Genomic DNA, 113,736 nt, shown 5'->3' with positions numbered 1-113,736 from the left:
ATCATCGCCGCGGTCAATGGGGGCGTCGGCGGCGTCGACGGTTACTTCGGAGGACTCATGGCGGAGACCCTCGGGTTCCAGTCGATCTTCGTTGCTGTCCTCGTCCTGACCGTCATCGCCGTCGTCTGCGTCCTCAAGGTGGTCCCGAACGGTCGACCCGCCACCACCACCGGCAGCATGGACTGGTGGGGCGCCGGATCCCTGTCCCTCTTCCTGGTCTTCCTCACCTATTTCGTCTCCACGGGCTCGTCCGCAGGCTGGCTGTCCCCGGCCGCGCTTGGCCTCCTGGCCGGCAGCATCGCGGCTTTCACGGCCTTCTGGTTCATCGAGAAGAAGCGTTCGACGCCGCTGGTCGCCATCCATCACTTGCGCTCGCGTCAGGTCTGGCCGGTCATTGCGACGACGGTCCTCACCCTCGCGGGCATCTTCGCCATCATCAACTTCACCGTGGTCCTGCTCAGCCAGGACAGCGCGAGCGGCTTTGGCCTCAGCGCCTCACTGTCCGCGCTGCTGTTCCTTACCCCGGCGGCCCTTATCGGCGTCTTCGCGGCACCCCTCGCGGGCTGGATCGCCGACCGCCGCGGCTGGATCAGGACCGTCCGCCTGGGAACGGCAGCGAGTCTCGCCTGCGCCATTGTTGCGGCGCTCTTCGCCAGCAACCAACTCGCTGTCCTCATCGCCATCGCCGCCCTCGGCATCTTTTACAACGGCTTCTTCCTGACCTCCATCAACGGACTGTCCGTGCTGCTCTCGCCGAAGGAAGCCCCGGCGGCGTTGCCCGGAATCAACGGCGCGTCCTTCGGCATCGGAGCGAGCCTGGGCGTCGTCGTCGTTGCTCCGTTCGCGGGACTCGGGACCGCAGCCGGTTATTCGGCCGCACTCTGGATCTCGGTGTCCATCACGGCGGCCGCGTTCCTGGCGGGCCTGTTCATCGCCGCACCCAAGGGCGAAAAGATCTAGCGTCCGACGGCGGATGGGGTACCGGAGCGGCGCCGGTCCCCACCCGCCGTCGTTCGCCAAAGCACCCCCACCAACGCCGCAACACCTTTCAGCACTAACCCACGAAGCGAGAACCCAATGATTGAACAGCCCGCCAGCCCCTTCTTCCTCGACTGCGATACCGGCATTGACGACGCCCTCGCCCTGGCGTATCTGCTCGCCGCGCCGAATGCGGAGCTCGTGGGCATCGGGACCGTCAGCGGAAACATCAGCGCCGCCGGAGGAGCGCGGAACACCCTGGACCTGCTCCAGTTGGCGGGCCATCAGGACATCCCGGTCGCCGTCGGCGCTCATGACCCGCTGGTTGGCAGTTTCCGTGGCGGCGCCCCGCACGTTCATGGGGCGAACGGTATCGGCGAGGTGGAACTGCCGACGTCGAACCGCGAAACCGTCAGCGAGTCGGCCGCGGAACTCCTCGTCCGGCTGGCTAACCAGTATGCGGGGGAGCTGCGCGTCGTGCTCATCGGTCCGCTGACCAACATTGCCCAGGCCCTGCGACTGGAACCGAAGCTTCCGGAGCTGATTGCGGAGATCACCATTATGGGCGGTGCGGCCTCGGCCCCCGGCAACATCACCGCCGTCGCGGAGGCCAACATCGCCAACGATCCCGAAGCCGCCGCCGAGGTTCTCGCCGCGGACTGGGACGTCACGCTGGTGCCGCTCGACGTCACGATGACGAACGTCCTGGAGGAGGGCCATCGCCAGGAGCTGCTGGCCACGGACCACCCCATGGCCCAGGCGTTGGGTGGAATGCTCGGCTACTACTTCGGGTTTTACGTCAACCAGTTCGGCCGCGCCTGTTCGGCGATGCACGATCCCCTCGCAGCAGCGATCGCCGTCGGCGGTATTGAGGTGGCGATTGCCCCGATCGTCCATGTCGAGGTGGACACCACCGATGGTCCCGGCCGCGGCCAGACTGTGTGCGACCTGCGAGGACTGTACATGGGGTTCCCGGAGCAGCCCGGAGCGAGGTGCAGGGTTGTGCTGAGCCTCGCCGAGGAGTTCGCGCCGCACCTGCTGGAAACGCTGCAATCAGACTGGTTCCCGGAAGCGGCCGCCCAGAGCGTGAGCACACTCGACCAGGAGGAAGCAGTCCTCAGCGGCCGCTGACCCTTATCGCCCACTAACCCTGAGCAGGCCGTTCTCAAGGACGGCCTCGCGGGAGAGCGTCTTGTAGCCCTCCTGCTCGAACAGGACCGTGATCACGTCGTCTTCGTGCCGCATGACGACGCCGGGTCCCCACTCTTTGTGCTCGACGGCGGCCTGCAGGGGAAACGCCTCGTCGGAAGTGTCGTCGTCGTGATGCTCCTCCGCCCGGGAAGCGATCTTCGATTGGAGGCCCAAGGCGGTGTCCTCGCGAGAGGCTGCGGCGTCGCAGGCATCGCAGTTGCCGCATGGTTCGGGTAGCTCCTCGCCGAAGTAGCCCAGCAGGAACTGGCGCCGACAGGAATCCGTCTCGGCATAGCCGCGGGCCATCTCGATCCGCGAACGCTCGATGCGCTGCCGGGACTCGGCCCGTTCAAGGGCGAGCTCGATGACGTCGGACGGCTCGGCGCTTGCCTTGAGCCGGACACCCCGCCTACCGAAGGAGACCGCGCCCGTGTCCTTGAGCTGGTTGAGCAGGCCGGTGAGGCGCCGGCCGGGGAGACCCGTCCGCTCGGCGAGTTCCTTCTGCGAGACCGGGCCGCCGTCGTCGCGCAATGCCTCCAGCACGCTTCGCAGCGAGTCGGGGTCCGGCTTATGCGCGGCGAAGAAGCGGCGCAGGCCCAGGTCCTCGGCGCGATAGTGCAGCACGGCAAGGGCCGGTTCGCCGTCCCGGCCAGCGCGTCCGAGTTCCTGATAGTAGCTGTCGAGGGATTCGGGAATGTCGGCATGCAAGACGAAGCGGACATCGGGTTTGTCGATCCCCATGCCAAACGCGGTGGTGGCAACGACCACGTCGAGCTTGCCGTCCATGAAGTCATCCTGGACACGCTCGCGGTCCGCCTTTCGCCGGCCCGCGTGGTACGCCTCGGCCCGGATGCCACGCTTGGTGAAGTCCGCCGCGTACTGCTCTGTGTCCTTGCGTTTGGCGGCGTAGAGCAGGCCCGGGCCTTTGGCTTCGGCGCGCCCGCCGCCCACCAGCTCCGCCACCTGCTCGACGACGGCGCGTCGCTTCTGCGCGTCCTCGTGGTGCCGGATGACCTCCAGGCGGATGTTGGGCCGGTCGAATCCCCGCACCAGGACCAGCACGTCTTGCACGTCAGGCCGTCCGGTCATACCAAGCCGTTGCAGGATTTCCTCGCGGACGGGAGGGGAGGCTGTGGCGGTCAGGGCAGCGGTGGGTGGATTCCCCAGCCGCTTGCGCACCTCCCCAAGTGCGAGATAGTCGGGCCGGAAGTCATGGCCCCACGAGGATACGCAATGCGCCTCGTCCACCACGAACAGGCAGACGCCAAGCTTGGCCAGCCGCTCCACGGTGCCTTCCTTTGCGAGTTGCTCCGGCGCCAGGAACAGGAAATGTGCGTCGCCGCGCTCGGCCGCTTCCCAGCCCTCTTCCTGCTCGGACTCGCTGCGCGCTGAGTTGATGGCAACGGCAGCGTTTGCGCCGAGGGCTTCGTTGAGCCCGTCCAGCTGATCTTCCTGGAGGGCGATCAGCGGCGAGACGACGACGGCGGGACCGGGCTTTGGGGCATCCGACGTTGAGTTCGCCGCCGCTGGGCCATTCGACGTCGCAGACGCGCGGAGCAACAGCGCCGCAAGCTGGTAGATCGCCGATTTCCCGTAGCCCGTGGGCATTACCGCGAGGACATCTCGTCCCTCAACAAGGGAGTGAATACCGGCAAGCTGGCCTTCGCGGAGGTGCTCTAACCCCAAGGAATTCCGGGCAATCTCGCGAAGTCGTTCGTCCGTTAGGGAGCTCTGGCTGGTGGATTGTTTAGTCATGGCGGGCGGCTCCGGCAGCGTATACGTTGCGTTTCACAGTTGCGGCCGGACGGCTTCAGCCAGGACTTCCAGCGTAGCGCTTTTGCGCCGGGCTCAAGCCCTTAGTGTGGGGCGATAAGTCCGCTTACTATCTGCATCAAGCAGATCTAAACTCGCTGTATGGACTCAATCGCGGCGATCACCCTCGTGTTCACGGTCGCGGTGTTGTGGATGGTAACGGTTATCGTGCTGTTGGCGATGGTAGATCGCCTGGAACGGCGCGCGCTCCGAGCGGCACGGAAAGCGGCGAAACGGAAAGCCAAGCAGGAGGCCCACCCGGCCTAGTGACGCTGCCCACAGGCCCCTTACCGTTCTCCCGGGCAACCATGCCGCAGACTGGAGGGCGTGAAGAATTCTCCGCGAGCCGGCGTCGCTGTCGCTGCCCTCAGCATCGGGACGGCGCTGAATCCGCTGAACTCGTCCATGATTGCCGTCGCCCTGGTGGTGCTGCGTGCGGACTTCGGGCTCGACGCCGCCACCGTCACCTGGGTGATCACCTCGTTCTATCTCACCTCTGCGGCCGGGCAGCCGCTTATGGGCCGGCTGGCCGACCGCTTCGGGCCGCGCAGACTCTTCATCCTTGGCATGGGCGTGGTCGCCGTGACGTGTGTGCTTGCCCCGTTTTCGCCCAACTTCGCGCTTGTCTGCGTGGCCCGGGTCTTCATGGCGATCGGCACTGCCACCGCGTATCCCAGCGCGGTTGTCATGGTTTCGGCGCTCAGCAAACAAGCCAGCCTCAGCCCCACTCGACCCCTCGGCCGGATCCAACTGGCCAACACCTCCGCAGCGGCGGTGGGGCCCGTCGTCGGCGGCTTGCTGGTGGGGCTGATCGGCTGGCAGGCTCTCTTCGCGATCAATGTGCCGCTGGCGCTCGTGGCCCTGTTCGCGGTGCGTCGCTTCGCGCCAAACGACACGGGGATTGAGCGCGGGCGTGCCTCCGTGCTCCTGCGCGACTCCGACCTGCCAGGCATCCTGGGCTTCGTCGGATCGCTGACCCTGCTGATGATGGCGCTGCTGAATGTGCTGCCCGACTACCGCTGGTGGCTGCTCGCCGGATCCACCGTGCTGGCCGGGCTCTTCGTCCAGCCCGCCCTTCCTCGACGTCCGGCTGCTGGCCAGGAACCGTTCGCTGCTGCTCGTGTATGTGTGCTTCGCCGTCTTCAACGGGGTCTATTACTTTGCCTTCTTCGGCCTGCCGCAGTTGCTGCAGGAAGCCGCAGGGTACGACGCCGGACTGGTCGGCCTGCTCATGCTGCCACTCGCGACTATCTCGGCATTTTCGACGCCGTTGGCCGTCCGGGGCATCGAGCGGTACGGCGTGCAGCGGGTGCTGGTGTCCGGCGTCGTCCTCCTCGCGGCGGCCTCCGGCGCGCTGTGGCTACTGACGGCGTCGTTCGCGATCCCGCTGGTGCTGGCTCTGACCGCGCTAATGGGCCTGCCGTATGGGGTCGTCAGCACTGCGTCCAACCAGGGACTCTACCTGTCGGCTCGGCCGGAGGAACGAGGCGTTGCCGCAGGGATCTTCCAGACGTGCCGCTACCTCGGCGCCATCACCGCCACGGTGATAATCGGAATCTTCTATAGCAGCGGAGTGAGCCAGGAAAACTGGGGCCGGATGGTTGCTGTCATGCTGGGGCTGGGCGCCGTCGTCTTCGTGCTGTCGCTGCTGTGGCGGGAACGGAAGACAGCGTAGCCGCAGACCACAAAAAACCTTCACCCGTGCTCCCAAGAGCCTTGTACTTATGACGTATGTGCTGCAGTGTTGTTAGCGCTAACTAATGCTGCTGACTCTTCGAAAGGCACCACCTTGCCGTACCCCACAGACAGCGTCCTCTTCGGCGCAGCCTACTACCACGAGTACCAGCCCATGGAGCGGCTCGAAGCCGACATGGACCTGATGAAGCAGGCGCACTTCACGGTGATTCGCGTGGGGAGTCGGTCTGGTCAACGTGGGAGCCGGAGAACGGCGTGTTCGACCTCGAATGGCTCCAGCCCGTCCTTGATGCAGCCTATGCAAGGGGCATCAAGGTCATCCTGGGAACGCCCACGTACGCGGCGCCGCCGTGGCTCGCCCGGGCGTACCCGGAGATCAACGCCCAGCGTTCAACGGGGAAACCGATCGGCTGGGGAGCCCGCCAGGAGATCGACTACACCCATCCCGCCCTCCTCTTCCACGCCGAGCGCATCATCCGGAAGGTCGTGGCCCGCTACGCCGGGCACCCCGCCGTCGTCGGTTTCCAGGTGGACAACGAGCCGGGCAACGAGATCTTCTTCAACCACGGCGTTTTCCAGCGCTTCGTCGAGCGCCTGCGCAAGCAGTACGGAACCGTGGAGAACATCAACCGCGAGTGGGGCCTGACGTACTGGTCGCACCGGCTGTCGGACTGGGCGGACCTGTGGACGCCGGACGGGAATGTGCAGCCGCAATACTCGCTCGCGTGGCGGCGCTTCCAGGGCGAGCTCACTACGAGCTTCATTCACTGGCAGGCCGACGTCGTCCGTGAGTATGCGCGCGAGGACCAGTTTGTGACCACCTGCATTTCGTATGAGCGGCCGACCGTCAAGGACGACGACCTCACCTCCAAACTGGATGTCACCGCGGGCAACCCGTACTACCGGATGCAGGACTACCTGGCCCTGCCCGCTCCCGCTCCCACCAAGCAGGGCTGGACCACGGAGGGAACGTGGTCGCTGTATGCGACGGCGGACCGCATGTTCTCCTCCAAGCAGGCGCCGTTCCTTGTCACGGAGACCAACGCGCAGGCGATCGGCCCTGACCACCACAACGAGCCGGCCTACGATGGGCAGTGGCGCCAGGCCGCCTGGGCGCTGGTCTCCCGCGGCGCCACGATGATCGAATACTGGCACTGGCACACCCTGCACTTCGGCGCTGAGACGTTCTGGGGCGGCATCCTGCCACACAGCCTGGAGCCGGGTCGCGTCTACGAGCAGATCAAGGCGCTGGGCGCGGACTTCGCAGCTGCCGGTGAGCTGGTGACCGGACTGACCCCGGATGCAGACATTGTGTTGGTCTATTCGAACGACACCAAGTGGGCGCTGCAGGAGTCGCCCCAACTGCCGCTCCCTGATGGGTCGGCAGACCCGCGGTCTTTCCAGACCATTTTTGACTCCTTCTATAGGGGAGCTTTCGACGCCGGACTGCAGTCACGCTTGCTGCACCCCAGCCAGATGGTCGCCTCCGATCCGGGGGAGTACGCGGCCGCGCACCCTGTTCTGGTGGCCGCCGGCCTGGCCATTGCCTCGGATGAGGAGCTTGTTTGGCTTCGTTCCTATGCCGCCGCCGGGGGACACCTAGTTTTGGGGATTCGCACGGGCTACCAGGACGAGGAGGCCCGCGCGCGGCTTGAGCGCAAGCCCGCGCACCTTGATGAGGCCGCCGGGCTTTTCTACGACGAGTTCAGCACGCTTTCTGCTCCTATCGAGGTTGTAACGGCTGAGGGCTCGGGTTTTGCATGCAGCGCCGGTGCCGCGGGCACGCGCTGGATCGACGGCGTTCAGTCCCTTGGTGCCGAGGTGTTGGCTGGTTACGACCATCCGCACTTCGGGCGTTGGCCGGCTGTGACGACTTCTTTGCACGGTGACGGGCGCATTACCTATGTGGGCACGGTTCCGACGAGGCACTGGCTCGGGACATTGCTGAATGGGCTGTTCGCGAGCAGGACATTAGCGAGTGGCGCCCGAACTCCGCCTCACAGACCGTCACTGGCGCCACAGCGAGGAATGGGGACCACCTGCGCTTCATCCACAACTGGTCCTGGACACCGGGCAGCTTCAAGCTGCCCGGGGCGGCCCGGGATGTGATCTCGGGGGAGTACATGAACTACGGGGATGTGCTGGAGCTGGGAGCGTGGGATGTGAGGGTGCTGGTGGAGACTGACGCATAGAATTGGTGGTTGAGCCTGTCGAAACCCGATTTCGACAAGCTCAACCACCCGCCGTCGTCCCTTACGTGTACAGCAGCGAGCCCGGTGTCGTGAGCTTTTCGCCCGTCTCCAGCCAGGTCTTGAGGCCGGAGAGGATCATCGGCCAACCGCCGTAGAGTTCCTCGTTGGCGCCTTCGCGGAGCTGGTCATGGGTGACCGTGAGGTGGCAGGAGTCGTCGCCCACCGGTTCGATTTCCCAAGTGATGCGCGACGTGCCTTCGGCCTTGACGTCGTCGCTCCACAGGGCACGCATGGTCTGGACGAGGCGACGCGGGGGATCGACTTCAAGGTTCTCGCCTTCACCGAGGGGGCCGCCGCCGTCGGGAGCCATCTCGAAGCGGGACCCCGGTGTCCAGTCCGACTGGATCCGCATGCCGAACTGGTACTTGCTGCGGATCTCGCTGTTGGTGATGGCTTCCCAGAGCCGTTCTGGGGTGGTCTTGATGTAGATTTCGAAGATCTTTTCCATGGGACTTTCCAATCTGGATTTGAGGTCGCTGAGGGCAGCGGCCCATGGTTCTGCGTATTTGCTCACCCAGCGGTCATGGATGAGGCGGATGGGCACCGGATTGAGGAAGTGGAGCTTCTCGCGGCCGCGCTTGCGGGTGACCACCAGGCTGGCTTCCTCAAGGATTCTGAGATGCTTCATGATCCCGAAGCGGGTCATGCTGAACCGCGCTTCGAGCGCACTCAGAGTCTGACCGTCCTCGCGGAAGAGCTCATCCAGGAGCTCCCTGCGGGTGGGGTCGGAGAGTGCCTTGAAAACGGCGTCCATGGAATTAACGATAGGTGACCATTTGATCACATGTCAACCCTTCCAATCGCTGTCCCTGCCAACTGACCGACAGTTGTTGTCGTTATTGGGGCTGATAACGACAACAACTGCGACCCAGTTGGGTGGGGCGGGGAAATAAAGCCGAGCCCTTGCGCGGTTAGGCTAAGCAGACCCGCGCCGGCTCAGGGCCGGCGGGAACCTTACGTTAAAGAGAAGGAGATCAACATTATTCCGAGCTCGGAATAACGTCGATTGTTCCGATTCTCGGATTATTCGGATTGCTGCGGGGGGCGGGCCTGTGACCTCGGCAGTCTCCCGTCTGGGTCGGAATAATCCTGTCGTGCTTCGGGGGCTGAGCGCGGGCGTCTTGGTCCGGGCGTTCCCTGTGCATCGAAGGGGTTTCATGTACATCGTGGTGTGATCGCGGCCCATTCGGAGTGGCCGCGGCCGTCCGATGGAGGTCCGGGTCATGGAGAAGGGGTTAGAAGCGCTTGCTGAGGGCGTGCTGGAGGAAACCGCGAGAATCGGCTTGGCCGATGCGTCCGTCAAGTACTACCGAAGCTGCTGTCATGTTGTGGTTGGGTTCTGCGGCGGCCGAGGGATCGATCGGCTGACAGAACGGGCCGTGGAGGAGTTCCTGGCGGCCATGGACGAGCGGGTGCGCCGTGGGGAGATCGGCCCCACGATGCGGTCGACGCTGGAGAAGACAGTCAGGGTGATGCTGCACTTTCAGCAGACTGGGGTCGTGGTCTGGCGGCGGCGCAGGCCGGCGCCGGGCCTGAGCACGACTGGGGAGTCGGTCCTCACTGCCTTCGCGGAGTCGCTGCGCGGCGAGCTGGCATCCAGCTCGGTGCGCCTGACAGTCTGCGAGGTGCGCCAGTTCCTGCGCTACCTGGACAGCACTGGCTGCACCCTTGGAGCGGCGACGCTTGATGATGTCCGTGGCTTCCTCGTCGCGGTCGGGCCCCGCCACACATCGGGCATGGGCAACACCGTGTGGGCCATCAAGCGGTTCTTCGCGTTCGCCAACCAGCAGGGCTGCTCGGGGCTGAAGGTCGAGGCGATATTGGCAAGGGTCGGGCCGCGGCGGGCACGGGCGCTACCGTGCTTCACGCCCGAGGAGACTGGCCGGATCCTCGCCGCGATCGAGACTGGCTCCCCGCGCGGGAAGAGGGACTACGCGGGTCCGGTTGGCGTTGTCGACCGGGCTGCGCTGTGGCGATATCGTGTCGCTACGGCTGGACCAGATCGACTGGCGTCGGGATGAGATCCGCTTGGTCCAGCACAAGACGTCGGCACCGCTGACGCTGCCGCTGTCGGCTGAGGCTGGCAACGCGATAGCCGCCTGGCTCCTGCACGGCAGACCGGTGTGCGAGGCGCCTGAGGTCTTTGTCCGTGTCTACGCCCCGTTCGTGAAGCTGAGCGGCCCGACCGGGGCGCTGATCATGAATCGGTGGCTCCACAAAGCTGGCGTGTCTCACCAGGCCCACGACGGCAAGACGTTCCACGCCCTGCGGCGCACGACGGGCACTCGTCTGGTCGAGTCCGGTGCCGAGCTGGAGCTGGCTGCACAGGTACTCGGCCACGGCCAGCTCGCCTCCTCGAGGCGCTACATTGCCCTGGCCGATGAGTCGCTGCGGGCGTGCTGTCTGCCTCTTGACCGCTTCGCTCCTACCGTGGAGGGCCTGCGATGAGCGCGACCTTCAGCAGCGGCTTCGCGGCACAGATCGAGGCGATGCTCGAGTGGCGAGCCGGTCTGGGCTACGCGAAGACCTTGGTCTATCCGATGAAGAGCTTCGACCGGTTCTGCGTGGCCCATCGGCCCGGCGAGACGATTCTGTCGCGGGAGCTGGTGACGGCCTGGTGTGAGGAAGGCACACGTACCGAATGGCCTGCGTACAAGGCCCATGCGATCCGCGAGTTCGGCAAGTACTTGAAGATAGTCGACGCTGAGGCGTTCGTGCTGCCTGCCGAGTGGATCAGCCACCGTGCCAGGAGCCTGCCGCACATCTTCACCGACGAGGAGCTGGCCACCTTCTTCTCAGCAGCCGACTCGTTCACTGCCTGCTCGGCCAGCCCGTTTCGCGAGTACACGATCCCGGTGGTGTTCCGGCTGATGCTGGGCTGCGGGTTACGGCCGCAGGAAGCCCGGCGGCTGCGCCGCGGCGACGTCGACCTCGACAAGGCGATTTTGATGATCGAGCAGACCAAGTACAACAAGGACCGCCGCGTCCCGATCGACGCCGGTATGGCCGCCCTGCTGGCCCGCTTCGACGAGCTGGCGAACCTGCACCGCCCCGGCCGAGAGTTCTTCTTCGAAGACCACCCCGGACAGCCCTACCGCGGACGCTGGCTGACAGCCTCGTACCACCGTTGCCGCGGTATGGCTGGAGATTTGGCGCCCGGCTCCACGCCCTACACGCTGCGCCACAACTATGCCACCCGCACCCTGATGCGCTGGGTTGAGGAAGGCCGCGACCTCAACGTTTGGCTGCCGTACCTGTCGGCCTACATGGGCCACGAGACCTACTCCGCAACCGCCTACTACATGCATCTGCTGCCCGAGCGCCTATCCGCAACAGGGCTGACCGGCACGGCAGGAATCATCCCGGAGGTGACGCCATGACCACGCCAACCGACAGCTTCTACCGGCACCTGCGCGAGTGGTTCACCGTGATCCTGCCCCGGCAACGCGGCGCGAGCCCCCGCACCATCACCTCCTGTCGCCACACCTGGAACATGCTCTTGGCCCACCTCGCCGATAGCCGACAGGTTCCGCTCAGCCAGATCACCTTCACGACCCTCAACCGAGCCTGCGTCATCGGATTCCTTGACCACATGAGGACGACGCGCGGCTGGACGGCAACGACCTACAACCAGCGACTGGCCTGCATCCGTTCCTTCTTCAGATACGCCGCCACAGCTGAGCCGACACTGGCCATGCACTTGGCCGACCTCAACGGCATCCCCCAATTGAAGACCCCGGCTACGCCGACCGTTCGCTACATGACGACCACCGCCATCACCGCTCTGCTGGCGGCCCCCGACGCCAGCACCAAGACCGGCCTGCGCGACCAGTTCTTCATGATCCTCATGTACGACCTGGCCGCCCGTGACGCCGAGATGCTGGCCCTGACCCTCGGCGACATCGACACCAAACGGCTCACCGTCGACCTGATCGGAAAAGGATCCAAACCCCGCCGCCTGCCCATCAACACCGAGACCGCCGCCCACTGCCGCCGCTACACCGCGGCCTTCCACGCCGACCTCGACCCTGGACAGCCGCTGTTCTACACGATCCACAGGCACCGAAAGACATCCATGTCCGACGACAACGTCGCCAGGTTCCTCCGTCAGCACGCCGCCAAGGCCCGTGAAAGCTGCCCCGAAATCCCCGAGAAGGTCCACCCGCACATGCTGCGCCACTCCCGCGCCATGCACCTCTACCAAGCAGGCATGCCTCTGCCACTGCTCACCGAATGGCTTGGTCACGCTGACCCCGAGACCACGCTCATCTACGCACACGCCGACACCGAAATGAAACGTCAAGCCCTCGCCAAAGCCACCAGCGTAATCAGCACCAGTCCGCCAGCCGTGCCGATCTGGCACAACCACGAGGACATCATCCAGCGCCTATGCGGACTCACAGACTGACGCGTTATCCCGATAGTCGCGCGACCGGCGCAGCCTTTCCCCAGGTCACACGCCCTTCAGGCGGCGACACCAACCGTCCTCGGAATAACCCAAGAATCGGAACAATCCGCATGAACGACGTCGTCATTCGCCACAATCCCGAGTGGGATCGCTTTGAGGTGCTCGTAGGCGGTCGTGTGATCGGGAAGGCCGCGTACAAGGATTACGACAGCGGACCGCAGCGGATTTTCTACCACACAGTCATCAACGAGGAGTACGGCGGACAGGGGCTGGCCGGGAAGTTGGCCTCCGAGGCGCTCGACCAGACTGTCGCCGCGGGCCTGAACATCGTGCCGGTTTGCCCCTACATCAAGAAGTTCCTCACGAAACACCCCGAGTACGCAGATGACACGACGGCGACGACGCCGGCTCACCTCGAGTTCCTCGAAACGGCCCTGGCTCAGACGATCCGCGCCTAGGTCATCCCGGGGCAGAACACCATATTGGCTCCCTTATCATGCCGAGTAGCGTTGGCACTGATGGGGGCTGGGCCTCATTTCAGTGATCAATTCGGCACTGCGCTCAGGACACAACTCCTAGGCCTGCTGCCAGCTAGGAGAGCCCAAAATGTCGTGGGAAATGTCTGGAAAGTACGTAGGTAACTGCACCTGCTCGCTGATCTGCCCGTGCCCGATCGACACCCAGCCCACAGGTCCGAACGGTGAATGCCGTAGCCTCAACGTGTTCCATATCGCCGAAGGGAACCTCGATGATACCGATCTTTCGGGAGTCGACTTCGCCTTCGTTAGCTGGTTCCCGTCGAACCTCAGCGCGGGCGGCTGGAAGGTTGGTGTTGTCATCGACGAAAGCGCCTCCGAAGCGCAGGCGGCTGCCATCGAACAGATCCTCCATGGCGACGCCGGCGGCGCCTTCGCGGATTTCGCAGCCCTCTATGGAGAGTGGCTGGGCGTCGAGCGAGCCAGCATCATGCTGTCTGACGGCGAGTCGCCGTCCGTGTCTGTCGGCGAGAGTGCGAACTACACCTTCGAGTCCCTGCCTGGACCTGAAGGCGGCGTCACCACAGTCAAGAATGCGATGTTCGGCTTCGCCCCCGAGTTCATGATTGGAAAAGGGCCGGGCCACTCGGACCTTTTCGGCTTGGATTTCGACGGCGTCTACGGCGAAACCGGAGACTTCAGCTACGCAAGCGAAATGGCCGAAGGCACCTTCAAGGGCCGGGCGTGATAGTCGTCCACACATGCAAAACAGGAAGCTGAATGCAGGTGCTGTGACGCGCTCTTCCGCACGCGCCGCAGCTTTCGGGGTCGATCTGCGTGTTGCCGGCCTAGTCACGGTTCTACTTGCCCTCGCCGCCGTAGGTTGGATCATCTCTGCCGCCCAGATGGATGGGATGGACATGGGGCGTTGGACGGATCCGGGACCACTGGGCTTCTTCATCACGACGTGGGTCGTGATGCTGGCGGCAATGATGTTTCCGTCGGCGGCACCAATGATCGTCGCGTACGCCCGGATCCAGCGCCACCGTCGCGAATCCGGACGCTATGCCCCGTCAGGTTCCACCGCCATTTTCGTTGCCGGCTACCTTATTGCATGGACGATCTTTGGATTCGCCACCTATACGCTCTACGAGACCGCCACGTCACTTCTTCCCGACTTCCTCTCATCGGATCCAGGCGGTCGCTACCTCGCAGCGGGAGTGATCTTTGCTGCGGCCATCTACCAGCTCACGCCAGCCAAGAACGTCTCCCTCATGAAATGCCGCACGCCCATTGACTTCGTCCTGCACCGCATGCGGCGGGGATACTTGGGTGGGTTGCGCATGGGGGTCGAGCACGGCGCATGGTGCGTCACCTGCTGCTGGGCGCTGATGGTCGCACTGTTCGCACTGGGCATGATGAGTATCGGCTGGATGGCAGTGGTCGGGGCATTCATCGCACTGGAGAAAATGCTCCCCTGGAAACGGCTCGCTAACCGTTCAGTAGCGGTGGCGCTGGCCGTCATCGCGATCGGCGTAGCCTTGTCGCCCGCGATGATGCCCGGACACTCAATGTAGGAGTGGCCGGAAAGCATGTGCGCGGGATAGGCCACCGTGAGGTGGCCTATCCCGGCTGTAGCTAAGACCGCTAGCTGCTCAGCGTGTACGCCTTCGGCAGCTTCAAGCCGCGCTCTTCCATGAGGGTGTGCAGGCGGGTGGGGAAGTCGGTGATGATGCCGTCGACGCCGAGGTCCATGAGGCGCTCCATGTCGGCGACCTTGTTGACGGTCCAGGGGATGACGGGCAGGCCGAGTTCGTGGGCTTCGGCGATCATCTCAGGGGTGACGGAGGCGAAGGCGGGGGAGACGACGTCGTAACCCTGCGCAGCTGCAGCCTTCGCGAGGGAACCGTCGTAGTCGTCGATGTCGATGCCGCCGAGGTTCGGGCTGGCGCCCGGCTGACCGACCTGGAGCCAGGCGTCGCCGCTCGAGAGGGCGACGAGCGGGAGCTGCGGGGCGATCCGCTTGGCCAGGTTCAGTGAGGACCAGTCGAAGGACTGCAGCGTGGTGCGCTCGGCCATGCCGGCCTGGTAGATCTCGGTGATAACGGCCGTTGTCAGGGCCACCATGCCTTCGCCGCCGGCCTTGCCGTCTTCCACCTTGGTCTCCACATTGAAGCGGACCTTCTCGGCGTCGTAGTCGTTGGCCAGCTGGTAGACGTCCTTGAGCTCGGCGATGCGGTTGCCTTCGATGACGTCCTGTTCCGGGTAGCCGGGCAGCTGGGTGTAACCGCAGTTCAGGGTCTTGATCTGGGCGAGGGAGAGCTCCGCGACACGGTCGCCGACGTACGGGAATTCGCTGTCGCCGTCCGTGGCGGGGGCGGTGTCGATGCACTTGTTCGCCTGGATGGTGTTGTCGTGCCAGACGATGACCTTGCCGTCTTCGGTCAGGTGGGTGTCCAGTTCCAGGGTTGTCACGCCGAGCTCGAGGGATTTGGCGAACGCGGCCAAGGACTCCTCGCTCCATTCGCCGCGGCCCCCACGGTGCGACTGCAGGTCGAAGGAGCCGTTGCGTTCGTTGGTCTTAACTGCCGAAGGAGTGGTTCCAGCAGCGTTCGACGACGGCGCGGTGCCGGCTTCGGCGTCGGGGGCGGCGACGGCGGGGCTCGCCATAGCGGCGATGAGCGCGGCGGCGGCCGCGGTGGTCAGGACTGTACGCATAATGGTTCCTCCTGGGTGACGGGGTTACCGGCGGTGCGCCGGCGACCCGTCCACGCTATGGAGGCGAAGTGGCTGAAGGTGTGCGGGGAGTTGGACCTGAGGTTAACAAGAACACTGGGATCAGGCTGTGCTCGCTTTCATCGCCGCTTCGAAGGCAGGGAGGCTGCGCTCGATCATGTCCTCGTTCGCGGTCAGGGATATCCGGAAGAAGCCGGGGGTCTCGAACAGCACACCAGGAAGCACGAACACATTCCGGCGTGCGAGTGATTCAGTGAACGCCTCGTCATCCAGGATCGGAGACGGGGCATAAAGGTAGAACGCGCCCTCCGGCGGCCATATCCGGTAGCCCATGCTGCCGAGCGCGCTGACCAGACGGTCCCTGCGGTGCTGCAACTGGTTTACGTCGATGGAGAACTTCTCCAGCTCTGGAAGCGCGTGCTGTAGCAGGGCGTTCGGGTAGACCCACCCCATGGCCACCTGCAGGCTGTTGATGGCAGGGCGCAGCTCATGCCGACGGGGCATGGTGGGCGGGAGCGCCAGGTAGCCGACGCGCTCGCCAGGCGAGAGATGAGTCTTGCCGTAGGAGTAGGCCAGCAGCGTGTAGGGATAAAACTCCACGGGGCTGTGGAAGCGCAAGCCGTCGTAGACAATCCGGTTGTAGGGTTCGTCCGAGACGAGGTAGATCCGACGGCCGATCCTGGCCGAGGCCGTCTCCAGCAGTTCCGCCAGGCGGAGCAGCAGACTTGGCGGGTAGATCCGCCCCGTGGGGTTATTGGGCGTATTGATGATCACCACGCGGGTGCGCTCCGTAATTGCTGCCTCGATGGCGGCGAGATCCAGGTCGAAGGTGGTCGTATTGATGGTCACCTTCACAGGCACGAGTCCCGCCTCGAGGACCAGCGGCTCGTACAGGAACCATGGCGGCAGGCTGTAAATGACCTCGTCGCCTGGATCCGCCACGGTCTTCAGCGCCAGCGCGATCGCGGCGAACCCTCCTGTGGTGAGGTAGATGTCGTCGGGCCGGAACGGGACATCCAGCAACCTCTGTAGGGATTCGGCCGCCGCCTCCCGGGCAGGCGCCGCGTTGGTCTGGTAAGCGAACCACTGATCATTCTGTGGCCTCAGGGCATCCCGAAGCGTATTGACGAAGCGGTCGGGCGGCATCTGGTGCGGGTTGCCGAAAGTGAAGTCGCAGCCGGCCGTCTGCCATCGAGGGCCTAATTGGCTGATGTAGCGCTCAAGCCGTCGAAAGGAGGGGATGGACGCCAGTCGCGCCGCCCGGTCGGACACTGCTGGGGCGGGATCGGCGTCGGCATTCGGAGCCTCGCTCCTGCTCCTGCCTTCTTTGCCGGGTCCCGAAGGGGAATCCGTCGGAATCAGTGGATTGTTCATGTCAGCGTTCCTCAGCATGGCAGTCGGGCAGCACCCTGCTGAGCCAGTGGAGGCTGTGGTGGGACCAATTGTGGACTGCCTCGGGAGTCAAGTAAAGCGGTTGAACGATGCCTTCCGCTCGGCAGCGTTCGACGACGCCGCGCTGTCGGCTACCGCATCCGGCTCGCCGGCCGCTCGCCTGGCGTAGGGAGGCCAGGCAGCCCGCCCTTGCCCGGGAGTTTCGGTGCTGGCTCCGATAGTTTCTGAGAACTATCAGAAACAATTAGCTAGTTCTCACTACCTCAGCCTTGGAGGCAGAGCGGTTCCGACCCGCATAGACGCGGAAGTGCCGCCTCCTGGGCGAAAAACCGGCAAGGAGAACCACGGTAACTTCCCCAGGCAACTTCTTGTGCTTGCGTAAACTTTACGATAGTTTCTTCCAAGTGATGCAGGTCGCACGGTGGGGAATCGCGCGATCGGAGGTGCCGACCAAAGGACAAAGATGACCATCGAGCCAGACGCCCACACCGCGGAACACCGCCTGAAAACCATGCACCAGCGCCTCGGCGGGATTGCCTACGGTGGTGATTACAATCCCGAACAGTGGCCCCGTGAAGTCTGGCTGGAGGACGCCAAGCTGATGCAGCGGGCCGGCGTCAACCTGGTCACACTGGCCGTCTTTTCCTGGAGCCGCCTGGAAACCGCAGATGGCGTTTACGACTTTGGCTGGCTCGACGAAGTCATGGATCTTATGCATGAGCACGGCATCGGCGTGGACCTGGCCACCCCGGACGCCGTCCCGCCGGCCTGGCTGATCGCCCAGCACCCGGACATTCTTCCAGTCCTCGCGGACGGAACCACCTTCGGTTTCGGCTCCCGTCAGCATTTTGACGTCTCCCACCCTGTCTATCGCAAGAAGGCTATGGCCATCGCCGAGCGGATGGGGGAGCACTACGCCAGCCACCCTGCACTGCGCATGTGGCACGTCGGAAACGAATACGGCCCCGTGTCTTACGGGCCACACGCCGACAAGGCTTTCCGCGAATGGCTCCAACGCAAGTACAGCAGCTTGGACGAACTGAACCAGGCCTGGAGCACCGACGTCTGGGGCCAGCTCTACTCGGACTGGAGCCAAGTAAATGCCCCAGCCCAGCCGCGAACATGGTCCAACCCGTCCCGCCGCCTGGACTACCACCGCTTCACCTCGGACAGCCTGCTGGAGCACTACAAGGCGGAGCGCGACATCCTGCGCCGGCACACCCCGGACCTGCCCATCGTCACCAACTTCATGCGTTTCTACAAAACCAACGATTACTGGGCCTGGGCCGCGGAGGAAGACGCCGTCGCCCTGGACATCTACCCGGACCCCCGGGACGAGGACGCCCACGTCGCGGCCGCCCTGAACTTTGACCTGATGCGCTCGCTGCGGAAGGGCCAGCCCTGGCTCGTCATGGAGCAGGCCACCGGCGCCGTCAGCCAGTGGCCGGTCAACGTCTCCAAGTTGCCGGGCAAGATGCGGCTGGGCTCCTACCAGGCCATCGCCCAGGGCGCGGATTCCATCCTGTTCTTCCAGTGGCGCCAGGCCAAGGGCGGCACGGAGCGGTTCCATTCGGGCATGGTGAACCACGCCGGCCCCAACACCCGGATCTTCCATGAAGTCTGCGAACTAGGCCAGGAGCTGAAGAACCTCGCCGGCATCACCGGCACGCGCTCCACGGCGAGGGCCGCCGTTGTCTTCGACTGGGACTGCTGGTGGGCGCTGGAACTGGGCAACTCGCCCCGCTCAGACCTGAGCTACACGCAGGAGGTGCTCCGCCTCTACCGCCCGCTGTTCGATGCCAATATCACCGTGGACTTCGTGGACACCAAGAGCGACCTGTCGGCCTACAGCCTGGTGGTCCTGCCGGCGTCGTACCTTCTTACGGATGAAGTGGCGGCGAGGATCGAGCAGTACGTGCACGACGGCGGCCGCCTGGTGGTCAGCTACCTGTCCGGCATCGTGGACCAGGACAACACCATCCGCTTGGGCGGCTACCCCGGAGCGTTGCGGAAGGTGCTCGGCGCCTGGAGCGAAGAGATGCACCCGCTCGCCGGCGAAGGGGAGGAGGTCAAACTGGAGCTGGCCGACGGCGGTGCCGGGTCGGCGTCGTACTGGACGGAGCACCTGCACGCCGAAACGGCGGAGGTGCTGGCCTCCTACAGCTCTGGCCGGCTGGCCGGATCGCCCGCCATCACACAGAACCGCTTCGGCAGCGGCAGCGCCACCTACATCTCGGCCCGAGTGGACAGCGGCGTGCTGCACCCGCTGCTGCTGGACGAATGCGCTGCCGCCGGCGTCGTACCTCTCCTGGAAGCGCTGCGCGGCGTCCAGGTCCGCCGCCGATCCGGCGATGGGAAGAGTTACCTGCTGGTGCTGAACCACAATGACGCCCCCGCCAGTGTAGACGTGCTCGACGGCGGCATGGATCTCCTCAGCGGCAGTCGCGTTCAGGGGACGGTTGAGGTTCCGCCGTTCGGCGTGCTGGTGCTTGAAGAGTCTGTTTCTGAAGAGTCCGTCACGGCAGAAGCAACCCGATAGGAGGCAGCGCCATGGCAATGAGACTGGAAGTTCCTCCCGAGACGGCGTCGCCCGCCGGAGAACCACCCGGCCAAACGGAGAAGCCGCGGAACAAGCCCGGCGGCTGGAAGCTGGCCATCAAACGGGACTGGCGGCTGTACACGCTTGTGCTGCTGCCGTTGGCGTACTTCGTGGTGTTCCGTTACCTGCCGATGGCCGGCAACGTCATCGCGTTCCGGCAGTTCCATCCCGGCGGCAGCATCTTTGGCGAGAAGTGGGTGGGCCTGAAATACGTCACCCTGTTCATCAACGATCCCAGCTTCTGGCAGGCATTCCAGAACACCATCATCCTGGGTGTCCTGACGCTGCTGTTCTGCTTCCCTATGCCCATCATCTTCGCGCTCATGCTCAATGAACTGCGCTCGCAGAAGTTCAAGAAGTCCGTCCAGACCGTGGCGTACCTGCCGCACTTTATGTCTGTTGTGATCATCGCCGGCATGATCCTGCAGAACTTCTCTATGACCGGCACGGTGAACCAGATCGCCAGCACGGTGTTCGGCACCACGGTGAACTTCACCCAGGACGCCGGCTGGTTCCGGCCCATGTACATCAGCTCTGAGGTGTGGCAGACCATGGGCTGGGGCGCAATCCTCTACCTCGCGGCGCTGACCAGGGTGGATGAGTCGCTGTATGAGGCAGCAAGGATCGACGGCGCCAACCGGTGGCAGCAGACGTGGCACGTGACCCTACCGGCCATCCGGCCCACCATCATCACGCTGCTGATCCTGAACATCGGCACGTTTATGGCCGTGGGCTTCGAGAAGATCCTGCTGATCTACAACCCGCTCAACTACGAGACGTCGGACGTCATCTCCACCTACCTGTACCGGGTGGGCCTGGAATCAAGCAACTTCAGCTATGCGGCGGCGATCGGAATGTTCGAATCCGTCATTGGCCTCACGCTGATCCTGTCGGCCAACGCGCTTTCCAAGCGCCTCGCAGGAACGAGCCTGTGGTGAACGAGCCTGTGGTGAAAGGGACAACCATGACTAGTTCCGAGCTCAAAGAGCGCGAGGCGAAGACGCCCGCTCCGAAGTTGCCAGCTCCGAAGCGGTCCGCGCCGAAGCGGCCCGGCCGGAAGACGCCCTCCCAAAAGGAAGCTGGAGTCCTGGTCAAGGACATGAAGGAGTCCCGCGGGATGAAGGCGTTCCGGGTGTTCAACCTGGCGTTCCTGCTGGTGGTGGTGTTCCTGACGGTGTACCCGTTCCTGAACATCATTGCCCAGAGCTTCTCCAGCGAGGGTTTCATCAATGCCGGGCGGGTCAACCTGTTCCCGATGGGCTTCAACACCGAGACGTACAAGCTGATCCTGGCCGACTCCACTTTCTGGAACAACTACGGCAACACGGTGCTCTACACGGTGGTGGCCACGGCGATTTCGATGGTGCTGACCACGAGCTTTGCCTACGCGATTGCCAAGAAGGACCTCAAGGGCCGCAGCGTTTTCATCGGCATAGCGGTGTTCACCATGTTCTTCAACGGCGGCCTCATCCCCAACTACGTGCTCATCAGCTCCCTCGGCATGCGGGACACCTTGTGGGCCGTGGTGCTGCCCAACGCGATCAGCGTCTTCAACCTGCTGATCATGAAGTCGTTCTTCGAGAACATGCCCCGTGAGCTGGAGGAAGCCGCCGCCATCGATGGCCTTACCCAGTACGGCGTCCTGTTCAAGGTGGTCCTGCCGCTGAGCAAGGCCATCGTGGCCACCATGGTCCTGTTCTATGCGGTGGCCAACTGGAACTCCTGGTTCCAGGCTTTCCTCTATTTGGATAAGCCCGAGCTGTTTCCGGTCACCATCTACCTTCGCAACATGATCGCCGGTGCCAGCAACACCGCAAGCTCCGCCGGCGGCACTGTGGAAAACCTGGGCCAGATCGCGGCCAACATCCAGTCGGTCACCATCGTCCTGACTGTCATCCCCATCCTCTGTGTCTATCCCTTTGTCCAGAAGTACTTCTTCTCGGGCGTCATGCTCGGTTCCGTCAAGGAATAACCCCTTATGAAAGGAAAGCCCATGATCCGCAGACGAGACTTCCTCGGTCTGGCGTCCGTCGTCACCATCGGCCTGATGATGAGCAGCTGCGACTCCGATTCCGGCACCGAGGTAGATACCTCCAAGTCCCGCACCGGCGCGATGGACAGCTTTGGGGTGGGGGACACGTTCAAGGCGACGACGCCGCTGACGTTCACCTTCCTGTTCAGCGACATGCCCTCCTACCCGTACAAGAAGGACTGGCTGCTCTTCACCAAGATGGCCTCTGCCAACAACGTCACACTGGAGCCCACCATCGTTCCCAGCAGCGACTATGAGCAGAAGCGGAGCCTGCTCATCAGCTCCGGCAATGCGCCGGAGATCATCGCCAAGACTTACCCGGGCCAGGAATCAGCGTACGTGTCCTCGGGCGCCATCCTGCCGGTCAGCGACTATGTGGACCTCATGCCGCATTTCCAGGACAAGGTCAAGAAGTGGAAGCTGGAGCCCGAGATCGAGGGCCTCACCCAGGAGGACGGCAAGTACTACGTGCTGCCTGGCCTGCATGAGGAGCTATGGCCGGATTACACACTGGCGTTCCGCACGGACATCCTGAAGAAGGAGGGCATCGCGGAGCCCAAGACCTGGGACGAGTTCCGCGAAGTGCTGCGCAAGCTCAAGAAGGCGTATCCCGACGTCGTGCCTTTCTCTGACCGCTTCAACGGCAACAGCGTGCTGAACATCGCAGGCACCGCCTTCGGTACCGTGGCTGGCTGGGGCCTTTTGGACGGACTGGTGTTTGACCAGTCCAAGAAGGAGTTCAGCTTCGGTGCCGGGACGCAGCAGTTCAAGGAACTGGTGACGTACTTCAACTCGCTCGTGTCCGAGGGGCTGATGGACCCGGAGAGCTTCACCCAGCCAGACGATGCGGCCATCCAGAAGTTCGTCTCCGGCAAGTCGTTCGTGATCAGCGCGAACTCGCAGAACATCATCACCTACCGCACGTCCATGGAGCAGTCCCTGGGCAAGGGCAACTTTGCGGTCTCCAAAATCGTGGTGCCCGGCGGTCCGGCCGGCGACATCATCGGTGGCTCGCGTCTGGAGAATGGCATCATGCTGAACTCGTCCGTGAAGGACCGCGAGGACTTCGTTGCGCTGATCCAGTTCATCGACTGGCTGTTCTACAGCGACGCCGGTCAGGAGTTCAGCAAGTGGGGCGTGGAGGGGACCACCTTCACCAAGGAAGGCGGTAAGCGGAAGCTGGCTGCGGACATCAACTTCCAGGGCCTGAACCCGGCCGGCACCAAGGACCTCCGTGTTGAGTATGGCTTCTCGGGCGGCAACTTCGCCTACGGCGGCACTACCGACCTGCTGCACTCAACCTTCAACGAGGAGGAACTGGCGTTCCAGAAGGCCATGAAGAGCAAGAAGCCCCGGCCCGTTGCCCCTCCTGTTCCGTTCAGCGACGTCGACCGTGAGCAGGCCACCCTGGCGCTCACCCCGCTGAAGGACCACGCCAAGCAGAACACCCTGAAGTTCATCACCGGCCAGCGGCCCCTGAGTGAGTTCGATGCGTACGTCAAGGAACTCGACACTAAGGGCCAGTCCAAGTACGTAGAGTTGGCCAACAAGGCCTCTAAGGCGTACGCGGGCTGAGGCATCCGCGACAAGACCGACCCTCTTTAAGCAAAGAACGACGGCGACACTCCGCCTTTCCGGCGTGTCGCCGCCGCGTTCCTGTCAAAGAAGGTCAAAGCTGCCAAGGCTAGGGAAAGGCACTCGGTGGTTCAAAAAAAGGCGGAGTACGGCTCTGGTCCCTTGTTCAAGGCGGCCGGCGTGGTTTACGGCGTCGTGATGGGGGACGCACTGCTGGTCCTGGCCAACGTGCTGTTGGTGCTTTCTCCTGTGCTGATGAGCGTGGCGAATGTGGGTGGCGCAGCAGGTTCAGTGGCGGGGATCGTGTTGGTGCTTGTGGCGTTCGCCCTGCTGGGCCCGTCCCTGACGGCGGCCATGTACGCATTCAACAGGCTGCTGCTCGGGCATGAGACTGGCGTTTCTCTAGACTTCCTCCGCGGCTATCGCGAGAACTTTCGTCCTGCGCTCGCCGTGTGGCTGCCGTACCTGGTGCTGCTGGCCGTCGTCGTGTTCAACCTGGCATTGCTGCCCGCCACAATTGACCCGGGCAATCCGGCCGGCAGTGCCGTTCGAATCGGCCTGCTGGTGTTGGGCCTAATGGTGTGCACCGCCGGCGTGACGGCTTTGTTGCTGCTGTCCAGGTTCACGTTTCGGACCCGGGATCTGCTCCGGATCTCGCTGTTTTGCCTCGGCGCCCAGAAGCGGGTTTCCGTGGGTAACGCGGGCATCCTGTTCGTCACCGCGTTCCTGCTGACGGTTACCAGCGTGTTCCTGATTCTGTTTATCGCCGGGCCCATGGTCTACCTGATCTGCCTGAACTCCCGGCCGCTGCTAAGGGTTGTTGAAGAGAAGTTCACGGTGACGGTTGGGTAGCTCGTGACATTCTTAAACCTGTCGAAGTTGTACGCACGGGGGAGAAGCCATGATTGATTCTGCTGTCGCCATTTTGCACGATGGCACGACCATCCAGGTCGCGGTTCAGGGCGACGGACCTGCGCTGTTAGTGCCTGCCCGTCTCGATCAGTATGCACCGGAGGAAGCCGAGACGATGCGCCAATGGGGTGGGGATCCTGATCTGGGTCCCAACTTGGTCAATGGGCTTTCAAGATCGAATCGGGTGATCGCGGCCGACTACGAAGGTCATCGGATGGCTCACCCGGCACCAGATACGCTCACTCCCGAGAATGTCGCGGCTGATTTCCTTGCCATAGCTGACTATGAAGCCCTTCAGGACTTTGACGACTTTGCCGCCTCGATCCCCCGGGACTTGCCAAAGCTCGTCTTCGCCGGAGCGGACGACCGCATCGATTACGGACAGAGATGGGGGGACGTTCAAGTGAAGATTGGAGAATCCTTGGCTACACACAAGGATGCGCTCATAGAGTCCGGATGGGACGTCGAGGTGCTTCCCGGCCTGGATCACCTCGGGGCCATGCAGAGTTCAGTGGTTCTGCCCATCCTCACGGGCTGGCTTCCGAAGGTCGGCTGGGTGAAGTAGGCGTGTATCTACCGTCTACGCGTGGCTAAACTACCCGGCATGACGGTATCGGTGACGCACTTGTATGCAGGTGTTCCTGTGACGGACAGGGCGGCTGCCCTGAAATGGTTCGAGGTATTCTTTGGCCGTCCGGCTGATGAGGTCATTGACAGCGAAGCCCTGTGGCAGATCAATGAGTCTGCCTGGATCTTTATTGACGAGGACCCCGACCGCGCCGGCCATGCCCTGCTGACGCTCGGTGTGGAAGGCCTGGACGGAATTCTGGCCCGCCTCGCAGCCTTCGGCGTCGAGCATGAGCCGGTGGAGACCTACGGTAACGGCGTGCGCCACGTTGTTGTTCTGGACCCGGACAGCAACAGGTTGTCGCTGGCGGAGGCTCCGCCGGCAGATCCGCTCGCGAGCGGCCGCGAGTAGCTAAAAGACGGAATCGTGGAATTCTCCGGCTATTGGGCGGACCGCCGGTTGCGTGCTTGGGCTATAAGTCGGAGGAAGCCGAACACGAAGACGGCCTCGATCAGCACCATCAATCCAAGCAGCAGCCATTGGCCGGTACTGACGAAGGTGACGGCCCCGATAAGGACGAGCGATGTCCCCAGGACCAGCGCATACACAGCGAAGCCGACAGCCACCTTTGCACTGCGCACGCCTGTTCGGAACCCAAATCCCTGGGGCTCCCCGCCGGGATAACCAGGCACGCGGTCCGGAGCTGCGGGCTTGAGGCTATCGAACTCATCCCAAAGGTCCTGATCGCTCACAGTTCCATTATCCCGCGTTTGCACAGCCCGACTGATGTTGGTCGGGGCACAGGCATTGAGACAGAATTTCGCCACCTTTCGAACTCCCATGAGTAACCATTGGCGTGTGGCCGGAAACTATATGGATATCCTGCAGTTCCGGCCTTTGAGGGGGACATTGTGCTTTCCGAGCGTGAGCTGGCGTTTATCGCCATTCACAAAGACAGTTATCCGTTAGTTTTCAGATTTGTCCGGCGGCGCGTCGAATCCGTCGAAATAGCCGAGGAAATCGCTGCCGACGTTTTCCGTGTCGTGTGGCAGAAATGGACCGAAAGGACCCGCCCGGAATCCGCATGGCTGCTCTCCATAGCCCGAAATCTCATTGGGAATGCCTACAGGAGCCGGGAGAGGCAGCAAGCACTCCATGAAAAGTTGCGGGACGACGTCGCACTCCGCTTTGGCGAGGACTCAGAGAACGTGGCTGTCCAGGATGCCATGGCCCGGTTGCGTGGCCAGGACAGGGAAATCCTTCAATTGGCCTACTGGGAGGAGTTGGGCTGCTCCGAAATTGCGCGTGTACTGCAGTGCAGTGAGTCCGCCGCCAAAGTCCGTCTGCATCGCGCCAGGGCCGCGTTCCGGAAGCAAATGCCGGCTGGCTCAGAATCGACCACACAGAGGATGGGTGCCTGAAATGGATCCGATCAAGAACCAGATTTCCGCAATCGATCCGCTAAAGGCCGAACCGCAGGTGATGGTCGACGGCGAGGAGGCCCTGCACCGGATGCTGACTGGGCCTGTGGTCTTTACTGATGGCCCGACGGCGGGTGTCACCCCGCTGGAGGACCGCAGGCGCAGGCGATTCCGGATTGCGGGGGCGCTGGCGTTGGGAGCGGCGGCAGTCACCGGCGGCATTTTGGTAGCTTCCAACTTCGGTCAAGTGTCTTCCACCCCGGCACCGGCTACCACCGTCACTTCGACGCAAACCGTACCTTCGGCGACAGCGACGCAAACGGCACCTTCGGCGACCCCGACCCAAACAGTACCTTCGGAGACACCGTCAGCAGCAGCTGTCGTGCAGCAAACCTTCGCCTTCCCCGACGGACACATCTCGTTCAAGTATCCGGAAGGTTGGACCGTCAGGATCGAACAGGGCCCCTATCTGAACGAGCAGGACAAGGCCGGTGCAGTCATTGCCGTCGTGAGCGACAGCTCTGGCGCCGAGGTGGCCAGGATATTCAGCGGGATGTACGGCGACGGCGCGGCTGGCCGGGTCAAGCGGACGGTTTTGGACCACGCCCCCGTCTCGGGCATCACTGAGGCGGCAGGGAATCCAGTGGAGTTCGGCTTCGCCTCAGACCAAATCCTTCCCGTCACATACGAAGGAATGCCGGCCCCGACTGAGACTGCAGACGGGCCCGTCTACTACTTCATGGACGTCCGCCGTGCCTCCGAGTTCCAGTCCGGGGAGACCAGTTCCGGGTCCAACCAGATTCCCCTGCCCAACGGGATCATGTCGGCCTACGTGGTGTTCGACTTTGAAAAGCAGCCCGCTTTCGCAACACCTGACGCAGCCCGAGAGTGGATGGCTACCGAACAGTATGCCCAGTTGAAGGCGCTGCTCCTGAGCCTGAACTACCAGTAGTCCGGACTGCACCGCCAATCATCCTGACTGAGCTCGGGCTCTAATGGGCAAGACGGGTCTCTAGCGATCGCTGGGGGCCGAGCCTAGGTGGACGCATGGCTGATACCTTCTCCTCCCTCGTGGACACGTTCAGAAACACCGGCGTCTCCAGGGCGTACGGCACTGGTGTGCCTGGTCCCGGTGATCTCCGTCCTGGGTTCGGCGGTGCGACGCGCCATCCGGGCAGCAAAAGATTGACGACGGCAGGCTGAAGGTCGGGCTACCAGCCCGGACCTTCGGGTCGATTAAGTACATGCATCCGTGCTGGTGATCAGGCGAACTTCGTCGGGCGGGAAGTCATGCGAACACCACCTTGCCCTCGTTATCGATGCGCCAGCCCGGGTTGTGCGCGATCTCCCAGATGATGCCATTCGGATCCTTGACGTGGCCGTGGAAAATGCCGCCGAATGCCCCGGCCTGGGCAGGCTTTAGTACTGTGGCGCCGGCTGCTACCAGCTTCTCGATCGTGCTGGACACTTCGGGTGCACTCCCGACGTTGTGCGAGAGCGTCACGCCGCTGACGCCGCTCGTTTTCTCCGCGCTGACCAGGTCTTCGTCGAATTTCTCGGCGTCAAAGAGTCCGAGCACCACCCCCGGCGCGACCTGGAAGAAGATGATCTCCCCTGGGACGTCCATCAGCGGATCCCAGCCGAGGCCCTCCTTGTAGAAAGCGCGTGCACGGTCGAGGTTCTCAGTTGCGAACGTGATGAAGTGCAGTTGTTGATCCATAGGGGAATGCTAGCGGGGTGTCCGGTCTTCGTGTCCTTGAGGGCGTGTCCGAGCCGATGGGAGGATTGACGTGTGGAAGATTTTTTCGATTTTCTCGGCCGCTTCTGGTGGCTCATCTTTCCCATTGGCGGAATGATCGGCGGGTGGGCCAGGTCTTGGTCCAGGGCCAGCGAACGCCGGCACCGCCGCCGCGTAGAACTCTACAAGCTCAAGAACCACGCGGTGCAAGCAGAACAAGCCAGCCAAGCCGAAGTCGTCTCGCTGATAGCGGCGCACGATTCCGTTAATCACCGCTGGCTGGACTATGAGCTCGACGTCGGAAACCTCATCGACTTCCCCCTCATGACGGATGTGCGGGAGCCACTCACGGTCGCGTTCCTTCGGGCCAAGAAAGAAGCTGACGGGATGCGACCCGCCTCCCCGGAAGACATTACGACGCCGGCCCGGCTGGCTGAGTATCGAGCCGCCGTGCACAACTTTGAGGTGGCATTCGACGTCGCAGAGCGGGAAGCCAAGCGCATCAGGGACGGGAAGTTCACGGGCCCCGAACGTCAACGTTTGGCGACCGCCAGAAAGCTGCTGAAGATAGCTGAGGATAGCGCCGCCACCCCAGCAGAACGGCAGACGGCGTACAAGCGCGCGCGGCGAGAACTCGATGGACTGATCGTCCTGCCCGAGGCGACCGTTGCAGCGCTGGAAGAGAAGATCGCCGGAATGATCGACGCCCGAAAAGATCCGGACACGGATGTCCGACTCGCTTGATACGGGCAAGAGATTAGCTGCGTCGCAGATGTGCGGGGGCGGCGCGTGGAGCGCCTGCCCATATCGACTCGGTCTATCGCTGTACGGCTATGCTGAGGAAACCCCGGCGAAGCCCGGCAGGGGCATGGCGGCAAGGACCACCATCCCAGGTGGCGGAAGGACAAATCCAATGGCGAGAGCGACAGTCCAGGAAGTCGCCAAAACGGCAGGAGTATCTGTAGGGACGGTGTCCCGCGTCCTGAACGGAAGCCCGGCTGTGAGTGAGTCGAGCAAGGAAAAAGTAACCACAGCCATCCGCCAGCTCAACTACCGCCCCCTCGCCTCCGCCCGAGACCTGCGCAGGGACCGGACCATGCGCATTCTGGCCCTTGCCAAGAACCTAAACTCGCCCGTCATCAGTGAAGTCTTCCGCGGGGTTGGGGACGCCGCAGCGTTGTCGGGCTATGTCAGTCTCATTGCACCAACTTCCGGGGACCTCGAACGGGAGCAGCAATTGGTGGACATGCTGCGCAACAGCTCCGTGGACGGGTTGATCCTGTTTTCGCCAACGATGTCCGATGACGACGTCGAGACACTAGCCGAGCAATTTAGCGTCGTCCAAGTCTGCGAGATTGCCGATTCCGAGGCGGCATTCGGAGTGTCCATCGACGACCGCCAGGCCGCTTTCGACATCACGCGCCACTTGATTGAGACGGGTTACCAAAGGCTGGCCATGATCGGGAACAGGGCGGCCCGCTCCGGCCGGCTCCGGGAGGCAGGCTTTCGCCAGGCGGCCGCGGAGGCGGATTTGTCGCCGGACCAGATGCTGTTCGTCGAAGGTGATTTCGACTTCCATGCTGGGCGCAGGCTGACCAGGAAACTGCTGGAGACGGGTCCGCTTCCCGACGCGGTGTTCTGTGGCAGCGATACCGTCGCGGCCGGATGCGTCCGCGAAATCACCGACGCCGGCCTTCGAGTCCCGGACGACATTGCCGTAGCAGGCTTTGACGACTCAGTGCAGGCGGAAATGTGCATTCCGGAATTGACGACGATCAGGCAGCCGGCCTACGACATGGGCCAAGTGGCATTTGAATCACTCCTTGAGCGGATGACTGTTGCCGGCGCACATCGCCGCGGCCGGCTCTTCCTCCCTCACGAGCTCGTGGTTCGCGGCTCGACCAAGGCGTAAATGAGTTCAGGCTAGAGAGAGCCAGTGACAATCCTTCCCGGGGAGAGTTGACAGCTCTACGTGGTGCCTGTCACACTCATTTGGAATCGATTCCAAACTTCAAAGAGGAGTCACTTGCTTCAAATTTGGAATCGATTCCAAATATAGGCAAAGAAGCCACGTCGCAGTGCTCGGGCAGCCTCGCCGCTGCCCTCCGCGACTTCCCACAGACCTCAAAGGAGCCATTTTGGACTTCACTCCAAGCTCTATTCCGATGCGAGTGGCCGCTGCCACAAAGACGATCACCGGCTGCTCAACTCCGCACAGCAGGCGGCACATCACGATGGCCGCGGCGGCTCTAACCGCAGTCCTGCTGCTGAGCGGCTGCGGTGGTGGTCCGGCCTCCCAGGGAACGGAAAACGCGGCAGCTGCAGATCCGGCGTCGGCCGCTAATGCCTCCGGGAACCTGAACATCTGCGGAGGGAAGGACGCTAGCGGCATCTACAGGGGCACGGCCGCCGCTTTCACCAAGGAAAACCCCGGAATTACGGCGAAATTCACCGAAATCGGCGCCACCACGGACGAGGCCCGTACCCAGGCCGTGCAGCGCCTCGAAGGTAAGTCGACGGAATGCGACATCTTCCTCCTGGACGTCATCTGGACGTCGGAGTTCGCTTCCCAGGGCTGGCTGCTTGACCAGACGAAGCTCGTAGAGGCCAATAAGGACCGGCTCATCCCCTCCACGCTGGAGACCACCAAGTTCGAGGACAAGTACTGGGGTTCGCCGTTCTTCACCAACGCGGGACTCATCTACTACTCCAAGAACAGGGTCTCCAGGCCTGAGACGTGGACCCAGCTCTATGCGGACGCTGCCAAGGCGCCGGGCAACGGCTATGTGTACCAAGGCAAGCAGTATGAGGGACTCACTGTGAACTTCCTTGAACTGCTGTACAGCGCAGGGGGCGAAGTATTGGATGAGAAGGGCGAGGTCAAAGTGGACTCCCCTGAAACCCGGAAAGTCCTGGACTTCATGGCTGAGGGCCTAGAGAAGGGCTCCGCCGACCGCGCCGTGCTCACCTATAACGAGGACGCAACCCGCCTGGCCTACGAGTCCGGCGACTACGGCTACGAGCGCAACTGGCCGCACGTCTACCGGCTCCTGAACGCAACGAAGCTTGCCGGCACCTTCGACGTGGCCCCGCTTCCCTCCTTCGACGGATCCTCGAAGGCTAGCGGCGTGCTCGGCGGATGGAACCTCGGAATTTCGGTGCACTCGACCAACCCGGGCGCCGCCGTCTCCTTCATCAACTTCGCCACGACCCCTGAGTGGCAGAAGCACGTTGCCATCGACTTCTCGCAGGCTCCGGTCAACGAGGCGGCCTACTCCGACCCCGTTGTCCTCGCCAAAATGCCGTTCGCGAAGGAGCTGCTGGCTTCCGTCAAGGGCGCCAAGCCACGCCCGGTCTCTCCCGTCTACCCGCAGATCTCCCAAGCGATCCATAAAAACGTCTACGCCGTGCTCTCCGGGACCGTCGGCACGGATGAGGCCGTGAAGAAGATGGCCGAGGAGATCAAGACTGCTAAAGCGAGCTTCTAATCATGACCCTCAAGACACTTTCTCCCGGCCCGCGTCCGGCCGGCGACGTTCGCAGCAAAAGACGTACCAGCCTCGGACGTTCCGGCCTCAAAGCTTCCGGCACCAATGTCCGGGACCGCGCGGAGCGGCGGCTCGCTGTCCGCATGACGGCACCGTCCCTGATCCTGATGGCGCTCGTGGCGGCTGTGCCGATCGGGTACGCCCTCTGGCTTTCGCTCAACCAGTACAGCGTCCGGACTGCCGGCCTCTCACGTTTCGTGGGACTGGACAACTACAGTTCAGCGCTTGCAAGTCATGAATGGTGGGCGGCGTTTGGGCAGACGTTCCTTTTCGCCGGGCTCTCAGTCTCCCTGGAGCTGGTTCTCGGCACCGCCATGGCGCTCCTCCTCAACCTTGCATTCAAAGGCAGGGCCCTCCTCCGAACCGTGGTCCTGCTGCCGTACGCGATCGTCACCGTGGTCAGTGCCATCACCTGGGAGACCATGTTCCAGCCCAACCTTGGACTGGTGACCAACGTGCTGTCGGCCCTCGGGCTTCCGGGCGGCGACGTGGCCTGGCTCGGTGAACAAGGTTATGCAATGGCCGTAATCGTCCTTGCGGACGTTTGGAAGACCACGCCCTTCGCAGCGCTGCTCATCCTGGCCGGCCTCCAGGTCATTTCCGCGGAGACCTATGAGGCAGCGGAGCTCGACGGCGCTGGGAAATGGCAAACCTTCGTGCACATCACCTTGCCGCTGCTTCGTCCGGCGATCGTCCTGGCCGCCATCTTCCGCACCATGGACGCCCTCCGGGTCTTCGACCTGCCGTTCGTCCTGACCCGCGGCGCCAATGGCACGGAGTCGATGTCCATGCTCGCCTATAGCCAGCTGCGGGAAAACCGCCTGATAGGCGAGGGCTCGGCGCTGTCCATACTGACGTTCCTCACGGTCATGGCTGTCTCGATCGTGTACATCCGCTTCGCCGGTGGAAACATCCGCGAGGTCGCCAAGGAGGACCAATGAGCACTGTCACCGCAACAGGCACGACGGCGGCACGCGCCGACCGTTCACATCCAACCCGAAGGGGCGTCGCCTCCTTGGGTCCCGGGCGCCGGCCGGGAAAGTTTGGTCCCGGCAAGCGCCGCTTGCGGGGTGAAGCCCGCCTCCACCCGCTCGTCTGGGTGTTCGTCGTGGCAGTCATGTCCTTCTCGCTGGTGCCTTTTTACTGGCTGATCAATACCTCCCTCAAGACGGGATCCAGCCTGGGGGAGGGCGAGCTGTTCCCCAGCCAACCGACGCTGGACAACTACGTCTCCGTGTTCGGCAGTTCCGAATTCCTCCTGGCCATGCGCAACTCGGTGATTATCGCCGTCGTCACTACATGTGTGGCGCTTATTTTCGCCTCGTTCGCCGCCTATGCCCTGGCCCGGCTAAAGATGCGCCGCAAGGGGCTCATCCTGACGCTCATCCTGTCCGTCACAACGTTCCCGGCCATCGCGATCGCCGCGCCGATGTTCTCCATTTGGCGCGAGATCGGCCTTTATGACACGCTTCCGGGCCTCATCATTCCGAAGCTCACCTTCGCGCTGCCCTTGGCCATCTATACCCTGACTTCGTTCTTCCGGGAGATCCCGCGCGAGCTCGAAGAGTCTGCCTACATTGACGGTGCTTCCCCGTTCCAGGCGTTCCGGAAAGTAATCCTCCCCCTCGCGGTTCCGGGTCTTGCAACCACTGCCATCCTCGTATTCATCTCGGTATGGAACGAGTTCCTACTTGCCGTCACGCTGACCACCTCGCCCGCGGCCCGACCGGTTCCTGTGGCGATCGCGTTCTTCAACGGCACAAGTGAGTTCGACCAGCCCCTCGGCACCATCAGTGCCGCTTCGGTGATCATCACCGTCCCGCTCGTCGTCCTCGTCCTGGTGTGCCAGAAGCGCATCGTCTCCGGCATGACCGCCGGCGCGGTCAAAGGCTAACCAGCCCCAACACCGACTCAAGACACCAAACACACACTCAAAGAAAAGGAAACATCCGTGAGCAACGAGCAGTCGCCCAGTCCGCAATCCCCTCCAGTGGAAGAGCCACGAGCCCGGGAACTGAGGGTCGGCGTCGTCGGCATTGGCTGGGCAGGCCAACAGCATCTGAAGGCCTACGCCTCCCTTGAGGGCGTCAGGATCGTGTCGGTGGCCGGCATGGAACAGGATCTTCGCGAGTCGTTGCAGGCCGAATATTCGATTCCGAAGGCCTTTGCCGATTGGGAAGAGATGCTGGAGCACGGTGGCCTGGATGCCATCAGCGTCGCCGTGCCGACGTTCCTGCACGCCCCCATTGCCATCGCCGCCCTTGAGCGCGGTCTTCATGTGCTCAGCGAGAAGCCGATCGCCCGCAACGCCGCCGAAGGCCAGGCCATGGTGGACGCAGCCCGGAAGGCCGGGCGCATCCTCGACGTGGCATTCAATCACCGCCGCCGCGGTGACATCCAGGCACTGAAGGAAGTGATAGACGACGGCGGGCTCGGACGCCCGTACTACGCCAAGGCCTCGTGGCTGCGCCGCTCAGGCATCCCGACGCTCGGCAGTTGGTTCACCAACCCCGAACTTGCCGGCGGCGGACCGCTGGCGGACATCGGTGTGCACGCGCTCGACTACGCCTTGCACCTCCTCGGCGAACCGAAAGTAGTGGCCGTATCTGCCACCACCCACGCAGAGCTAGGTCCCCGCGGGCGGGGCGGCAACAACCGCTACTCCGCCATGGCCACAAGCCATGCATTCGAAGTGGAAGATTTCGCCTCCGCGTTCCTCCGCCTTGAGGGCGGAGCCACGCTACTTATCGAGGCCGGATGGGCAAGCTACCGGGAAACGGACGACCTGCTGGACTTCATGGTCTACGGGACCGACGGCGGCGCGGAACTCAAAGCGCAGGGCAACCCACTGGCACCCGTCGGCAAACTGAGTGTCTTCACTGAACGGGATGGCGAGAACGCCGACTACGTTCCACAGGCGCTGCCCGGCCGTGCCCACCAGGCCGTTGTCGAAGACTTCGTCACGGCTATTCGTGGCGGTGAGGAAGTCTGGGGTGAGCACGACGGATCCCAGGCTCTTTACCGCGCACAGATCATCGACGCGTGCTACCAGTCGGCACGGGAACAGACGGAGGTTCGTCTCTAATGAACGACAAACTGAGAATCCGGGTCTGGAACGAAGGCGTCCACGAGGCCCTCAACGAGCCGTCCCACATCGGAGACATCTACCCCGACGGAATCCACGGTGCCATCGCAGCCGGGCTGCGCTCCTACCATCCGGAAGCGGAAATTACGACGGCAGTGCTCGCCACCGACGATGAACATGGCCTCGACGAAGAAACGCTCGCGGAGACGGACGTCTTACTGTGGTGGGGCCACAAGGCCCACGCCGAGGTGGGCGACGCCGTCGTCGAACGCGTCCACCGGCACGTCCTGGGCGGCATGGGGCTGATCGTGCTCCATTCGGGGCACTTCGCCAAAGTTTTCACCCGGCTGCTGGGGACCAGCTGCTCCCTGGCATGGCGGAACGACGGCGAACGCGAACTCGTGTGGACCGTGAAGCCTTCGCATCCCATCGCCGAAGGCGTGGACAGCCCCATCGTCATTCCCGAGCAGGAGATGTACGGGGAGCTGTTCGACATTCCAGACCCCGACGACCTGATCTTCATCAGTTCCTTCGCCGGTGGTGAAGTGTTCCGCTCGGGCGTCACATTCACCCGAGGCAAGGGGCGCATCTTCTACTTCAGCCCCGGTGACCAGGAGTACCCGGTGTACCACCATCCGCAGATCCAGCGGGTCCTTGCGAATGGCGTCCGCTGGGCGGCTCAGCCTGGGCTTCACCGCTCGGCCCCGGAGGTGAGTATGCGCCCGGTCGGGTGGTTCGAGCCCGCAGCCCAACTGGAATCTGCAGTAACAGCCGCAGCTTCCCGCTAGGGCAGGGGGGTCACCGTCACCGGCGTCAGCATCTCCCGCTCGTAGCCCACCACGCGCCGCTCGCCATGAAGGATCAGCTCGTGGGTGTGCACGTCTTCGGTACTCGAAGTTGACACGTGCAGCTTGACTAGGCCTGGGGTGACTAAGCGTTCAAGGTCCACACCGGTGAAGGACGTGTGGTCTGCGTGGACGGTGAACTCCACCCTCGCCGATGCGCTGGCGGCCAGCTCTACTCGGGCGTAGCCGATCAGCTCCCGCACTGGGCGGACAACTTCGGCCACCGGATCCTCCAGGTACAACTGCACCACCTCCGCACCGCCTACCGAGCCGCTGTTCGTCACGGTGCAGCTTACGGTGACCGCGTCCGATGTCGACATTGTGGGCCCGCTGAGGGAATGGTCCGAGAATTCGAACGACGTGTAGGACAGCCCATGCCCGAAGCCGTATAGCGGCGACGGGTCCAGGGAGCTGACGCCGGACTGGCCAGCCAGCCTGCTGTGCAGGTAGGTGCCCGGTTGTCCGCCTGGGGTCCGGGGGATGGAGACCGGCAGCTTGCCGGAAGGATTGACGACGCCGGTCAGCACATCCCACAACGCTTCAGCACCTTCTTCGCCCGGGAAGAAACCCTGGACAATGGCGTCGGCACGTTCGGCGAAGTCACCCAGGGCGTAAGGACGTCCGGCCAGAACTACGAGGACGGTACGCGTCTGGGCTGCGGACGCTGCGGTGAGGATTTGGTCCAGCATCCGGTGCTGGTCGCCGGGTAGTTGGAGGTCGGCCGCGTCATTGCCCTCACCGGAAGTGCCGCGGCCGAAGAGGCCGGCATTGTCACCCACCACAATCACGCAGTTCTCGAAAGACGCGGCGATGCTGCAGGCTTCAGCGATCTGCTCCTCGATGATGGCCTCGCAGTTTCCGGTCGCCGCACTCCGCACATCACGGAAGCGTTCGGAAGCAACTTGGGCCACCGTTGGAATCCGGATGCCCATCGGAACGTCAGGATGGGAGACGCCCACGTGCGCATCGAATGAGTAGCATCCCAGCATCGCGAACGGGTCTTGGGCCAGTGGACCGACCACGCCAATGGAACCAGGACCGGAAGCCGACAGCGGAAGAGCCGGCCCGCCGTCGTACATCCTGTTGTTCAACAGCACCAGCGACTGCGCGGCGATCTCGCGGGCAAGTTCACGGTTCTCCACAGGATCCACGTCAACAGATCCAGCAGCAAGGACAGACGGCGCCGGATCAAAGTCGGAGAACAACAACCCTAACTGCTCCTTCTGAAGAAGCACCCGCCGTAGGGCGATATCAACAACCGACTCATCCAGCTCACCCGAACGGATCTTCTCTAGCAGCGGCCGCCCAAAGGCGTTCACAGAAGGCAACTCAACATCCACTCCAGCCGACAAAGCCAGGACTGCTGCGTCGCCCAGATCGGCAGCCACCCCGTGCATGACGTTCAGGAACGCCACGCCAAAGTAGTCGGCCACCACGGTCCCCTCAAAGCCCCACTTCTCCCGAAGCAGCCCAGTAAGCAGTTCGCGATTGGCCGCCGCCGGAACGCCGTCGACGTCGGTATACGCATGCATCACCGAACGGACTCCGCCGTGCCGCACCGCCATCTCAAAGGGGGGAAGCATCACGTCGGCGAGCTCGCGCGGACCCATGGAAACGGGCGCGTGATTGCGGCCGGCCTGCGACGCGGAGTAGCCCACGAAGTGCTTGAGCGTGGCCACAATCCCGGCTTCCTCGAGGCCCTGAACGTAGGCAGTGGCAACGGTTCCCACCAGGTACGGATCCTCGCCGATAGTTTCCTCCACCCGGCCCCAGCGCAGGTCGCGCACCACATCCAGCACGGGAGCCAGGCCCTGGTGAATTCCCAAGGATCGCATCTGCTCGCCGATCACCCCAGCCATGCGCCGGACAAGCGCAGGGTTAAAAGTCGCACCCCATGCCAGCGGCACGGGGAACGCCGTGGCCTTCCAGGCGGCGAGCCCGGCGAGGCATTCCTCATGAACCTGCGCAGGAATGCCGAAGCGCGAGGCGGCCATGATCTGTTCCTGCGCACTCTGCAGCCGGCGCGCCCCCTCCAGCGGCTCGAGGGGATTGGTGCCGTACATGCGCGTGATCTGGCCCAGGCCGTTGGAGATCACCTCTTCCCACGAACGGTTGTCGCTGGCCATCTCGTTCTGCAGCGGCGCCACGGAGTCGCCGTCGATGGAGGCATTGACCCAAACGCCCACCAGCTGGGCCAGCTTCTCCTCGAGCGTCATCTCACTCACAAGGCGTTCGACGACGTCATCGCCAGCCAGGCGGGGGAGGGCTTGCTGTTCAGCGGCTCCGCTAGTCACGGGCGTCTCCTAGGTCTGCAGTACGTTTCTTAGAAACTATCAGAAACTTATATTTACTTTCTAGACTCAGAAACCCTTGACTTAGCGGCGATAAGATTTCTACCGTTGACGGGACGCGGGAAAAACGCCCCGCAAGAGCCACAGAAAGTTCGTGGACAACTTAGAAAGTTTCGGACGCAAAACCGAAACCAGCCAGCCGATTCACTGCAAAGACGGAGAGAGTTCAGATGCGGACGTACAAAGTGGCCATCGTTGGGACGGGCGGAATCGCGGCGGTGCACGCGGACAACCTGGCCCGGACAGAGAACCGCGCGGAGCTGGTGGCAGCCTGCGACGTGGACGCCGCAAGACTGGACGCCTTCTGCGACCAGCACGGCATTGCCGGCCGCTATCAGACGCTCACCGAACTGCTGGGCGAGGCCAAGCCGGACATCGTGCACCTCTGCACCCCGCCCATGATGCACATTGACCAGGCCATCGAATGCCTGGAAGCCGGCGTCCACGTCCTCTCCGAGAAGCCCCCGGCGCTGAGCCTCGCCGACTTCGACCGCCTCGACAAGGCCCAGGCCAAGGGCGGAGCCCAGTTCTCCTGCGTCTTCCAGCACCGCTTCGGCGATGCCTCCGCCGCAGCCCGGACGCTGATCGGCGGCACCGAATTCGGCCGTCCGCTCGTCGCCCGCTGCGACACACTCTGGTACCGCCCGGACAGCTACTGGGACCTGCCGTGGCGCGGCACCTGGAACGCTGAAGGCGGCGGACCCACCATGGGCCACGGCATCCACCAGTTCGATCTCCTCCTGCACCTGATGGGACCGTGGGAAGAGGTCACCGCCATCGCCTCCCGCCAGGCCCGCGCCACCTCCACCGAGGACCTCTCCGCCGCGCTGGTTCGCTTCGAAAACGGCGCCGTGGCCACCATCATCAACTCGCTGCTCTCACCACGCGAAACCTCGGACATCCGCATCGACTGCGAATTCGCCACGGTGGAACTCAGCCACCTCTACGGCTACAACACGGACAACTGGACCATCACAGGCGCCCCCGGCAATGAGGACCAGGTCAAGGACGCTTGGACCGGCCAGCCGCTGGACCGCGGCAGCGGCCACTCAGCCCAGTTCCTTGCCATGTATGACGCGCTCGACGCCGGACGCCCGCTCCCAGCCGATGCGGACTCCGCCCGCCAGACCCTTGAGCTCGCTGCCGCCATTTACGCCTCCGCCTTCACAGGCCAGAGCGTGCGCCGCGGAGAGATCATTCCTGGCCACCCCTTCTACGGCGGCATGGATGGGGACGGTTTGGGCACCCGCATGCTCGCCGACACTGCCCGCGTCTGACCCCACCGACTTACGACTTTCGCCAGGAGACTTTTCATGACCAACCCCACAGTTACCAGCACCGCGACCAGCCAGCTCAGCTTTTCCGACGACGGCGCCGCCCTCACCTTCACGGCCAACGGCCAGCACATCGCCACCTACACCTACAAACCCACGGACGACCAATACGAGAGCCCGCGGCCGTTCTTCCATCCGCTCACCACCCTCGAAGGCGACGAGGTCACCATCTCCCGGCCGTGGGACCACGTCTGGCACAAGGGCCTGTCCTGGGCCCTGCCCAACGTGGGCAAGCACAACTTCTGGGGTGGAGCCACCTACACGAGCGCCACCGAGTACGCCAACTTGGACAACAACGGCGCCATGACTCATGAGGCATTCACGGCGATCGACGAATCCGGTGCCGGGATCACCGCGTCGGAATCCCTGTACTGGTCCGGCCAAAACGGCGAGCCGGTTATCGGGGAAAACCGCCGCTTCAACATTCAGCTGCTTGACGGGGTGGACCTGGACGCGGTTGATCAGGACGGCTCAGGCCAGGACGGCGCTGACCAGCCGACCGCCTACGCCATCCTGTTCGAGACCGAGATGACCAACATCTCAGGCGAGGAAATCCTCATCGGCAGCCCCACCACCGAGGGCCGCGACAACGCCGGCTACGGCGGATTGTTCTGGCGTGGCCCGCGCTCGTTCACAGGAGGCGAGTTCCGCTCCTCAGAAGGCACCGGCGGGGACGAGTTCATGGGCACCCGCACGTCGTGGATCTCCTTCACCGGCAAGCACGACGTGACCTGCCGCTCCTCCACCATTACGTTCGTGGAGGATCCCGCCAATGCGGGCGCGCCCAACCAGTGGTTTGCCCGCTCATCGATGTTCGCGTGCCTGGGCTCGGCCCCGTTCTTCAGCGCGGAAGTGCCGTTACGCGAGGGATCGCCGCTGAAGTACCGCTATGCCGTGGTGATCGCCGACGGCGCCGTGGATGCCACCCGCGCGGCAGGCCTCGCCGCGCAAGCACAGGCTGCGCTGGAAAGCTGGACGTGAGTATGGCCAGCACCTCCTTCCCAGGGGTCACGTCGTTTCCGGGAGCTACAGGCCTGTCCGAAGTCAGCATCTACAGCTGGCCGGGCGGCGACGGCAACGCCGGAGGCACGCCGCACATGCACACAGCCTCCACCGAGGCGTATGTGGTGCTCGAAGGCTCGGGCAGGCTGGAGACCCTGGATTCGCGCGGCTTCACTTCCACCGAGCTGACCCCCGGCGTGGTGCTGTGGTTCACCCCCGGCACGGTGCATCGCGCCATCAACGATTCCGGCGACCTCAAGGTTCTAGTGGTCATGCAGAACGCCGGCCTGCCGGAGCACGGCGACGCCGTGATGACTTTCCCGCCGGAGCACCTGGTGGACGCAGAGTCGTACCGCAGCGCCGCGGAGCTTCCCTCCAAGGACGCCGACGGCGGTAACCTGGCCGCCGAGGCGGCCGCGCGCCGTCGTCGTGATTTGGCGTTGGAGGGATACTTTGCCCTGAAGGAGGCAGTGCTGGCTGAAGGCCCGACGGCGTTGGCCGGGTTCCACGCGGCGGCGGCCAGGCTGGTGGGGGATAAGACAGGCGCTTGGTCGGGCATTCTGGCAGACGGTGCAGAGCTGCAGGCGGAGGTGACTCGTCGCCAGCTGAGTTCTCTGGAATCCGAAGAAAGTTTCTATCTCCAGGATGCGCGGATTACGATAGGCAGACGGAAAACCCGCAGGATCTACGGCATGTGCGGCCGGATCCAGACGTGGGAACTTTCCGAAAACGGTCAGAGCTGAGGCTGGGTCCTCGGCTGGGAGGACGGGTTCCATGGTTAGCAAACAGGATGCAGGTCGGGCCACGATTAGTGAGATCGCCCTCGAGGCGGGCGTGTCCGTGCCCACCGTTTCCAAGGTGCTCAACGGGCATGCCCATGTTGCCGCGGAGACCCGTGCCCGGGTGGAGGAGATCATTGCCCGGCGTGACTATGCCCGTCGGCCAGCCAAGCGGAGCAAGAAGGCTGGCCTGATTGACCTCGTGTTCCCGGGCCTGGGTTCCGAGTGGGCGCTGGAAATCATCGAGGGCGTTGAACGCGTGGCGCAGGAAGCCGGGTACGGCACGGTGGTGAGCAGCCTGTCACTGGACGGCTCGCGGATCCGGCCGTGGCTGGCGAACCTGGCGGAGCGGAAGTCGGACGGGCTGATCTTGGCGGTGTACGAGCTGGATCCCAAGCAGATTCGTCGGATCCGGTCGCTGGGGATTCCGGTGGTGCTGATTGATCCGGTGGGGCAGCCGGGGCCGGACTTGATGACGGTGGGCGCGGCGAACTGGGAGGGCGCGTATTCGGCCACGGAGCATTTGCTGCAGTTGGGGCATAAGCGGATCGGGATGATCGGCGGCCGCGAGGACCTGCAGTGCAGCAGTGCCCGCGAGGACGGGTACCTCGCGGCGTTGCGGCGTGCCGGGATTCGGATGGATTCTGCCCTGATGGTGCCGGGCGATTTCTCGACTGAGGCCGGCGAGGCCGGGACGCGACAGCTTCTGTCGCTGACTGAGCCGCCGACGGCGATTTTCACGGGCAATGATGATCAGGCGCTCGGGGCCTATCGGGCTGCGCGGGCTGCCGGCCTTCGTGTTCCTGATGATTTGTCGGTTATTGGCTTTGACGACATCCCGGCTGCTGAATGGGTCGAGCCGCCATTGACGACGATCCGCCAGCCGGTGGTGCAGATGGCCGAGACGGCGACACGGGCCCTACTTCGGCATCTGGAGGGGGACGAGGAGCTGCCGCAGCGGATCGAGCTGGGGACCGAGCTGGTGGTAAGAGGGTCGACGGCGGGGGCGCCGAAGGGATAGTGGACCCAGGTAGGGCCAATGACGAATGCGGTCAGCGGCCGCCCGCCAGCGGTCCGCGTCGCCCGAGCGCCCATACGATGAGGGCGAAGCAGCTCAACGCGGCGCCCGCCAGGGACACTGCGGTCCAGCCGCCCGCGTTCCAGAGCAGCGCCGCGGCGGCCGAGCCGATCGCCCCGCCGATGAAGTTGGTCGTAACGTACACGGTGTTGAGACGGCTGCGCGCCTCGTGAGAGATCGAGAGCATCCGGGTCTGGTTGAGCACGTTCTGCCCTTGGAGCGCGACGTCCAGAACGAAGACGACGGCGATGAGCAGCACCACGGCGCTCCCCGCGAAGATCGACAGAACGAATGATGCAACGGCGAGTCCCCACGCTATGCCCGTTGCCGGGAGGGACCAGCCGCGGTCGTGCAGTCGTCCGGCGCGCTGAACAGTCACGGCTCCCGCGATGCCCACGAGCCCGAACAGCCCGATCACCTCGACTGGGTAGTGGAACGGGGGCCCGGCGAGCAGAAACGTGAGCGCGGTCCAGAACAGGGTGAACACCGCAAAGCCTGTCGAGGACAGCGCGAGCGTCCAGCGTACGGCACGCTCCTTCACCACGACGGCCCCAACCGACGCGAGAAGCTCGGGGTACGGGACGCGTGTCTTGGGCGCGAGCGGCGGGAGCTTGCGCCACAGCAACGCTGCGAGGACGACGACGCCGGCCGCGGCCACCAGGTACACGGCCCGCCATCCGCCTGCGGCGGCAATGAGGCCGCTCACTGTTCGCGACGCGAGGATTCCTATAAGGATGCCGGCGACGACGGTACCCAAGACGCGTCCGCGACGCCCGTCGTCGGCGAGGTCTCCGGCAAGCGGCGTGAGGATCTGCCCCGCCACCGTCGTGACGCCCAGGAGGGTCACCGCGATGAGAAGGAACACCATCGACGGCGCGAGGGCGCACAGCACCAGTGCCGCGGCGGAGGCGAGCATCAGGACGACGACGAGCCGCCGCCTGTCGAGAACGTCGCCAAGCGGCACGATGAGCAGGATGCCCGCCGCGTAGCCGAGCTGGGTTGCCGTGACGAGCCAGCCCGCCGTCGCTGTGGTGGCGTGAAGATCGCCCGCGATCGCGTCGAGCAGCGGTTGCGCCCAGTACAGATTGCCGACGGCGGCGCCCCCGGCGACGGCGAACAGGAGCGTGAGCCCGGTGGTCATGGCCAGGGGTCGAGCCGGGGCCTTCGGTATAAGGGTCATGGTTCCGCCTATTTCTTCTGGGTAGATTGGCGCAGTCTGCTAGCCGGGGTCGATATACATACAACTGCCGTTCGCGGAGAGCAGCGAGTGCACTGTTGTTACTGGTAATGGCAGTACCTCCCACGCCCCGCCCCGCCTGTGTAGCGTTGAGGCCATGGACAATCGGATGGAGGTGAGGGAGTTCCTCTCGTCGCGCCGCGCGAAGATCACGCCGGAGAAGGCCGGGCTCACGGTCTTCGGCAGCACTCGCCGCGTGCCGGGACTCCGGCGCGAGGAGGCGGCGATGCTCGCAGGCGTGCGTTGACAACTACACGCGGCTCGAGCGCGGGAATCTCGCGGGGGTTTCCGAGAGTGTTCTTGAGGCGCTGGCCCGTGCGCTCCAGCTCGACGACGCCGAACGGGACCATCTCTTCGACCTCGCCCGTGCCGCCAACGTCTCGTCCGTAAGCAGGCAGGCAAAGCCCCAGAAGCAGCGCATCCGACCGAGTGTGCAGGCCATGCTGGATGCGATCACAGGCGCTCCCGCATTCGTGCGGAACGGGCGCATGGACCTCCTCGCCGCGAACAAGCTGGGCTACGCGCTCTACTCCCAGATGTTCAAGGACCCCGTGCGGCCTGCGAACCACTCGCGGTTCATTTTCCTCGATCCCCGGGCCCGCGAGTTTTATCCTGACTGGAATCTCGCTGCAAATAACAACGTCGCGCTTTTGCGCACCGAGTCAGGCCGTAACCCCTACGACAAGGGTCTCGCGGACCTCGTCGGCGAGCTGTCGATGCGCAGTGAGGAGTTCCGAGTCCGCTGGGCTGCGCACAACGTGCGTCGGCACTACTCGGGCAATAAGCAGTTCCATCACCCTGTTGTGGGCGACCTCGAGCTTCTGTTCGAAGCGCTGCAGCTTGCAGAGGACCCAGGCCTCACACTGACGGTATATCCCGCCGAGCCCGGTTCGACGTCGGAGGAGTCCCTGCGGCTGCTCGCAAGCTGGGCGGCGACGGAGCAAGTCGAGGAGGTCGCCACGATGAACAGTGGCGATCGGTAGGGACGCCTCCAGAGGGTTCTCGGGACCCGGTCGATGGCCCCTTGGAGATTTTGCTGGCGGACCCCGTTCAATGGAGCGTGGAGCTGTTGTTCCTCGCCGCGGGAACAATCGTGCTGCCTGTCGGTGTGGCGATGCTTGCCCATCACTGAGGCGTGGGAAGAGGGATTGACGGCCAGGAGGGCTTGCTCGAGCGACGGCTCGCCGTGGCCGGCACAGTTCTCCTGGTCACTGGAACTGGTGTCTTCCTGGTCGATCTTGCAGCGCGATTCAACGATCCCGAGGGCCTCGCCCTGGGGCGCCAGCCTTCGTGGCCATTCCATTGCCTAGAGGTTTAGTGGAACGCACGTCTGCCGTGAACATCTTTCATGCAGACAGATATTCACGGCAGACGCTTTAGGAAACCCCCCAATATTTGAGTTTCCTTAAGCTGAGGGAATTCAGATAACCAGCTTTGCGTACACCACGTAGTTGTCGTCGAACTCACCGGTTACAGCGTCATAGCCATCACACGTGATTAGCCGAAGTTCGGAACCATCAGTATTACCGTAAACACTCATTGTTGGAAATGACTTCTTTGAGTATTGTTCTGCGTGGTCAAAAGCGAAAACAGCTTTTGTGCCGTCTTCACGGGTTACCTCAACCCATTTTCATTTTCTAGCTTAAAAGCGATGTTTCTTATTTGCAGCAAAGAATGGTGAATATAAAGAAATAAATCTCGCATCTAATTGCCAAGATTTTTATATCAGCTCTCCGAGACTTTACGTGCTTATTACGGAGGCAATGAGAAAGTGATAGTTAGATTCACAAGTTTTGCTCAAGATTCCCTCAAGATTGGCGCAATTTGCCGGGATGTGGGTCGCATTTCGAATAGGCTCTCGCCCTGACGCGACTGTCGACAACGAAAGGTCCGGCCACCTACCGGGCCGTTCTTAATGGGGGAAATGAATGTCGAATATTGAGTCCCTTCTGGATGCTGCGCCAGCCGGTCAGGGACCGAAGCCGCCGCGAAAACCAAGGGCGTCCGCCTTCATCGTCGGAGTAAAAAACAAAGCCGGCGCCGTTGCGCTTGCCACCGCCTCCGTAGTTTTCATTGCCGGCTGCGCTGCAGCTCCCAAGGACCTCGAAGCAGCCTCTTCCGGTAACAGCCCGTCAGCCCCGAATCCAGAGGCTAGTGTGACGGCAACTGGGTATCCGACTCCACAGGAAACCGGCTCACCACTCGACCCTGACAATGCCTATGTGCCTGCGTCGAGCCTCACTTTCAACGCTCCGAACTCCCGCCCGGCATACGCGACCAAGGCGATTGATCTCCTGGCCACCCTGCCGATCAAGGGTAGGGCTCCAAAAACCGGCTACGACCGCTCGCTGTTCGGCCAGGCTTGGGTGGACGTTGACCGCAATGGCTGCGACACCCGCAACGACACTCTGAAGCGGGACCTGACTGCGGTGACGTACACCAACAGTGTGCCTTGCAAGGTACAGACCGGAACTTTGGCAGATCCATACACAGGTACCACCATCAATTTCATCCGCGGTGCCACCACTAGTGACGATGTGCAGATCGACCATGTAGTTGCCCTCAGCGACGCCTGGCAAAAAGGCGCCCAGCAGCTCACGCTCGAACAGCGGACAGCCTTCGCCAACGATCCCCTGAATCTCCAGGCTACGGACGGTCCGACCAACATCAAGAAGGGCGACGGCGACGCCGCCACCTGGCTCCCGTCCAACAAAGCCTTCCGCTGTGAATACGTTGCCCGGCAGATCTCAGTGAAAGCGACGTACAAGCTGTGGGTCACGCAGGCAGAGCACGATGCGATGGCAAACATTCTCGCCAACTGCTCAGGGCAGCTGGCACCTACCAGTGAGAAGGCGCCCGCCACACCGGAGCCGGCACCTCCGGCACCCGCAGAGCCAGCGCCCGCAGTCGTCGCTCCTGCCCCCGTGGCTCCTGCTCCCGCACCGGTTGCTCCGGCGCCGGTCGCTCCGGCACCAGCTCCTGTTGCGCCGGCACCGGTAGCGCCAGCCCCTGCGGCTGCTTATTACGCCAACTGCGCCGCTGCAAGGGCTGCTGGAGTCGCGCCCCTGTTGGCAGGGCAGGCTGGCTACCGTCCTGCTCTGGACCGAGACTCGGACGGGGTCGCCTGCGAGTAGCGGAATGGCCCGACGGCGGTACTCGCCGCCGTCGGGCAGCCGCAACAGCCAGTGGCAATTTTTGTGATGGTCTGGAGGCCCATAACGCAGACCATCTGTGCAGTCGGCTACCAGACTTGCTACCAGACTTTGTGGCCTCCAGTAGTCAGGAAGTGTAACTGGTCTACTGTGGGATATTGACGTTCGCAGGGTGGTCGCCGTAACTCTTGTCGTCATAGGCAGCCCCACCAAGGCCGCACAGTTGGGCAGCCGTCAGCCCGGCCGGTGCGGTCGCGAGCGAAGTCTTGTCGACTCCATCCAGCGTCACCGTGCTTGGGTACAGGGAGTTGTCTGCCTCCTTGCACACGAGGACGATCACCTTGAAATCACGAGGATCGACGAAGATGAGCGGGACGGTCACGTCTCCCGTTAGCGTGACGGCCTGCGGGGCGGCAGTGGCATGCCCGGCTGGCGTCGTGGTTTCGACCACCCAGTAGTTTCCTACGGAGATATTCGTAAAAGAGCACTTGCCGTCGGCGCCGGTGGTGCAGCTAGTCGTCGGCACTACGGCGGTGTCCTCCGCGCCAAGCGTGCCGCCTACAGGAGTAGCGTCGTTGTACAGGGTGAACACAGCGCCCTGAAGGGCCGAGGCCGGGCTGTCGTCATCCTGCTTGATGACGTTGATCGTTCCACACCTGGATTCGCCGGCGCTTATGGGTGCGATGAAGTCCTTCACGGCTGCGGTGAAGGAGTCGGAGGACCGGCTCTTCAGGTAGGCGGAAGCGAACGGCAGGCAGGCGCCGGACGGGAGGATGCCGGAGTCGGTCAGGTTGATGGAGGCCTCACCGAATGTCCGTACGCTGAGCGTCCGCGGGGCGTTGGGTTCGATAGGGTCGGTGACTGGGCCGTTGTTAGTAGAGCCCTCGAAGAAGCCCGTCAGTGTGTGGACCTTATCCCAGCACGGCACTGTGTTGGATGCCTCGCACACGGTCCTGGCATTTCCCGTGGTGACCCACTTGTGGTAGCCAAGAACCGGGTTCACGCCGCCTTGCGAGAGGTCGTACTTGATGAGGATGTCACCGGCTGTACGGACCGGAGTTACACCATTGCTCGACAGGACTTTCGATTGGTTGAACTCGAAGTCCATGTTCGTGGTGCCGCTGGGCTCCTGGACCCGTTCCCAGGCCAGGTAGAGGAAGTCGTCCCCGTTTTCCGGAACGAGTCGGGTGTAGAAGCGCAGCAGATCGCTCTTGTTGTTCGGAATCTGACCGCTGACGATACTTGGCACCGCGTCGTCTTCCTTGGTCCCGTTGCCGAACGAGTCATCAGTCTGGCCGGTGTTCTTGTCAATGGCACACCCCACGAGAGCGCCGGGGGAACAGTTGATGCCAATGTTGGCCCAGTCCTTGGCCTCGTCGTCGACGACGAGGTTTCCGTCGCCGGCGTCAAAGCTGCTGCCGACGAGGTTTGCTTGCGCGGTGGAGGCGCCGCTCAAGGCCAGCGCAAAAACGGCGAGGGAAACGCCGATCTGCGCACGTGTTTTTGCCTGCATGTTACTCACTTTCAAAGAATGAGAATGCTGAAAAGGCCGGGCGTAATCGTCCGGACGCCGCAGTCCCCAACTGCGACTCTTGGGGCGGTGCCGCTTACCCGGTTCTTACCGGACAGGAGATTGAAGCGCCGGAGTAAAGGAAACTCGTCAGCGCCAATGCCGGAAAGGCGGCCTGTCTGGCGTTGAAACGGCGAAAGGGCATGCCTGCACTGGAAGGCGACTTTCGACGCCGGCCGGCCCTACGGGTGAGTCCCACAGGCCGAAGAGAAGGTGGATCAGTTTGTGTGTGCAAGCGTGCAGTCAGCAGGAATGCTCTGTCGTTGCTTAGGTGGCTGACCAAGGGGCCCGGCTTCACCGTCTCACCGTCCAACCATTCGAGACCCGACATTCTTGGAGAATGCCGACGCATCCATCATGCGCTGCTTGAACGATAGGCGGCGCTTTCGAATCGGCGCCCGAGTAATCTGTACTCGTTTTGTTCACAATAATTCGGGGGGTTTATACACGTAGGCGTACTTCTCCGTGCCGCCTACTTGAAGAGGCAACTTTAGGTCACCGCCGCGTCGCCCCCTCCAAAACGAGCCTGACGGCATTCCGGACGCGATTCCGGGCCGTTTATGACTCGGTCGTAGGGCGGTTAACAAAGATTCAATTATTCGGATGGGATCTGGCGGTAGATGCTCTGCGGAAGCCTGGGATTAGCCGCTAAATAGCGAACAGATCGGCATCGAAGCCGCCACGGACACGACGGCGGCCCACACGCAGGTTATTGGCACCCACCCGTTGTTGGGGCAGTGGGGGAGTGGGACCATAGGCTCGTCCGGTTGGTACCCATAAAGGAGTCGGAAATGTCTCACGGAAGTGGATTAATGCAACGTTTCTACCAAGATATTCTTCGTTGACCACGAGGAGCCGCTTCCCGGCCAACCGCTTGGAAAGGGAGGTGTGCGGTTCTACATAGACACAGTCCGGTCGGCGTTTTCGGATCTCCAGATCAAGTCAATAGAGCCTTTCCTGGCCGACGGAAACCTGGAGTGCGTTCACGGCATAATGACGGGTACGCACACAGGCGACTTCGTCGGAATTGCGCCAACTGGCCAAAGCGTTGAAATTGCCGGGATCGATATTATCCGTGTCGACGACGGCAAGGTCGCCGAACACTGGGGAGTCACTGACACGCTGAAGATCATGCAGCAGATCGGCGCAGTGCCCTCATAGGCCCTCACCCGCCGGGATCTTACAAGGCCGCCCCAATTGAAACGTGGGCGGCCTTGTACGTTCCCGAGCTAGTCCGGCATCTAGCAGCAGTGTGACCATGATGATGATCTGGCAGCTCCGCGAGACGTTTTGGGAACGCCGTTGACAAGTAGTGGAAGAGGTTCCTCGTTTCGATCATTGCCCGAAACCGTTTGTCCGACACTCGACTCTTTATATCGCCGGTCAGTCTAAGAAAGGCGTCGTTTACGGATGATGAGGCCATCCAGAATGCAAGCGCCTGCTAATTTGAGGAACCTAGCCAGACATACAACACTCAATTTCATGTGAGAGCACCTATTTTCAAGCCACCCAGCACGCAAATTCGAATCCGGAGTCCACCTAATGAGGATTTGCGGATTTAGGTTGGCAATGCGCCAGCAGGCCACATCTCGCATCCAAAAAAGACAGCAGCGTCCGGAAGGGTCCTGCGTTTGGGAGCAACAAGTGCCGTCAACCGCTGGTAGTTGGCTCGCTGCCTACGGGCGAGTGAAATCTAAAGATTGGGAATATAGATGGTTCACACAGCAACCAAGTGTCGGCAGGTCTGGCGAGCGATCACCACGCTTGTGGCGGTCATCGCCGTCCTCACCACTTCGATCGGACCTGCCGGTGCCGCGGCGCCGCGAACTGTAGCCGCCGTCGGTTCAGGGGTTGCATTGCTCCAGCCGACTAAGTCACAGAGAGCGGAGGCAATGAAACGCCTGGAACAGTCCCGAACAGAGGACCCAGCTGGTTTCGCTCAGCGTCTTCGAATGATCCAAGATTCCCATGCTCTGACGACGTTCCTCTCATCCGATAGTCGTTTCGATAGCGGACTGCAACAGCAGTTCCTGGCGGCCTCGATGCCGACGGACGTGCTCGAGTCGTTGGTTGTACTGACGGAGACCGGATTTTTGACCCTCGAAGTAAAGGACGGGCCGAACGGCTCCAAGGTGGGGAAGATCAACAAGGCAAAACCGACGATGCTAGGCGGAGGCGTTGGTAGCATGGCGCTGAAGCCAATGTTCCCTCAATGTCCCGCAGCCTGGGCAGCACTATGGGCCTGGTGGGGCACCAACGCCGCATTCTGCGGCGCCATGGGTTTCTTCGGACCCATGGCTGCACTGGGATGCTCAGCGGCCATGGCAATCGCCGGATCCGTAATCGACTTCAATCGAGGTTGCTGATGATGAACACGAGAATCAGGACGACCATACGGAATTACTGGTTAGCCTTGGCCGCTATGTACGGGCTGACCTTGAGTGTTGTGGCAATGGCGGATGGGCCATGGCCGTTGATCATGGTCGCTTCTTTCATCCTGTTCGCGATCTTGCAAGGCCTCCGGTACCGGCAGATCGGTCGCGATGTACAGGGAAAGTTCGCCACGGCCAGCCCAGGAGTCGGCATAGTGGGTGGTGTATTCGGAGCCGCAGCAATACTCGTTCACGGGACGGAAGTTGCCATGTGGGCAGGCCCACTTCTAGGCCTGGCCACCTTCATCGGCATGTATCTGTATCTTCACCGATTCGGACGCTTCTACCGGGATTCCGCCGAAACGAGCCTCTAGCCCTGGGTTAGGGCGGTGGCCAGGAGCCAGGCTAGCCCCATGACCAACCAGTTGAGGTTTGACCGAGCAGTGCTGAATTACCAGATAGTACTGAACAGGGGCGGGACGGTACAGACGCTGCCTAAGACGAGGAAGACGGTGCGCCAAGTGCGTGTCCAGGGACGTGAGCTGGCGAATCTTTGGTCGTTCGCCCGACGGCGGGACAAGTGATGGCCGGTACTCCACAGCTGGTCCGGTCCACGTTGGCGGGGCGGGAGGCTGCTCCATATCAGCGAACGCTGATTCCGGCTTCTGCTGAGAGGAATCCGGTTGGGGCCGCGATCGTTCCTGTTGGGAACGCTGGCCGCTGGCGCCCCCAGGGTTTCCAGAACTTTTGTGCCCTGGAGCGCTATCGTAGGCGGCCCGCCGGCCGGCGGGGTCCGAGAGGACCTCGTATGCTTCCTGTAAGAGTCGGAATAACCCTGTGCTGCCACCCGTATCCGGGTGTGAAGTCCTGAGCCTACGCTGGTATGCCTTTTTGATTTCGGCTGTGTGAGCCGTCGTTGGTACTCCAAGCACCTCGTAATGAGTGACGGTTGCTTGTGTCATCCGAACTGTTCCTCTCGATTCCCCCTCAGGCAACCTACCCGCAGGACTCGCCCCTGTCCCGCAGCCTGGATGTCTGTCTGAGGCGTTCATAAGCAACGGCGGCTGCTTTGTCAGCGGTCAGGTGATTTTTCCATCCTTCTTACGCCTCTTTTCGATCTTCAAGCTGTCGTCTGAATAAGATGCAACCGTTCGTCGGCCAGGCGCGGGAGGTCAACGTGAGTGGGAAGAATCATTTTGTTACGTGAACGACAACTGCCTTTTCGACGGCCTGTTCCGCTCCGGCGTTGTCGATTCCGGTGACTGTCCAGTTGCTGAGCAGAAGCACGGTCTTGCCAGTGTCAGAGTTGTAGATGACCTTCTTGAAGCCGAGCACCGTCAGTTCATCGTCGAGTGCTTCCGCATTCATTCCAGCAGCGTTGGCCGGGATTATGGCAGTCGCTGGAGCAACAGGAGCCGGTACTGGGGCCGCCACAACGGCAGGAGCAACAGGTTCAGCTGTGACCGTGGCGGTCGCAGTCACGGTCACTATTGCCGTGGCAGTTTCAGTCACGGTATGCGTGACCGTGGGAACGGCTTGCGGTGACCCCGCGCAGCTTGAAAGGGCCAAACACAGAAGCACGCTGCTGGTGAAAGTTGTGATGATTTTCAAACTAATCCCCCTTGAAATGTTAGGCAATCAATTGCCTTATTGCCGTGCCCTTTCCAGTTTGGGCACTTTTGGAACCTTCGTGCATCGCCCTTGATGGACGAATTACGGTCGAATTTGGAATTCACGAGTCCGGTTGATGTCCCGCTAGACAGTGTCCAGGGGGACATTTGGGCTCTCATGGCAGCAGATATTTCGGTTGCCCACCTCCGATGGCGGCATCGGCGTTGGTGCCTTGAGCGCTCAATTGAACCTGGCCGCTAGAGACCTGTCGTACTCGCTCCGTACTCGGCCTGCTCCGGGGTGAAGCCCTCGAAGAGCAGCTGCTCGACCAGGCCCGAGCGCGAGAAGGAGGTGAATTCAAGATAGCTCTTGGCTTTTTTGGCTGCCTGCTCGTTCCAGTCGACGGTGACACGGTCCGCAGCCCACGTCGCGTCCCCTGTTGAAAACTTCTCGAACTCCAGTTGACGGATCAGGCCCGTACGGGAGAAAGCCGTGAAATCGAGGTAACTCTCAGCCTTGCGCAATGCGTTCTGCTGGCTGAGCGTACCCCTCTTGGCAGCAGCCTCAGCCTCGGCAGCGGCCTTCGCAGCTGCGGCGTCAGCTTCAGCCTTGGCCTTGGCGGCGGCGTCTGCTTCGGCTTTTGCTTTCGCCGCGGCGTCCGCCTCGGCCTTAGCAGCAGCGTCGGCTTCGGCCTTTGCCTTAGCTGTCGCATCAGCCTCAGCCTTGGCTTTTGCAGAGGCTTCAGCTTCAGCAGCAGCAACGGCAGGGTCCTTGGTGGGCGATGGTGTGGCAGATGCTGTCTGAGCTGCAGTCGCGACCTTGGGAGTGGAACCAGCGGACGCGGACGAAGGGGCCGAACCCGCCTTGGCGGAGTTGACGACGATGCTCAGGAGAATTACGACGCCGGTGACGATCAGGGCCACTTTCTTGTGCTTGGCGTAACCTTCGAGCGGAAGCCCCTGTTTGTCGCGCGTTTTGTTGGCCAGCACCAAGATGAGGTCGATCAAGGCCCAAATGCCGAGCCCGCCAAACGTGACTAACTTCAGGATCCCGGTCCCTACCTTGCCAAGGTAGAAGCGGTCAACGCCGAAGACGCCTAGGAGCAGTGAGAGCAGCCAGGTCGTCAGGAACGACTTGTTGCTTACCGGCGGTTGACCATAGCCGTAGTTCGGAGGATAGGGGGCGGTGTAGGGTTGCTGGCTCATGAGAGTCCTTCCATAGGACACCTGACCGACGTGCGATGCGAAGCGTGCGGGTGGGTGCGGTGATGGACGCGCATGGAGGAAATCCAGCATGGAACGCAGACCGCAGAAGCGGTAGACCGATCCAGCCGGCAGACATAGCATCTTCGCTTCCCCCAATAGCGTCAAAGTAATTTGATTAGATCCGAGAAAGTGCCCGCATTTTGGTTCCTAGGAGAAAACTGCGCGAATCTTGATCATTAATCGCGAATCATTGTCATTGCTTGATGCTTTGGGCACTATGCACTCCAAGCTCGGCGAATTTGGGTGCTGTATCTTTGCCGGAAAATCTCAGCAATCGCAGCGCGCTATCAGTCAGACGTGCTGGCTTTGGCTCTGCCGCCCGTCAGCCCCATAAACATCGTCCGGTGCAGGATGTCCACGTGCTTCCGGGAGAACTCCACTGCTTCCTCAACGTTGCCGGCGCGCAATGCTGCCACGAGTGCGATGTGGTCGCGGCTTGATGTGTGCAGCTTCTCGATGGGGTAGGGGATGAGGTAGTCGTAGAGCTCGGCGAGGGTCTCGTGGCAGACCTCGACGGCGGTGTCCAGGGACGACGCCGTGCCCACCAGCTGATGGAACTGCTCGTCCATCCGGTGGTAGTAGGACCAGTCGCTGGACTTTGCCATCTCGCGGGTCAGCCGCTCCAGCTCATCCAGCTGTTCAGACGTGGCATTGACCGCCGCATAGTGCGTCACCGCGCATTCAAACAGCAGCCGCCGGTCCACCAGCCGGTTCACCGCCTGGGACTCGGCCGGTGACGCGGACAGCTTCGCCAAAACATCGGTAGGCGGCGAAATTCCGCGACCTGGTGATACTCACCCGGGTCGTCGAACCGACATCGCTTCTGGATGCCGGCAGAGTCCTTCGGGACCTGGGCCAGTCCCCGGCCAGCTACGCGACGATGAAACGCACCCTGGCCCGGGCCGCGGCGGGCAAGTACCGCGACCGGATTGCGACCTGGTGCTTCGAGCACGCCAGCACGAGCGGGGACGTTTCGCTGGTGCTCTACGACGTCACCACGCTGTACTTCGAGGCCGAGAAGGAAGACGCGCTGCGAAAGGTCGGCTACTCAAAGGAACGCCGCGTCGACCCGCAGATCGTCGTCGGCCTGCTCGTGGACCGCGGCGGATTCCCGCTGGAGATTGGCTGCTTCGAAGGCAACCAGGCCGAGACCGCGACCATCGTGCCGATCTTCAAGCAGTTCCAGGCCCGCCACAACCTGACCGACATGGTCGTCGTGGCCGACGCCGGCATGCTCTCAGCGGGCAACCTGCGCGAACTCGACGAGGCGAACCTGCGGTTCATCGTCGGCTCCCGGATGACCAAAGCCCCGGCCGACCTCGCCTCGCACTTCCGCTGGCACGGCGACGCGTTCAGCGACGGGCAACTGATCGACACCATCACACCCAGAACCGGACACAAGAACGAGAACAATACGGATGTGCGCGCTGAACCCGTCTGGGACCCTGCCACGAACCCCGGCTCATGGCGGGCCGTATGGGCCTACTCCCGCAAGAGAGCTGTCCGCGACGCCACCACTCTCACGGCCCAGGAGAACCGGGCCCGCGAGGTCATCGAGGGACAGAAGGCAGCCCGGGTCCCACGCTTCGTCAAGACCACCGGCGGGAAACGTAGCCTCGACGACGCCTCACTGACACGTGCCCGGCAACTGGCCGGCCTCAAGGGTTACGTCACGAATATCCCGGCGACGGTCATGGCCGCAACCGAAGTCATCGGCTCCTACCACGACCTCTGGCACGTCGAGCAGTCCTTCCGGATGAGCAAGACAGACCTGCGGGCCAGGCCCATGTTCCACCGCACCCGCGATGCGATCGAGGCACACCTGACGATCGTGTTCGCCGCGCTTGCCGTCTCCAGAACCGTCCAGAACAGGACCGGGCTCACGATCGCCAACGTCATCAAACAGCTCCGGCCCCTGCGCTCAGCGACCATCGCCATCAACGGCACCACACAAAAATCCGCCCCCGACATCAACGCCGAACAGCAAGGCATCCTCGACGCGATCCATGGCCCAAAAGTCACGCACTAAGGAAATGAGCCAAGTCAGGTGGCACCCATCTATAGGGCATTTCAGATCCGGTTTGGTGCTACGGATGTAGTTCCAGTCTTCCTCACAATGTATGTTCAGAATTCTGCCAGATGGGTCCGTCTGAAGAACTGCATCTTGTTTGGACCAGGGAGGGACCACTTCGAGATGTTCTGACTGCATGGTTCCCCCAAAAATAGGATTTGGAACCTACCATTTGCTGACGCGAGCAAGAGTAATTCCTTGGTACGACAATTACTGCACTCTTCGACCGTGGAGCCTTACTGGTTGTTACATCCTCAATCACATACCCTGGCGCAGTGAACACATTTGATGGGGGACTGGCAGCAGAGCAGCTGGCAGAAGGGTTATACGAACTAATCAAGACCGACGCCCTTGCAGCGCGGCTCGAGGCAGTTCCGGAGCTCCATCCGGTTTTTGCATCACTAGATGAGCAAGAAGCCCCTGATGTACTTTCCAGGCACGTTGCCGACGTCGTTCGCGAAGCGCTCACAGCCGCCAAGCCGGATGAAAGGGTCACCCTCGCCAACCGCCTCCTCAGTGAGCTGAAGCACAGCGACAGCATCACGGATGGCCCAAGCCTGCTCGAATCCCTGCACCGCCCAGGCACCCTCAAACGAAGGAACCTCCGCCGCCCCACCACAAAGCTCAGCGACTCCGCCCTCCTCACCAACAGCAAGGACGACCCCAACCTCGCCGCTGAACTTCGAGCTGAGATTGAATCAGCCGATACGGTTGACCTCCTGTGCGCATTCGTCCGTTGGACCGGACTGCGTCTCCTTGAGCCGGCCCTCCAGTCGCTCAGGGACCGAGGCGTCAAACTGAGGGTTATAACCACCACCTACATGGGAGCCACCGAGCGACGCGCCATCGATGAACTGGTCAGGCGCTACGGCGCCGAGGTGAAGATCAGCTACGAAACCCAATCCACCCGGCTGCATGCGAAAGCCTGGCTCCTCCGCCGCAACTCGGGCTTCCACACCGCCTACGTCGGCAGCTCGAATCTGAGCAACGCTGCGCTCTTGGACGGCCTGGAGTGGAACGTTCGGCTCAGCGCCGTTGCGACCCCTGCCCTCCTGAAGAAGTTCGAGGTCACCTTCGATAGCTATTGGGAACAGCGCGCCTTCCAGAGCTACGATCCAGATCGCGACGCGGAGAAGCTCGACGCCGCTCTCGCACGTAACGGTGGCAAACTTACAACGGCACCAGAAGCGGCGACCGGTCTTGAGGTCCAGCCCTTCTTGCATCAGGTCGAGATGCTCGAGGACCTCGAGGCAGAGCGCGACAAGGGGCACCACCGGAATCTGCTCGTCGCTGCAACCGGCACCGGCAAAACGGTAATCGCCGCCCTGGACTACAAACGCCTCTGCGATGCAGCGGGCAGGGACCTCACGCTGCTCTTCGTTGCGCATCGCCAAGAGATCCTCAAGCAGTCCCTGCGCACATACCGGGACGTTCTTCAAAAGGGTTCCTTCGCCGAGCTGTTCGTGGGCGAGCACAAGCCCAAGGACTGGAAACATGTCTTCGCCAGCATTCAATCAATCGCGGCAATGGGAGTCGAGAAGATCAAAGCCGACGATTTCGACGTCGTCGTTATTGACGAGTTCCACCACGCCTACGCACCGTCCTACCGCAAACTGATGGACCACCTCCGGCCCCAGGAGCTACTCGGACTGACGGCGACGCCGGAACGCGGCGATGGCGTTGACGTTGCCAAGCAGTTTTTCGACGGCCGGCGGGCTAGTGAGCTCCGGCTCTGGGATGCGCTGGATGCGGATCTGCTGGTTCCTTTCCACTACTTCGGTGTCTCCGACGACGTCGACCTCAGCCGCCTCGAATGGAAGCGCGGCAACTACGACGTCGCGCAGCTGGACGCGCTCTATACCGGCAATGAGGCCCGCGCCGGCAAAGTGATCCGCGAGCTGCGGGACAAGGTGACTAGCACAGAGGATATGCGGGCCATCGGCTTCTGCGTCTCGGTCCAGCACGCCATTTACATGGCGGAGGTTTTCACTCGTGCAGGCATCGCCTCGATGGCAGTTTCAGGACACACCGACGACGACGAACGCGCTCTTGCGCTGCGGCGGCTCCGGGATCGCACGATCAATTGCATCTTCGCGGTGGACTTGTTCAACGAGGGTCTGGACCTGCCCGAGGTGGACACTATCCTGCTACTGAGGCCTACTCAAAGCGCGACGATTTTCCTCCAACAGCTCGGACGAGGGCTGCGCCGCGCAGACGACAAGGCAGTCCTGACCGTGCTGGACTTCATCGGCCAGCAGCGACGTGAGTTCCGCTTCGATCTGAGATATCGGGCTTTGACGGGCTACGGACGCAAAGAGCTGGAAAAGGCTGTGGAGGACGAGTTCCCTTTCCTGCCTTCAGGTTCGCAGATTGTCCTGGACCGCGTCGCGCAAGGTGTGGTGCTGGAGAACATCAAGTCGCAGCTACGCTTCAACCGCGCCCAATTGATCCGGGATATTGCCTCCTACGGGGAGCTCGACCTACAGGCGTATCTGGAACAGTCCGGAAATGAAATCAAGGATATCTACCGATCAACTAAGGATTCCTGGACAGGCTACCTCAGGCAGGCTCAGCTGATTGAGGGCTTTTCGCCGCTCGAATCTGTCCTCAAGGGCCAGCACCATGAACTGTCTGACCCTGAAGAGAAGAAGCTACTCAGCCGCATGGCGGCGCTAATTCACGTCGACGATCCCGAACGGGCTGAGGCCTATTCCATGCTCGTCTCTACAGACGTGCCCCGCTACGCAGAGCTTGGAACAAGAGAGCAGACGTTTGCCCGAATGCTGTTCTACACCATCTGGGACGACGCCGGCGGTTTTCAAACATACGACGCCGGACTGGGGTACTTGCGCAGCTATCAGTTTGTCTGCAGCGAGATCCGGCAGCTCGTGAAGCTGGGAGTCGCCCGCTCCAAGCATTCGGCCAAGACGTTGGGTGCCGGCCTGCAGCACATTCCGCTGTTGACCCATGCAACGTATCGGCGGGAAGAAATCCTCGCCGCACTGGAGTACGGCTCACTAGAGAAGGGCAAGAACGTGCAGCACCGCGAAGGCGTCGCCTGGTGCCCTGTCACGGCCACGGACGCGTTCTTTGTGACACTTAACAAGGACGACAAGAAGCATTCAGCAACGACCATGTACAAGGACTACGCCATCAGCCCAGAGCTGTTCCACTGGGAATCGCAAAATGCGACGTCGCCGGGAAGCCCAACGGGCCGACGGTATCTGGACAGGCTGAAACACGAGTCGCACATCCTGCTCTTCACCAGGAATACTGCCGACGATGAGACGGGTCTGACAGTTCCATACACGTGTTTGGGTCCAGTCGACTATGTCCAGCATTCGGGGGAGAGGCCGATAGCTATCACTTGGAAGCTCCATCGGCCGATGCCTGCAGATGTGTTCGCGGTGGCGGCTGCAGTGGCACAGTAAAGCCTCTCTTGAGCGCGGGACTCCGCAACCCGAGACGAACCCCAATTAGACCGCTTCAGCCAATAGATTAGCTACGCTGCCGGCCCAGGTCGGTATGCGAGCAGTCAAAGGCGCAGACTCTCAAGCTTCAGACTTCTCGAGCAGGGACATTTCGTTGCCGATCCTGATTCAGAGGTTTGTCAGGATGCGCTCCAGCGCCCAGTCCCAGTTGATCAGCTCCTACTCGAGCCGGATCTTCTCCCCGTACGTGCCGTTGCCGAGCTCCTCGTACAGGGCATTTTCCGCCCTCGTTAGTCGCGTTAGGACTTGCCGTGACGGCGAGGGTTCACTACTCGAGGAGTCACAGTGGGCCACCAGGGTGTCTTCGTCCATCAGCATGCTGGCCACGTGCGGATGAACCTGCTGGCCGGTGCTGCCCAGGACTTCCTCGAAGGGGCGGATGCGTTCGATGCCGATGCGGGGGAGCATGTCCGAGACGAAGCGCCCGACGCCGCGCCGCGCCCTGATCAGGCCGTCTTCCTCGAGCAGCATGAGGGCTTCGCGGACCACGGTGCGGATGACTTTCATGTCGGTGCCGAATTCGGTCTCGGTGGGGATCATGGATCCGGGAGTGAGGAGGCCGTTGCGGATGGCCTCGGGGATCCGCGAGTACACCGCCACTCCCAGCGGCGAGCCGGGCTGGGCGACAACCGGCTGGGACAGGAACCGGGCGGCGTCCCGATGCACGTTTGCCCCGCTCTTTGTGGGTGTCCGGGGGTTCCAGCCTAGCAAGTGCAATTCGTTTGTTGGACATGCAGAAGGTGCCCGGAGCGGGGTGTGACCGTGCGCCGCGTGGATGGCGCGGCGCACGGTGCACTGCTGCACTAGATCCGCGCGGTTTCCTTCTCGCGGTCCGCCGTCTTGTAGGACTCCCAGAAGGCGGCCCCGGTGATGCCGAGGGGCCGCGGGTCGAAGACCGGGTCGAGGCCGAGCTTCTGCTGCCTCTCGAAGTCCTTGAGCGCCTTGAAGGCAGGCTTCTGCAGGATCAGGATGCCGACGATGTTCAGCCAGGCCATGAGGCCGACGCCGATATCGCCCATCACCCACGCGTCAGCGGCCGTGTTCATGCAGCCGTAGGCGGCGGCGATGAGGATCGCTGCTTGGAGGGCGATTGTGGTTGCGCGGCCGACGCTGGTCCGGATACCGGGAATCATCTTGCTCGAGGAGTCGCCGACGAGGAAGCGCAGGTTGGTCTCCGCCATGTAGTAGTAGGCGATGACCGTCGTCAGGCAGAAGAAGACCAGCGTGACCGCGATGAACGCGGCGCCGAAGCCGGGGAAGACAGAGTCGAATCCGGTCTGCACAAACTGGGGTCCGACGGTGGCCGTTGCCGAAAGCAGGCCGCCCTCGGCGAGGATCTCGCCGTCCTCGCTGCCGCCGGAGAAGACGCGGTAGGCGCCGGTCGAGAGGACCAGGAAGCCGGTGGCCGAGCACACGAACAGGGTGTCGATGTAGACCGCGAAGGCCTGGACGAGGCCCTGCTTCGCCGGGTGTGACACCTCTGCGGCGGCCGCGGCGTGCGGGCCCGTTCCCTGGCCGGCCTCGTTCGAGTAGACGCCGCGCTTGACGCCCCACATGACGGCTAGGCCGATGATGGCGCCGAGGGCCGCGTCCATGCCGAAGGCGCTGCGGAACACCAGCGAGAGGATTTCCGGCAGCTGGGCAGCATTGACGAAGACGACGATCAGGGCAAGGATGATGTAGCCGACGGCCATGAACGGCACCACAAACGCTGCGACGCTCGCGATCCGCTTGACGCCGCCGATGATGACAAGCGCCAGGACGATGGCGGAGCCGATGGCGACGACCCACGGCGGGAGGGTCGATGCGCCGCCGATCGCGGTGGCCATCGAGTTGGTCTGGACACCCGGCATCAGAACGCCGCAGGCCAGAACGGTCACGGCGGCGAAGACGTAGCCGTAGACCTTGAAGAAACCGGCGCCCTTGGTGTGAGCGAACGCGCGGGAGAAGTAGTAGGCCGGGCCGCCGCGGTACTCGCCGGTCAGCGGGTCGCGGGTCTTGTAAATCTGGCCGAGGGTCGACTCGATGAACGACGTCGACGCGCCCAGGAAGGCAACTGCCCACATCCAGAACAGGGCGCCCGGTCCGCCGAAGGCGATCGCGGTGGCGACACCGGCGACGTTGCCGGTTCCGACGCGGCCGGACAGGGACATCGCCAGAGCCTGGAACGAGGAGACGCCGGAGGCGGACTTCTCACCCCGAACCAGCTGCAGGATCATTCCCTTGACGTGCCGGACCTGCAGGAAGCGCGAACGGACGGAGAAGTAGACGCCGGTGGCGAGGCAGAGATAGACGAGCCAGTCGCTCCAGATAACGCCATTGATAGCTGATAAGACTTCGCTCATGAGTGGGTTCCCTCCATGAAGAGCGTGGGTGATGCGGTCGGGGATGTGGTTTGGTGGTGCGCATGGTCGGTGGACGCAGTGGCGCACACCACACACCAAAACCTGTGAAGCTTCTCACAACGTGTCGGTGTTAGTCCATTTGGCCCTCTCACGGGGGGCATCCCTGGCTCGCGAGGCTCAGTGTCCTCCAGTGGTTGAGGCCTGTTCCCTAGGGAGTGTTGTTGCTAAAGCTGGCTTTTAGCCAGACGAGTGATGCAGCGAGCTGAATGGCGGCGAGGTAGTTGCGTGCGGTCTTGTCGGATCTCATGGCGAGGCCGCGCCAGTCTTTGAGCCGGCTGAATCCCCGCTCGACGACGTTGCGGCCCTTGTAGGCCTCGCTGTCGAATGCTGGCGGACGCCCGCCAGCGGAGCCCTTCCGTTTCCGGTTGGCTGCCTGGTCGGACTTCTCCGGGATAGTGGCCTTGATGCCGCGATCGGCCAGCCAGATGCGGTTGGCTCTCGAGGCGTAGCCCTTGTCTGCCAGGACCTGGTCCGGGCGGGTGCGCGGTCTTCCCCTTCCCGGGCGTGGAACTCTGATTTGTTCCAGCGTCGCGGCCATCATGGTCGTGTCGTTGATGTTGCCGGCTGTTAGGACGGCTGAGAGCATCCGCCCTTTGCCGTCGGTGGCCATGTGAAGCTTGGACGTCAGGCCGCCGCGGGATCGTCCGATCGCGTGGTCAGGCGGTTCCAGGCCGAGTTTCATGTAATTCGACGGCTCCCCCTGTGTGACGGGGAAGGGTCGCACCATGCTGGTGGACGCGCACGATCGTGGAATCGATTGAGGCGACCCAGTCGAGATCGCCAAGGGTTTCGGCGCGGGTCTGGACGTGTTCGAGCACCTTCGTCCAAGTGCCGTCCTTGGCCCAGCGGTCGAAGTTCTTGAACACGGTGTTCCAGTTCCCGAAATGCTCGGGAAGATCCCGCCAAGGCGCCCCCGTCCGGAACTTCCATGCCGTCCCCTCCACGACCGTGCGGCGGTCCGCGACCGGGCGCCCGTTGCCCTTCCACGCAGGAAACAGCGGTCCGATCTCGGCCCACACCTCGTCGGATATCAAAAAGCGATTGCCCATCACACCAGCCAACCGCATCCAAACATCAGATGGGTTTAGCAACACGCCCTAGTCGCGGCTTCCGCCCAGCACGTCCACGTGTACGTGGTCGAGGTGACGCAGGATCTCGTTGCGGGGCTCAGGTGCGTCGTAGTCCTGCCATTGCCCTCGGAAGCTGTGTACGCTCCAGATCCGATCGTCGAAGATGACGTACTGGATGTCCAGGTCCTCGGCGTGGGCGACGAGCCAGTGAGCCAGCATCCACCCCTTACGCTGGTTCTCCTCGGTCACCGGGCGGAAGAAGATGTCGATTGCCCGGCCGTCGTAGTGCGTCGACTCCGCTCCGTGCCCCTGATCTATGCCACCCGGGGCGAACCCGCCCAGGCTTTGGTCGCCGAACACCTCGGTCATCGCCGCACGCAACCGCTCGGCGCGCGGTGTCAGGCCGGTGACACCCAACTGCTGTTCCTGCAGGTCACTGGCGGCCGAGCCCCGGCAGGCCAGGGTAGGACCAGCGTCCTCGGGTGGCCCGTCGGCCAGCCGCTGCAACACGGCCGCGTCGATGCCGGCGGTGTCCGGAGCGGCCATCCCGCGGGAGAGGAGCGCCACCGCTCTGGTGACCAGCTTCGCTTCATCACGATCCAGACCGACCTCCCCCTCGGAGGTTTCAACGACGCACTCCGGGCGCCACAGCAGCCAGCCGTCCTCAGTGCGCAAATTACTGAGTAAGCCGGGCCCGAGGAACGCCAGCACTGACGCGAGCACTCCGAGCAGGAAAAGACCAAAGAGCGGCCGAAGCGCGCGGCGCTGGCCCCCATGCGTCTGGTCGTCGGTCATCACGGGCGGAAACGTGCGTGTGCTGATCCGAAAGTTTCAGCGCCCGGCACCGCGATTCTGCTCACCACGACGTGCCCCTTTCGCTGGTGCTGCATTGTCTATTGTTTCAAACTCGGCGGCTTGGAGGGGAATGCAGCCGCACCTTCAAGCCGACGTTCCGCGCCATTGACAACGGCAAGCAATTAGCCGCCGACATCACCGCCGCAAGAGATCGCTGGAAGGACAGCATCAAGGCTCGCAGGGACGCCGCCGCCTGGAAGATCGCCGACCTGCTGGCCCGCCAGCCGGTCGTGAACGCCCAGCTGCTCGAGAGCCGCCTCGGCCTCGCCCCGGCCACCATTTGGCGGCAGATGCAGGTCCTGGAAGATGCCGGCGTGGTGCAGGGCTTCGACAAATTCAAACGTGGCCGGCACTGGCGCTCGGACGAGATCCTCAAGGCCCTCGACGCTTTCGCCGATCGGTCAGGGTCGCCGCACTAGAAGCTGAGACTCAACTGCTCCAGGGCCCAGTCCCAGCGGATCAGTTCCTGTTCGAGGCGCACCGAGATGCCGTGCGTTCCGTCCACTAACGACCTGTACACCGCAGCCTCCTCAGCCGTCAGCCTGCTGAGCACAGCACGTGATGGCGACGCCTCGGTTCCCCAAGCAGGGCGATGCGCCAATAGCGTTGCCTCGTCCATCAGGACGCTCAGAACATGCGGATGAACGGCTCGAAGTTGATCTAGGATCCCGAAGCCATGGGTATCCAGATCTCCCCAGTACATAAGTTCGCAATTCTGTAACCACGCCGCATCCCGCAGAGACGTGAAGCCGTAGCCGCCTCCATAAAGGGCCAACGTCCCCGCCTGATCGGGAAGCGCAAGGAAATTCACCTGGTTTTCAGTCGCAATAACGGTATGGACCGGGAGGCTGAGCGTGCTGAATGCCTCGGCCGTGACTGTGATGTCGCGAGCCCCGCCCAGAGCGGGAATGTCCGGATCCAGAAGCCGGAAGCGCACGAGTTCCGGAGGATGCAGGAACCCGTGGCGCGCGGCAAACTTCGCCGCTGGCGTTCGAGCCACTCCGTCGCGGCTGGTCATGTCTAGGTCATCAGTCTCCAGGTGCGCATCCTCGGACACGTCCGACGCTGACTCCAGCGCTGCCTGATCGGATTCCGCCGGTTCAGGAGTTCGCAGCGTGGTCACCATCTGGTCAATGACCTTCCGGTGCGTCTCGATGAACTTCGTATGGACTCCCGGGAGGCTCAACTGCCGAACGTAGATTCCCGGTAAGGGATTGTCGCGCAACCAGAGTGTCACCCGGGCCGCGGTCAGCGCTGCATCGCCAAGTTCCAGCAATTGCAGTGGTCGCCGCAAGGCCCAACGCCGGAACGCGGGATCGAGCTCGATCAGCCCGGCAGCGAGATTAAGGAAACTCGCCGACTCGCGCGTCTTCCCGGCAAAGGCAATCTCATTCTCAGCAGTCGCAAAGACGGCAGCGATGGGCAGCGTGTTTGCCCCAATCGTATTACGCCCGCTCTCGGCGGTTTCGAGGGTGTAATTCCCGACTCCGGCAAACAGCTCGCCGGCCCAGTCCCGGGCAGCAGCGTAGTCCCTCAGCAGCTCGGCCGCCGTCGGGCGTTTCAGCGGACGGCGGCGAGGGTATCCACCCGAAGGTTCCAGCAGTTCGCGCAACAACTGGCCACGGTTCCAGGCCCCCACTGACTGTGCCCGCAGCCCCGAGAGCGTCGTCCAGCGCCGCTGGCCAACGTTAGCCGGCACGCCTGTCCCGTTCGTCCCGGTATTCCTGGATGGTCATGTTGCGCAGCTGGGAATCGTCGCCATTGGTGTTTGCCACGAATCCCACGTGCGAGACGAACGGCTCGATCACATGGATCTTCTGCAGCGGCGTGACGATCAGCAACTGGAGCTTCATCCGTTGGAACAACTCCAGGCCGTAGCGCGCGGACTCATCGGAGCCGCGGCCGAACGCTTCGTCAATAACTACAAAGCGGAAACTGCGCCCCTTCGAGGCTTTTCCTGAAGCCAGCCCAAACTGGAACGCCAGCGCCGCCGCAAGGATCGTGTAAGCCAGCTTTTCCTTCTGGCCGCCGGACTTGCCGCCCGAATCGGTGAAGTGTTCGAACTCCTCGCCGGTTTCGGTCCACTTTTCCGACGCCGAGAACGTGAACCAGTTCCGCACGTCCGTGACCTTGGCCGTCCACCGCTCATCCAGCGTGGTGTAGCCGTCCCGGCCCCGGAAACGTTCGATCAGCCGCTCCACCTGCAAGTATTTCTGCTCGGAGTACTGATCGTCATCGCCGATGGTCCCCTCGGAACATGCTCGGAGGTCCATCCCGAACTGGCGTACGTCCAAGTCAGTGCTGTTCTGATGCTCCAGTTGGATGTGGCGACCGGCGTTGTATTCGATCCCGGCCAGGGACTGGTTGATTTCGCCGATCCGGTTCACGATGTCCTGCCGCCGGCCGTCCAGGAACGCGTTAAACGCCACTACCTCGTGGATGGTGTTCTGGTTCAACGATTCCTTGAAACGGGCCTCGAACCGGGGAAGGTCGTTGCTGGCCAGCTGCTCGAGCAGCCGGTTGTACTCGCTGGCGGCCTCCAGCGATGCATCAAAATCCGTCGTCTCGTTCGGGTACTTGTTGCGGAAGTCCGCCATGAGCCGCACGGTGTTCTCCGCGGCACGGGCGATCCGCTTGGACAGGGCGTCGATGGTGTCTGTCAGCCCCGCGCGGACGGAACTTTCCACGGTCCCCGTGTTCTTGTAGGTCAACGTCTTGTCTCCGAGTACCCCGGCGGTGAGCTGTGCAACAGCAGCCAGCACCCCGCCGTCGTCCGTCAACGGACTTTCCGCCAAGACAACACCGCATTCGTCTATTGCTTCGGCGATGTCCCTTGCATCCTTCTCATTGGCGCCGCGCCGTTCGCGGAGCTTGCCCACTTTGTCCTCGAGGCGGGCCAGCTTGTCGACGACGGCGGCCTCCTTCGCCGTGAGCTGCTGGAGCACGTCGCTGGCCGACTCAAGCTCGGCCTTCTCCCGCTTCAGCTCTTCGATCCGTCGCGCGGTGAGCTGCCAGCTAATCTCGCCGAAATCCGCCACTGATCGGACCGTACCGAGCTGCTGGTTCTTCCTGCCCAACACGCCCAAAGCGTCGTTGACCTTACCCAGCTGCGCCGTAACACTCCGCAGCTTGCCCTGCAATTCGTCCTGTTCAGTGAGGAACCGGGCGATCTTGTCATGGTTGTCCCAGCCGAGCACATAGTTTCGCCGGTCGGCCAGGTCACGACGGTCGTCCTTCTCGTGCCGCCCACGCCCGCCCTTCAGCTGCCCATTGACGGTCAGCGCCTTGGGATAGCGGCGGAAATCTTCCAGGCTGTCGCAGCAAAAATAATCGAAGCGGCTGTTGAGCTCGTCCAGCAGGAAATCGCGGAAAGGGGTGCCCTGTTTGATCGCTATCTTGGCGGCCAACGTTCCCGGCTCGGCTGACTTCGGTACATAGGTTTCCCCGATCTTCAGGTACACCAGCCTGCCGCGCAGGTTGTTGCCATCCACCCAGCTGCTCACAGCGGCGTAATGCTCGGAGGGCACCAGCAGCGAGAGCGCAAAGCCGTGCAGCGTCCGCTCCGCGGCACCCTCCCACGCGCCTTCGCCGTCGCGGACTCGCAGCAGCTCGCCGACGTAGGGCAGCTCGCTTTCCGCGATGCTGGTTCCCTCACATAGACGACGGCGGAGCTCCAGTTGGGGGCGCGGCAGGAGGTTGGGCCGGGACTGCAGGCTGCTTAGTTCGGCGCTGATCTCGGCGAGTTGGTCCTCGAGGTCTTTACGAGCAATATTCAGTTGGGTCAGCTTCTCCTGCAGCTCCCCGGAACTGGTGCGCATCTCCTCTTCCACCTCGACCAGGCGGGACGCATTCCGGTCAAAGAGCACCCTGTCTTCCGGGACCTGCAGTCCCAGCTCGGTGGCCGCGGTCGTATAAGTTTCGAAACGCGTCCGCTGGGCCCGCGACTCAGTGCCGAGTCGTGAAATCTCGGCATCGAGGACGGCCAACCGTCCGCCGCCGTTGGTGCGGATATCCTCCTGGACCGCCGACAGCTCGTGCCGCAGTTGAATGATTTCCGTGCCGAGCTTCTCGCTTTCCTCCTGCAGCCGTGCCCCGGTGCGCTCCAGTTCCGCCTGGTGCTCCAGGCTCAACTGAAGCTTTTGATTGGTGAACCAGGGATGAAGCTGGTCCCTCTGCGCCCGGGCCAGCTCGTCCTCGCGACTCAGCTTTGCATAGAGCTCTGAGCCGTCTCGGACGGGCGTCAGCAGGGCAATCTGGTCCTTGGCGCGCAGCACCGCCTCGTGGGCCTTCTTGAGGTCGTCGAAGTGGTGGATCAGATTGGTGATCCGGCTAGCGACGTCGTCGTCCTCAAGCATGTTGGTGCGCACGAAGGAGGCGATATTCTCCACCTGCTTCATGGACACCGTACGATGGAAGAGCTCCATCGCCTGGTTCCCGCTGATACCAAACTGCCGTTTGAACGCCGCGGCGTACGGCTCGAAGGTGTCGTGGACGGCGACCCCGGCATCGCGCAGTTTCTTCTTTAGTTTTGACGGGTCCTGACCGAAGTTCGCAAAATCTTCAGTTATGGACTGATCGGCCTCCGCCAGTGAGTAGAAGCGGTTGGGCTGGCCCGCCTCCTGGGCCGCCCAAAGCGTGATGGCCAGGCTGACCGACTTGCCCAGCACAGCATTGTGGAAGACGCCGAGCACCACCGTCAGGGTGCCAGTGCCGCGCAGTGCAACAGGCTTGGAGTATTCGCCGCCGGTGCTTCGCGTGCTCTTGTGGAAGCCCCTGACGTACGACATCAGGGTGCGCTCCTTCTTCTGCGCCCCGGCGGCCTTGTTGTACTCGATCCGGTTGGCCGGCAGCAACAAGGTAGTGATCGCATCCACCACAGTGGACTTTCCTGAGCCGATATCGCCCGTGAGCAGGCTGTTGGCGCCGTCCAGACGGAAAGTACGCACGCCCTGGTGGAAGGTGCCCCAATTGAGCAGCTCCAAACGGTGCAGCCGGAAGCCCGGGGGAGTGCCGCCGTCGTCCGCCTTGTGGCCCGTTACTTCAGACGCCTCGTCCAGGCTGAAAAGGCTGTCCTGCAGTTCGGTGCTCATGTGCCTTCCACCTCCTTGACCTCGGCGCTTGCCAGTGGCGTTCCGGCGAGCGAGGCGCGATAGTCCGCCAGCCGCGCGTCGAACTCCTCCAGCCACTGGGCGTCCACGAAAGCCTTGATGATGCGGGCCACTTCATAGGTGCCGGTTTGTCCCTTTAGCCTCTTCAGGAAACCGAGCTCCACCACCTTCTTGATGTCGGTGCTTAGCCTGTCCAGGATGCGGGCTTCGTTGCTGGATTCGGGCAGAAAAACCGAGACCATGTCAGCGATGTCCTGCTCGGTCATGATGAGCCGGAGCTCGCTGCTGTTGGTGTCGAATTCCAGTAGACGGGCGCGAAGCAAGGCCAGCAGCAGGCTGACGTTGAAGGTCAACTGGCGGCGCGGGATCAGCCGGGGCAGCGTGCCGTCCGCGTCCTCCCGAGACTTCAGGAAAGCGTAGCCTTCCGATTCGTCGAGGATGAGGTCCAGCCCCAGCACGGCGACATAGTCCCGTACGTGGGAGGTCAGGCCCAGCAGGGACTGCCAGATCTTTTCATCCGCTTCGGCGTAGACCACGCCTTTGAAAAGCCTGGTGACGACGCCGGGAAGCTCCTCGGGCGTCCGGGTTTCCGTTTCTGCTCCGGGATTCATGCGGGCCTTCCAAAAATGATCTGTTCCAGGGTAGCTTCGCGGATGCTGCCGTCGGGCAACTGCCAGGACAAGTGTTGCGATGCCTCAGGGTTGATAGTGGCCCAGTCGGATTCCGTGGCCAGCTGGTAATAGGCGACGACCTCGGCCAAGCCCTGCGACAGGGGATAGGCGTCGGTAATTTCTGCCAGAGTAGCCTGCTCCTCCTCGGCGAGTACGGCGTCGATATTGGATCTGAGCCGCTCCTTGTCCACATGGAACTGGTTGAAGAGGGCGCCGGCGTCCAGGTCCGCGTCATCGGCGGCAATGACGTCGTCATCGACCAGAACGCGCGTGCTGGGTTCATAGAGGGGTCGCTCAAAGGGCAGCGCGACGTCCACGGATGGCGCGGCGATGTCCATGAAAACTCCCGACGGCGGTCGCTCCCGAGTGGACAGCGCAGCTGATTCGATGCTGCGGATCAGCTGCATGATGCGCTTGTTCTCCAGGAACACCTTGTCGTCCAGGAGCCGTCGCATTTGCTGCGACAGCTGCCGGACGGTCGCCTGGGTCTGTTCGACGGCGGGAAGCCAGTCTTGCTGGAGGTTCACTACTGTATGCAGGTTGTCGAGTTGTGCGAGGGCTTCGATCTGGGTTGCGCGTTCCAGCAAGTCCCGGAGTTCGGTGCGTGCCTGCGGGGACATCAGGTAGTCCCAGAAGCCCTGGAAGGTCCTGCCCTGGAGGGAGCTGCTGATGTCCTGCTGGTTTTCGAAAATCGACTGAAGCAGCTCGCCCTGGGTGCCATCCCACGTGGCGATCTGCTCCCGAACCTGCCTGTCCAGCTTGCGGAAATTCTGTTCGACCTCGCGGAAATCTGAGAGCAGATCCTTGGCTAGAGCTGTCAGCTGCTGGAAGTGGTCCAAGGCTTCAGGAGCGCTCATGACCTTGACGTTGCCGTCCCGGATCCGCTGCATCTCGGCGTCGAGCTCGTCTCGCTGGCGCTGGAGTTCGGCGAGCCGAACCTCGGGGTCCGTTTCGGACTGCTGGACCAGCTGCTTGAGGACCGCGAAGATGCTCGTCAGCCTGGACTGGGTGGCGACGAAGTCCCGGCCGCGCAGGTTCTCCACCCAACGGATCACATCTTCTGCCGCAGGGGTCAGGTCATAAACGGGCTCGTCCTGACCTTGAACGTAGTACTTTCGCAGCCATGCCTTTTCGGGAGCGGCCCAGTCGTCCAGGTATTCCGAGGCCTGGCGCGGAAACTTGTCCTCGCCCTCTACGTCCCGGAGCCCGAACAGGACGTCGTCGAGGATGTCGATGAGTTGCTGCCGGCCTATGTTGCGCTGGTTGGGGCCTGTGAAGGCCGCCATGAAGAAGGTCAGTGCCAGCGGGGCGTTCTGGGCGCGGAGCAACGACCAGCCTGCGTGGTTCTCACGCAGGGAGTTGATTGCGTAGTAGTCCATCATGTCCCTCGATGCAGCGGACTGCTTGTGTGGCTGATTGACCACAACGGTAACCGGGTGTCCCGGAAGTCCGCGACTCGGACGCCCGTACCGTTCCTCCATTACGGATGTGCCAGGCACGTACCACGTCTACAGCCGTCGGGCTCTAGCCGATCTTGCTCCATGGCTGGCAACTGCTCGACTCGAAGACTTCCCCATTCACGAGAGTAACTGTTGCTACACCTCGGACGATGTTGTTGTCCTTGATATCCGCATCGCTTCCGGTGCTGGTCATCCAGGCGTAGTAGCAGCCGACGGAGTTTGTGCCGTCGGGCCCCGCTGTCGTGTACACGCCAGGTTGGACGTCGCCGCCGACCACGTGCAGGCCGTTCTTGATTTGGTTTGCGGCGACCTGTTTCTGAGCCTCGCTGAACTTCTGCTCGCGCGAGGCCAAGTCGGCTTCTTTGCCTGCCAAGGCTTTTTCCTTCTCGGCGAGCTGCTGCTCGAGGGTCTTCACTCCGTCCGCTGCCGATTGGAGGGTCTTGATCTGGGCATCCTTGTCGGAACCCGCGCTGCGGAGCTGGCTGATGGTTGTTTCGGCATCCTTGATCTTGCCCGTGAGCTCGCCGCTAAGCGCCGCATATTCCTTGGTTGAGCTGACGGCCGGCCGGGCCGCCAAACCAAGAACGGCTCCGGCGATCAGCCCAGCAACAAGAACTGCGGGAACTACGAGGCGCCCCCAGAATGGAACCCGCTTGAGCAGTCCTTGACGGGAGCGTATCTGACGGCCGGCCGCCGTCGTTCTCTCCAAAGTCGTGCTCTCCGGGAGCGGTGCAATATTCGGCTGCCATGCTGGCATTTCCGATCGTCCGACTGGTTCAGGTTCATCCGGGCCAGAGCCCGAATCAGGTGCGGTGTTGCTCATGATCTTTTATCCCCATTCATGATTTTTTGATTGCTAAGGCGCGGAATCTGGTGCTCGAGCCCCAATCAGCTGGAGCACCGGATCCGCCGTCGAACAGTTACTTCTTGATGCTTGAGCTGCTGCCCGAGCAGGACGCCATAGCGCTGGTGCCTGAGCCGCTGTTCTTCGCGACGCTCTGGCCGTCGACCAGGATTTCGCAGGTCACTGTTGTGGGGTTGGCGTAGTCGCCGGTGACGGTTACGGAGCCCATGCTGAAGCCCGTGGACGTGACGTCCTTGTTCCAGTTGCCCGTGATGTCCTCCGTGGACATGCCGCCCTCAGTCCAGTAGGAGACGTGTGCCTTGCCTGTGACGGTGACGACGTAGCCGATCTTGTGTTCCTTATTCAGCGAGTCGCTCACGCTCTGGGCCGCCGCGCTGATGACGGCAGTGACGATGATGGCGACGATGACGGCGAGTACTCCCAGGATGAGGCCCGCCGCTGCGGTGCCCTTCTTGGAGAACTTCCTGGTCAGGCCGATGACGCCGAAAATGACGGCGAGGGGGCCGAGGACAAAGGCGATGAAGCCGGCGATCGGAATGATCGAGAAGACGATGGCGAGAATGCCCAGAACGAGAGCTGCAGTGCCGAAGCCGTTGCCCCGCTTTGATTCGGGGGCCGCCGGGACGGGTGGTGCTGTGCGTGCGAGTGGTTCCATGACAGATCCTTAGGTGGAAGCGATAGTGGAGAGAACAGCAGCCGCCGTCGAAGATCTGCCTCATCTGAGCCTCAACATTCAGCGGTTTGCTGTATGTGGGCAAGGCTAGGTGTGGCCTAAGACATTTTCTGTGGAGGAGTAGTCATTCACTTTCGGGCTGGCTCACTGGCAGAGCCCTGGATAACATAATTGTTCCGGACGCGGTATAATTCTGTTATGGCTCTGAGTACGGTGGAAGTCGCCCAACGCCTGAATATCTCCGAGCGCCGAGTACGCGCTCTCCTGAAAGACGGCCGCATTCGTGGCCAGCAGGTGGCTGGCCGATGGATCATTGAAAATGCAGATGCCGCCAGTTATAAACCTGGCGGAATTGCAGGTCGGCCCCTCTCGAAGCGGAGCGCCTGGCAGTTCATCCAATACCTACCGTACGCTGTCCGGGGAGACAGGCCGCCCGATCTGTCTCCCGTTGACTGGCAACGCCTGCGCCAGCGGTGGCAACGTCTGCTGGAATCAGAAGATCCGGCGGTTCTCGTCCGTTCATTGCTCGCAAAGCGGTCCGACAAGGTTGAGATGTCGTCCAATCCTGCTGATCTCGTTGAACTGCGACGAGACAACCGAATCCGGCTCTCTGGGGTCTCCCACCCCGCCTCCGGACTGCTGTCCAACTCAGAAGTAGAGGCGTACGTGAGCCGCGATAATTTTGATTCTGTCGTCCGGGACTGGCTGCTTGTAAAGGCACCGATGGGCAGTCGACCAAACGTCGTGCTACATGTTGCTGAGGAGCTGCCGGAGGAAGTCCCGCCGCTCCTCGTCGCGGCCGATCTAGCCGAACGCCCGGGCACACGTGAACAGGCCGCCGCCCGCGAATTGATCGGAAGCGTCAATGCCCATTAGCCTGCCCCCGATGCTTTCCGACCAGCGCGAGGCCTGGGAAGCGGTCTTTGAAATCCACGCCACCATGCCTCGCGGCTGGGTCCTTGTTGGGGGCCAGGCCGTCTACCTTCATGCAATCGAACGCGACGCCCCTATCGTGCGTCCGACTAAGGACGCCGACTTCGCGCTGGACGTCAGGGCATACCCAAGCATGCTCAAGGACTTCACTGCGGTCCTGGTCAAACTTGGATTCGAATCCGCCGGCGAATCACTTGAGGGCCACCAGCATCGCTGGCTGCGCGGACCCGCTGTGGTGGACGTCCTGATACCGCGGCATCTGGGGGAACGGGCTGCAAAACGCCGCGGCGTCACCGGTGGAACCACAATCGCCGCACCAGCTTCCCAGCATGCCATAGACCGGTCCGAAACCGTCGACATAGCGGCCGACACTGCTTCAGGACTGGTGAATCGGCCAACCCTGCTCGGCTGCCTGATCGGCAAGGCGGGTTCTCTGACGATCGTGAATGACCCTGACAGAGAACGCCACATCACTGACTTCCTGACGCTTGCCGCCGTCGTCCGAGCGGGGGACTTACGTGCAGCCGACTTGGGTCCGGCGGAGCGGGACCACCTACGGAACATGCTCGGACATCTGTCAAACAACCAAGAGTTGTTCTCCCTTGTGCCGGAAGGTGAGGCGGGTGTAGAGCGCCTACGCCTGTCACTGACCTGAGAGACTACGTGGGTGAAGGCTAGGAGCAGGACCTGATCTGCCGAGCTAGGTCAGCACCCTTCGTTTGCCCACGCTGACTGCAGCCTGCTACTTCTTCGCGGGGCGCGACTTCGGTTCCTTCGGCGGCAGCTCCGAGACATAGCGGAAGGCCTTTGCCACCCAGAACCTCTCACGGGCTACATCGCCGTCGCCCTCCTCGTTCCACATCTCAGGCAAGCCGACGTAATCACCCATGGGACGCTCCGCGGGGCCAAAAGGCAGGGTCCGCTCGGTCGATTCGAGCTCTGCCCGGTCTGCCTTGGAAAGCCGGATACCGATAGTGGGGCCGAACAAGCCGGCGAACATGTTGCCATTCACGAAGGCACCCAAGTTGCCGAACATCGGCTTGACGACGACCTCAGGGTTCGTCGGGAGGACGGAGCGGAAATGCTCCTTGTCGGCGTCAGACGGCTTGGGAATCTCCATGTCCAAATCCTCTTGATTGGGTAGTGAAAGGAAGCGACTCGACCTGCCTGCAGTGTAGGGCGTCACGGGAATGGTCACCAGAGGAGCGCTGCGCTGGTTTCGACAGGCTCGGTTTCGACGGGCTCAACCACCGGAGGCCCACGGTGCTTGCCGACGGGCCCAACCAGCAGGGACGGTATAACCACCTAAATGCCGCCCATTCACCACTCATTTTGAAGTCCGAGGACACCTAGTTACATGGATGTAGCCATAGCCTCTTTTTGGGCAGTCACGAGGCCCAAAATTGTCACAGGTTTGGCGGATGATGGTGCCTGGAGGGGGTACCAAATCAGGCCTCTTTGCTGCCGGACCAGGTCCGGCTCATTACCGACGCGGTGCCCCCCAACAGTGCGTCGGCGGGGCTGCCGGGACTAGCTATCCCGGCAGCCCCAACCCATCACCAAACAGCCATGCCAGCCCCCACTGGTATTGATGTAGAGAAAGCCGGGACTAGGTGTTCGAACAGGAAGTGCGGCGAACATTGGACTATGTTGCGCGCGGTATCAACGTTCGAATCGTCGGAGCTTCCGGGAGCGGTCGCTCCACGGTCGCGAGTCGCGTCGTCGCAGGGCTGGAAAGCGCGGGAGTGAAGGTCTACGTCATTAGCGGCGTGCGCTCACTGCGGCGGATCGCTTTCGCCGGCATTAACTCCCTCGGATTGGACCTCCGGATTGGTCCCACAGGAGTTATCGGAGTAGCTGATACGCTCTCAGCCGAGCTGGTTGGAGCAGGGCAACGAGTCCTCGTTATCGACGACGTCGAGGCCCTCGACAACGAGTCGCTGGCCATCCTCGATGCGGTCCTTCTGCGGACGAAGCGGCCAGTGGTGGTGACCATGCATGATTCGCCGGACACGTTCCTGGGCCAGCTCTCCGTTCTTGGCCGCTCGTCCGAAGCCCAGGTCCGATTAAACCCCTTGGGCTATGAGCAAGTCAGCACAGTTATCACGGAGACCTTGGGAGTTTCGGCCGATGCCGACACTACAGCCCGAATTCTTGCCGACTCGGCCGGAAACCCACGACTGGCGGCCAGAATTGCAGAAACCGCAGCACTGAGCAAACTCCTTGTTCTGGATCAAGGCAAATGGCGCCTCAACGGACGCACGCTTTGGAACGATCACCTGCACGGCACCATTGAGACCCTCATCCAAGGACTCAAGGCCGAGGAACTCACAGGCCTGCACACGATGGCCCTTACAGGGGCGCTGCCTTTGGACCAGCTCAAGCAGTTAGTCACCTCAGATGTGCTGGAAAGCCTTGAACGGCGCGGCTTTGTTGCTTTCATGGACCACGGCGGCAATAGCATCTGGGCGGCGCCGAGCCCTCCACTGCTTTCCGACTACTTCCGCGAGGGTCGCACTTTCGTGGACCGTCGGGCCATTGCGGCCCGAATTGCCAACATCCTCAAGGATCCTGCCCACGCAGCACCTCCGGACGTTCATGCCGCTGATCGCCTTGCCGAATCGTTGAAAACGCTCCGCCGTGAGCGAGGCGCTGAGATTGCCAGCGCCCGCTTCTTCGGCGAGCAGGTCAAGTTCCGGGAACGCCGCCACTTCGAGCGCTGGGAGGCGGAAAAGTCGACGTCGAATGCCGTTGCCTTCCTTCGCGTCTACTGGGGTGCGCCCATCGATGCCGCAAGGATCAGCCAAGTGTTCAACGAAACCTCAGTGTTGGACGCCGATCCAGCCGACTATTTCTTCTTCATTCTGACCAAGGCATTGTGGGCCATCTACTCAGCTGATGACTTCGATGCTGCCACCGCCATTCTTAGCAAGTTCGGCTCAGAATTTCCTGACTGGGACGCCCAGGCAGAGGCGGCGGCGCTCTTCCTCGAAGCCTCCTATCATGGCGTGCCGAAGAACCTGGACCGCATCCTTGAGGGCCTGCCTTCCGGGCAGGAACAAAACGGCGTGATTGCCTGTATCCGTGCCATGCTCGGGCTCTATCGGCTTGATGCCTCAGCGGCCCTCCACGCGATTGATTCGGCGGATGGTTTTGACCTCATTCCGCACCTGGACCCCTTCATACGCGGGTTGGGGCTGTTCGCGGGGGGAAGGATCGACGAAAGCCTGACCATCGCGCTTGAACAGCGCGCAGCAGCCCGCCGATGCCTGGACCACTTCGGCTTCATTTCCAGTAGCTACGTGACGGTGCTGGCCCTCATCCACTACGGATACTTGGACGAAGCCGAACACGTCATGAACAGCGTCTTCGCCTTGGGCCGACCGGGATTCCTGGCGGACTCCCTCCACGACGCACTGCTGAGACTTTATGGACTGAGGGCAGCAATGAGGGGAATGTCTTCCCTGCCCTCCGTCTCAGCGCATGTACGCCGCCCCGGCTCCGAAACCGGTGCCCTTCCGGGAATGGCCGCTGGATTCCTCAACCTCCTGGCGCAGCGTCCCCTCGATCCGGCCGTCTTCGAGGAACAGTCGATTGCCATCGTAGAGCAACAGCTGAACCGCGGGTATGTACTGGAGGCGGCCCACACAGCCCTTTTCTTTCTCTGCGTCCTTCCCAATTACCGCGTTCGCGAGTTGCTCCGACGCACACTCCACGACCGTGATGTACGGGCGCACGACCAGTTGCTGGTTGTAGCCGGTGCTATTGTCGACGGCGACTACAGGTTCCTAAATATTTGGCTTGACCACTACCAGCCGGATGCAGACCTTCAGCTGGTGCACATGCTCCTCAAGGGAGCGTCTATTCGCTGCCTTTCGCTGGGCGACGTCGATTCAGCCGAGGACATAGACCGGGCCGCGGCCACCTTCCGGTCACGTCATCCAGCCAACGGGAAGATACTCTCCTTGACCGGCGGTTCGTCGCTGCCGCTGACCGCCCGGGAGGCTGAAATAGCCGCCCTGGCCGGCCACCGCAGCAACGCTGAGATAGCCGATCATTTGGGAATCAGCGTGCGGACCGTAGAGAATCACATCTCCAACGCACTCAAGAAGACCCGGACTGCTTCACGCAACAGCCTGTTCGAGCTCGTGCGGAATTCACCCGCTGCACAGTAAATCCACGCGTAGCCGAGGGCCTATGCGATCAGGGTATGCAGATCAACGCCGAAGATGGCCACGAGCGGCCAAAGCAGGATCGCTGCTAAGCCTTCCAGAATGTTGCCAGGAATATTCCATGCCACAAGATAACCGTGAGTGGCGGCGACTATCACCCCGATGGCCAGATACACGAGGCCGATCAGACTAGTTCTGCGCCTGCCAATTGTGCGTATCATCGCGCTCTCCTTTAGGACGGTCGGAATTGCTTAGGACGGCGGATTTGCTCACGCTTCTTGATCAGCGCTTCGAATTCCTCGTCCCACGTCCTAGCCAAGTACCTGTCGTATTCGCGATCCTTCGGAATGAAGTCGGGAGGGGCTGGCTTTGACTGGCCGGGGATGACCTTCGGGGGTGGTGCGGGCGTAATTGTCCTTACAGGAGGCCGTGCGGCAATGGTCCTCGGCGCAGGTGTCGCAGGTGTGGGGGCGACTGTCTGCGGGGGATGCAGACGGCGAACTTTCTTCGGGCGGTTGCCAAGGATGACGAAGAGCAAGAGCGCGATGGGTAACAGGAGCAGCCATGGATAGGTGACGACCAGCCAGACCGGGATCAGCAGGAGCCAGAACACGCAGCCCGCGCCCAAGCTCTCGGACTCTTCCTGCTTGTTGCTCATTCACCTCACCGCCGCGACGGATTTGTCTGTCATTTTATCGCGATCCAGGGGTTTATCCCTAGAGCATCCGACGCGGCGATAGGGTCTACAAGCTCGGGAATATCCAGCCCGTCCCAGATCAGATAACCAACTCGGACACGGCAGGTACTACGAGCCTGCCGCCGCTTGCTTCGCCGAGGACTCATACTTCCGCCACGCCAGGAGTCCGGCCAGCACAGGCAACAGCACGTTCAACACGACGACGCCGAACCCTGGCCGGAGCTGCGACGTTGAGCCAGCCGGGACTTCATCTTTGATGACTGTGAAGAAGTTCAGCGGACCGAGCTGCAGATGATAAGTCCCTGGTCCCATTCCGCCCCCAAACTGGACGGCGGCAATGAGCACCAGCGTCGTCGTGATGAGCAGTCCGAGTGCGAACGACAAGAGGACCGCCCTACGGATGAACACCCATCGTGAAACCCGTTTCGGAGGGGCTTGCATGCTACTTCCTTTCCTGGAGATCAATGCTTTTCTGAACAGCAGCTGACGGTTCATTTGTGGTGCCCCGATCGCCCCATCGGAAGGATTCGATAAGGGAAGGGATGCAGATCATGCCCACGGCCAAGACGCCCATGGCCGGCCCCGCTGTGAGCACGTTATCGAAACCCACCGACGTTAAAGCCTTCGCCACCAGGAACAGGGAAGCCCCTACGATCAGCATGCCCAGGGACTCGCCAGCGCCTGTTTCATCTCCAGGTGTCAGCACAAATCCAGTGATGGCCGCGGTGACCCCGGTGAACGTAGCGAGGCCAAGCCCCGCACCGAAGATCCCCGGATTGCCTGATCCAATGGACCAGAAAACGAGCGCAGGGGCGGCGGTAAACAACGCCATGAGCATGCCACTGAAAGTAACTGCCAGTGCCCAACTGCCGGGACTCCGTCCCATGACCCTGGCATACGGCGTGGACCGATTGCTCATGCCGCGCGCGAGCAGCGGCGCATACGCAACGAGAATGGCATTGACCAGCAGCGCATTGTCCAGGAACGACGCCCGCAACCCACTGTCCATGTTCTGGTGGACCAGGGCCAGTGCGGCCTGGATGACCAAGGTACTCAACACCGCCGCCTGCACCCTGCGACGCCTGGCCAGCCGGGTAAATTCCAGTCTCAAAAGGGGGAACCGTTCCTTGCCCGTGAAGGCAGTCCCGAGCCGGAGAACCCTGCTTGGGTCGTGGCGCACCAGCGCGAAGTGCCGCCAGAGCACGGTCTCTACAGCGGCCGCCGCAAGGAGCCACGCCACGAGGATGCCGACGTCGAGCGCTGAATGCCGGACCGAAGCGGTGACGAGTACGGGGTAGCCGAGCAACGACGCAAGCGGGAACTGGTTCTCCCCGCTGGCGGTCAGCGTCAGCCGAACAACTTCGGTGGCCCCTGCCAGGGAGAGCACCCAGGCGAGGGTGCCCAACGCCTGCGCGTGGGCCGCGAAGTTGACGCTGATCCTGCGCAGGACAGTGCGGGCGACGACGAACGCGGCACGTCCAGCAACCGTTCCGACGAAGACCGCGCAGCTGGCCACGAAAACGATCAATGCCGGATCGGCGACGCCACCGAAAACCGTGAGAAGCGCAGGAACAACAATGACCAGCTGAGCGAGGGTGAGCACCCAGCTTGGGATGCTCCAGCCCAAACCGAGGGCCCGATCGGACACGGGCATCGAGCGCCACCAGGCCATAACCGCCGAATCCTGGGCGCTGGAAGCGCTGAGCGTAATGGCCACGAGCATGCTCAGGAAATGGATGAGCACAAGGGCGAGGCCCAGGAAGGCTGGCGCCGTCGGTATGAACTCTTCTGATCCGGCAAGCAGCAGTAACCCGATGATGGAGAAACAGGTCGTTCCAATGGCAAGGAACGCCGCTGCTGCCCAGGCCTTGCGCAGTGGAAGCTTCATCTTGGCCAGCCACGACTGCACGAGCTTGTCCGCCACTTCGAATGCCTCACTGATCATTTCCCGCTCACGATCCTGAAGAAGGCATCCTCGAGTGAGCCGCTTGGCGAGATCAGCTCGGCCACAGTCCCGGACGCTTCGAGCAGGCCTTGGTTCAGGATGAGGATGTGTCCGGCGAAGCGCTCCGCCCAGTGCAAGTCGTGGGACGCGACCAGGACCGTGGCTCCGGAGCGGGCATGCTCAACCAGCAGGGATTCCATGCGCAGCATCCCGAGGGGATCCAGGCCGTTGCGCGGCTCATCCAGGATCAGGAACTTCGGAGCGTGGAGCAGGGCAGCCACCAGTTGGGTCTTCTTCCTCATGCCCAGGCTGAAAGTACTGATGGTGTCCGCCGGGGGAGTGAACTGCAGAAAATCCGCCAACTCCTCAGCCCGGGCAAGGGCCGCATCACGGCCTTCGGCGTCCACGTGAAGCCGGGCGGTCAACGCCCAGAACTCCCTGGCGGTCAGCTCCTCCAGCAGTTGCTTAGGGTCATCCGGAACCAGGCCGATGCCTCGTAGCACCTTCGGACTGCGACCCGCTACTTGGATCCCGTTGATCCGGATATCGCCGGCGCTTCGGTTTTGCAGGCCCATGACAGCCCGGATGAGGGTGGTTTTGCCTGCCCCGTTCGGTCCCAGCAAGCAATGAATGCCACCGGCATTCAACCGCATTGAAACCGGACCAAGGACGAAGTCTCCTTGCAGCACCACCAGGCCGTCGACGTCGACACCCTCCGCCGCGGTCATGGCCGCCTCTTCCAGATCATCCGGCCATCGGCGGTCCAGGGACAAAAGCTGTAGAGGTGGAGGAAGCCGCTCAGGTTGATCACCGGGGCGACGGCGGACATCTCCGGCACTGCAAGTAAGGCAAGGCCGATGAACTGGGCGCCGGCGAGGCCCGCAAGAGGGCCGGCGACAGCGACAGCCCGCTCCGTCGTCGGACCCAAGGAAGAATGCGCGACGCTAATTCGGAGGCCCCGAACGAGGACGTACTTGCTGGACTGTGGCGCGAGCAGATTCATGGCGGCCAGATGTCCGGCTTCGTGAAAGATGATGTGGCTGACCAAGGCGAGGAACAGGATGAAGGGGAGGAAGGCGTAGGCGAGTTTCCAGCCGTTGGCGGTCTGCCCCAGTCCCTGCATGGTGAAAACGAGGGCCAGGAGGCAGGACACGATCATTCCAGCCAGCAGCCCCCAGCGGGTTGCGCGAAGACAGGCAAGGGTCAGGGACAGCAGGTTTGGGGGATAGCGCCGGAGGGGCGGCCGCGGCCAGTCCAGCGACAGGAGTCGGGAGAGGGCCGTGATGATGTTCTGGCGCTGGAGCCTGGACAGGAAGCTGCGCCGGATGTGGAGAAGTGAATACCGTTCGAGGTTGTCGATGACGGCAGCGAAATCGTTCGTTACTCGGGTCGAATCCCAGCCATGCTCGGCAGCAATGAGTGAAGCGCAATCTTCCACGCTGGTTTTTCCGTCTACTGCCGCAAGCAACTGCACAGCGGGACCGTTCAGGCTAAGCCTGGTCCCCGTCAGCTGGTCAATGAGGAGGTCTCCTTCGAGGACAACCCCACGATTGAACGCAACCACATCACTGGGCCATAAATCGAGGTCTTCCTGGACAAGCATGTTTTGCTCCTAAATGAGCCACAGGACCGAGACGGGCTTCGCGTGAACTTGGGGACAGTTCCCGCGAAGCCCGCCCCGTTCGGGTTACCTGTAGCAGGCGGCGGTTACCTGTAGCAGACGGCTACGACTTCCAGCCACCGGGCTTCGCAATGGGCAACGTTGTTCCAGCCGCAGTTCGCCAGACAGAACGCCCAGGCGCTCCCGAAAATCATCAGGACCCAGCCAATCGCGGCGACGAAAACGGGCGCATCGTTTTCCACGAAAGCCGGCACTACCACCGGAGTTATTGACGGTTGCGAATACTCCATATTTGATACCCCTCGCTATTGATGACGGGAACCTCTCCCGTCGTCGTTTGGACCAGGCTCCGCCCAATGGATGGGCGGAGCCTTGTTGCCTCGGTGCTCGTGATGCAGCGGTGAAGATGCATTCCGGAGGGGCCGTGGATGGTGGCTCCGGCCGGGATACGAAGAGCAGACTATGGCCGGATTTCAGGGGTAGGTGGCGGTCATGCCGGAAGTGAGTGGGGGCGTGGGGAGATTGGGGGCTTGGTCGGGCGGGATGAGTGGCGAGACACGCCAACTCACCTGCTGTTCATTCACCGGCGTCGTTCCCATTGCGGGCGCCCGCGCCGCCTACGCGGACGAGCACGACGGTGGAGCCTCCTAACCGAATGGCGCTGGGACTGCGGCTCGGCCTGTTCAGGGAGTGCCCGTCGGGCGGTGTTCCGCCCACTGCGGACTACCGGACCGCGTTGTATGCGTTCACGCGGCCATATGCCCAGTAGGTGCCTGTGCCAGAAATCTTGTCGGCGGTTGATTCGACCTTTGCGCGGACTGACGTGTTAGTCGCGCCAGGCTGGGAGCTCCAGGCAAGCGCGGCAGTTGCAGCGACGATAGGTGAGGACATTGAGGTTCCGTTGCCGACGTCATACCCCTGGGAGCGGTTGTTCTGCGTCCCCAGGACGAACGTGTGGTTCGGGAAGGTGGAGTAGACGTTGACTCCGGGTGCTGCGACGTCCACCCAGCTGGCTCCGTAGGTTGAGAACGATGCTTTGGCGTCTGTGTTGTCGGTAGCGGCGACAGCAATGACGTTAGCGTATGCGCCCGGGTAGATCTTGGACTGATTACCGCCGTTGCCTGCTGCGGCAACGATCACCACACCTGCATTCCACGCATTCTTAACGGCAGTTTCGAGGGTGCGTGATGACGTGCGCTGTCCGATGCTCATATTGATCACCTTGGCACCGTTACTCACGGCCCAGTTGATCCCATTTGCAATGCCTGAGGTGGAGCTAACCCCGCTGTCGTTAAGGACTTTGCCAGCCAAGATCGTGCACCCCGGGCATACGCCGGCGACACCAGTCGTATTGTGGGTGGCGGCAACAATACCGGCTACGTGGGTTCCGTGTCCGTAATAGTCTTCCGCGATTGGGTCACCGGTCTTAGTTGCTGAACTACTGAAATTGGCGCGTGCCACAACCTTTGATGCGATGTCAGGGTTGTCGCTGGCGACACCTGAGTCGAGAACAGCAACTTTGATGCCGCTACCGGTCGTGACGTTCCACGCTTCGACGGCATCAACATCAGCGTCCTTCGTGCCCCCGGCAACAAATATGTCGCCCTTGGTGTTGGTGAATGATTGACCATCGTTTTGCAGGGCGTACTGGCGGGGGAAATACTCGTCAGCTGTAGCGGCAGTAACCAGCTCGTCCGGTTCAGCGTATTCAACTGCCGGGCTTCGCCCTAAGGCTCCGATGAGTTGAGATTCTTTACCGGGCGGTACTTTGATCAGGTGAGCGCCAGTGCTACCGATACTTGGACCCTCGCTGAGCCCATGCTTACGCAATACGCCGGGGGCCGCGCCGGCGTCGCGGAATTTCACCATGATTTGCCCGCTGATGGGTGATGAGTCGGTGGCTGCGTTGCCAGCGGCCGCTAAATTCAATGCGCCAAACCCCATGATTGCCGCCGTGAAACCAGCTATGAGCATTTTTTTCATAGAGTCATCTTGCTCCGCCCAGGACCAGCTAGCTAGGTACTGCAGGTTTCCGGCCTGAAATGGGTACGACGCCGACGCCCCCTTCGGCGCCCGTGTCACCTCGTGACGCGTCCCTGGGACGAATTTCTCCAAAGACTAGCCATCCAGCCAAAGATCTGTAGACTTAGATGCGTTGTCGTGTTTTGCATTTCGTAGTTCAGTTGTACGAGCGGTTGAAAGACCGTGTCTTTCTGAAGTAGCGGTAAGAACACCCACGCCGGAGGCCCGAAAGTCGGGACCACCTCCACCTTCAGTAAGGACAAAAATTATGGCTACAGGAACCGTCAAGTGGTTTAACGCTGAAAAGGGCTTCGGCTTCATCTCCCCGGAAGATGGCAGCCAGGACGTTTTCGCACACTACTCCGCAATCAACTCGGGCGGCTACCGCTCCCTCGAAGAGAACCAGAAGGTCTCCTTCGACGTCGAGCAGGGTCCCAAGGGTCCCCAGGCTGTCAACATCCAGGCTCTCTAAGCTTCGGATTCTAAAGAGCAGGGCCGGTCATTGACCGGCCCTGCTTTTTTCGTCCCTAAACCTACTGGTATAGGTTCGGCTTGATCTGGTCCGAGTCGATGTTCGTGGAGTCGTACCAGTAGAAACCGGTATCGATCTTCTCCGGAAGTTTCTCGCCCTTGATGGCTGCCACCGCGGCCTTCACCGTCTCGTAGCCGATTCCCACGGGGTTCTGGGTGACGGCGCCGGCCATGAGCCCTGACCTGATGGCATCAATCTGGGCCTTGCCCGAGTCGAAGCCCACAACGGTCAGCTTGCCCTTGAGGCCGAGCTCCTCAACAGCCTTCACCACACCGATTGCCGAGCCCTCGTTAGTGCCGTACATGCCCTTGAGGTTCGGGTTGGCGGTGAGGATTGCCTTGGCCGCATCTGCGGAGAGCAGCTGGTCGCCGCCGGCGTACTGGATGGCCACTATCTTGATGCCGGGGTGGTTCTTCTCGATGTACTCCTTGAAGCCATCGCGACGATCGTTGCCGGACTTGGAGGTCTGGTCGTGGCCGATAATGGCGATCTCTCCCGTACCCCCAATGAGCTCCGCCAGATGTTTTGCGGCCTCGGCGGCGGCGGCCTTGTTGTCGGTGGAGGCCGTGGTGGCGGGGATGGTGGAATCCACGCCGGAGTCGAAGGCAATGACGGGGATCTTCTTGGACTTGGCATCCTCCAGCAGGGGAGTGGCGGCCTGGGAGTCCAGGGCTGCGAAGCCAACCGCGTCCGGGGACTTTCCGATGGCCGTTGTCAGCATCTGGATCTGCTGGTCAACGTCCTTCTCGGTGTTGGGCCCCTCAAAGCTGACCTCGACGTTGAACTCTTGCGCAGCCTTGTCCGCGCCCTGCTTGACGGCCTGCCAGAACTGGTGCTGGAAGCCCTTGGAGACGATGGCGACGTACCGTTTGGCACCGCCGTCGGCAGGGGTGGACCCGGCCGGGGCTTCACAACCAGTGATGGCCAGGGCACCCAGGGCCAGGCCTGTTGCCGCGATGAAGGCGCGGCGCTTAAAGATGGACTTGCTCATGCGGTAAAACTCCTTTGTTTTCAAGCGAATCGAAGATTGGAAAGACTCAGCTTGGCCTAAGTGGTGCGCTCCTTCCGGCGCAGCATGTCCAGATAGACAGCCACGAGGATCACGACGCCGATTGCCACGTTCTGCCATTCCTGCGGAACGGAGATGACACGCAGGCCGTTGGTCAGGACGGACATGATGAGGGCGCCGATAACGGTTCCCACGATTGAGCCTTTACCACCTGCCAGGGAGGTCCCACCGATGACGACTGCGGCAATCGCCTGAAGTTCGTAACCCGTGCCTTGGCCGGGCTGGGCCGAGTTGAGCCTGGCCGCGATCATCACACCGGCGAGGCCAGTGAAGGCGCCAGCGGCTATGTAGATCCACAGCTTCCATTTGCGGACGTTGATGCCGGAAAGGGCCGTGGCTTCCTCGTTGGAACCGATGGAGAAGGTGTAGCGGCCCAGCAGGGTCTTGCTCAAGACCAGGCCCGCCAGCACCGCGGCGCCAAAGAAGATGAATACCGCGTTGGGCACCACCAGGCCGGAGATCGGCTTGCCAAGGGCCAGATTGGCGAATCCCTCGGTACTGGTGAAGTAGATCGGCTTGGTGCCGGACACAACCAGCGCCATGCCTTGCGCCACGAGCATGGTGGCCAAAGTGGCGATGAAGGGCGGAATCTTCAGGACCGAAATCAGGAACCCGTTGACCGCGCCGATCAAGGCGCCCATCAGCACGCCTCCGATCACGCCCGCCCAGAGGGGCATACCGAGGTAGGTGAGGACCACGCCCGTCATGACCGAGCACAGGCTCATCCCGGTCCCGACAGAGAGGTCAATGCCACCCGTGATGATCACGAATGTTGCTCCGAGGGCCAGAAGCCCAATGACCACGGTGGAAAGCAGGATGTCGGAGAGGTTGCTGGGAACCAGGAACCGTGGGTTCAGGCTCCCGAACAGCACCACCAGGACGATTAGCGAACCAAACGCCAGGAGCTGCTGGAGGGAGGACCGCAACCGCACCGAGAGGGTGCCGTCGCCGGGCGAAGGCTGCACTGCCTTTGTCCGGGGAGTGGGGGTGTCAATCAGGCTCATGCTGTCATTTCTCCTGCTGTTACTGGCGCTGTTACTGACGGGCGGCGGGTTGCCAGCTCCATGATGTTTTCCTGGGTGGCCTCGGCGTTTCCGAGGAATCCGGTGATACGGCCTTCGCACATGACCGCGATCCGGTGCGACATGCGCAGGATCTCGGGCAGTTCGGAGGAGATCATGATGATCGCCTTGCCGCTGGCGGCCAGCTCGTCGAGGAGTTTGTAAATCTCTTCCTTCGCTCCGACGTCGATCCCTCGGGTTGGTTCATCAAAGATGAGGATGTCGCAGTCTTTGACCAGCCATTTGGCGATCACGATCTTCTGCTGGTTTCCGCCGGACAGGTTGCGGGCGAGCTGATGCACGGATGGCGTCTTGATCCGCAGCTTCTGGCTAAATACCTCGGCAGTCCGGCGAAGTGCCTTGTCGTTGATGATCCCGCCGGGGGCGTTCTTTGCCAGCGAGGAGAGCGTGATGTTCTCCTTGACGTCGCGCTCCAGCATCAGCCCCAGGTGCTTACGGTCCTCCGATAAGTAGCCGATGCCGAATTTGGCGGCGGCCGCCGGGTTGGGGACAGCAACGCTGGCGCCATGAACTTTCAGTTCGGAGAAACTGGCGTTGTCGGCACCAACGATTGCCCTGGCCACCTCAGTCCGCCCGGCCCCCATCAAGCCGGCGAAGCCGAGGATTTCGCCGCGGCGCAGTTCGAAGCCGACGTCCTTGAGCAGCGTCTTGGTGCTCAGTCCCTTGACTGAAAGCACGACGTCGGAAGACGCCTCCGTCGCTGCCTCGACCGTTGCTGGGGACGGGCGCTGCTCCCCGGAAATCCGGCGGCCCACCATCAACGAGATGACTTCCTTCATGGAGGTTTGGGCCGTATCAACCGTGTCCACGTATTCGCCGTCGCGGATCACGGTAATGCGCTGGGAGATCTGCTTGAGCTCGTCCATACGGTGCGAGATGTAGATGACGCCGGTGTCCGGGGAAATGAAACCGCGGATGAGGTGGTGCAAGGTGGCCACCTCGGCGTCGTTGAGCGCCGCCGTCGGCTCATCCATGATAATCACCTTGGACTCGTGGCTCAGGGCCTTGGCGATCTCCACCATCTGCTGCTTGGCCACCGTCAGGTTGCCTACCTTTTCGCGGGGGTTCAGCCGGAGGTTGATGCGGTCGAAGAGGGCCAGGGCCTTGCGGTTCAGCTCCCTTTCAGTGAGCAAGCCGAAGCGGCGCGGTTCCCGCCCGATGAAGATGTTGTGCGCGATGGTCAGATCCGGCATCAGGTTGAACTCCTGATGGATGATGCTGATGCCCAGTTCCTGCGCGTGCTTGGGATTATCGGGCACGAAAGGCTGGCCGTTCAGCTTGAAGGTCCCTTGGTCCGGGGTGTAGATACCGGACAGCAGTTTCATGAGGGTCGATTTGCCGGCCCCGTTCTCGCCGACAAGCGCCAGGACCTCGCCGTGGCGGAGCTCAAGCTGCATGTTGTGCAAGGCCCGGACACCGGGAAAGCTTTTCCCGACGCCGTGGACGGATAGTAGTGCTGTCATTACGTCACTTCCTTGTGAATCAACGAGTAGCTCCGCTTGGCCGTGCCTTCCAGGATCTGGTGTTGCTCATCGAGGCTGAGCTCGTCTACCAGTTCCAGGAGCACGCCCATGGTCCGCTCATACGGCGCCCCCAAACTACTGACCGGCCAATCGCTGCCGATCATTAGCCGGCTCGGGCCGAAGGCCTCCAACGCCTGATCCCACAGCGGCCTCAGGGCCTCCGCAGTGTAAGGGACACCCGGCAGATGCAGCCCGGAAATCTTGGCAATGGAATTCGGAAGCTCGGCGAGTCCCCGGAAATCCTTCCGCCAGACCTCCAGCGCCTCGGCGTCTGCCAGGGGCGGCTTGCCCAGGTGGTCCAGGATGACAGTCAGTTGCGGCAGGTCACAGGCCAGGTGGAGGGTTGCGCCGAGGTGCCGCGGGAAAGCGTCCGGGACATCGAAGGCAAGGCCGTGGCGCGCCAGCAGCTGCAGCGACTGCCGCACCTGCGGCAGGTCAAGGAAATCGTCCCGGGGATCGTCATGCACCAAGTGCCGGACCCCACAGAAGACGGGGTGCCGAAGGAACTGCTCCAGTTCCTCTTCAGCCTTTGCCGGAGTATCGAGCGGGATCCATCCCACCACGCCGAGCACCCAGCTGTTGCGCTCCGCGACGGAAAGCATCGAGCGAGTGTCCGCGAGCGTGTCATCGGCCTGGACAAGCACGGCTCCCCGGACGCCCGCAGAATATAGGGTCTCTTCGGCCTCGGCTTCACCAAAGCTGCGGAACAGGGCTCCGTGCTGCGGTCCGAGCCAGGAGTAGGGGCGCTGAGCATTGGCGACCGTGGCGGCGTCGGTGTTTACTTCCCACAGGTGCAGGTGCGCATCAATCACGACTGACCGCCTCCAATGCCTCCCACAATTCCTCAGGCACTTCTTCAGCCATTCGCGCCGCATTCGTGGCCATGTGTTCCGGACGGCTCGCGCCCGCAGTCACGTTGACCACGGCGGGGTGCCGCAAGCCGAACTGCAGGGCCGCCGTCGGAAGTTCCACCCCGAAATCGCGGCACACCGCGGCAAGGTTCCGCGCCCGTTCCACCAGCGCCCGGGGCGCTTTGGCGTAGTTGTAGTGCGCGTCGTCGGGAACCTCGGGGCGCGCCAGGAGCCCGGAGTTGAACACACCAACATTTACGACGCCGGTGCCGAGCGCCATGCAGCGGTCCAGCAGCGGAACGCTGGGCTGCTCAAGCAGGGTGTAGCGGCCTGCCAGCATCACCAGGTCCAGGTCGGCACGCTCCACGCATTCCAGTGCAGCCTCGGCCGAGTTGGTGCCGACCCCGATGGCCGTGACGGCGCCTTCTGCCCGCAGTTTCTCGAGCACCGGCAAGGCCTGCGTGATGCCGCCTTCAAGGTCGTGCACATCGGGATCATGCAGGTAGACGATGTCCAAACGGTCCAGGCCAAGACGCTCCAGGGAACCCTCGAGGGTCAGGCGGATTCCGTCCTCGGTGAAGTCCCACACCCGCTTGGTGGTAGCCGGGACTTCGAAGCCCTCGTCGTCCATTCCTTCGGCGTCCGGTGCCGGTTCCAGCCGCCGTCCCACTTTCGTGGACACGATGAACTCCTCCCGGCGCTTGCTGCTAAGGACGGAACCGAGACGTCGCTCGGACAGGCCAAGTCCGTAGTGCGGGGCAGTGTCAAAGTAACGCACCCCTGCTTCCCAGGCGGCATTGACGGTTTCAGTCGCCTGGGCATCCGGAATGGCGCGGTATAGGTTTCCGATGCCGGCTCCGCCGAAGCCGAGCTTGCCCAGCGCCAGCCCTTTAACACTCGCAGTGCTCATGGCATCTCCCCAACTGGCATCTCCCAAACAAGGGGGATGCCCAAGTCCTCGCCAGAGTAGTCGTCTTCGATTTCCAGGAGCTCAGCCATGCGGGCCTGCCACGGGACGTTCGCCGGGTGGGCGGCCAGCGCGCGACGCATCTCTTGGTAGTTATCCACTTCGACCAGATGGAAGAGGTCCTGCCCGCTGCGCCAGATGCGCCAGTTCTGAACACCCGATTGCTTCAAGGCGTCAAGGAGCTCGGCGGGAATGTTGGCATGTGCCTCTTCGTATTCGTGCTCGGCGCCGGGCTTGAGCCGGGTGTGGAGGGCGATCGTGTCAGTCATGTCGGGTGACTTTCTTGTCTTTGCGTTGGGGCCGTCAGGATTTCGACGCCGATACCGCTGCCCATACCGGGCCTTCGGGGAAGCTGTAGTCGGACAGGGTCTGGGGGAGCATTTCGTTTCCGGCACCGGGGGACGACGGCGGCCAGTAGCAGCCGGAGTGGACGTCTACCGGGGTGACGAAATGTTCGTGGAGGTGGTCCACGAATTCGATCATCCGGCCTTCCTTGGTTCCTGAGACGGCGATGAAGTCGAACATGGACAAGTGCTGTACGGCTTCGCAGAGGCCAACGCCGCCCGCATGGGGGCAGACCCGGACGCCGAACTTGGCCGCAAGGAGCAGGATGGCGATGTTCTCGTTGACCCCTGCCACGCGGGCGGCGTCCAGCTGCAGGACCTCCAGTGAGCCTGCCTGCAGCATCTGCTTGAAGACCACGCGGTTCTGCACGTGCTCTCCGGTTGCCACCGGGATGGGTGCAACGCCACGGGCGATCGCCGCATGGCCAAGAACGTCGTCGGGGCTGGTGGGTTCTTCGATCCAAGCGATGTCGAACGGAGCCAGGTGTGCCATCCAGTCGATGGCTTCCTGGGCTTCCCACCGCTGATTGGCATCCACCGCGATCCCGATTTCCGGGCCTACGGCTTCCCGCGCCGTCCGGACGCGCCGGATGTCGTCCTGCAGGTTGGCTCCGACTTTCAGCTTGATCTGGGTAAAGCCGTCAGCAACGGCTTCCTTGGCCAGCCGCGAGAGCTTGTCGTCGCTGTATCCCAGCCAGCCCGGCGTCGTGGTGTACCCCCGGTAGCCCTCCATGAGGAGCCTGGCCCTTCTGTCGCCCCGGCCGGGTTCCGCGGCCCGGAGGATGCCCAATGCTTCATCTGGTGTGAGGGCGTCACTGATGTAGCGGAAATCGATCAGGGACACGAGTTCCTCAGGAGTCATACGGGACAGGAGTTCCCAGAGCGGCAAACCGGCACGCTTGGCCTTGAGATCCCACAAGGCGTTGACTACGGCGCCGATGGCCATGTGTATAACGCCCTTCTCCGGGCCGAGCCAGCGGAGCTGGGAATCATGGACGAGGTACTTCCACGTGCCACCCATGTCGGTGAGCAGTTCCTCGACGTTCCGCCCCAGGATGTGGTCCCGCAAGGCGCCGATGGCGGCTGCCTCCACTTCGTTTCCGCGTCCAATAGTGAAGACAAAGCCATGGCCCTCGTGCCCATCGCGGGCGTTCGTACGGATGACCAAGTACGCCGCGGAATAATCCGGATCCGGGTTCATGGCATCCGACCCATCCAGTTCCAAAGACGTGGGAAACCTGACGTCAAAGATGTCCACAGCAGAAATGACACTCATAGTGCTCCCTATTTTGATGACGGCGCGGGGTCACTTCTCCCCTCCGGCCCGAGTGCAGAGTCACATAATCGGCCGGGAATCTTCTCCGAGAATAAACATCCGATGTCTGCCTTGTCAATGACTTACTTTTCCGTAGTATTGGGAGAAACAAGTCCGCATAGCTCTGATGTTAGGGCTGCGCAGAAGGAGGAAAGATGCATTTGAAGTTTGCGCGAGTGGGTCCGCTCGGCGAGGAACGGCCCGTAGTGATCGCCAGTGGGAAAGACGGTGTGGAGCAATGGTTCAGCCTTGAGGCCTTGACCTCCGAGATCGACGGCGACTTCCTGGCCGACGACGGCGTGGGGCGCACCCGTGCAGCACTCGAGTCGGGCAGTTTGCCTGCCGTTTCCCCGGAAGGGCTGCGGATCGGTTCGCCGGTTGCCCGGCCGGGTTCCGTGGTGTGTATCGGGATGAACTACGTGGCGCATGCCGCCGAATCGGGCGCGGCTCCGCCCACCATTCCTGTCGTCTTCCTCAAGCCCTCCAACACCGTTGCCGGTCCGTTCGACGCCGCGCCCATCCCGCCGTCGTCGGAAAAGTACGACTGGGAGGTCGAACTGGGGATCGTCGTCGGCCGTAAAGCGTCATACCTTTCCACGACGGCCGAGGCCGAGGAGTGCATCGCCGGGTATGTGGTGGCCAACGATCTCTCCGAACGTGAGTACCAGCTGCCCGGAACGGCGGGCCAGTGGACCAAGGGCAAATCGCTGCCCGCCTCCACGCCCTTGGGTCCCTGGTTTGTTCCGGCGGACCAGGTCGACGCCAGAAACCTGGGCTTGCACAGTTGGGTCAACGGCGAACCCCGGCAGTCTTCCAGCACTGCGGACATGATCTTCGACGCCGCCACCCTCGTCCACCACGTGAGCCAATACATGGTGCTGGAGCCGGGGGATGTGATCCTCACCGGTACGCCTGAAGGGGTGGCCCTCTCAGGCCGCTTCCCGTACCTCCAGCCAGGCGACGTCGTCGAACTCGAAATCGACGGACTAGGCAGGCAACGCCAAGAGTTCTATCGAGCTCAAACTGACGCCCGATCGTCTGCTCGTTCCGCCTTGTCGAGCGGGATTTCCAAATGAGCGCCGAGTACGGCAGGGAGTTTGAAGGCCTTGTCGCACTGGTGACCGGAGGCGCGTCCGGCATCGGTGCCGCTATTGCCGATCGGCTGTCCGCCGGTGGCGGCGAGGTCGCCGTCCTGGACCTCAATCCGGCAGGCTCCCCGCACTTCGCCCTGGAGTGCAATGTTGCCGATAACGCCTCGGTGCGGGCCGCCGTCGAGCAGGTTGCCAGGAAGTTCGGACAGCTGGACGTGGTGGTCAATAACGCCGGCATCGGCGCGCAGGGCGACGTCGCAGCTAACGACGATGACGAATGGCACCGCGTACTGGACATCAACGTCGTGGGCATCGCCCGCGTCAGCCGCGCAGCCCTGCCCTACCTGCGCCAGTCTTCTTCAGCAGCGATCGTCAACACGTGCTCCGTTACCGCCACGGCGGGGCTTCCGCAACGCGCCCTATACTCCGCCTCCAAGGGCGCGGTGCTGTCCCTCACCCTGGCCATGGCCGCCGACCACATACGCGAAGGCATCCGGGTGAACTGTGTAAACCCGGGCACCGTTGATACGCCATGGGTGAGCCGACTGCTGGACTCTGCTGTCGATCCCGCGGCCGAACGCGCCGCTCTCAACGCACGCCAGCCGCAGGGGCGGCTTGTGGAAGCGGCAGAGGTGGCCGGCGCCGTCGCCTATCTTGCCAGCCCGCTGTCCGGTTCGACGTCAGGTATTTCCCTGGCAGTCGACGGCGGTATGCAGGGTTTGCGGCTTCGGAAGGAATCCTAAACGGCAAATAAACCCCGCCCTCGACCTCTCGACTGTCGTCACGGTTCACTGACATCATGACGGGTATGCCTATCTCCCTGCTGCAACCTGCCGGACTCGTCGCTAGCCCCGCTTTCAGCCACGTCGCCGTCGTTCCTCCTGGAGCCACAACCATTTATCTCGGCGGCCAGAACGGCGTCGACGAGACCGGATCGATCGTCTCCGCCGATGTCGCCGCTCAGGCGAGTAAAGCGCTCGACAACGCGAGCGTCGCATTAAAAGCGGCCGGCGCCACGCTGGAGGACGTTATCCAGTGGTTCGTCCTCCTGGACGAGGGAGCCGATCTCGCCTCCGCCTACGGCGCGATCGCACCAAAGCTCGCGCGGGATGGCGCTCCGCCGCTGGTTACTGCCGCTCGGGTCGCTGGCTTGGGGGTGCCCGGAGCGTTGATCGAGGTAAGCGCAGTGGCCGCTTTGCCTCCTGAAAGAGACGCTGCGCTCAAGGGATGACGCGCTACCTCGCACTTCTCCGCGGCGTGAACGTTGGCGGGCGAAGCGTCATGCGGATGAGCGCTCTTACGACTTGCCTCGAAGGAGCAGGGCTGACGAACGTCTCAACCTTCGGAGCGAGCGGCAACGTGTTGTTTGATGCGGATGGATCCTCGGCTCAGCTAGGGAAGAAGATCTCAGCGGCGATGCGGGACTGCCTCCAGCCGGGCAGCGAGCCATTGCCGGCGCTGGTGCTCGATTACGGACAGCTGCAGGCGGTCATGGACCGAAGACCGAGAGGATTTGGCGACGAGCCGCAGAAGTTCCACAGCGATGTGATCTTCCTGCTTGGGATCGACCCGGCACAGGCCATGTCGGCGATCACGCCACGTGATGGAGTCGACGAGGCATGGCAGGGAGATGGAGTGATTTACTTCCAGCGGCTCAGTGCCCGACGTACCAAGAGCTGGCTGAATAAAACAATGTCGTCGCCTCTCTACAGGTCAATGACTATTCGTAGCTGGAGCACTGTAGTGAAGCTCGAAGAACAGGTGCGAATGCGGGCGACACGGACGGAAGTCGGCATTAAACGGCTGGAAGGCTAGGGCGCAGCAACATTTACGAGTTCTGATCGACTGCCCGTCTCCAAGTCCTCAGTAAGAACCAGTGAACTGACTTGGGGGCAGTAATACTTATGTTCTCGTGCATTTTTCTCAAGCGGCGTCCAGTCGTAGACCTTGACGCAGTCAGTGTATGTTCCGCTTTTCGTAGTGACGGTCTGGCCGGTAGCAACGGTGTCCCGCATATCTTCTGCATTGCCAACGTAAAATTCCTGCCTATATGAGTCTCCGACGCGCTGCTCGGCCTTCATCCAAATGCCGGCCTTTGCCCCATCTTGTCCATGAATGAAGCTGCCCGAATGATTCAGCAATATCCCATTCCAGTAATTGTTCACATCTTCGCCGAAGTACCACACATCTCCGTTGCTATGCTGGGCCAGGTAGTCCCTGGTTTCCTCCACCAGCTGCCCGTTCTTGTATTCCTTATCCAAATAGATGACCGTCTCAACGCCCTCTATGCGCTTTGTTTCCTGCAGGATTTCAATTTCGATTCTCTCGGTGACTCTGCCTTGGTTGGTAGTCTCATAGGTCATTTTCTTGCCGACCGGAAGAGCGAAGTATTTATTGGTTATGTTCGTTGAGAAATCTGATGCGTTAATCTGCGGACTGTACTCTGCGGCCCTACTTCTTTTTGAGTTGTCGAAGTAAAAAAATACTGCCCCACCAGCAACCAGCAACAGGACGAAGAAGAGACCAAAGAATATTTTGGTTTTAGTTTTCATGACCTTTCCCACTCCTTCTGAGTAGAAATTCCTGTAGGGGGTCAGGGCACCTGTTGCTTGCCCATGGCCATAGGAAAAAGGTAGTGCAGTCGGCCCTGAACAAGAACCCATTGACGACCACAACTTTGTTCAGAGGCGCAGGACTACTAAACCGCCTGGCGCAGCCAGGATTCGACGCCGCTGATATGGACCGTGACGAGCGACCTAACGAGCTCTGCGTCACCGCGTTCCAGGGCGTCGGCAATCGCCTTGTGCTCGGCCAGAGTGTGGGCCACTGCCTTCTCCTGCGTCAGTCCCCGCCAGATGCGCGCACGGACTGTCCTGCTGGAAAGAGCCTCCAGGAGGCCGGTGAGATAGTCGTTGCCTGCAGCCTCCGTGATGAGGCGGTGGAATTCGAGATCGTGCGCAACGAGTTCTTCAACGGCGGTATTCTCATCGATTCCGTCCATGGTGGCGCGAAGGGCCTGGAGATCCTCCGGCTTCAGCTTGCCGGCAGCTATGAAGGCCGTACCAGGTTCCAGGATTCGTCGGACCTCGAAGAGCTCCAGAATCGAGCGGTCTTGGTGCAGGTCCACCACGAACGCGACGGCTTCGTTGAGGAGCTTAGCGTCAAGGCTTGTCACGTAGGTACCGTCGCCGCGGCGCACATCAAGCACCCGGATGAGCTCGAGCGCCTTGACCGCCTCGCGAAGGGAGCTACGAGACAACCCCAGCCGCTCGCTCAGTTCCTTCTCGGGCGGAAGGCGATCCCCGGCCTTTATTTCGCCTCGGATCAGCATGTCCTTGATCTTGCCGATCGCTTCGTCTGTGACAGCCATGGCTACATCTTAGCCGCCAATCATCCGATGTTTGGGTCAATCTTGTAGGACGCCGGGCCGAACTGGACTGAGGTGCTGGCAGAATAGCTGAATGGACGCACCCAAGCAGGTTCCCGCCGTCGAACTCCGCATCAGCATCACGGATACTGATCCACTTATCTGGCGGCAGGTAGTGCTCCCCGAGACTGTCACAATCTCTGAACTCCATGGCGCTATCCAGAAAGCCTTCGGGTGGCAGGACTACCACCTTTTTGGTGTTCGGGCAGTGGACCGTGAGGGCCGGCCGCGCGTCATAATCGGTGGCGACGACGACGTTAATGAGTCGGATACCGAGGCGGCCGACGACGTCAGGCTGCTGGAGCTCATCGATCCGGCGCAGCCAGGCACAGCCGTGGAGTACGAGTACGATTTCGGTGACACGTGGACCCACAGGGTCGAAGTCATCGGTCCGGCGAAGATCAGCGAAAACACCATTATCTGCCTCGATGGCGCGATGAGGGGACCGGTGGAGGACTCCGGCGGTACTGGCGGCTACGCGAACTTCATCAAGGTCCTTGGCAATCCCAGTCACCCTGAATACCTGGACGCCGCGGAATGGTTCGAAATGGTAACCGGTGAACAAGCCGAGGATTTTGACCCGGCTGCGTTCGACCTTGTGGAGATCAACGGGCGTCTCCACCAACTGGGCCGCAGGCTTTGGCCCGGCGATCCGACGTCGAAGGACATGGAATCAGTCTTTGCGCCCCTGCTGTGGCTGCTCCATGAAGCGGCGCCCGACGGACTCGAACTGACCTCCGCCGGCTATCTGAAGCCGGCAATAGTCAAACGTGCCATGACCGAACTGGGATGGGATGACGAATGGTTCGGGACAGGCCGCAACGAACGCAACGTCAATCCCATCCTCAGGCTTCGCTCCCTGCTGCAGGACTGGAAACTGCTGCGCAAACTGAAGGACCGGCTGACCCTGACTCCTGCGGGCCGCCGCGTTGCCGGTGATCCTGCCGTCTTGTGGGACTACGCCGCGGATTGCCTGGCCTTTCCTGCGCACCCCGCCGACCGTGTGATGACACAACTCTTGGTTCACTGGGCTGTGGAAGGGACCCCACCGCCCATTGAAAAGCGGGGCAAGATCATCCAGATGGCGCTTTACCAGGAGGGCCTTAGGGCACACGACGGCGGCGATATTCCCCTTGAATGGGTACACGAACTCAGCCGCGAAATCGGCCAATCCATGCGGTGCCTGGTGCTGAACGAATCGCCCAGCTGGATGAGCTCGCTCCATGGTGAGCTGTCCGACGCCGGACTCAGGTTCCTGCTCGACGTCCAGCGTCGGATGAGGGAGCGGGCAGCTTAGTCACCGGGGCGGAAACTGGCCGGGGCGGCCATTTCATTCGGTAAAAGGAGGGCTCTCATGACAAGGGTCACTCGTGCATTATCCCGTCGCTCAGCCTGGAAACCGGTAGTCAAAGGGGTGTTGCAGGAAACCAGATTTGGTAGTGGATCCCTGCTTTTGTTGACTCCATTCCCGTAGGCGCAGGGAGATCGGGAAGTTCCTCCACAGTTTCGTCGTTGAATCCAACAAAGAGCTGATGAGAGAGGGGCCGGAACCACCATGAACAAGGCGATCATCCAGTGCCCGCACTGCGGCAAGTCCAACCGTGTCCCGGCCGCCTCATCGGGCAAACCACGTTGCGCGAATTGCCACAACTGGCTTCCCTGGATTGTTGAGTCCGGCGAGAGCGACTTCCCTCAGGTGGCCGAACAGTCTGACGTGCCCGTCCTGGTCGACTTTTGGGCAGAATGGTGCGGTCCCTGCCGCATGGTTAGCCCCGCGCTTGACCAGTTGGCGACGGAACGGGCGGGCAGCCTAAAGCTGGTGCGCGTCAATGTGGACTATGCACCACGGCTCTCTGACCGGTTCGACATCCAGGCAATCCCCACCCTTGTGATGCTCGTCGATGGGAAAGTCGTATCGCGGCAGACAGGCGCCGCGCCGGCTCCCGCCCTGCGTTCCTGGCTGGACGGGACCCTCAGCAGTACTGGTTAGGCCCTTAGCAGTACTGGTTAGGGATGCCGGGGACCGACTGCGGAACCGGAGTGTTCGCGCCCTTCCCAAGCCCCCGGACAGTCCACCCCTCCGCCCGCCAGGCGGAAGCTTCCAGCACGTTCCGCGCGTCCAGCACCATCCGGCGTCGTACGAGTTCCCCGACGGCGGCCGGCGACAGATCGCGGTATTCGTCCCACTCGGTGAGCAGCAGCACGAGTTCGGCGCCTTCGAGGGCGCGCTTGGTGGAGGACTCGAAACGCAACTGCGGGTAGCGCATCCACGCGTTGTTGATGGCTTTGGGATCGGTGACCGTGACGTGGGCACCGGCGGCGGCGAGTTGCAGGGCGACGTCGAGGGCGGGGGAGTCCCGGATATCGTCGGTGTCCGGCTTGAACGCGGCGCCCAGCACAGTCACGGTGCGGCCGGAGAGGAAGCCATGGCACATGTCCTTCGCGACCTCGACCGTCCGCGTTCGCTGGCGAAGGTTGATGGAGTCCACCAGACCCATCCATTCATGAATAGAGCGGACGTCATGGGTCCGGGCCTGGGAACGGAAGGAGCGGATGTCCTTGGGCAGGCAACCGCCGCCGAAGCCCAGCCCGGCGTGCAAGTAGCGGTTGCCTATGCGCGGATCCATTCCCATGGCATCACTCAGTTCGGTGACGTCGGCCCCGGACGCGTCGCAGAGTTCGGCCATGGCGTTGATGAAGCTGACCTTCGTGGCGAGGAAGGCGTTCGACGCCGATTTGATGAGTTCCGCCGTCGCGAAGTTGCAGACCAGGCGCGGGATGCCGGCACCGATCAGGGGTTCGTAGACGGCGTCGAGCATGGCGGTGACCGGCTTACCGGAGGCGGCGCCCTTGCCGCCCGGCACCCCATAGATCAGCCGGTCCGGCACCAGCGAGTCCTTCACTGCCGTTCCCTGTCGCAGGAATTCAGGGTTCCAGCCGAGCAGGACGTCCGAACGACGCGCCAGTATGCCTTGGAGCATCTCCACGGTTCCCACCGGAACGGTGGACTTGCCAACGACGGCGGCACCCTTGGCCAGGTGCGGGAGCAGAGCCTTCGTGGCTGCGACCAGATAGCGGAGGTCTGCGGTATCTGAAGTCTTGGACTGTGGCGTCCCGACGCAGAGGAAGTGGACCTGGGCTTTGGCGACGCTGGCGAAATCCGAGGAGAAGCTGAGCCGTCCCGTGTCCAGGCCGTGGCGCAGGAGCTCGTCGAGGCCGGGTTCGTGGAAGGGCGCGAAGCCTTTGCCGAGCTGTTCGAGCTTGTGGAGGTCGACGTCGACGCCCACCACGGTGTGGCCCATCGAAGCGAGGGTGGCAGCGTGCACGGCACCGAGGTAGCCGCAGCCGACGACAGAGATTTTCATGGTCAATTCCTCACGACTGAGTGTTCACGGACAACTTCTTGGTAATGCCGCACCAGTTCCGCGCTCAGCACTGGCCACGTCCGTCCTTGGACCGAAGCGAGGGCCGCCGTTCCGAACGCGCGGCGCTTGGCGTCATCGCCCATCAGGTCCTGGACGTAATTGCGGAGTTCGGTGAGGTCGCCGGGTTCATAGAGCCAGCCGGTGCGGGAGTTTTCCACCAGATCCAAGGGGCCGCCGCGGCCGGTGGCGACGACCGGCACGCCTGAGGCCATGGCCTCCTGAATGGTCTGGCAGAAGGTTTCGAACTCGCCGGGATGCACGAACAGGTCGAACGATGCCACCGCCTGGGCCAGATCCTCGCCGCCAAGGAAGCCCGTGAAGGTGGCTTGGGGGAGGGCTGCCTCGAGCGTCTCGCGCTGCGGGCCGTCGCCGACAATGACCAGCCTGGTGCCCGGGACATCTGCCAGCACGGCGAGGTCCTCCACCTGCTTTTCGATGGCCAGCCGGCCCACATAGCCGATGATGCGCTCGCCTTCGGGCGCCACCGATCTTCGCCAGGCGTCGGAGCGCTTGGCCGGGTTGAATCGCGCGGTATCCACACCGCGCCGCCACATATCCACGCGGAGTATTCCGCGGCCGCGCAACTGGTTCAGCGCGAAAGTGGAGGGTACAAGAGTGCGGGTGGCCAGGACGTGGATGTTGTCCACCCGATTCCAGGCCCAGTTCTCCAGGAACGGCACGCCGTACCGCGCAGCGTAGCTGGGAACCTCAGTCTGGTAGATGGCCACCGTGGGGATCCCGAGCTGGTGCGCGGCCTGCACTGCCCGCCAGCCGAGCACGAACGGCGACGCGAGATGCACGACGTCGGGGGCGTAATCGGCAAGGATTCTCTTGACCCGATGCACGCCGCCCAACGCCACCCGCACGTTCGTGTAGCCGGCCAGCGGCACTGAAGGGAGGCGGTAAACAAAGGCGCCTTTGACGACGTCGGAAACTTCAGCGTCAGACGTCGACGGCGCAATCACCATCACCTCGTCGCCCCGCTCCTGCAGGTGGTCCAGCACCCGCAGGATCGAGTGGGTGACCCCGTTCATCAGTGGCAGGAATGATTCGGCAACGATTGCGATCCTCACGCATTAAGCGTGATCGCCGGGGCTGAAGAGGCGGGGGAGTGGGGGTTGCGTCAGGGGGAAGGTTGGGTGAACAGAGTGGTAAAGGCGCGACGGCGGCCTGGCTCACCTAGTGAGCGAGCCGGACTCCGGTTGTCCGATGAGTTGAGGCAGGCCGGAGGGTAAGCCCGGCGGCAATGACAGTCGCTGCAATTGTCGGGAAGCTCAACTATGGCGAACCTGTTTGGGAGGTGAGAGAAGTGCACGACGCCGCCTAACGAGCCATGACGGGACCGCCGAGAAGCCGGAACCTCCAGAGTTCAGGGGAGCCAGCCGGCAAATTGATGGGAGGCCTGGGCAACTGCAAAGACTTTGAACTTTGTACCGTTGCCTCGGACGTCGCATCTTCAGCGAGGACGCGCGAGTCTCCGGCGAAATGCAGCCATGCCAGCGCCAACACGAATGCCAAGACCAGACTCGGCCAATGACTCAGCACTTCGGTGGTTGGGCCATGTACCTCTACGCCGGAATGATCCACCTTGCGCATCATGACGTCCTGCGATTCTGCCAAATCGCGGGCGCCCCAGCGCCGAGCCGTGAGATGAGCGGATTGAAAAAGAAACCTCATGAACCCATGGCGGGCATGGCTTCGACGCTCCAAGATTGGCCCTGCCGCTTGCCCCTGTCAAGACGTTCAGGACAATTAAGCCAAACGTTCTAAAAACCCTGGACCGACCTCGGAAACCGCCCTCAAGCGCGGTATTTTCCCCTGCCGCCTGAGTTCCTACCTCGATATACTGAAAGGCACACAACTTCTCTGAGGAGTGAGGCAAATGGGTGGGGTGGGCGTCGCCCTCCTTCTGATCCTGGTCGTGGTCGGCATCATCGCGATCCGTTCCCTGATCGCCGCAACGACGGACTACGAGTCCTCCGACTACGCAACCGCCGACCAGACACCGGCCGACCTTGACCCGTGGGCCGATTTCAAACGCAGCCGGGCGTTACAGCGCAAGTGGAGGGCAGAAGACCTCAAGGCATGGCAGGCGGAGTTCGATGCGCTCGACATTTCCAAACATTCGGCCTCCTCGTCGGCACGACGTCTCCAGTAGTTTCGAGTCGGTGAGGTAGATGTTCTGGATATTTCTCTTGGGCTTGGCTGTTGTTATCACCTATCCATGGGTGGGTGTGCTGCTGGGTATTATTTTCGTCCTTATCATGATTGGCAATCACCCAAGGAATCCCCAGATCAGGAACCAAAGACCCGCCAGGATCCGCCCTACCGCGCCGCCCGCCAGGGTCCGCCCTCCCGTTCGCACCCCGCCCGCCGTCGTAGACGTGGATCCGTGGGCTGAAATGCGGCGGCTGCAACAACTGCAGCGCAATTACCGGAAGTACGACCACGACACGTGGGACAAGGAGTTCAACAGGCTTGTCAAGGAGCTTGAATCCGGGCCCTAGCTGCCTTCGGCGGGACCGGATATTGACTGCATTCGCACCGAGTGTGTCCGTACACTGAGCTTCATGGCATCCCGTATCAGCGAACTGGTCCTCAAATGCGCCGACCCCGAACGGCTCGCGCGGTTCTGGAGCGAGGTCCTCGGCTACGTCGAGCTCGACAGGGAGGATGGTGCGATCGAGATCGGCCCGCCGGACGCCGGGTTCGGCGGCCTGCAGCCCACCATCATCCTGAGTCCCAGCAGCGATCCGCGGATCGGAAGGCTCCCCCTGCACATCGACGTCAACCCCGTCGACAGGGACCAGGACGCCGAGCTGGAAAGGTTGCTCGCCCTCGGCGCCCGTCCCGCCGACGTCGGGCAGACCGGCCACGAGCAATGGCACGTCCTGGCCGACCCTGAGGGCAACGAGTTCTGCCTCCTGCGCAAGCGGCTTGAGCCCTGATTCGAAGCCATGACGGGCATGGCTTCGACGCTCTGCTTTCAGTGGCCTTTCAGTGGCCGATTTCAGTGTTCCGTAAGGATCTCCACCAGCGTTTCCAGGTTCGCCCGAGTAGTCCGGGAATGGGCCTTCTGAACGAGAGGATCGGCGACCTTTCCGAAAACACCGCCCAGGCCGGAGTCCGCTTCTATCCGGTTGGTGAAACGGGTTCCATCCCCTTCCGGTTCCGTTGTGAGTGTGATCGTGAAGTTCAGGTCGCCCTCACCACGTGATACTGCCCGCCGTGGCGGATCGAATTCGGTGACTTCAGTGGTCCAATCGAAGCGGCGTCCCAGGACCTTGCTCTTTCCTTTTGTACGGGTGCCGACTTTGACCGGTCCGTCATCGATCTGCTGGGACTCAATGATGGAGGAGTCCCAATCGGGCAGATGATTCGGATCCGATACGTAATCGAAAACCTCTTGGGGCGGCTTGGGAATGAAGATGCTTTCCTGGACGATGGGCATGGCCCCTCCTTTGGAGTGTTGATCCGTCGGAAGTCGCGGTCGCCCCAGCCCCGGGCCGTGAGATGAGCGGTTTGATTAAGGAATCACGCCGAAACCATGACGAACTTGGCTTCGACGATCCAAGATTGGCCCTGTGGTTCAACGCTGTCAATAGGCCTGAAACACCCACTCGGCCCCAAGCTATTCAAACCGCGAAGGGTCTCCCATTCCCCGCCGCACAACCTCGGCAGAACCACCCGAGAAGTCCACCACCGTCGTCGGCTCCGCGCCGGTATCGCCTGAATCAACCACTGCGTCAAGCACGTGGTCCAGCTCTTCCTTGATCTCCCAGCCTTGCGTCAGTGGATCATTCTGTCCCGGAAGCAGCAGCGTACTGGATAGCAATGGTTCGCCCAGTTCGGCCAGGAGAACCTGGACAAACCTGTGGTCGGGGATGCGCACGCCGACCGTCTTCTTCTTTGGATGCATTAGCCGGCGCGGGACTTCCCGGGTTGCCGGCAGGATGAAGGTATAGGCGCCTGGGGTCACAGCCTTGATGGCGCGGAAAACGTCGTTGTCGATCTGGACGAACTGGCCCAGCTGGGCAAAGTCCTTGCACACCAGCGTGAAGTGATGTTTGTCGTCGAGCTGGCGGATGGTGCGGATGCGATCCAGTGCCTCCTTGTTGCCCAGCTGTGCGCCCAAGGCGTAGCAGGAGTCAGTCGGATAGGCGATCAGCCCACCGGACGTCAGAAGCTCAACAATCTGGTTGATTGCTCGCGGCTGGGGATCTTCAGGGTGGACGTCAAAGTATCTGGCCATGCAAAGAGCCTATGGGGGAGGCGCCAATCCCGCAGCATCGGGGCGGAACAAGCGCCAGCGAATGTCCGGGCGTTCAGTCGTGCCTCAGAACATCCGGAAGCTCATCTACATATACGGTCAGCGGGGGATCGTAGTAGATCACCAGGACCTTCTCGCCAACAAGAAACTCACTGGTGCCGTCAAAGGGGTAGGCGTGATAGGCGCTGGTTCCACCGTGATAGGGAAGCATGACCTCGCCGATCGTCCCTGGCGCGACTCGCCCGGTCACCCGTCCGATCTTGCCCGTGAAGCTCCGATCTACATTCTTACGCATGAGGCGCATTCGTCGGTCGCCTGGCCCCGTCCTTCCCGTTCCGCAAGGCAGAAGAGATCGTCGGCAGGAAGCTTCCCACCTGCGACAGGATTCCGCCCACCATGTTGTTCAGGCCATCGCCGCCGTTCAGGACCGTCATGTGGTCCACGTGGGCAAAAGGCTCTGCAGCCGCCGAGACGATGGCTGGCATGTTCTCAGCGAGCTGCTGCGAAATAACGGCATCCTGATTGGTTTCGAGCGCCTCGCCGCGGGCCTTGATGCCCTCAGCCTCCGCTAGTGCCTTGGCCTTCACCGCCGACGCCGCCGCCTCACCCCGTGCCTTTGTGGCGGCAGCTTCGGCTTCACCAGTCACCCGCGTGGCGCCCGCCATCGCCGCCGCGGCGGTGGCGCTCGCCTGCGCCTCGACTTCCACCCGCCGCGCATTTGCCTGTGCCTCAAGCTCTGTCCGCCTGGCTCGCGCTTCCGCAGCGCTGATGTCGGCGGACTTTTGGGCTTCGGCCTCGGTTCGCTGGGCATAAGCCTTGGCATCGGCAGGCTTCCGGATGGTGGTCTGCAGCTTCTGCTCCTCCCGGTCCGCCTCCAGTTTGGCCACTTCAGTTTCCTGCACCACGACCTGCTGCCTGGCCGTGGCATCGGCCAGGGGACCCGCCTGCGCCGCATTGGCCTTCGCCCGTTCGGCATTTGCCTGCGCAGCCGACTGCCTGATCGCGGAAACGCTTTGCGCATCCGCAATCATTGCTGCAGCCTCGGCCTCTTTCTCAGACGCCTCACGGTTGCGGGTGGCCTCCGCGATGCGGGCCTCCATCTTGACCCGCGCAATATGGGGTGCAGCGATGTTTTGGATATACCCGGTGGGATCCTGCAGGTCCTTAATTTGGAGCGAATCAACCACCAGGCCGAGCTTTGCCATTTCGATACCGCTGGCACCGCGAACCTGGGACGCCAGTTTGTCGCGCTCGCGGATGATTTCCTCCACAGTCATGCTGCCAATAATCGAGCGCAAATGGCCCTCGAAGACGTTATACACCTGGCTTTGCATTTTCGGCTGTTGCCCCAGGAACCGTCGAGCAGCATTTGCGATAAAGGGCGGAGCGTCTCCAATTTTGTAGATGACAATGCCCTCCACAATCACCTGGATTCCTTGGGACGTCACACAAGAAACCTTTAGTTCAGTTTCATTGAGGGTCAGGTTCAGCGCCCTGACCGTCTGCAACCCTGGGATCACAAGGGCTCCCTTGCCCGTGACAATTTTGAAGTCCATGCCGTCGGCGTTCTCCAGAGTTGCCCGCGTCAAGCCGGAAATGATGAGGGCTTCATTAGGTTCCGCAACCTTCCACATTGCCTTTGTAGCAATCCAGACAAAGGCAACTACCGCCAGCGCGCCGATAATCCAGAAAATAAGCGGGAAGAAAGCTCCGAGGTCCTGCATGACGGTGTCCTTTCAACGTCATTGAACAGACACAGGGTCAGACCCCCCATAGGCCAGGTGTCGGCTCTGTACACAGTCTGATTGGGCCCCCGCAAAGAGTCCAGCAATTGTTCAGATCGCGCCTGAAAGCCCCTGCATTGAAGGCTCAGCGGGGCTACCGTAGAGACAGCCGCAACGCCATGGAAAAGGGGATCCAATGAATGCTCACCTTTCGCTCGAGGACGCCGGCTGGCGTTTCGACGGCGGTCAGTCCACCGACGGCGGCAGCACCTCCCACGTTGGCGACCTGCACGACGGCGGCGACCTCACCGGCGTCGGGCCCGCCCTCGCGGCCCTCATCCGATCCCTAGGCACCCAGCCCCGCCTCCTCGGCCTCGGGGAACCCATGCATGGCGAAGAGGAGTTCCTGCGGCTGAGGAACCAGGCTTTCCAACACCTCGTGGAGCATCAGGGCTACCGCTCCATAGCACTGGAGAGTGACTGCCTGGCCGGCGTGGAGGTGGATGTGTTCGTCGAGGCAGGGGCCGGCGAGCTGGAGGACGTGATGGAGTACGGCTTCAGCCACGGCTTCGGTGAGTTGGCGGCCAATCGTGAGCTCGTGTCCTGGATGCGCGAATACAACGCGGACCACTTGCCGGAAGACAGGCTCCGCTTTTACGGCTTCGATGCCCCCATCGAGATGACCAGCGCCCAAAGCCCACGCACGCCGCTGCTGGCGGTGTACGAATACCTGGCGAACCAGTCCGCCGTCGGACGCGACCCCTTCACGCGGGACCTTATCGAGGACCTCGTCGGGGAGGACGAACGATGGACCAATCCGGCAGCCATCATGGATGCCGCGCAATCGATCGGGGCTTCTCTGGAAGTCAGCCGGCTCCGGCTCATCGCGGACGACCTGCTGGTGATACTTGCAGCCGAGTCCCCGCGGTTGATTCAGTCCTCCTCGCCCGATGACTGGTGGCGGGCCGTCCTCAACGCCCGAACGGCGGCGGGGTTGCTCCGGTATCACGCCGAAACGGCTGATGCTGACCCCTCCCGGGTGGCACGGCTCATGGCCCTGCGGGACGTCATGATGGCCGAGAACCTCAAAGCCGTTTCCGATCACGAGGCGGAGCGTGGCCCCACCCTGGTCTTCGCCCACAATCGCCACCTGCAGAAGAACCTGAGCACTTGGCAGTTGGGCGAGATGTCGCTGGAATGGTGGAGCGCCGGCGCCATTGCCGCCGCCCAATCCGGTAGGCGATATGCCTTCATAGCTGGCGCGCTGGGCTCCGCCTCGCAGCACGACATCCCGGCGCCTGAGGAGGGCACCCTCGAGGAAGAACTTGGTCGCCTCCCAGGCGGGAAGTACGTTCTCGATGCCCGGAAACTCTCGACGGCGTTGGGCAACACGGTCATGGACCTCACCCTCCGCATGGACGCCCCCGAAGATACTGGCTATTTCCCCTTGGAGCCCGACCAGCTCGACGGCACTGACGGTGTGCTCTTCCTCAAGGAGATCTCCTAGCCGGACGGGTCCCGGCGTCGGGGCACTGGAGGAGTCCTAGCTCCGGTTCCACCGAAATTGGAGGCCACGGCAGGTGGTATTCAACGCGTCTTCCGCGAGATCCGCCATCTCCAGCACGATCGCATTGGACCGTGCGGGCAGCGGCGACGGCGGATAGGCGACCGATATGGCCAGCTGGCGATTGCCGTCAGCACTGCTGATGGCGATGGTCCCATAGCCGGGAACATCGCCGGGATGACCGTAATAGAAGCCGTTGGTGCAGGTGTCATTCCACTGGGACAAGCCCAAACCATAGTCGGCGTACACAAGGCCTTTCATCTCAGCCACCCTGGCCGGAGACAGCAGTTGGCCCCGCAGCAGGGCCTTGTAGAAGGTATTTACATCATCCACGGTAGAAACCATGCCGCCGGATGCGGAGCCGCTTTGCATCGGGGAGTACCCAACGTCCACCAGTTCGCCGTCGACCAGCGTGTAGCCGCGAACTAAGCTGGCAGGCGCCGGTCCGTCGTCGATCATGGTTGTGCCGCGCAGGCCCAGCGGACCCAGGATGTCATCCCGCAGCGCCTCAGCAAGTGCCTTGCCACGGAGTCGTTCAACGATCATCCCCAGGGCCACATAATTTGAGCTGGAATAGCTGAAGCCCTGCCCCACCCTCTTGGGCCAAGGCACCGTGCCGGCCAGCGCAAGCCGCTGCTGGGCGCTGAGCGGAGTGGCCAGAATCTGCCTCAGCGGCGCCGACCGCAGCAGGGGATCGTAAAAGTCAGGCATGCCGGAAGTGTGGTTCAGGAGCCTACGCACCGAATATGGTTCCGGCGGGTGCACGAGTTCCTCCAACTCGGGCAAGTACTTGGTCATGGGCTCGTCCAGCACCAGCCTGCCCTCGTCCACGAGCTTCAGCACGGAAACGGCCACCATGGTCTGGGTAATGCCGCCCACCTGCACCGGATCACTGAGCTGTGCAGGATCGTTGCCATCACGGCTCCTGACCCCGGCGGCATGCGACCACTCCTCCTGTCCCACTTTCGCCTTGATCAGCACTGCCGACGCGCCGGCCTCGAACATTTCCTGGCTGAACAGCTCGAGGATTGCCTTGAGTTCCCTCAGGGAGGACGACGCCGGAACTGCCGCTGTCTGCGGCGCAGTGGCCGTCGGGCTCGGGGGAGGGGAAGACGGCGGACTCGCTGCGGTGGGCGTTGGTGCGGTGGGTGGAGCCGTCGTCGTAGGCGGCAGGGTTGGCTGGGAAGGTGCCGGCTGCGGCTCGCCGATACAGCCGCCGAGGAGCACGCCGACCATGAGGGCGGCACTGCTCAACAAAGCACCCACGCGAATGGGTGATCCGTGGAGGCGAGCCGCAGCCATCTGAGAACCTTCCGTCTGCCGGTCCACAGCCGACGTAAGAACGCTGCCCCCGACACTTTTGATGCTCCCCAGCCGACCGGCCGCAGTCAAGAGTCCCCGGGCACACTCAAGGTGGAAATCAATTCAGGACGTAACCTGACCTGAAGCAGTCCTAAGCTGGGCTTTGGACTGAAACCCAGCAAAGGAGCAGTCGTGACGAAGGCAGATCCGATAATCAGCACCGTCCCCGCTGGCTACTCCAGCGTCAGTCCGTGGATCATCTCCCGGAACACGGACGCATTATTCACATTCATGACCAAGGCGTTCGGAGCCAAAGAGATCGATCGCGTTGTTGGTGAAGACGGCAGCATCGGCCATGCGGAAGCAAGAATCGCCGATTCCGTGGTCCTGGCCTTCGATTCCCGCCCGCATTGGCCCGAAACCCCGGCGTATCTACGGTTGTACATCGACGACGCCGATGCCGCCTTTGCTGCGGCGCTCGCCGCAGGCGGCAGGTCGGTGTCCGAACTCGACAACAGCGCCTGGGGTGACCGCGGCGGCAGGATCCAGGACCCGCTCGGCAACGTCTGGTGGATCATGTCCCACATGGAGGTTGTCAGCGAGGATGAAGCTGCCCGACGCTGGCAAGCCCCCGAATATGCCGCGGGAATGAGCTACGCCATCGATTCCCTGGACCGCCACATGACAGGACGGGAGAACAGGAGGGAAGACGTACCGGAACTCGTCCGCAACATGACCGCTCCGCCACGGGCGGAGGGGGTTAGACCTGTCCCGGAGGGTTACCGTTCCGTTGAGCCGTGGATCATTTCCCGTGACACTGCCGGCGTCCTCGATTTCATCACTGCGGCATTCGGCGCCCAGGAGGCCTTCCGCGTGCCGATGGAAGATGGCTCGATCGGCCATGCGGAAGCGCGCATCGGCGACTCCAACATCCTTGCCTTCGACTCGCGCCCGAACTGGCCACCGACTCCGGCGTTCTTGAGGTTGTACGTGGACGACGGCGATGCCACCTTTGCGGCGGCGCTGGCGGCGGGTGCCACCGCGGTAACCAACATGACGGAGATGTTCTGGGGAGAGCGGGTGGGCAGGGTCCGCGACCCCTTCGGCAACCTGTGGTGGATCCACTGCAGGGTGGCGGAACTGACAGCAGAAGAGGCCTACGAACGCGCCGCCCGGCCGGAGTTTGTGCAAGCCATGGAATATGTCACCGGTTCGGAGATCATGACGCCGGGCAAGGACTAACGGCATTGTCGCTGCATGATCCGGTGTGTTTGAAACCGTGCCACGAGGCCGAGCCCGGAGCAGGGGACGAAGGGGCTTGGGACGCGCAGGGCACGACGACGCTGAACGGAGTCTACCGCGTGCTGCGTACCGCCATTCTCGACGGAACTGTGCCGCCTGGTGGACAGTTGCGGGAAATGCACATCGCTGCAGAGTCTTTGGAATGGTTGGGAGACCAAGCTGCGCCTCTACCTCGCGGTCGACCACCGCACTTACACCGACCTGCATGACATTGCCGTTGAGCACGAGAGATTGGCTGCGATTGCCTTGGATGGCGACATTGATGGGTTCTGGCAGGAGCTGGCCAGCCATTTCCAATCGGCGCTGCGCGGCTAGCGGCACAATAAGACCCCATTACGGTTTGAGCCAACCACGGCTTCTGAAACGTACGAAACAGGGCAAAAAAAGCTGGTGCGGGTCCCGTGACATGTAGCCACGAGAACCGCACCAACGTTTTATGTTCGACTCGTTAGATTTGCGTCATTGCCCAACCCATTGGCGGCTCCTCTAATCCCGGTCTAACCTAATCCGGGCTATCTCCTGTCCTCTGCCAGGTGCCGTGAAAACATCCAGCCGGCAGCAATCATCAGAATGCCCAGCACCATGTGCGTCCAGTTGTCCAGAGTGTTCAGCGACAGGAAGTTGGCCGCCGAATCAACCCCAACACTCAGGCCGTACACGCTAAGCACGATATACAGGGCACCGAAACCCATGAGGAAGTTCCGCGCGCCATGGCCCGTGCGGGCCATTGCCCAGCCGATTGCCCCGATGACCAGCTGCACAATATTGAGCAGCATGGAAACCTGGAACAGGCCAAGGAGCATTGCGTGCGAATCGGGTCCCAGGAACCTTAGTTCCCCGTACTGCATGGTGATGCCCGGGATGAATCCCAGGATGCCCACCAGCATCAACAGAATACCTACGCCCATGCCGATGTTCTGGACGTCTTGCCGTCCGAAATGAACGCCGTGTGCATGTGGGCTTGCGGTAGCCATCTCTGCCTCCATCCACTGTCTGCGAACAGTCCAATTTTACGTCTGCTTTATGGAAAAAGCGCTGGGATGGGCGGGTTGACGGTACCTTCAGCGCCTGCGTGGCACCATGGAACACGATGAAACTGCGCGCTGATCAAACCGGAAAACGTGGACTGCCGATGCCCCTGTGGCTGCAGGGTGCCCTCGAGTCGGCGCAGGCGGCCATCATCTCGGCACTCATCGTCGTCCTGCCGCTAGTGGCGGTCTGGTTCACAAATGGATTCCAGAACAGGGACATCGAAGCCCTCGCCAGGCTGGGAGGCCAAGCCTGGCTCCTGATCCACGGGGTACCGCTTCAGCTCGCCAACCTCGGCAACGGCGCAGGCAGCGCGACCGGCGCCGGCGCCGAGGGTTCCGGCGTGCTGTCCCTCATCCCGCTGGGGCTCACGCTGATTCCCTTCCTGCTTGCCTGGCGGGCCGGACGACGCCTGGCCCGTGCCTCTTACACGGACCAGCTCTGGCAGGCGCTGCTCGGTTCGTGGGCCGTCTATGTATCCTTCAGCGCGGCCACTGGTTTTGTCTGCCGCACGTCCGACGTCGTCATCAACCTCTGGGCCGCGATGTTCATCCCGCTGATCCCCTTTGGCCTGGGCATGGTGGTGGGCGCGCGACGGGAGTCGGGTTCCTGGAGTCGGCTGATCGGCGTCGACGCTGTGGACTGGATCGCGCGGACCAGCCAGCACTCGCGGTGGGCCGGATCCTACCTCGCGTCCGCGGCCAAGGCCGGATTCCTGGCCGCGATGGCGGCGGTTTCGTTGTCCGCCCTGCTACTTGCCGCCGATATCTTCCTGCACTGGACGCAGATCATTGCCATTTACGAGGGCCTCGAGGCCGGCGCGTTGGGCGGGGCCGTACTGACAATCGCGCAGCTCGGTTACCTGCCCAACCTCGTCATCTACACGCTCGCCTGGGCGTCCGGACAAGGGGTTGCCCTCGGCGTCGGCTCCCAGGCCGGGGCGCTGGACACCGCCGTCGGACCCCTCCCTGCTATCCCGGTCCTGGGCGCCCTGCCTCACGGGCCGCTCGAATACGGTGCCGCCGCGCTGGCGCTGCCGATCATTGCCGGAATCCTTGCAGGCTGGTGGTTCCTCCGCGAAGGCGAGAACCACTTCGACGAATGGCTAGCCATCAAGATCAAAGCGCGCTGGTTCACGGCAACCTGCTCCACGCTCGTGCTGGGAGTGCTGATTGGCACGGCTGCCGGGCTGCTCGCGGGAGGGTTGGCCTGGCTGGCCCGCGGTTCCGCCGGGATCGGCCGGCTCACGGAAATCGGCCCCGACCCGCTCTGGACGGCAGTCTGGCTGGCCGCCGAGGTGGGGATCGGCGTCGTCATTGGCTACGCGGCCGGGCCGTGGCTGGAGCACCGCCAGAAACTGCGGGAAGCGGACCTCGACTCAGTAGAGTACGACGCCGACCGCGCCTGACGCCGTTGGGTCGGCCCCCGTGGTGGATCCAGGGGCGCCGCTCACCTCATGCCAGTGGGCAGCGACTTCTCCAGCTCCACCTGGCAAAGATTGCGGGCTTGTTCGGTCAACGCCGGCCGGGCGCAGTCCTGGAATGTACGCAGCTGGTTGAAGAAGAGCGCGGAGAAGAGCAGCAAGAGGCACATGATGCCCGTGACGATCAGCCCGGAGATGGTCCCGAACAGCACTAACCTGGGCTGCTTGTACTTCAGGGTGCGCACCAGCACCACCACACCAAGTACCGCGCTGGCCACGGTCAGGATGGCGCTCAGCCACAGGTAGCTCACGTTCAGCGAGTAGACGAAGAACGATCCGAGCACCGTCAACAGGAAGGCGCGGAACAGTGTTCGGGTTAGCGCGAGGGCGGACTTCGCGGTGTCGCTGAGCGGGTGGGAGAGGGGCTGGGGGCCGCCGTCGGGAATCATGTTTTCCAGCCTACGCGAACCGCCAATAAGCTAGAGCGATGCGCATAGTTGTCCTCGTCTCCGGTTCCGGCTCAAATCTCCAGGCAGTCATTGACGCCGCGAAATCAGGTGAGCTCGATGTCGACATCGCCGCCGTCGGAGCAGACCGGGAGGGAACGTACGGCATCGAGCGCTCCGCCGAAGCAGGGCTGGAGACCTTCGTGGTCAACTTCAACTCGTTCCCCACGCGGGCAGAATGGGATGCAGCACTCACTGAAAAGGTCGCGTCCTACTCGCCCGACGTCGTGGTCTCGTCCGGCTTCATGCGTATCGTCAGTCCGGAATTCATCGACGCCTTCAACGGCAAATACCTGAATACCCACCCGGCATTGTTGCCGGCGTTCCCAGGCGCCCACGGAGTTCGCGACGCGATGGCCTACGGCGTCAAAGTGACCGGCTGCACTGTCCACTGGGCCGACGCCGGCGTGGACACAGGCCCCATCATTGCGCAGGAAGCCGTGGCCATTGAACCCGGCGACACCGAGGAAAGCCTGCACGAACGCATCAAGGTGGTAGAGCGCCGCCTCCTGGTGCGGACCCTCGCAGAGCTGGCCGCCGACGCACCCAACCCCGCCGCCTCACCCAACCCCGCCGCGACCCCCAACCCCGCCCGCTCACCCAACCCCGCCGGCTCACCCAACTGAGTCGCAGTTGTGGTCGTTAAAACCCGTTTTAACGACCACAACTGCTAGTTACTTGGGCGGGGAGCGCCCTGACTGTGGATAACCCCTCGGTGCTGCCTCCGATTTTGCAAGCATGGGGCAATGAGGAATCTGCAGCCCTTGCCGGAGCCTATGGATTCGGCTCCGTTCACCATTCAGGAAGCGCTCGACGCCGGGGTCTCCCGACGACGGTTGAGATACCGCGCGCTGGACGCGCCGAGCCGGGGGATTCGAAATCCACTCGGGGAAACCGCCATGGAACTGTCGGCACAGGTGCGCCCGTTCACTCTCGTGACGGAGTTTTCGGCGGCATCGCATGCCACCGCATTCACGCTCTGGAAGTTTCCAGGGTTTCTTCCCGGCAGCGATCGACCTGGGATCCATATCTCGCGGCCTGACACTATGGCCATTGCGCGCCGTAGGGGCGTAATTGGCCATGTGGGTCAGTTCTTTGAGGATGAGATCGAGAGCATCGACGGATTGCTGATCACGAGCCGGGCGCGAACGTGGCTGGACTGCGCCCGCAAAATGGACGTCGACGAGATCACTGTTGTGGCTGATCACCTCTTGCGCTTCCCTCGTCCGGAGTTTGAAGGACGGACGGAACCCCACTCCACCTTGGAAGAGCTCGCCGACATGCTTAGCCGGCATAAGGGAACGCCCGGCATCCGCAAGGCCCGGCTTGCATTGGAACAGGCGCGGATCGGGGCGGATTCGGCTCCCGAAACGAGGCTTCGGCTGGCCCTGGAACGCGCGGGACTGCCCGAACCGGAACTGAACGTGCCCGCGGAGCTGGCTTCCGGCGTCGTCCGTCAACCCGATCTTTCCTATCCGGAACATCGCGTAGCCGTGGAGTACGAGGGCGACGGGCATTCTGAGCCCGCTCAGATCGTTCGGGATATCGCCCGAGAGGAGGATTTCAGCCGAGCGGGCTGGATTCTGGTGCGGATCTCAAAACGACACATGCGGAACGATGCCCGAGCCGCCGTCGCCAAGGTCCGCAGTGCTTTGCTCAGCCGCGGTTGATCGCCCAAGTAACTGGCAGTTGTGGTCGTTAAAACGGGTTTTAACGACCACAACTGCGAGCTAGCCGGTTTGTCTCTTGTGGGACGCCCGTTCGGGTTTGAAAATGTCCTTGTGGTCGCCTGCCGACGCCGTCCATCTATGGTTCGTTGAGGCCGTGAGCTAGCCGGGCGTTGGGGATCACGCCGTGGGCCCTTCACTGTTTCTTTTGCCGAGAACGAGGACTAGATTCCTTTTTCCCCGGTGATCT

At 62.4% G+C, this 113,736-nt stretch carries 110 protein-coding genes and 4 pseudogenes (1 of these 114 only partly in view); 63 read left to right on the top strand and 51 right to left on the bottom strand.

Features of this window, described 5'->3' with window-relative positions:
• Positions 1-960: the 3' portion of an MFS transporter gene (locus J7E82_RS07885; protein ID WP_308113697.1), read on the top strand. It extends 540 nt beyond the left edge of the window; only the last 960 of its 1,500 coding nucleotides appear in the window; the start codon falls outside the window, past its left edge; it ends in the stop codon at positions 958-960.
• 120 nt (positions 961-1,080) lie between these two features.
• A complete protein-coding gene (locus J7E82_RS07880; protein ID WP_214862072.1) occupies positions 1,081-2,109 on the top strand; it encodes a nucleoside hydrolase in 1,029 nt (342 codons plus the stop codon).
• 3 nt (positions 2,110-2,112) lie between these two features.
• Here J7E82_RS07880 and J7E82_RS07875 read toward each other — a convergent pair whose 3' ends face one another.
• Positions 2,113-3,924: a RecQ family ATP-dependent DNA helicase gene (locus J7E82_RS07875; RefSeq protein WP_214862063.1), complete on the bottom strand. Its 1,812-nt coding sequence runs from the start codon at positions 3,922-3,924 to the stop codon at positions 2,113-2,115.
• 159 nt (positions 3,925-4,083) lie between these two features.
• Here J7E82_RS07875 and J7E82_RS07870 point away from each other — a divergent pair, with 159 nt between their 5' ends.
• The 4 genes and pseudogenes from J7E82_RS07870 (at position 4,084) to J7E82_RS20595 (ending at position 7,868) form a co-directional block, all read left to right on the top strand.
• Positions 4,084-4,248, top strand: coding sequence for a hypothetical protein (locus J7E82_RS07870; RefSeq protein WP_214862062.1), 165 nt, complete (start codon positions 4,084-4,086; stop codon positions 4,246-4,248).
• A 60-nt stretch (positions 4,249-4,308) separates the two neighbouring features.
• Positions 4,309-5,656 (top strand): annotated as a pseudogene (locus J7E82_RS07865) (MFS transporter).
• 275 nt (positions 5,657-5,931) lie between these two features.
• Positions 5,932-7,785: a beta-galactosidase gene (locus tag J7E82_RS21175; protein ID WP_308113695.1), complete on the top strand. Its 1,854-nt coding sequence runs from the start codon at positions 5,932-5,934 to the stop codon at positions 7,783-7,785.
• Complete coding sequence (locus J7E82_RS20595; RefSeq protein WP_308113699.1) at positions 7,716-7,868, top strand: Beta-galactosidase C-terminal domain; 153 nt, start codon at positions 7,716-7,718, stop codon at positions 7,866-7,868. The genes J7E82_RS21175 and J7E82_RS20595 overlap by 70 nt, the downstream gene beginning before the upstream one ends.
• A 61-nt stretch (positions 7,869-7,929) precedes the next feature.
• On the opposite strand, the gene J7E82_RS07855 is transcribed toward J7E82_RS20595, so the two are convergent.
• Positions 7,930-8,682, bottom strand: coding sequence for an SRPBCC domain-containing protein (locus J7E82_RS07855; protein ID WP_214862061.1), 753 nt, complete (start codon positions 8,680-8,682; stop codon positions 7,930-7,932).
• A gap of 469 nt (positions 8,683-9,151) precedes the next feature.
• Between J7E82_RS07855 and J7E82_RS07850 the strand changes: the two genes are divergently transcribed.
• From J7E82_RS07850 to J7E82_RS07820, 7 genes are all read left to right on the top strand, one after another.
• The gene (locus J7E82_RS07850; protein WP_214862060.1) at positions 9,152-9,949 is read left to right on the top strand and encodes a hypothetical protein; all 798 of its coding nucleotides are present in this window, start codon (positions 9,152-9,154) and stop codon (positions 9,947-9,949) included.
• Complete coding sequence (locus tag J7E82_RS07845; RefSeq protein WP_308113694.1) at positions 9,909-10,376, top strand: tyrosine-type recombinase/integrase; 468 nt, start codon at positions 9,909-9,911, stop codon at positions 10,374-10,376. Before J7E82_RS07850 ends, J7E82_RS07845 begins: the two co-directional genes overlap by 41 nt.
• Positions 10,373-11,308, top strand: a complete 936-nt coding sequence (locus tag J7E82_RS07840) for a tyrosine-type recombinase/integrase (protein WP_214862058.1) — start codon at positions 10,373-10,375, stop codon at positions 11,306-11,308. Before J7E82_RS07845 ends, J7E82_RS07840 begins: the two co-directional genes overlap by 4 nt.
• Positions 11,305-12,336 carry a tyrosine-type recombinase/integrase gene (locus tag J7E82_RS07835; RefSeq protein WP_214862057.1) on the top strand — a complete coding sequence of 344 codons (1,032 nt, stop codon included), beginning with the start codon at positions 11,305-11,307 and terminating at the stop codon, positions 12,334-12,336. Before J7E82_RS07840 ends, J7E82_RS07835 begins: the two co-directional genes overlap by 4 nt.
• 110 nt (positions 12,337-12,446) lie before the next feature.
• Positions 12,447-12,794, top strand: a complete 348-nt coding sequence (locus tag J7E82_RS07830) for a GNAT family N-acetyltransferase (protein WP_214862056.1) — start codon at positions 12,447-12,449, stop codon at positions 12,792-12,794.
• Between the two features lie 148 nt (positions 12,795-12,942).
• The gene (locus J7E82_RS07825) at positions 12,943-13,560 is read left to right on the top strand and encodes a DUF1326 domain-containing protein (protein WP_214862055.1); all 618 of its coding nucleotides are present in this window, start codon (positions 12,943-12,945) and stop codon (positions 13,558-13,560) included.
• A 43-nt stretch (positions 13,561-13,603) separates the two neighbouring features.
• On the top strand, positions 13,604-14,389 hold the full coding sequence (locus tag J7E82_RS07820) for a DUF2182 domain-containing protein (protein ID WP_308113693.1): 786 nt from the start codon (positions 13,604-13,606) through the stop codon (positions 14,387-14,389).
• Positions 14,390-14,459: 70 nt separating this feature from the next.
• On the opposite strand, the gene J7E82_RS07815 is transcribed toward J7E82_RS07820, so the two are convergent.
• The gene (locus J7E82_RS07815) at positions 14,460-15,530 is read right to left on the bottom strand and encodes a glycerophosphodiester phosphodiesterase family protein (protein ID WP_214862053.1); all 1,071 of its coding nucleotides are present in this window, start codon (positions 15,528-15,530) and stop codon (positions 14,460-14,462) included.
• 120 nt (positions 15,531-15,650) lie between these two features.
• A complete protein-coding gene (locus J7E82_RS07810) occupies positions 15,651-16,922 on the bottom strand; it encodes an aminotransferase class I/II-fold pyridoxal phosphate-dependent enzyme (RefSeq protein WP_214862052.1) in 1,272 nt (423 codons plus the stop codon).
• On the opposite strand from J7E82_RS07810, the gene J7E82_RS07805 reads away from it, so the two are divergent.
• From J7E82_RS07805 to J7E82_RS07770, 8 genes are all read left to right on the top strand, one after another.
• Positions 16,921-17,109 carry a hypothetical protein gene (locus tag J7E82_RS07805; RefSeq protein ID WP_214862051.1) on the top strand — a complete coding sequence of 63 codons (189 nt, stop codon included), beginning with the start codon at positions 16,921-16,923 and terminating at the stop codon, positions 17,107-17,109. The two genes, J7E82_RS07810 and J7E82_RS07805, sit on opposite strands and share 2 nt — an antisense overlap.
• Before the next feature lie 294 nt (positions 17,110-17,403).
• On the top strand, positions 17,404-19,479 hold the full coding sequence (locus J7E82_RS07800) for a beta-galactosidase (protein WP_214862050.1): 2,076 nt from the start codon (positions 17,404-17,406) through the stop codon (positions 19,477-19,479).
• 11 nt (positions 19,480-19,490) lie between these two features.
• Positions 19,491-20,477: a sugar ABC transporter permease gene (locus J7E82_RS07795; protein ID WP_214862049.1), complete on the top strand. Its 987-nt coding sequence runs from the start codon at positions 19,491-19,493 to the stop codon at positions 20,475-20,477.
• 161 nt (positions 20,478-20,638) lie between these two features.
• Positions 20,639-21,511 carry a carbohydrate ABC transporter permease gene (locus J7E82_RS07790; protein WP_214862071.1) on the top strand — a complete coding sequence of 291 codons (873 nt, stop codon included), beginning with the start codon at positions 20,639-20,641 and terminating at the stop codon, positions 21,509-21,511.
• A 6-nt stretch (positions 21,512-21,517) separates the two neighbouring features.
• On the top strand, positions 21,518-23,146 hold the full coding sequence (locus tag J7E82_RS07785) for an extracellular solute-binding protein (RefSeq protein ID WP_214862048.1): 1,629 nt from the start codon (positions 21,518-21,520) through the stop codon (positions 23,144-23,146).
• 126 nt (positions 23,147-23,272) lie between these two features.
• Entirely contained in the window at positions 23,273-23,998 is a 726-nt protein-coding gene (locus J7E82_RS07780; RefSeq protein ID WP_214862047.1) for a DUF624 domain-containing protein, read from the top strand.
• 49 nt (positions 23,999-24,047) lie between these two features.
• Positions 24,048-24,623, top strand: coding sequence for a hypothetical protein (locus J7E82_RS07775; RefSeq protein WP_214862046.1), 576 nt, complete (start codon positions 24,048-24,050; stop codon positions 24,621-24,623).
• Between the two features lie 21 nt (positions 24,624-24,644).
• Positions 24,645-25,037 carry a VOC family protein gene (locus J7E82_RS07770; RefSeq protein ID WP_214862045.1) on the top strand — a complete coding sequence of 131 codons (393 nt, stop codon included), beginning with the start codon at positions 24,645-24,647 and terminating at the stop codon, positions 25,035-25,037.
• Between the two features lie 29 nt (positions 25,038-25,066).
• Here J7E82_RS07770 and J7E82_RS07765 read toward each other — a convergent pair whose 3' ends face one another.
• Positions 25,067-25,378, bottom strand: coding sequence for a hypothetical protein (locus J7E82_RS07765; protein WP_214862044.1), 312 nt, complete (start codon positions 25,376-25,378; stop codon positions 25,067-25,069).
• A 159-nt stretch (positions 25,379-25,537) separates the two neighbouring features.
• Between J7E82_RS07765 and J7E82_RS07760 the strand changes: the two genes are divergently transcribed.
• The 3 genes from J7E82_RS07760 (at position 25,538) to J7E82_RS07750 (ending at position 27,250) form a co-directional block, all read left to right on the top strand.
• Positions 25,538-26,047, top strand: coding sequence for an RNA polymerase sigma factor (locus tag J7E82_RS07760; RefSeq protein ID WP_214862043.1), 510 nt, complete (start codon positions 25,538-25,540; stop codon positions 26,045-26,047).
• Between the two features lies 1 nt (position 26,048).
• Positions 26,049-26,999, top strand: coding sequence for a hypothetical protein (locus tag J7E82_RS07755; protein ID WP_214862042.1), 951 nt, complete (start codon positions 26,049-26,051; stop codon positions 26,997-26,999).
• A gap of 95 nt (positions 27,000-27,094) precedes the next feature.
• Positions 27,095-27,250, top strand: a complete 156-nt coding sequence (locus J7E82_RS07750; RefSeq protein WP_214862075.1) for a hypothetical protein — start codon at positions 27,095-27,097, stop codon at positions 27,248-27,250.
• 85 nt (positions 27,251-27,335) lie between these two features.
• On the opposite strand, the gene J7E82_RS07745 is transcribed toward J7E82_RS07750, so the two are convergent.
• Complete coding sequence (locus J7E82_RS07745) at positions 27,336-27,767, bottom strand: VOC family protein (protein WP_214862041.1); 432 nt, start codon at positions 27,765-27,767, stop codon at positions 27,336-27,338.
• A 72-nt stretch (positions 27,768-27,839) separates the two neighbouring features.
• Here J7E82_RS07745 and J7E82_RS07740 point away from each other — a divergent pair, with 72 nt between their 5' ends.
• The 7 genes from J7E82_RS07740 (at position 27,840) to J7E82_RS07710 (ending at position 35,206) form a co-directional block, all read left to right on the top strand.
• Positions 27,840-28,529, top strand: coding sequence for a hypothetical protein (locus J7E82_RS07740; RefSeq protein WP_214862040.1), 690 nt, complete (start codon positions 27,840-27,842; stop codon positions 28,527-28,529).
• A gap of 169 nt (positions 28,530-28,698) precedes the next feature.
• Positions 28,699-29,697, top strand: coding sequence for a LacI family DNA-binding transcriptional regulator (locus tag J7E82_RS07735; RefSeq protein WP_214862039.1), 999 nt, complete (start codon positions 28,699-28,701; stop codon positions 29,695-29,697).
• Positions 29,698-29,923: 226 nt separating this feature from the next.
• A complete protein-coding gene (locus J7E82_RS07730) occupies positions 29,924-31,273 on the top strand; it encodes an ABC transporter substrate-binding protein (protein ID WP_251041583.1) in 1,350 nt (449 codons plus the stop codon).
• A gap of 2 nt (positions 31,274-31,275) precedes the next feature.
• Complete coding sequence (locus tag J7E82_RS07725) at positions 31,276-32,274, top strand: carbohydrate ABC transporter permease (protein ID WP_251041582.1); 999 nt, start codon at positions 31,276-31,278, stop codon at positions 32,272-32,274.
• A complete protein-coding gene (locus J7E82_RS07720; RefSeq protein ID WP_214862038.1) occupies positions 32,271-33,227 on the top strand; it encodes a carbohydrate ABC transporter permease in 957 nt (318 codons plus the stop codon). Before J7E82_RS07725 ends, J7E82_RS07720 begins: the two co-directional genes overlap by 4 nt.
• A gap of 96 nt (positions 33,228-33,323) precedes the next feature.
• Entirely contained in the window at positions 33,324-34,418 is a 1,095-nt protein-coding gene (locus J7E82_RS07715) for a Gfo/Idh/MocA family oxidoreductase (RefSeq protein WP_308113698.1), read from the top strand.
• Complete coding sequence (locus tag J7E82_RS07710) at positions 34,418-35,206, top strand: ThuA domain-containing protein (RefSeq protein ID WP_214862036.1); 789 nt, start codon at positions 34,418-34,420, stop codon at positions 35,204-35,206. Before J7E82_RS07715 ends, J7E82_RS07710 begins: the two co-directional genes overlap by 1 nt.
• Here J7E82_RS07710 and J7E82_RS07705 read toward each other — a convergent pair.
• Complete coding sequence (locus tag J7E82_RS07705; protein ID WP_214862035.1) at positions 35,203-37,557, bottom strand: glycoside hydrolase family 3 N-terminal domain-containing protein; 2,355 nt, start codon at positions 37,555-37,557, stop codon at positions 35,203-35,205. The two genes, J7E82_RS07710 and J7E82_RS07705, sit on opposite strands and share 4 nt — an antisense overlap.
• A gap of 227 nt (positions 37,558-37,784) precedes the next feature.
• Between J7E82_RS07705 and J7E82_RS07700 the strand changes: the two genes are divergently transcribed.
• From J7E82_RS07700 to J7E82_RS07685, 4 genes are read left to right on the top strand one after another with little or no spacing between them, the layout of a single operon-like run.
• The gene (locus tag J7E82_RS07700; protein WP_214862034.1) at positions 37,785-38,891 is read left to right on the top strand and encodes a Gfo/Idh/MocA family protein; all 1,107 of its coding nucleotides are present in this window, start codon (positions 37,785-37,787) and stop codon (positions 38,889-38,891) included.
• A 36-nt stretch (positions 38,892-38,927) separates the two neighbouring features.
• Complete coding sequence (locus J7E82_RS07695) at positions 38,928-39,929, top strand: PmoA family protein (RefSeq protein WP_214862033.1); 1,002 nt, start codon at positions 38,928-38,930, stop codon at positions 39,927-39,929.
• A gap of 2 nt (positions 39,930-39,931) precedes the next feature.
• Positions 39,932-40,693, top strand: a complete 762-nt coding sequence (locus tag J7E82_RS07690; protein WP_214862032.1) for a cupin domain-containing protein — start codon at positions 39,932-39,934, stop codon at positions 40,691-40,693.
• A 31-nt stretch (positions 40,694-40,724) separates the two neighbouring features.
• Positions 40,725-41,750 carry a LacI family DNA-binding transcriptional regulator gene (locus J7E82_RS07685; RefSeq protein ID WP_214862031.1) on the top strand — a complete coding sequence of 342 codons (1,026 nt, stop codon included), beginning with the start codon at positions 40,725-40,727 and terminating at the stop codon, positions 41,748-41,750.
• Positions 41,751-41,781: 31 nt separating this feature from the next.
• On the opposite strand, the gene J7E82_RS07680 is transcribed toward J7E82_RS07685, so the two are convergent.
• Positions 41,782-42,987 (bottom strand): MFS transporter, encoded by a 1,206-nt coding sequence (locus J7E82_RS07680; protein ID WP_214862030.1) that lies wholly within the window; start codon positions 42,985-42,987, stop codon positions 41,782-41,784.
• 154 nt (positions 42,988-43,141) lie between these two features.
• Between J7E82_RS07680 and J7E82_RS07675 the strand changes: the two are divergent.
• A pseudogene (locus J7E82_RS07675) lies at positions 43,142-44,027 on the top strand (helix-turn-helix transcriptional regulator).
• Between the two features lie 437 nt (positions 44,028-44,464).
• Here J7E82_RS07675 and J7E82_RS07670 read toward each other — a convergent pair.
• A pseudogene (locus J7E82_RS07670) lies at positions 44,465-44,659 on the bottom strand (sortase domain-bontaining protein); the annotation flags it as partial.
• A gap of 313 nt (positions 44,660-44,972) precedes the next feature.
• On the opposite strand from J7E82_RS07670, the gene J7E82_RS07665 reads away from it, so the two are divergent.
• Entirely contained in the window at positions 44,973-46,178 is a 1,206-nt protein-coding gene (locus tag J7E82_RS07665) for a DUF1524 domain-containing protein (RefSeq protein WP_214862029.1), read from the top strand.
• A gap of 163 nt (positions 46,179-46,341) precedes the next feature.
• Here J7E82_RS07665 and J7E82_RS07660 read toward each other — a convergent pair whose 3' ends face one another.
• A complete protein-coding gene (locus J7E82_RS07660; protein WP_214862028.1) occupies positions 46,342-47,709 on the bottom strand; it encodes a SpaA isopeptide-forming pilin-related protein in 1,368 nt (455 codons plus the stop codon).
• Positions 47,710-48,654: 945 nt separating this feature from the next.
• Here J7E82_RS07660 and J7E82_RS07655 point away from each other — a divergent pair.
• The 3 genes from J7E82_RS07655 to J7E82_RS07645 all read left to right on the top strand — a co-directional run bounded on the left by J7E82_RS07655 (position 48,655) and on the right by J7E82_RS07645 (position 50,512).
• Positions 48,655-48,927 carry an ester cyclase gene (locus J7E82_RS07655; protein WP_308113689.1) on the top strand — a complete coding sequence of 91 codons (273 nt, stop codon included), beginning with the start codon at positions 48,655-48,657 and terminating at the stop codon, positions 48,925-48,927.
• A 731-nt stretch (positions 48,928-49,658) separates the two neighbouring features.
• Positions 49,659-50,132, top strand: a complete 474-nt coding sequence (locus J7E82_RS07650; protein WP_214862027.1) for a hypothetical protein — start codon at positions 49,659-49,661, stop codon at positions 50,130-50,132.
• 56 nt (positions 50,133-50,188) lie between these two features.
• Positions 50,189-50,512 carry a hypothetical protein gene (locus tag J7E82_RS07645; RefSeq protein WP_214862074.1) on the top strand — a complete coding sequence of 108 codons (324 nt, stop codon included), beginning with the start codon at positions 50,189-50,191 and terminating at the stop codon, positions 50,510-50,512.
• Here the strand turns inward: J7E82_RS07645 and J7E82_RS07640 are convergent.
• Both J7E82_RS07640 and J7E82_RS07635 read right to left on the bottom strand, forming a co-directional pair.
• Positions 50,426-51,100: a J domain-containing protein gene (locus J7E82_RS07640; RefSeq protein ID WP_251041581.1), complete on the bottom strand. Its 675-nt coding sequence runs from the start codon at positions 51,098-51,100 to the stop codon at positions 50,426-50,428. The genes J7E82_RS07645 and J7E82_RS07640 overlap by 87 nt on opposite strands.
• Before the next feature lie 229 nt (positions 51,101-51,329).
• Positions 51,330-51,506: a hypothetical protein gene (locus J7E82_RS07635; protein WP_214862025.1), complete on the bottom strand. Its 177-nt coding sequence runs from the start codon at positions 51,504-51,506 to the stop codon at positions 51,330-51,332.
• A 97-nt stretch (positions 51,507-51,603) separates the two neighbouring features.
• Between J7E82_RS07635 and J7E82_RS07630 the strand changes: the two genes are divergently transcribed.
• On the top strand, positions 51,604-51,843 hold the full coding sequence (locus tag J7E82_RS07630) for a hypothetical protein (RefSeq protein WP_214862024.1): 240 nt from the start codon (positions 51,604-51,606) through the stop codon (positions 51,841-51,843).
• Between the two features lie 163 nt (positions 51,844-52,006).
• Here J7E82_RS07630 and J7E82_RS07625 read toward each other — a convergent pair whose 3' ends face one another.
• Both J7E82_RS07625 and J7E82_RS07620 read right to left on the bottom strand, forming a co-directional pair.
• Positions 52,007-52,954: an Ltp family lipoprotein gene (locus J7E82_RS07625; protein ID WP_214862023.1), complete on the bottom strand. Its 948-nt coding sequence runs from the start codon at positions 52,952-52,954 to the stop codon at positions 52,007-52,009.
• A 347-nt stretch (positions 52,955-53,301) separates the two neighbouring features.
• Positions 53,302-53,769: a FadR/GntR family transcriptional regulator gene (locus J7E82_RS07620; protein ID WP_251041580.1), complete on the bottom strand. Its 468-nt coding sequence runs from the start codon at positions 53,767-53,769 to the stop codon at positions 53,302-53,304.
• A gap of 14 nt (positions 53,770-53,783) precedes the next feature.
• Here J7E82_RS07620 and J7E82_RS07615 point away from each other — a divergent pair.
• Both J7E82_RS07615 and J7E82_RS07610 read left to right on the top strand, forming a co-directional pair.
• Positions 53,784-55,043, top strand: a pseudogene (locus J7E82_RS07615) (IS1634 family transposase); the annotation flags it as partial.
• A 353-nt stretch (positions 55,044-55,396) separates the two neighbouring features.
• A complete protein-coding gene (locus J7E82_RS07610) occupies positions 55,397-58,516 on the top strand; it encodes a DUF3427 domain-containing protein (protein WP_251041593.1) in 3,120 nt (1,039 codons plus the stop codon).
• A gap of 219 nt (positions 58,517-58,735) precedes the next feature.
• Here J7E82_RS07610 and J7E82_RS07605 read toward each other — a convergent pair whose 3' ends face one another.
• The 4 genes from J7E82_RS07605 to J7E82_RS07590 all read right to left on the bottom strand — a co-directional run bounded on the left by J7E82_RS07605 (position 58,736) and on the right by J7E82_RS07590 (position 62,726).
• The gene (locus J7E82_RS07605; RefSeq protein ID WP_214862020.1) at positions 58,736-59,242 is read right to left on the bottom strand and encodes a GntR family transcriptional regulator; all 507 of its coding nucleotides are present in this window, start codon (positions 59,240-59,242) and stop codon (positions 58,736-58,738) included.
• Between the two features lie 137 nt (positions 59,243-59,379).
• Positions 59,380-60,921, bottom strand: a complete 1,542-nt coding sequence (locus J7E82_RS07600; protein ID WP_214862019.1) for a sodium:alanine symporter family protein — start codon at positions 60,919-60,921, stop codon at positions 59,380-59,382.
• Positions 60,922-61,129: 208 nt separating this feature from the next.
• A protein-coding gene (locus tag J7E82_RS07595; RefSeq protein WP_374223599.1) for an IS5 family transposase occupies positions 61,130-62,030 on the bottom strand; the annotation gives its coding sequence in 2 pieces (ribosomal slippage) (positions 61,130-61,672 and positions 61,674-62,030; 900 coding nt in all).
• Between the two features lie 48 nt (positions 62,031-62,078).
• Positions 62,079-62,726 carry a hypothetical protein gene (locus tag J7E82_RS07590; RefSeq protein ID WP_251041579.1) on the bottom strand — a complete coding sequence of 216 codons (648 nt, stop codon included), beginning with the start codon at positions 62,724-62,726 and terminating at the stop codon, positions 62,079-62,081.
• 191 nt (positions 62,727-62,917) lie between these two features.
• On the opposite strand from J7E82_RS07590, the gene J7E82_RS07585 reads away from it, so the two are divergent.
• Entirely contained in the window at positions 62,918-63,325 is a 408-nt protein-coding gene (locus J7E82_RS07585) for a hypothetical protein (protein WP_214862018.1), read from the top strand.
• On the opposite strand, the gene J7E82_RS07580 is transcribed toward J7E82_RS07585, so the two are convergent.
• The 6 genes from J7E82_RS07580 to J7E82_RS07555 form a co-directional block, all read right to left on the bottom strand.
• Entirely contained in the window at positions 63,322-64,605 is a 1,284-nt protein-coding gene (locus J7E82_RS07580; protein ID WP_214862017.1) for a Wadjet anti-phage system protein JetD domain-containing protein, read from the bottom strand. The genes J7E82_RS07585 and J7E82_RS07580 overlap by 4 nt on opposite strands.
• Entirely contained in the window at positions 64,595-67,996 is a 3,402-nt protein-coding gene (locus J7E82_RS07575; RefSeq protein WP_214862016.1) for an ATP-binding protein, read from the bottom strand. Before J7E82_RS07575 ends, J7E82_RS07580 begins: the two co-directional genes overlap by 11 nt.
• Complete coding sequence (locus J7E82_RS07570) at positions 67,993-68,625, bottom strand: DUF4194 domain-containing protein (RefSeq protein WP_214862015.1); 633 nt, start codon at positions 68,623-68,625, stop codon at positions 67,993-67,995. Before J7E82_RS07570 ends, J7E82_RS07575 begins: the two co-directional genes overlap by 4 nt.
• Positions 68,622-70,184: a DUF3375 domain-containing protein gene (locus J7E82_RS07565; RefSeq protein WP_214862014.1), complete on the bottom strand. Its 1,563-nt coding sequence runs from the start codon at positions 70,182-70,184 to the stop codon at positions 68,622-68,624. The genes J7E82_RS07570 and J7E82_RS07565 overlap by 4 nt, the downstream gene beginning before the upstream one ends.
• Positions 70,185-70,209: 25 nt before the next feature.
• Positions 70,210-70,968, bottom strand: coding sequence for a hypothetical protein (locus tag J7E82_RS07560; RefSeq protein WP_214862013.1), 759 nt, complete (start codon positions 70,966-70,968; stop codon positions 70,210-70,212).
• 97 nt (positions 70,969-71,065) lie between these two features.
• Complete coding sequence (locus tag J7E82_RS07555; protein WP_214862012.1) at positions 71,066-71,665, bottom strand: DUF4190 domain-containing protein; 600 nt, start codon at positions 71,663-71,665, stop codon at positions 71,066-71,068.
• Positions 71,666-71,881: 216 nt separating this feature from the next.
• Between J7E82_RS07555 and J7E82_RS07550 the strand changes: the two genes are divergently transcribed.
• Both J7E82_RS07550 and J7E82_RS07545 read left to right on the top strand, forming a co-directional pair.
• Positions 71,882-72,559: a helix-turn-helix domain-containing protein gene (locus J7E82_RS07550; RefSeq protein ID WP_214862011.1), complete on the top strand. Its 678-nt coding sequence runs from the start codon at positions 71,882-71,884 to the stop codon at positions 72,557-72,559.
• Positions 72,560-72,569: 10 nt separating this feature from the next.
• Entirely contained in the window at positions 72,570-73,271 is a 702-nt protein-coding gene (locus tag J7E82_RS07545; RefSeq protein ID WP_251041578.1) for a hypothetical protein, read from the top strand.
• A gap of 87 nt (positions 73,272-73,358) precedes the next feature.
• On the opposite strand, the gene J7E82_RS07540 is transcribed toward J7E82_RS07545, so the two are convergent.
• The gene (locus J7E82_RS07540; RefSeq protein WP_214862009.1) at positions 73,359-73,736 is read right to left on the bottom strand and encodes a TfoX/Sxy family protein; all 378 of its coding nucleotides are present in this window, start codon (positions 73,734-73,736) and stop codon (positions 73,359-73,361) included.
• 493 nt (positions 73,737-74,229) lie between these two features.
• Between J7E82_RS07540 and J7E82_RS07535 the strand changes: the two genes are divergently transcribed.
• Positions 74,230-76,791, top strand: a complete 2,562-nt coding sequence (locus J7E82_RS07535; RefSeq protein ID WP_308113687.1) for a LuxR C-terminal-related transcriptional regulator — start codon at positions 74,230-74,232, stop codon at positions 76,789-76,791.
• 20 nt (positions 76,792-76,811) lie between these two features.
• Here J7E82_RS07535 and J7E82_RS07530 read toward each other — a convergent pair whose 3' ends face one another.
• The 8 genes from J7E82_RS07530 to J7E82_RS07495 all read right to left on the bottom strand — a co-directional run bounded on the left by J7E82_RS07530 (position 76,812) and on the right by J7E82_RS07495 (position 83,034).
• Positions 76,812-77,009, bottom strand: a complete 198-nt coding sequence (locus tag J7E82_RS07530; RefSeq protein WP_214862008.1) for a hypothetical protein — start codon at positions 77,007-77,009, stop codon at positions 76,812-76,814.
• Between the two features lie 11 nt (positions 77,010-77,020).
• Positions 77,021-77,446 (bottom strand): hypothetical protein, encoded by a 426-nt coding sequence (locus tag J7E82_RS07525; protein ID WP_214862007.1) that lies wholly within the window; start codon positions 77,444-77,446, stop codon positions 77,021-77,023.
• Between the two features lie 147 nt (positions 77,447-77,593).
• Complete coding sequence (locus J7E82_RS07520; protein WP_214862006.1) at positions 77,594-77,926, bottom strand: hypothetical protein; 333 nt, start codon at positions 77,924-77,926, stop codon at positions 77,594-77,596.
• A 1-nt stretch (position 77,927) separates the two neighbouring features.
• Positions 77,928-79,430 carry a hypothetical protein gene (locus J7E82_RS07515; RefSeq protein ID WP_214862005.1) on the bottom strand — a complete coding sequence of 501 codons (1,503 nt, stop codon included), beginning with the start codon at positions 79,428-79,430 and terminating at the stop codon, positions 77,928-77,930.
• Complete coding sequence (locus tag J7E82_RS07510) at positions 79,427-80,158, bottom strand: ABC transporter ATP-binding protein (RefSeq protein WP_214862004.1); 732 nt, start codon at positions 80,156-80,158, stop codon at positions 79,427-79,429. The genes J7E82_RS07515 and J7E82_RS07510 overlap by 4 nt, the downstream gene beginning before the upstream one ends.
• Positions 80,155-81,033 carry a PqqD family protein gene (locus J7E82_RS07505; protein WP_214862003.1) on the bottom strand — a complete coding sequence of 293 codons (879 nt, stop codon included), beginning with the start codon at positions 81,031-81,033 and terminating at the stop codon, positions 80,155-80,157. The genes J7E82_RS07510 and J7E82_RS07505 overlap by 4 nt, the downstream gene beginning before the upstream one ends.
• Before the next feature lie 104 nt (positions 81,034-81,137).
• Positions 81,138-81,341 carry a hypothetical protein gene (locus J7E82_RS07500; protein ID WP_214862002.1) on the bottom strand — a complete coding sequence of 68 codons (204 nt, stop codon included), beginning with the start codon at positions 81,339-81,341 and terminating at the stop codon, positions 81,138-81,140.
• A 433-nt stretch (positions 81,342-81,774) separates the two neighbouring features.
• Positions 81,775-83,034, bottom strand: coding sequence for a S8 family serine peptidase (locus tag J7E82_RS07495; protein WP_214862001.1), 1,260 nt, complete (start codon positions 83,032-83,034; stop codon positions 81,775-81,777).
• A 307-nt stretch (positions 83,035-83,341) separates the two neighbouring features.
• Between J7E82_RS07495 and J7E82_RS07490 the strand changes: the two genes are divergently transcribed.
• Positions 83,342-83,545 (top strand): cold-shock protein, encoded by a 204-nt coding sequence (locus J7E82_RS07490; RefSeq protein WP_214862000.1) that lies wholly within the window; start codon positions 83,342-83,344, stop codon positions 83,543-83,545.
• Positions 83,546-83,606: 61 nt separating this feature from the next.
• On the opposite strand, the gene J7E82_RS07485 is transcribed toward J7E82_RS07490, so the two are convergent.
• The 7 genes from J7E82_RS07485 to J7E82_RS07455 are packed head-to-tail and all read right to left on the bottom strand — an operon-like array spanning position 83,607 to position 90,717.
• On the bottom strand, positions 83,607-84,596 hold the full coding sequence (locus J7E82_RS07485) for an ABC transporter substrate-binding protein (protein ID WP_214861999.1): 990 nt from the start codon (positions 84,594-84,596) through the stop codon (positions 83,607-83,609).
• Between the two features lie 56 nt (positions 84,597-84,652).
• Entirely contained in the window at positions 84,653-85,678 is a 1,026-nt protein-coding gene (locus J7E82_RS07480) for an ABC transporter permease (protein WP_214861998.1), read from the bottom strand.
• Positions 85,675-87,219, bottom strand: coding sequence for a sugar ABC transporter ATP-binding protein (locus J7E82_RS07475; protein ID WP_214861997.1), 1,545 nt, complete (start codon positions 87,217-87,219; stop codon positions 85,675-85,677). The genes J7E82_RS07480 and J7E82_RS07475 overlap by 4 nt, the downstream gene beginning before the upstream one ends.
• Entirely contained in the window at positions 87,219-88,091 is an 873-nt protein-coding gene (locus tag J7E82_RS07470; protein ID WP_214861996.1) for an amidohydrolase, read from the bottom strand. Before J7E82_RS07470 ends, J7E82_RS07475 begins: the two co-directional genes overlap by 1 nt.
• Positions 88,084-89,040 (bottom strand): aldo/keto reductase, encoded by a 957-nt coding sequence (locus J7E82_RS07465; protein WP_214861995.1) that lies wholly within the window; start codon positions 89,038-89,040, stop codon positions 88,084-88,086. Before J7E82_RS07465 ends, J7E82_RS07470 begins: the two co-directional genes overlap by 8 nt.
• Complete coding sequence (locus J7E82_RS07460) at positions 89,037-89,366, bottom strand: L-rhamnose mutarotase (RefSeq protein WP_214861994.1); 330 nt, start codon at positions 89,364-89,366, stop codon at positions 89,037-89,039. The genes J7E82_RS07465 and J7E82_RS07460 overlap by 4 nt, the downstream gene beginning before the upstream one ends.
• A 34-nt stretch (positions 89,367-89,400) precedes the next feature.
• Positions 89,401-90,717 carry an L-fuconate dehydratase gene (locus J7E82_RS07455; protein ID WP_214861993.1) on the bottom strand — a complete coding sequence of 439 codons (1,317 nt, stop codon included), beginning with the start codon at positions 90,715-90,717 and terminating at the stop codon, positions 89,401-89,403.
• Between the two features lie 194 nt (positions 90,718-90,911).
• On the opposite strand from J7E82_RS07455, the gene J7E82_RS07450 reads away from it, so the two are divergent.
• The 4 genes from J7E82_RS07450 to J7E82_RS07435 all read left to right on the top strand — a co-directional run bounded on the left by J7E82_RS07450 (position 90,912) and on the right by J7E82_RS07435 (position 93,662).
• A complete protein-coding gene (locus J7E82_RS07450; protein ID WP_214861992.1) occupies positions 90,912-91,832 on the top strand; it encodes a fumarylacetoacetate hydrolase family protein in 921 nt (306 codons plus the stop codon).
• A complete protein-coding gene (locus tag J7E82_RS07445; protein WP_214861991.1) occupies positions 91,829-92,590 on the top strand; it encodes an SDR family NAD(P)-dependent oxidoreductase in 762 nt (253 codons plus the stop codon). Before J7E82_RS07450 ends, J7E82_RS07445 begins: the two co-directional genes overlap by 4 nt.
• A 65-nt stretch (positions 92,591-92,655) precedes the next feature.
• Entirely contained in the window at positions 92,656-93,078 is a 423-nt protein-coding gene (locus tag J7E82_RS07440) for a RidA family protein (RefSeq protein WP_214862067.1), read from the top strand.
• 56 nt (positions 93,079-93,134) lie between these two features.
• The gene (locus J7E82_RS07435; RefSeq protein WP_251041577.1) at positions 93,135-93,662 is read left to right on the top strand and encodes a DUF1697 domain-containing protein; all 528 of its coding nucleotides are present in this window, start codon (positions 93,135-93,137) and stop codon (positions 93,660-93,662) included.
• Here the strand turns inward: J7E82_RS07435 and J7E82_RS07430 are convergent.
• On the bottom strand, positions 93,659-94,399 hold the full coding sequence (locus tag J7E82_RS07430; RefSeq protein WP_214861989.1) for a hypothetical protein: 741 nt from the start codon (positions 94,397-94,399) through the stop codon (positions 93,659-93,661). The genes J7E82_RS07435 and J7E82_RS07430 overlap by 4 nt on opposite strands.
• Before the next feature lie 146 nt (positions 94,400-94,545).
• Positions 94,546-95,217 (bottom strand): FadR/GntR family transcriptional regulator, encoded by a 672-nt coding sequence (locus J7E82_RS07425; protein ID WP_214861988.1) that lies wholly within the window; start codon positions 95,215-95,217, stop codon positions 94,546-94,548.
• A gap of 91 nt (positions 95,218-95,308) precedes the next feature.
• Here J7E82_RS07425 and J7E82_RS07420 point away from each other — a divergent pair, with 91 nt between their 5' ends.
• Entirely contained in the window at positions 95,309-96,571 is a 1,263-nt protein-coding gene (locus J7E82_RS07420; RefSeq protein WP_214861987.1) for a plasmid pRiA4b ORF-3 family protein, read from the top strand.
• A gap of 258 nt (positions 96,572-96,829) precedes the next feature.
• On the top strand, positions 96,830-97,264 hold the full coding sequence (gene trxA, locus J7E82_RS07415) for a thioredoxin (RefSeq protein WP_214861986.1): 435 nt from the start codon (positions 96,830-96,832) through the stop codon (positions 97,262-97,264).
• Between the two features lie 4 nt (positions 97,265-97,268).
• Here the strand turns inward: trxA and J7E82_RS07410 are convergent, their stop codons facing one another.
• Together J7E82_RS07410 and J7E82_RS07405 are read right to left on the bottom strand one after the other, a co-directional pair.
• On the bottom strand, positions 97,269-98,639 hold the full coding sequence (locus tag J7E82_RS07410) for a UDP-glucose/GDP-mannose dehydrogenase family protein (RefSeq protein WP_214861985.1): 1,371 nt from the start codon (positions 98,637-98,639) through the stop codon (positions 97,269-97,271).
• A gap of 2 nt (positions 98,640-98,641) precedes the next feature.
• On the bottom strand, positions 98,642-99,772 hold the full coding sequence (locus J7E82_RS07405; protein WP_214861984.1) for a glycosyltransferase family 1 protein: 1,131 nt from the start codon (positions 99,770-99,772) through the stop codon (positions 98,642-98,644).
• An 809-nt stretch (positions 99,773-100,581) separates the two neighbouring features.
• On the opposite strand from J7E82_RS07405, the gene J7E82_RS07400 reads away from it, so the two are divergent.
• The 3 genes from J7E82_RS07400 (at position 100,582) to J7E82_RS07390 (ending at position 101,647) form a co-directional block, all read left to right on the top strand.
• A complete protein-coding gene (locus J7E82_RS07400) occupies positions 100,582-100,857 on the top strand; it encodes a hypothetical protein (protein ID WP_214861983.1) in 276 nt (91 codons plus the stop codon).
• A 106-nt stretch (positions 100,858-100,963) separates the two neighbouring features.
• Entirely contained in the window at positions 100,964-101,206 is a 243-nt protein-coding gene (locus J7E82_RS07395) for a hypothetical protein (RefSeq protein WP_214861982.1), read from the top strand.
• 63 nt (positions 101,207-101,269) lie between these two features.
• Positions 101,270-101,647, top strand: coding sequence for a VOC family protein (locus J7E82_RS07390; protein WP_214861981.1), 378 nt, complete (start codon positions 101,270-101,272; stop codon positions 101,645-101,647).
• Positions 101,648-101,709: 62 nt separating this feature from the next.
• Here the strand turns inward: J7E82_RS07390 and J7E82_RS07385 are convergent, their stop codons facing one another.
• The 4 genes from J7E82_RS07385 to J7E82_RS07370 form a co-directional block, all read right to left on the bottom strand.
• On the bottom strand, positions 101,710-102,150 hold the full coding sequence (locus J7E82_RS07385) for an SRPBCC family protein (RefSeq protein WP_214861980.1): 441 nt from the start codon (positions 102,148-102,150) through the stop codon (positions 101,710-101,712).
• 180 nt (positions 102,151-102,330) lie between these two features.
• Entirely contained in the window at positions 102,331-102,951 is a 621-nt protein-coding gene (locus J7E82_RS07380; RefSeq protein ID WP_214861979.1) for an L-threonylcarbamoyladenylate synthase, read from the bottom strand.
• A 73-nt stretch (positions 102,952-103,024) separates the two neighbouring features.
• Positions 103,025-103,264, bottom strand: a complete 240-nt coding sequence (locus tag J7E82_RS07375) for a hypothetical protein (RefSeq protein ID WP_214861978.1) — start codon at positions 103,262-103,264, stop codon at positions 103,025-103,027.
• Positions 103,257-104,693: a flotillin family protein gene (locus tag J7E82_RS07370; RefSeq protein WP_214861977.1), complete on the bottom strand. Its 1,437-nt coding sequence runs from the start codon at positions 104,691-104,693 to the stop codon at positions 103,257-103,259. Before J7E82_RS07370 ends, J7E82_RS07375 begins: the two co-directional genes overlap by 8 nt.
• A gap of 196 nt (positions 104,694-104,889) precedes the next feature.
• Here J7E82_RS07370 and J7E82_RS07365 point away from each other — a divergent pair, with 196 nt between their 5' ends.
• Positions 104,890-106,200: an erythromycin esterase family protein gene (locus tag J7E82_RS07365; RefSeq protein WP_214861976.1), complete on the top strand. Its 1,311-nt coding sequence runs from the start codon at positions 104,890-104,892 to the stop codon at positions 106,198-106,200.
• Between the two features lie 36 nt (positions 106,201-106,236).
• On the opposite strand, the gene J7E82_RS07360 is transcribed toward J7E82_RS07365, so the two are convergent.
• The gene (locus J7E82_RS07360; RefSeq protein ID WP_214861975.1) at positions 106,237-107,559 is read right to left on the bottom strand and encodes a serine hydrolase; all 1,323 of its coding nucleotides are present in this window, start codon (positions 107,557-107,559) and stop codon (positions 106,237-106,239) included.
• A gap of 192 nt (positions 107,560-107,751) precedes the next feature.
• Between J7E82_RS07360 and J7E82_RS07355 the strand changes: the two genes are divergently transcribed.
• Both J7E82_RS07355 and J7E82_RS20590 read left to right on the top strand, forming a co-directional pair.
• Positions 107,752-108,801 carry a VOC family protein gene (locus J7E82_RS07355; protein WP_214861974.1) on the top strand — a complete coding sequence of 350 codons (1,050 nt, stop codon included), beginning with the start codon at positions 107,752-107,754 and terminating at the stop codon, positions 108,799-108,801.
• 159 nt (positions 108,802-108,960) lie between these two features.
• Positions 108,961-109,176 carry a hypothetical protein gene (locus tag J7E82_RS20590; protein WP_251041576.1) on the top strand — a complete coding sequence of 72 codons (216 nt, stop codon included), beginning with the start codon at positions 108,961-108,963 and terminating at the stop codon, positions 109,174-109,176.
• A gap of 197 nt (positions 109,177-109,373) precedes the next feature.
• Here the strand turns inward: J7E82_RS20590 and J7E82_RS07345 are convergent, their stop codons facing one another.
• Entirely contained in the window at positions 109,374-109,835 is a 462-nt protein-coding gene (locus J7E82_RS07345; protein WP_214861973.1) for a DUF4383 domain-containing protein, read from the bottom strand.
• Positions 109,836-109,951: 116 nt separating this feature from the next.
• On the opposite strand from J7E82_RS07345, the gene J7E82_RS07340 reads away from it, so the two are divergent.
• Positions 109,952-111,298 (top strand): DUF6350 family protein, encoded by a 1,347-nt coding sequence (locus J7E82_RS07340; RefSeq protein WP_214861972.1) that lies wholly within the window; start codon positions 109,952-109,954, stop codon positions 111,296-111,298.
• A 41-nt stretch (positions 111,299-111,339) separates the two neighbouring features.
• Here J7E82_RS07340 and J7E82_RS07335 read toward each other — a convergent pair whose 3' ends face one another.
• The gene (locus J7E82_RS07335; protein WP_251041575.1) at positions 111,340-111,762 is read right to left on the bottom strand and encodes a hypothetical protein; all 423 of its coding nucleotides are present in this window, start codon (positions 111,760-111,762) and stop codon (positions 111,340-111,342) included.
• Positions 111,763-111,800: 38 nt separating this feature from the next.
• On the opposite strand from J7E82_RS07335, the gene purN reads away from it, so the two are divergent.
• Positions 111,801-112,445: a phosphoribosylglycinamide formyltransferase gene (gene purN, locus J7E82_RS07330; protein WP_214861971.1), complete on the top strand. Its 645-nt coding sequence runs from the start codon at positions 111,801-111,803 to the stop codon at positions 112,443-112,445.
• A 120-nt stretch (positions 112,446-112,565) separates the two neighbouring features.
• Positions 112,566-113,489, top strand: coding sequence for an endonuclease domain-containing protein (locus tag J7E82_RS07325; protein ID WP_214861970.1), 924 nt, complete (start codon positions 112,566-112,568; stop codon positions 113,487-113,489).
• Positions 113,490-113,736 lie beyond the last annotated feature (247 nt).

It is taken from the genome of Arthrobacter sp. ISL-30, from assembly GCF_018613855.1.
Lineage (GTDB): Bacteria > Actinomycetota > Actinomycetes > Actinomycetales > Micrococcaceae > Arthrobacter.
The sequence above is the reverse complement of the archived record's forward strand: the minus strand, read 5'-3'. Positions and strand labels throughout refer to the sequence as shown.

Bases quoted from the DNA above. Each gene is read 5' to 3' on its own strand.
- J7E82_RS07875 (WP_214862063.1), bottom strand. From the start codon at position 3,924: ATGACTAAACAATCCACCAGCCAGAGCTCCCTAACGGACGAACGACTT.
- J7E82_RS07870 (WP_214862062.1), top strand. From the start codon at position 4,084: ATGGACTCAATCGCGGCGATCACCCTCGTGTTCACGGTCGCGGTGTTG.
- J7E82_RS07855 (WP_214862061.1), bottom strand. From the start codon at position 8,682: ATGGACGCCGTTTTCAAGGCACTCTCCGACCCCACCCGCAGGGAGCTC.
- J7E82_RS07850 (WP_214862060.1), top strand. From the start codon at position 9,152: ATGGAGAAGGGGTTAGAAGCGCTTGCTGAGGGCGTGCTGGAGGAAACC.
- J7E82_RS07840 (WP_214862058.1), top strand. From the start codon at position 10,373: ATGAGCGCGACCTTCAGCAGCGGCTTCGCGGCACAGATCGAGGCGATG.
- J7E82_RS07835 (WP_214862057.1), top strand. From the start codon at position 11,305: ATGACCACGCCAACCGACAGCTTCTACCGGCACCTGCGCGAGTGGTTC.
- J7E82_RS07830 (WP_214862056.1), top strand. From the start codon at position 12,447: ATGAACGACGTCGTCATTCGCCACAATCCCGAGTGGGATCGCTTTGAG.
- J7E82_RS07825 (WP_214862055.1), top strand. From the start codon at position 12,943: ATGTCGTGGGAAATGTCTGGAAAGTACGTAGGTAACTGCACCTGCTCG.
- J7E82_RS07815 (WP_214862053.1), bottom strand. From the start codon at position 15,530: ATGCGTACAGTCCTGACCACCGCGGCCGCCGCCGCGCTCATCGCCGCT.
- J7E82_RS07805 (WP_214862051.1), top strand. From the start codon at position 16,921: ATGTCAGCGTTCCTCAGCATGGCAGTCGGGCAGCACCCTGCTGAGCCA.
- J7E82_RS07810 (WP_214862052.1), bottom strand. From the start codon at position 16,922: ATGAACAATCCACTGATTCCGACGGATTCCCCTTCGGGACCCGGCAAA.
- J7E82_RS07800 (WP_214862050.1), top strand. From the start codon at position 17,404: ATGACCATCGAGCCAGACGCCCACACCGCGGAACACCGCCTGAAAACC.
- J7E82_RS07795 (WP_214862049.1), top strand. From the start codon at position 19,491: ATGGCAATGAGACTGGAAGTTCCTCCCGAGACGGCGTCGCCCGCCGGA.
- J7E82_RS07790 (WP_214862071.1), top strand. From the start codon at position 20,639: ATGAAGGAGTCCCGCGGGATGAAGGCGTTCCGGGTGTTCAACCTGGCG.
- J7E82_RS07785 (WP_214862048.1), top strand. From the start codon at position 21,518: ATGAAAGGAAAGCCCATGATCCGCAGACGAGACTTCCTCGGTCTGGCG.
- J7E82_RS07775 (WP_214862046.1), top strand. From the start codon at position 24,048: ATGATTGATTCTGCTGTCGCCATTTTGCACGATGGCACGACCATCCAG.
- J7E82_RS07755 (WP_214862042.1), top strand. From the start codon at position 26,049: ATGGATCCGATCAAGAACCAGATTTCCGCAATCGATCCGCTAAAGGCC.
- J7E82_RS07750 (WP_214862075.1), top strand. From the start codon at position 27,095: ATGGCTGATACCTTCTCCTCCCTCGTGGACACGTTCAGAAACACCGGC.
- J7E82_RS07745 (WP_214862041.1), bottom strand. From the start codon at position 27,767: ATGGATCAACAACTGCACTTCATCACGTTCGCAACTGAGAACCTCGAC.
- J7E82_RS07735 (WP_214862039.1), top strand. From the start codon at position 28,699: ATGGCGAGAGCGACAGTCCAGGAAGTCGCCAAAACGGCAGGAGTATCT.
- J7E82_RS07725 (WP_251041582.1), top strand. From the start codon at position 31,276: ATGACCCTCAAGACACTTTCTCCCGGCCCGCGTCCGGCCGGCGACGTT.
- J7E82_RS07720 (WP_214862038.1), top strand. From the start codon at position 32,271: ATGAGCACTGTCACCGCAACAGGCACGACGGCGGCACGCGCCGACCGT.
- J7E82_RS07710 (WP_214862036.1), top strand. From the start codon at position 34,418: ATGAACGACAAACTGAGAATCCGGGTCTGGAACGAAGGCGTCCACGAG.
- J7E82_RS07700 (WP_214862034.1), top strand. From the start codon at position 37,785: ATGCGGACGTACAAAGTGGCCATCGTTGGGACGGGCGGAATCGCGGCG.
- J7E82_RS07695 (WP_214862033.1), top strand. From the start codon at position 38,928: ATGACCAACCCCACAGTTACCAGCACCGCGACCAGCCAGCTCAGCTTT.
- J7E82_RS07690 (WP_214862032.1), top strand. From the start codon at position 39,932: ATGGCCAGCACCTCCTTCCCAGGGGTCACGTCGTTTCCGGGAGCTACA.
- J7E82_RS07685 (WP_214862031.1), top strand. From the start codon at position 40,725: ATGGTTAGCAAACAGGATGCAGGTCGGGCCACGATTAGTGAGATCGCC.
- J7E82_RS07680 (WP_214862030.1), bottom strand. From the start codon at position 42,987: ATGACCCTTATACCGAAGGCCCCGGCTCGACCCCTGGCCATGACCACC.
- J7E82_RS07665 (WP_214862029.1), top strand. From the start codon at position 44,973: ATGTCGAATATTGAGTCCCTTCTGGATGCTGCGCCAGCCGGTCAGGGA.
- J7E82_RS07660 (WP_214862028.1), bottom strand. From the start codon at position 47,709: ATGCAGGCAAAAACACGTGCGCAGATCGGCGTTTCCCTCGCCGTTTTT.
- J7E82_RS07650 (WP_214862027.1), top strand. From the start codon at position 49,659: ATGAAACGCCTGGAACAGTCCCGAACAGAGGACCCAGCTGGTTTCGCT.
- J7E82_RS07645 (WP_214862074.1), top strand. From the start codon at position 50,189: ATGTACGGGCTGACCTTGAGTGTTGTGGCAATGGCGGATGGGCCATGG.
- J7E82_RS07640 (WP_251041581.1), bottom strand. From the start codon at position 51,100: ATGACACAAGCAACCGTCACTCATTACGAGGTGCTTGGAGTACCAACG.
- J7E82_RS07635 (WP_214862025.1), bottom strand. From the start codon at position 51,506: ATGAATGCGGAAGCACTCGACGATGAACTGACGGTGCTCGGCTTCAAG.
- J7E82_RS07625 (WP_214862023.1), bottom strand. From the start codon at position 52,954: ATGAGCCAGCAACCCTACACCGCCCCCTATCCTCCGAACTACGGCTAT.
- J7E82_RS07600 (WP_214862019.1), bottom strand. From the start codon at position 60,921: ATGAGCGAAGTCTTATCAGCTATCAATGGCGTTATCTGGAGCGACTGG.
- J7E82_RS07575 (WP_214862016.1), bottom strand. From the start codon at position 67,996: ATGAGCACCGAACTGCAGGACAGCCTTTTCAGCCTGGACGAGGCGTCT.
- J7E82_RS07570 (WP_214862015.1), bottom strand. From the start codon at position 68,625: ATGAATCCCGGAGCAGAAACGGAAACCCGGACGCCCGAGGAGCTTCCC.
- J7E82_RS07560 (WP_214862013.1), bottom strand. From the start codon at position 70,968: ATGAGCAACACCGCACCTGATTCGGGCTCTGGCCCGGATGAACCTGAA.
- J7E82_RS07555 (WP_214862012.1), bottom strand. From the start codon at position 71,665: ATGGAACCACTCGCACGCACAGCACCACCCGTCCCGGCGGCCCCCGAA.
- J7E82_RS07550 (WP_214862011.1), top strand. From the start codon at position 71,882: ATGGCTCTGAGTACGGTGGAAGTCGCCCAACGCCTGAATATCTCCGAG.
- J7E82_RS07545 (WP_251041578.1), top strand. From the start codon at position 72,570: ATGCTTTCCGACCAGCGCGAGGCCTGGGAAGCGGTCTTTGAAATCCAC.
- J7E82_RS07540 (WP_214862009.1), bottom strand. From the start codon at position 73,736: ATGGAGATTCCCAAGCCGTCTGACGCCGACAAGGAGCATTTCCGCTCC.
- J7E82_RS07530 (WP_214862008.1), bottom strand. From the start codon at position 77,009: ATGATACGCACAATTGGCAGGCGCAGAACTAGTCTGATCGGCCTCGTG.
- J7E82_RS07525 (WP_214862007.1), bottom strand. From the start codon at position 77,446: ATGAGCAACAAGCAGGAAGAGTCCGAGAGCTTGGGCGCGGGCTGCGTG.
- J7E82_RS07520 (WP_214862006.1), bottom strand. From the start codon at position 77,926: ATGCAAGCCCCTCCGAAACGGGTTTCACGATGGGTGTTCATCCGTAGG.
- J7E82_RS07515 (WP_214862005.1), bottom strand. From the start codon at position 79,430: ATGATCAGTGAGGCATTCGAAGTGGCGGACAAGCTCGTGCAGTCGTGG.
- J7E82_RS07510 (WP_214862004.1), bottom strand. From the start codon at position 80,158: ATGACCGCGGCGGAGGGTGTCGACGTCGACGGCCTGGTGGTGCTGCAA.
- J7E82_RS07505 (WP_214862003.1), bottom strand. From the start codon at position 81,033: ATGCTTGTCCAGGAAGACCTCGATTTATGGCCCAGTGATGTGGTTGCG.
- J7E82_RS07500 (WP_214862002.1), bottom strand. From the start codon at position 81,341: ATGGAGTATTCGCAACCGTCAATAACTCCGGTGGTAGTGCCGGCTTTC.
- J7E82_RS07495 (WP_214862001.1), bottom strand. From the start codon at position 83,034: ATGAAAAAAATGCTCATAGCTGGTTTCACGGCGGCAATCATGGGGTTT.
- J7E82_RS07490 (WP_214862000.1), top strand. From the start codon at position 83,342: ATGGCTACAGGAACCGTCAAGTGGTTTAACGCTGAAAAGGGCTTCGGC.
- J7E82_RS07485 (WP_214861999.1), bottom strand. From the start codon at position 84,596: ATGAGCAAGTCCATCTTTAAGCGCCGCGCCTTCATCGCGGCAACAGGC.
- J7E82_RS07480 (WP_214861998.1), bottom strand. From the start codon at position 85,678: ATGAGCCTGATTGACACCCCCACTCCCCGGACAAAGGCAGTGCAGCCT.
- J7E82_RS07475 (WP_214861997.1), bottom strand. From the start codon at position 87,219: ATGACAGCACTACTATCCGTCCACGGCGTCGGGAAAAGCTTTCCCGGT.
- J7E82_RS07465 (WP_214861995.1), bottom strand. From the start codon at position 89,040: ATGAGCACTGCGAGTGTTAAAGGGCTGGCGCTGGGCAAGCTCGGCTTC.
- J7E82_RS07460 (WP_214861994.1), bottom strand. From the start codon at position 89,366: ATGACTGACACGATCGCCCTCCACACCCGGCTCAAGCCCGGCGCCGAG.
- J7E82_RS07455 (WP_214861993.1), bottom strand. From the start codon at position 90,717: ATGAGTGTCATTTCTGCTGTGGACATCTTTGACGTCAGGTTTCCCACG.
- J7E82_RS07450 (WP_214861992.1), top strand. From the start codon at position 90,912: ATGCATTTGAAGTTTGCGCGAGTGGGTCCGCTCGGCGAGGAACGGCCC.
- J7E82_RS07445 (WP_214861991.1), top strand. From the start codon at position 91,829: ATGAGCGCCGAGTACGGCAGGGAGTTTGAAGGCCTTGTCGCACTGGTG.
- J7E82_RS07440 (WP_214862067.1), top strand. From the start codon at position 92,656: ATGCCTATCTCCCTGCTGCAACCTGCCGGACTCGTCGCTAGCCCCGCT.
- J7E82_RS07435 (WP_251041577.1), top strand. From the start codon at position 93,135: ATGAGCGCTCTTACGACTTGCCTCGAAGGAGCAGGGCTGACGAACGTC.
- J7E82_RS07430 (WP_214861989.1), bottom strand. From the start codon at position 94,399: ATGAAAACTAAAACCAAAATATTCTTTGGTCTCTTCTTCGTCCTGTTG.
- J7E82_RS07425 (WP_214861988.1), bottom strand. From the start codon at position 95,217: ATGGCTGTCACAGACGAAGCGATCGGCAAGATCAAGGACATGCTGATC.
- J7E82_RS07420 (WP_214861987.1), top strand. From the start codon at position 95,309: ATGGACGCACCCAAGCAGGTTCCCGCCGTCGAACTCCGCATCAGCATC.
- trxA (WP_214861986.1), top strand. From the start codon at position 96,830: ATGAACAAGGCGATCATCCAGTGCCCGCACTGCGGCAAGTCCAACCGT.
- J7E82_RS07410 (WP_214861985.1), bottom strand. From the start codon at position 98,639: ATGAAAATCTCTGTCGTCGGCTGCGGCTACCTCGGTGCCGTGCACGCT.
- J7E82_RS07400 (WP_214861983.1), top strand. From the start codon at position 100,582: ATGGGTGGGGTGGGCGTCGCCCTCCTTCTGATCCTGGTCGTGGTCGGC.
- J7E82_RS07395 (WP_214861982.1), top strand. From the start codon at position 100,964: ATGATTGGCAATCACCCAAGGAATCCCCAGATCAGGAACCAAAGACCC.
- J7E82_RS07390 (WP_214861981.1), top strand. From the start codon at position 101,270: ATGGCATCCCGTATCAGCGAACTGGTCCTCAAATGCGCCGACCCCGAA.
- J7E82_RS07385 (WP_214861980.1), bottom strand. From the start codon at position 102,150: ATGCCCATCGTCCAGGAAAGCATCTTCATTCCCAAGCCGCCCCAAGAG.
- J7E82_RS07380 (WP_214861979.1), bottom strand. From the start codon at position 102,951: ATGGCCAGATACTTTGACGTCCACCCTGAAGATCCCCAGCCGCGAGCA.
- J7E82_RS07375 (WP_214861978.1), bottom strand. From the start codon at position 103,264: ATGCGTAAGAATGTAGATCGGAGCTTCACGGGCAAGATCGGACGGGTG.
- J7E82_RS07370 (WP_214861977.1), bottom strand. From the start codon at position 104,693: ATGCAGGACCTCGGAGCTTTCTTCCCGCTTATTTTCTGGATTATCGGC.
- J7E82_RS07365 (WP_214861976.1), top strand. From the start codon at position 104,890: ATGAATGCTCACCTTTCGCTCGAGGACGCCGGCTGGCGTTTCGACGGC.
- J7E82_RS07360 (WP_214861975.1), bottom strand. From the start codon at position 107,559: ATGGCTGCGGCTCGCCTCCACGGATCACCCATTCGCGTGGGTGCTTTG.
- J7E82_RS07345 (WP_214861973.1), bottom strand. From the start codon at position 109,835: ATGGCTACCGCAAGCCCACATGCACACGGCGTTCATTTCGGACGGCAA.
- J7E82_RS07340 (WP_214861972.1), top strand. From the start codon at position 109,952: ATGAAACTGCGCGCTGATCAAACCGGAAAACGTGGACTGCCGATGCCC.
- J7E82_RS07335 (WP_251041575.1), bottom strand. From the start codon at position 111,762: ATGATTCCCGACGGCGGCCCCCAGCCCCTCTCCCACCCGCTCAGCGAC.
- purN (WP_214861971.1), top strand. From the start codon at position 111,801: ATGCGCATAGTTGTCCTCGTCTCCGGTTCCGGCTCAAATCTCCAGGCA.
- J7E82_RS07325 (WP_214861970.1), top strand. From the start codon at position 112,566: ATGAGGAATCTGCAGCCCTTGCCGGAGCCTATGGATTCGGCTCCGTTC.